The 98995-nt window shown below is 73.3% G+C and carries 82 protein-coding genes and 2 pseudogenes (1 of these 84 only partly in view); 41 read left to right on the top strand and 43 right to left on the bottom strand.

The genetic code is table 11. The features are described from left to right. Window positions 1–759: 759 nt before the first annotated feature. Together ACIPW5_RS26840 and ACIPW5_RS26835 are read right to left on the bottom strand one after the other, a co-directional pair. Window positions 760–1176, bottom strand: a complete 417-nt coding sequence (locus tag ACIPW5_RS26840; protein ID WP_401249830.1) for a hypothetical protein — start codon at window positions 1174–1176, stop codon at window positions 760–762. Between the two features lie 394 nt (window positions 1177–1570). Then, window positions 1571–2017 (bottom strand): hypothetical protein, encoded by a 447-nt coding sequence (locus tag ACIPW5_RS26835; protein ID WP_401249828.1) that lies wholly within the window; start codon window positions 2015–2017, stop codon window positions 1571–1573. A gap of 1507 nt (window positions 2018–3524) precedes the next feature. Between ACIPW5_RS26835 and ACIPW5_RS26830 the strand changes: the two genes are divergently transcribed. Then, complete coding sequence (locus ACIPW5_RS26830; protein WP_401249826.1) at window positions 3525–4118, top strand: CbrC family protein; 594 nt, start codon at window positions 3525–3527, stop codon at window positions 4116–4118. A gap of 598 nt (window positions 4119–4716) precedes the next feature. Here the strand turns inward: ACIPW5_RS26830 and ACIPW5_RS26825 are convergent. The 5 genes from ACIPW5_RS26825 to ACIPW5_RS26805 form a co-directional block, all read right to left on the bottom strand. Beyond that, entirely contained in the window at window positions 4717–5247 is a 531-nt protein-coding gene (locus ACIPW5_RS26825; protein ID WP_401249823.1) for a transposase, read from the bottom strand. 67 nt (window positions 5248–5314) lie between these two features. Next, window positions 5315–5605, bottom strand: coding sequence for a hypothetical protein (locus ACIPW5_RS26820; RefSeq protein WP_401249820.1), 291 nt, complete (start codon window positions 5603–5605; stop codon window positions 5315–5317). A gap of 101 nt (window positions 5606–5706) precedes the next feature. Continuing rightward, window positions 5707–5850, bottom strand: a complete 144-nt coding sequence (locus ACIPW5_RS26815) for a hypothetical protein (protein ID WP_401249817.1) — start codon at window positions 5848–5850, stop codon at window positions 5707–5709. Window positions 5851–6535: 685 nt separating this feature from the next. Beyond that, the gene (locus tag ACIPW5_RS26810) at window positions 6536–7741 is read right to left on the bottom strand and encodes a cytochrome P450 (protein ID WP_401249815.1); all 1206 of its coding nucleotides are present in this window, start codon (window positions 7739–7741) and stop codon (window positions 6536–6538) included. A 59-nt stretch (window positions 7742–7800) separates the two neighbouring features. After that, complete coding sequence (locus ACIPW5_RS26805; protein ID WP_401249812.1) at window positions 7801–8793, bottom strand: aldo/keto reductase; 993 nt, start codon at window positions 8791–8793, stop codon at window positions 7801–7803. Window positions 8794–8998: 205 nt separating this feature from the next. On the opposite strand from ACIPW5_RS26805, the gene ACIPW5_RS26800 reads away from it, so the two are divergent. After that, complete coding sequence (locus ACIPW5_RS26800; RefSeq protein ID WP_401249810.1) at window positions 8999–9790, top strand: SDR family NAD(P)-dependent oxidoreductase; 792 nt, start codon at window positions 8999–9001, stop codon at window positions 9788–9790. A 12-nt stretch (window positions 9791–9802) separates the two neighbouring features. Here ACIPW5_RS26800 and ACIPW5_RS26795 read toward each other — a convergent pair whose 3' ends face one another. From ACIPW5_RS26795 to ACIPW5_RS26755, 9 genes are all read right to left on the bottom strand, one after another. Beyond that, a complete protein-coding gene (locus ACIPW5_RS26795) occupies window positions 9803–11080 on the bottom strand; it encodes an ATP-grasp domain-containing protein (RefSeq protein WP_401249807.1) in 1278 nt (425 codons plus the stop codon). 85 nt (window positions 11081–11165) lie between these two features. After that, entirely contained in the window at window positions 11166–12446 is a 1281-nt protein-coding gene (locus ACIPW5_RS26790) for a DegT/DnrJ/EryC1/StrS family aminotransferase (protein ID WP_401249805.1), read from the bottom strand. 53 nt (window positions 12447–12499) lie between these two features. Then, the gene (locus ACIPW5_RS26785; RefSeq protein WP_401249802.1) at window positions 12500–13300 is read right to left on the bottom strand and encodes an SDR family NAD(P)-dependent oxidoreductase; all 801 of its coding nucleotides are present in this window, start codon (window positions 13298–13300) and stop codon (window positions 12500–12502) included. Continuing rightward, window positions 13297–14037, bottom strand: a complete 741-nt coding sequence (locus ACIPW5_RS26780; RefSeq protein ID WP_401249799.1) for a cupin domain-containing protein — start codon at window positions 14035–14037, stop codon at window positions 13297–13299. The genes ACIPW5_RS26785 and ACIPW5_RS26780 overlap by 4 nt, the downstream gene beginning before the upstream one ends. Beyond that, window positions 14037–15203, bottom strand: coding sequence for a 2-deoxy-scyllo-inosose synthase (locus tag ACIPW5_RS26775; protein ID WP_401249796.1), 1167 nt, complete (start codon window positions 15201–15203; stop codon window positions 14037–14039). The genes ACIPW5_RS26780 and ACIPW5_RS26775 overlap by 1 nt, the downstream gene beginning before the upstream one ends. A gap of 140 nt (window positions 15204–15343) precedes the next feature. After that, on the bottom strand, window positions 15344–16615 hold the full coding sequence (locus ACIPW5_RS26770; RefSeq protein WP_401249793.1) for a D-arabinono-1,4-lactone oxidase: 1272 nt from the start codon (window positions 16613–16615) through the stop codon (window positions 15344–15346). 221 nt (window positions 16616–16836) lie between these two features. Beyond that, window positions 16837–17949: a polysaccharide deacetylase family protein gene (locus ACIPW5_RS26765; protein WP_401249791.1), complete on the bottom strand. Its 1113-nt coding sequence runs from the start codon at window positions 17947–17949 to the stop codon at window positions 16837–16839. Further along, complete coding sequence (locus ACIPW5_RS26760) at window positions 17946–18755, bottom strand: phytanoyl-CoA dioxygenase family protein (RefSeq protein ID WP_401249789.1); 810 nt, start codon at window positions 18753–18755, stop codon at window positions 17946–17948. Before ACIPW5_RS26760 ends, ACIPW5_RS26765 begins: the two co-directional genes overlap by 4 nt. A gap of 77 nt (window positions 18756–18832) precedes the next feature. After that, a complete protein-coding gene (locus ACIPW5_RS26755; protein WP_401249786.1) occupies window positions 18833–19069 on the bottom strand; it encodes a hypothetical protein in 237 nt (78 codons plus the stop codon). 312 nt (window positions 19070–19381) lie between these two features. Here ACIPW5_RS26755 and ACIPW5_RS26750 point away from each other — a divergent pair, with 312 nt between their 5' ends. From ACIPW5_RS26750 to ACIPW5_RS26730, 5 genes are all read left to right on the top strand, one after another. After that, entirely contained in the window at window positions 19382–20614 is a 1233-nt protein-coding gene (locus tag ACIPW5_RS26750) for a helix-turn-helix domain-containing protein (protein WP_401249784.1), read from the top strand. A 363-nt stretch (window positions 20615–20977) separates the two neighbouring features. Beyond that, entirely contained in the window at window positions 20978–22168 is a 1191-nt protein-coding gene (locus tag ACIPW5_RS26745) for an acetyl-CoA carboxylase biotin carboxylase subunit family protein (RefSeq protein ID WP_401249781.1), read from the top strand. Further along, a complete protein-coding gene (locus ACIPW5_RS26740) occupies window positions 22165–24033 on the top strand; it encodes a phenylacetate--CoA ligase family protein (protein WP_401249778.1) in 1869 nt (622 codons plus the stop codon). The genes ACIPW5_RS26745 and ACIPW5_RS26740 overlap by 4 nt, the downstream gene beginning before the upstream one ends. Before the next feature lie 113 nt (window positions 24034–24146). Continuing rightward, on the top strand, window positions 24147–26036 hold the full coding sequence (locus tag ACIPW5_RS26735; protein WP_401249775.1) for an ABC transporter ATP-binding protein: 1890 nt from the start codon (window positions 24147–24149) through the stop codon (window positions 26034–26036). After that, window positions 26033–27880 (top strand): ABC transporter ATP-binding protein, encoded by a 1848-nt coding sequence (locus ACIPW5_RS26730; protein ID WP_401249772.1) that lies wholly within the window; start codon window positions 26033–26035, stop codon window positions 27878–27880. Before ACIPW5_RS26735 ends, ACIPW5_RS26730 begins: the two co-directional genes overlap by 4 nt. A gap of 118 nt (window positions 27881–27998) precedes the next feature. On the opposite strand, the gene ACIPW5_RS26725 is transcribed toward ACIPW5_RS26730, so the two are convergent. After that, window positions 27999–29177: a hypothetical protein gene (locus ACIPW5_RS26725; RefSeq protein ID WP_401249769.1), complete on the bottom strand. Its 1179-nt coding sequence runs from the start codon at window positions 29175–29177 to the stop codon at window positions 27999–28001. Between the two features lie 50 nt (window positions 29178–29227). After that, on the bottom strand, window positions 29228–30439 hold the full coding sequence (locus ACIPW5_RS26720; RefSeq protein ID WP_401249767.1) for a glycosyltransferase family 2 protein: 1212 nt from the start codon (window positions 30437–30439) through the stop codon (window positions 29228–29230). Window positions 30440–30582: 143 nt separating this feature from the next. On the opposite strand from ACIPW5_RS26720, the gene ACIPW5_RS26715 reads away from it, so the two are divergent. The 5 genes from ACIPW5_RS26715 to ACIPW5_RS26695 are packed head-to-tail and all read left to right on the top strand — an operon-like array spanning window position 30583 to window position 36012. After that, a complete protein-coding gene (locus ACIPW5_RS26715) occupies window positions 30583–31644 on the top strand; it encodes a phytanoyl-CoA dioxygenase family protein (RefSeq protein ID WP_401249765.1) in 1062 nt (353 codons plus the stop codon). Further along, window positions 31626–32996 (top strand): DUF6271 family protein, encoded by a 1371-nt coding sequence (locus ACIPW5_RS26710; RefSeq protein WP_401249762.1) that lies wholly within the window; start codon window positions 31626–31628, stop codon window positions 32994–32996. The genes ACIPW5_RS26715 and ACIPW5_RS26710 overlap by 19 nt, the downstream gene beginning before the upstream one ends. Continuing rightward, the gene (locus ACIPW5_RS26705; RefSeq protein ID WP_401249759.1) at window positions 32993–34225 is read left to right on the top strand and encodes a type III PLP-dependent enzyme; all 1233 of its coding nucleotides are present in this window, start codon (window positions 32993–32995) and stop codon (window positions 34223–34225) included. The genes ACIPW5_RS26710 and ACIPW5_RS26705 overlap by 4 nt, the downstream gene beginning before the upstream one ends. A 1-nt stretch (window position 34226) precedes the next feature. Beyond that, on the top strand, window positions 34227–34769 hold the full coding sequence (locus ACIPW5_RS26700; protein WP_401249756.1) for a GNAT family N-acetyltransferase: 543 nt from the start codon (window positions 34227–34229) through the stop codon (window positions 34767–34769). Between the two features lie 4 nt (window positions 34770–34773). Next, window positions 34774–36012 (top strand): MFS transporter, encoded by a 1239-nt coding sequence (locus ACIPW5_RS26695; protein WP_401249753.1) that lies wholly within the window; start codon window positions 34774–34776, stop codon window positions 36010–36012. 3 nt (window positions 36013–36015) lie between these two features. Here the strand turns inward: ACIPW5_RS26695 and ACIPW5_RS26690 are convergent, their stop codons facing one another. Beyond that, a complete protein-coding gene (locus ACIPW5_RS26690; RefSeq protein WP_401249750.1) occupies window positions 36016–36969 on the bottom strand; it encodes a DUF5937 family protein in 954 nt (317 codons plus the stop codon). Between the two features lie 119 nt (window positions 36970–37088). On the opposite strand from ACIPW5_RS26690, the gene ACIPW5_RS26685 reads away from it, so the two are divergent. Next, complete coding sequence (locus tag ACIPW5_RS26685) at window positions 37089–38348, top strand: MFS transporter (RefSeq protein ID WP_401249747.1); 1260 nt, start codon at window positions 37089–37091, stop codon at window positions 38346–38348. Between the two features lie 128 nt (window positions 38349–38476). Then, entirely contained in the window at window positions 38477–39118 is a 642-nt protein-coding gene (locus ACIPW5_RS26680) for a hypothetical protein (RefSeq protein ID WP_401249840.1), read from the top strand. Window positions 39119–39191: 73 nt separating this feature from the next. Here ACIPW5_RS26680 and ACIPW5_RS26675 read toward each other — a convergent pair whose 3' ends face one another. The 5 genes from ACIPW5_RS26675 to ACIPW5_RS26655 all read right to left on the bottom strand — a co-directional run bounded on the left by ACIPW5_RS26675 (window position 39192) and on the right by ACIPW5_RS26655 (window position 43203). Further along, window positions 39192–39641 carry a hypothetical protein gene (locus tag ACIPW5_RS26675; protein WP_401249744.1) on the bottom strand — a complete coding sequence of 150 codons (450 nt, stop codon included), beginning with the start codon at window positions 39639–39641 and terminating at the stop codon, window positions 39192–39194. 65 nt (window positions 39642–39706) lie between these two features. After that, window positions 39707–40279, bottom strand: coding sequence for a snapalysin family zinc-dependent metalloprotease (locus ACIPW5_RS26670; RefSeq protein WP_401249741.1), 573 nt, complete (start codon window positions 40277–40279; stop codon window positions 39707–39709). A gap of 250 nt (window positions 40280–40529) precedes the next feature. Further along, window positions 40530–40994 carry an iron chaperone gene (locus ACIPW5_RS26665; protein WP_401249738.1) on the bottom strand — a complete coding sequence of 155 codons (465 nt, stop codon included), beginning with the start codon at window positions 40992–40994 and terminating at the stop codon, window positions 40530–40532. Between the two features lie 46 nt (window positions 40995–41040). Continuing rightward, entirely contained in the window at window positions 41041–41682 is a 642-nt protein-coding gene (locus ACIPW5_RS26660) for a glyoxalase (RefSeq protein ID WP_401249735.1), read from the bottom strand. Window positions 41683–41955: 273 nt separating this feature from the next. Then, on the bottom strand, window positions 41956–43203 hold the full coding sequence (locus ACIPW5_RS26655) for a helix-turn-helix domain-containing protein (RefSeq protein WP_401249732.1): 1248 nt from the start codon (window positions 43201–43203) through the stop codon (window positions 41956–41958). A gap of 306 nt (window positions 43204–43509) precedes the next feature. Between ACIPW5_RS26655 and ACIPW5_RS26650 the strand changes: the two genes are divergently transcribed. Beyond that, entirely contained in the window at window positions 43510–44388 is an 879-nt protein-coding gene (locus ACIPW5_RS26650) for an aminoglycoside phosphotransferase family protein (RefSeq protein WP_401249838.1), read from the top strand. 93 nt (window positions 44389–44481) lie between these two features. Here the strand turns inward: ACIPW5_RS26650 and ACIPW5_RS26645 are convergent, their stop codons facing one another. The 4 genes and pseudogenes from ACIPW5_RS26645 to ACIPW5_RS26630 form a co-directional block, all read right to left on the bottom strand. After that, window positions 44482–45372, bottom strand: coding sequence for a virginiamycin B lyase (locus ACIPW5_RS26645; RefSeq protein WP_401249729.1), 891 nt, complete (start codon window positions 45370–45372; stop codon window positions 44482–44484). Between the two features lie 31 nt (window positions 45373–45403). After that, window positions 45404–46579, bottom strand: a pseudogene (locus tag ACIPW5_RS26640) (ATP-binding cassette domain-containing protein); the annotation flags it as partial. A gap of 48 nt (window positions 46580–46627) precedes the next feature. After that, window positions 46628–47500, bottom strand: a complete 873-nt coding sequence (locus tag ACIPW5_RS26635; protein WP_401249726.1) for a recombinase family protein — start codon at window positions 47498–47500, stop codon at window positions 46628–46630. A gap of 216 nt (window positions 47501–47716) precedes the next feature. Further along, window positions 47717–48250: a GNAT family N-acetyltransferase gene (locus ACIPW5_RS26630; RefSeq protein ID WP_401249723.1), complete on the bottom strand. Its 534-nt coding sequence runs from the start codon at window positions 48248–48250 to the stop codon at window positions 47717–47719. 507 nt (window positions 48251–48757) lie between these two features. Between ACIPW5_RS26630 and ACIPW5_RS26625 the strand changes: the two genes are divergently transcribed. Then, window positions 48758–49900 (top strand): radical SAM protein, encoded by a 1143-nt coding sequence (locus ACIPW5_RS26625; protein WP_401249720.1) that lies wholly within the window; start codon window positions 48758–48760, stop codon window positions 49898–49900. Beyond that, the gene (locus tag ACIPW5_RS26620) at window positions 49897–51123 is read left to right on the top strand and encodes an MFS transporter (RefSeq protein ID WP_401249717.1); all 1227 of its coding nucleotides are present in this window, start codon (window positions 49897–49899) and stop codon (window positions 51121–51123) included. The genes ACIPW5_RS26625 and ACIPW5_RS26620 overlap by 4 nt, the downstream gene beginning before the upstream one ends. A 206-nt stretch (window positions 51124–51329) precedes the next feature. Here ACIPW5_RS26620 and ACIPW5_RS26615 read toward each other — a convergent pair whose 3' ends face one another. Both ACIPW5_RS26615 and ACIPW5_RS26610 read right to left on the bottom strand, forming a co-directional pair. Then, window positions 51330–54350 (bottom strand): Tn3 family transposase, encoded by a 3021-nt coding sequence (locus ACIPW5_RS26615; protein ID WP_401249714.1) that lies wholly within the window; start codon window positions 54348–54350, stop codon window positions 51330–51332. Window positions 54351–54508: 158 nt separating this feature from the next. Beyond that, window positions 54509–54958 (bottom strand): annotated as a pseudogene (locus ACIPW5_RS26610) (ATP-binding cassette domain-containing protein); the annotation flags it as partial. Between the two features lie 113 nt (window positions 54959–55071). On the opposite strand from ACIPW5_RS26610, the gene ACIPW5_RS26605 reads away from it, so the two are divergent. After that, complete coding sequence (locus ACIPW5_RS26605; RefSeq protein ID WP_401249711.1) at window positions 55072–55731, top strand: TetR/AcrR family transcriptional regulator; 660 nt, start codon at window positions 55072–55074, stop codon at window positions 55729–55731. 189 nt (window positions 55732–55920) lie between these two features. On the opposite strand, the gene ACIPW5_RS26600 is transcribed toward ACIPW5_RS26605, so the two are convergent. The 5 genes from ACIPW5_RS26600 to ACIPW5_RS26580 form a co-directional block, all read right to left on the bottom strand. Further along, window positions 55921–57198 (bottom strand): YhgE/Pip domain-containing protein, encoded by a 1278-nt coding sequence (locus ACIPW5_RS26600; RefSeq protein ID WP_401249708.1) that lies wholly within the window; start codon window positions 57196–57198, stop codon window positions 55921–55923. Between the two features lie 42 nt (window positions 57199–57240). After that, entirely contained in the window at window positions 57241–57933 is a 693-nt protein-coding gene (locus ACIPW5_RS26595) for an LLM class flavin-dependent oxidoreductase (RefSeq protein WP_401249705.1), read from the bottom strand. Beyond that, window positions 57926–58867 carry an LLM class flavin-dependent oxidoreductase gene (locus ACIPW5_RS26590; protein ID WP_401249702.1) on the bottom strand — a complete coding sequence of 314 codons (942 nt, stop codon included), beginning with the start codon at window positions 58865–58867 and terminating at the stop codon, window positions 57926–57928. Before ACIPW5_RS26590 ends, ACIPW5_RS26595 begins: the two co-directional genes overlap by 8 nt. A 45-nt stretch (window positions 58868–58912) precedes the next feature. Then, complete coding sequence (locus tag ACIPW5_RS26585) at window positions 58913–60400, bottom strand: aldehyde dehydrogenase family protein (protein WP_401249699.1); 1488 nt, start codon at window positions 60398–60400, stop codon at window positions 58913–58915. Between the two features lie 73 nt (window positions 60401–60473). Beyond that, window positions 60474–61331: an alpha/beta fold hydrolase gene (locus tag ACIPW5_RS26580; RefSeq protein WP_401249696.1), complete on the bottom strand. Its 858-nt coding sequence runs from the start codon at window positions 61329–61331 to the stop codon at window positions 60474–60476. Window positions 61332–61492: 161 nt separating this feature from the next. On the opposite strand from ACIPW5_RS26580, the gene ACIPW5_RS26575 reads away from it, so the two are divergent. Continuing rightward, on the top strand, window positions 61493–62098 hold the full coding sequence (locus ACIPW5_RS26575) for a TetR/AcrR family transcriptional regulator (protein WP_401249693.1): 606 nt from the start codon (window positions 61493–61495) through the stop codon (window positions 62096–62098). On the opposite strand, the gene ACIPW5_RS26570 is transcribed toward ACIPW5_RS26575, so the two are convergent. Together ACIPW5_RS26570 and ACIPW5_RS26565 are read right to left on the bottom strand one after the other, a co-directional pair. Beyond that, the gene (locus tag ACIPW5_RS26570; protein WP_401249690.1) at window positions 62058–63080 is read right to left on the bottom strand and encodes a fatty acid desaturase family protein; all 1023 of its coding nucleotides are present in this window, start codon (window positions 63078–63080) and stop codon (window positions 62058–62060) included. The genes ACIPW5_RS26575 and ACIPW5_RS26570 overlap by 41 nt on opposite strands. Window positions 63081–63101: 21 nt before the next feature. Then, entirely contained in the window at window positions 63102–63578 is a 477-nt protein-coding gene (locus ACIPW5_RS26565; protein WP_401249687.1) for an SRPBCC family protein, read from the bottom strand. A 614-nt stretch (window positions 63579–64192) separates the two neighbouring features. Here ACIPW5_RS26565 and ACIPW5_RS26560 point away from each other — a divergent pair. The 14 genes from ACIPW5_RS26560 (at window position 64193) to ACIPW5_RS26495 (ending at window position 81601) form a co-directional block, all read left to right on the top strand. Beyond that, complete coding sequence (locus tag ACIPW5_RS26560; RefSeq protein ID WP_401249684.1) at window positions 64193–65377, top strand: aminotransferase class I/II-fold pyridoxal phosphate-dependent enzyme; 1185 nt, start codon at window positions 64193–64195, stop codon at window positions 65375–65377. A gap of 58 nt (window positions 65378–65435) precedes the next feature. Beyond that, window positions 65436–66215 (top strand): SDR family NAD(P)-dependent oxidoreductase, encoded by a 780-nt coding sequence (locus tag ACIPW5_RS26555; RefSeq protein ID WP_401249681.1) that lies wholly within the window; start codon window positions 65436–65438, stop codon window positions 66213–66215. A 35-nt stretch (window positions 66216–66250) separates the two neighbouring features. Continuing rightward, window positions 66251–69385, top strand: coding sequence for an amino acid adenylation domain-containing protein (locus ACIPW5_RS26550; RefSeq protein ID WP_401249678.1), 3135 nt, complete (start codon window positions 66251–66253; stop codon window positions 69383–69385). Next, window positions 69378–72104, top strand: coding sequence for a beta-ketoacyl synthase N-terminal-like domain-containing protein (locus ACIPW5_RS26545; RefSeq protein ID WP_401249675.1), 2727 nt, complete (start codon window positions 69378–69380; stop codon window positions 72102–72104). The genes ACIPW5_RS26550 and ACIPW5_RS26545 overlap by 8 nt, the downstream gene beginning before the upstream one ends. Further along, window positions 72098–73705 (top strand): aldehyde dehydrogenase family protein, encoded by a 1608-nt coding sequence (locus ACIPW5_RS26540; protein WP_401249672.1) that lies wholly within the window; start codon window positions 72098–72100, stop codon window positions 73703–73705. The genes ACIPW5_RS26545 and ACIPW5_RS26540 overlap by 7 nt, the downstream gene beginning before the upstream one ends. Next, window positions 73705–74847, top strand: a complete 1143-nt coding sequence (locus tag ACIPW5_RS26535; RefSeq protein WP_401249670.1) for an acyl-CoA dehydrogenase family protein — start codon at window positions 73705–73707, stop codon at window positions 74845–74847. The genes ACIPW5_RS26540 and ACIPW5_RS26535 overlap by 1 nt, the downstream gene beginning before the upstream one ends. Then, window positions 74847–76160, top strand: a complete 1314-nt coding sequence (locus ACIPW5_RS26530) for an aspartate aminotransferase family protein (RefSeq protein ID WP_401249667.1) — start codon at window positions 74847–74849, stop codon at window positions 76158–76160. The genes ACIPW5_RS26535 and ACIPW5_RS26530 overlap by 1 nt, the downstream gene beginning before the upstream one ends. A 1-nt stretch (window position 76161) precedes the next feature. Continuing rightward, window positions 76162–76638 carry a type II toxin-antitoxin system RatA family toxin gene (locus ACIPW5_RS26525; protein ID WP_401249664.1) on the top strand — a complete coding sequence of 159 codons (477 nt, stop codon included), beginning with the start codon at window positions 76162–76164 and terminating at the stop codon, window positions 76636–76638. After that, window positions 76638–77162, top strand: a complete 525-nt coding sequence (locus ACIPW5_RS26520; protein WP_401249661.1) for a hypothetical protein — start codon at window positions 76638–76640, stop codon at window positions 77160–77162. The genes ACIPW5_RS26525 and ACIPW5_RS26520 overlap by 1 nt, the downstream gene beginning before the upstream one ends. Further along, window positions 77159–78187 carry a phosphatidylglycerol lysyltransferase domain-containing protein gene (locus ACIPW5_RS26515; protein WP_401249658.1) on the top strand — a complete coding sequence of 343 codons (1029 nt, stop codon included), beginning with the start codon at window positions 77159–77161 and terminating at the stop codon, window positions 78185–78187. The genes ACIPW5_RS26520 and ACIPW5_RS26515 overlap by 4 nt, the downstream gene beginning before the upstream one ends. 150 nt (window positions 78188–78337) lie before the next feature. Continuing rightward, window positions 78338–79294 (top strand): VlmB-like protein, encoded by a 957-nt coding sequence (locus tag ACIPW5_RS26510; RefSeq protein WP_401249656.1) that lies wholly within the window; start codon window positions 78338–78340, stop codon window positions 79292–79294. Continuing rightward, the gene (locus ACIPW5_RS26505; protein WP_401249653.1) at window positions 79291–80172 is read left to right on the top strand and encodes an alpha/beta fold hydrolase; all 882 of its coding nucleotides are present in this window, start codon (window positions 79291–79293) and stop codon (window positions 80170–80172) included. The genes ACIPW5_RS26510 and ACIPW5_RS26505 overlap by 4 nt, the downstream gene beginning before the upstream one ends. Window positions 80173–80195: 23 nt before the next feature. Beyond that, the gene (locus tag ACIPW5_RS26500) at window positions 80196–80876 is read left to right on the top strand and encodes a 4'-phosphopantetheinyl transferase family protein (protein WP_401249650.1); all 681 of its coding nucleotides are present in this window, start codon (window positions 80196–80198) and stop codon (window positions 80874–80876) included. A 167-nt stretch (window positions 80877–81043) separates the two neighbouring features. Next, complete coding sequence (locus ACIPW5_RS26495) at window positions 81044–81601, top strand: TetR/AcrR family transcriptional regulator (protein ID WP_401249648.1); 558 nt, start codon at window positions 81044–81046, stop codon at window positions 81599–81601. Between the two features lie 84 nt (window positions 81602–81685). Here the strand turns inward: ACIPW5_RS26495 and ACIPW5_RS26490 are convergent, their stop codons facing one another. Continuing rightward, the gene (locus tag ACIPW5_RS26490; protein ID WP_401249645.1) at window positions 81686–82984 is read right to left on the bottom strand and encodes an LCP family protein; all 1299 of its coding nucleotides are present in this window, start codon (window positions 82982–82984) and stop codon (window positions 81686–81688) included. Between the two features lie 201 nt (window positions 82985–83185). Here ACIPW5_RS26490 and ACIPW5_RS26485 point away from each other — a divergent pair, with 201 nt between their 5' ends. The 3 genes from ACIPW5_RS26485 (at window position 83186) to ACIPW5_RS26475 (ending at window position 85123) form a co-directional block, all read left to right on the top strand. After that, window positions 83186–83692 (top strand): RidA family protein, encoded by a 507-nt coding sequence (locus tag ACIPW5_RS26485; protein WP_401249642.1) that lies wholly within the window; start codon window positions 83186–83188, stop codon window positions 83690–83692. Window positions 83693–83873: 181 nt separating this feature from the next. Then, window positions 83874–84302 (top strand): tyrosinase family oxidase copper chaperone, encoded by a 429-nt coding sequence (locus tag ACIPW5_RS26480; RefSeq protein ID WP_401249639.1) that lies wholly within the window; start codon window positions 83874–83876, stop codon window positions 84300–84302. Further along, complete coding sequence (locus tag ACIPW5_RS26475) at window positions 84299–85123, top strand: tyrosinase family protein (protein WP_401249636.1); 825 nt, start codon at window positions 84299–84301, stop codon at window positions 85121–85123. The genes ACIPW5_RS26480 and ACIPW5_RS26475 overlap by 4 nt, the downstream gene beginning before the upstream one ends. A 73-nt stretch (window positions 85124–85196) precedes the next feature. Here ACIPW5_RS26475 and ACIPW5_RS26470 read toward each other — a convergent pair whose 3' ends face one another. Beyond that, complete coding sequence (locus tag ACIPW5_RS26470) at window positions 85197–86696, bottom strand: MFS transporter (RefSeq protein ID WP_401249633.1); 1500 nt, start codon at window positions 86694–86696, stop codon at window positions 85197–85199. Window positions 86697–86837: 141 nt separating this feature from the next. Here ACIPW5_RS26470 and ACIPW5_RS26465 point away from each other — a divergent pair, with 141 nt between their 5' ends. Beyond that, window positions 86838–87620, top strand: a complete 783-nt coding sequence (locus ACIPW5_RS26465; RefSeq protein WP_401249630.1) for an aminotransferase class IV — start codon at window positions 86838–86840, stop codon at window positions 87618–87620. Between the two features lie 52 nt (window positions 87621–87672). Here ACIPW5_RS26465 and zapE read toward each other — a convergent pair whose 3' ends face one another. The 3 genes from zapE to ACIPW5_RS26450 form a co-directional block, all read right to left on the bottom strand. Then, the gene (gene zapE, locus ACIPW5_RS26460; protein ID WP_401249627.1) at window positions 87673–88449 is read right to left on the bottom strand and encodes a cell division protein ZapE; all 777 of its coding nucleotides are present in this window, start codon (window positions 88447–88449) and stop codon (window positions 87673–87675) included. 61 nt (window positions 88450–88510) lie between these two features. Continuing rightward, window positions 88511–89137: a TetR/AcrR family transcriptional regulator gene (locus ACIPW5_RS26455; protein WP_401249625.1), complete on the bottom strand. Its 627-nt coding sequence runs from the start codon at window positions 89135–89137 to the stop codon at window positions 88511–88513. Window positions 89138–89264: 127 nt separating this feature from the next. Beyond that, complete coding sequence (locus tag ACIPW5_RS26450; RefSeq protein WP_401249622.1) at window positions 89265–93212, bottom strand: type I polyketide synthase; 3948 nt, start codon at window positions 93210–93212, stop codon at window positions 89265–89267. Between the two features lie 333 nt (window positions 93213–93545). Between ACIPW5_RS26450 and ACIPW5_RS26445 the strand changes: the two genes are divergently transcribed. From ACIPW5_RS26445 to ACIPW5_RS26435, 3 genes are all read left to right on the top strand, one after another. Continuing rightward, the gene (locus tag ACIPW5_RS26445) at window positions 93546–94727 is read left to right on the top strand and encodes a hypothetical protein (RefSeq protein ID WP_401249619.1); all 1182 of its coding nucleotides are present in this window, start codon (window positions 93546–93548) and stop codon (window positions 94725–94727) included. Window positions 94728–94830: 103 nt separating this feature from the next. Continuing rightward, on the top strand, window positions 94831–95679 hold the full coding sequence (locus tag ACIPW5_RS26440; RefSeq protein WP_401249616.1) for a zinc-binding dehydrogenase: 849 nt from the start codon (window positions 94831–94833) through the stop codon (window positions 95677–95679). Window positions 95680–95835: 156 nt separating this feature from the next. Further along, window positions 95836–96831, top strand: coding sequence for a glutathione S-transferase family protein (locus ACIPW5_RS26435; RefSeq protein ID WP_401249613.1), 996 nt, complete (start codon window positions 95836–95838; stop codon window positions 96829–96831). 72 nt (window positions 96832–96903) lie between these two features. Here the strand turns inward: ACIPW5_RS26435 and ACIPW5_RS26430 are convergent, their stop codons facing one another. Continuing rightward, complete coding sequence (locus ACIPW5_RS26430; RefSeq protein WP_401249610.1) at window positions 96904–98490, bottom strand: FAD-dependent monooxygenase; 1587 nt, start codon at window positions 98488–98490, stop codon at window positions 96904–96906. Window positions 98491–98576: 86 nt separating this feature from the next. Between ACIPW5_RS26430 and ACIPW5_RS26425 the strand changes: the two genes are divergently transcribed. Next, window positions 98577–98995 carry the start of an aldo/keto reductase gene (locus tag ACIPW5_RS26425; RefSeq protein WP_401249607.1) on the top strand. The gene runs 649 nt beyond the window's last position, so only the first 419 of its 1068 coding nucleotides appear in the window; the start codon lies at window positions 98577–98579; its stop codon lies off the right edge, out of view.

The raw sequence follows: 98995 nt of genomic DNA, 5'->3' as shown, positions 1-98995 counted from the left end.
CCCGCGGAGCGGGTACCTGAGCGCTGCGCGCTCAGGAGAGACCGGCCTCGCTGCGCTCGGCCGGGGCGCCTTCGGCGCCTTGCCCCTCCGCTTCGCTCCGGGGCAGTGAAGCGCCTCGCTGCGCTCGGCGGGGCTCGGCTTCGCCGAGCCAGGGCCGGCCCTTCGGGCCGGGGTCCTTCGCTTCGCTGCGGACCTGTTGGGGTTTCGCTGCGCTCCAGCCGAACGGCCTGCTTCGCAGGCCCGAGTGACTCCGTTTCACGGAGTCCGGGCCTCCGGCCCGTTGGGCAGGTCCGCTCCGCTCCCCCACCCCGGTCCCTCCGGCTCCGCCTCCAGGACCAGCCCGCTCCGCGGGCAGCTCGCAACAGGGGCACGGCTGACGGGCACAAACTGTACAGACCGCGGTGGGGGCAGGCAGCACAGAGGTCGACGCCCCCCTGCAAGAGGGATAACGCCGGTTCGAATCCGGCCCGCCCCACCCCACACTCTCACGATAACCCCGTCTCACCGGGTCAAAGCCCTGCGCCCTGTTCGGCGGGAGAGTGCTCTGCCCGGCGCGTCAGCGGTCTGGTTCCGGCGGGTTCGCGAAGGCATCGCTCGTATGCCACGCGTGCGGCTGGCACCCATGCCGCTTCTTGACCCAACCGGCCATCAGGAGGCGCCGTACCCAAAGCCTCCCCCCACATCACACCCTACGTCCAGGACCTCCGCCCTCTGCTGGCTGTCGGCAGCAAGGGGGTGGCCACTGGCGACCGGCCTTCCTCAGAAGTACCAGCAGTACAAGGGGTGACGGAGGCCTGCCGCCGTGCGGGCCAGATCTCCCACTTCAGTCAGGGCCTCGACCGCCGCCTCCACCGGAACCCCCTCGTCCTTCATGGTGGCAAGTCCGACCCAGGCACCAGCGGCCGCAGCGAGCCGGCTCCTGCTCGCCTGCGCCAGGGTGGAACACAGTCTCTCGGGGAGCTCGAACACCGTGAAGCCGTCATTCTTCATCGGCACAACAACACGCGGCTCTGTGGCCGCACCCCCTACCAGCAGGACCTCCCAGTCCCCCACCGCATCGTCGGGGTAGAAGTCCGTGCACGCGAAAGCCGGAAGACCATGATGGCGATGCCGTGGTCCCATCTCGGAAGCCACCCCGTCATCCGGGGCCACGAAGAACTCAACAGCAATAGGCATGGCCCGATCATGCCAGCTCGCATCCCCAACTAATGCTTCAAAATGTGGCTCGGCTTGATACGGGAAGTGATGGCATGGTCCGCTCCGGGCCCTCCCTGACGACAGTCATGCTGTCGACTGCCAGTGAACCTTTTCGTGCGGGTATTCGCACTGGAAGTACCAGGTGCGACACCGCGCTTCACTGCCCAGCTCAACTCATCCCAGTGACACCACTTACACCTGCATCAGACTTGTCCACCGACACCCGCCCCTCGCCGGCCTGACCAGCCCAAAACCGAACGCTGCCCGGAAGGCCACCGGCTGCGACCCTACTGGACAACCACCCGCGGCGTCGCAGATCAGGCACCCCGGCGGTGCTGAATGACGAAGCTCTGGCGGAGCGTGTGCCACCTCGTCACAGGTCCCGGAACACGGGCGTCCTGAGCACGTCCTCCAACCCGGCCCACTCGAAAAGGCAGACAGCCAACACGGCATAATCAGTAGGGTCCGACAGCTCCCACTGATTGCCGAACAAGCGGAATCCGACCTCCTCTCCCTGCTGGACAAGACGGAGGCTGAACGCGCGCGGGACGATCCGGACATCAATCGTGGACCCCTCATACCTGACCGATCGGCAAGAGCGCCGCAGCGCGGACATGCCACTGAAGCGGAACGGCTCACCGTCCACCTCGCCCTCGAACCCCTTCCTGATCCGCCACCGCATCAACAGGGGGCCTGCCACGAGCCGGTGAACCTTGAGCTTGGCTTCCCCGTCCCGCAGTGACACCGTCCAGCTCTCCACCACATCGGCATGGTCCTCCGGACGGGTCCGTGCGCCGCGTTCCCGGATCAGGGTCACCACACCGCGAGGAGTAGTGCACCTCGCATACACCTCGGCAGCGACCGCCGGCCTATTCCACACCGCGAGCCGCATATCTCGACTCACACGAAAGCCACCCATCAACACCCCCCGGCCGCTCTCTTCTCGATGCCGACCACGTCAGTATCACGAGCGTCACCACAGAACGTCATACGTACGTACGGATACGCGAAGGAATCCGCTCGCCCGCGGTACCGAGCAGCCCACTGGGCAAACACGCACCACATACCAAGGACCAGTAAAACTGCGCAGTACTCAACCAACTTGCGCAACCAGGCCCCACGCCCGACAATCCGCAGGTCAAACGGCTTCCGCACCCGGGAACTGCGCAGAATCAGTGAGCCAACCCACCCACCAACCCACTCAGCCAAACTGCACAACCCCAGGTCACAAGAGTGACAACTGCTCAGATTCACTGACCGGCGACAGCTGTCGCGGCCCCGCGGGCTACGGGGCGTCGCCCCGCCACACGAACCGGCCCGCCTCCCCGCAGCCGGGACCGGCTCCGGGCGATACGGAAGCGCGGGCCGCCACCATGCGGTGACGGCCCGCGCAGAGGGCCGCTCAGCGTCCGCCCCGCACCCCGGCCCGCCCGGCCAGGGCGCCGGCGCCCCGGCCGAACGTCAGCCGACCGGGCGCAGCACCGGATTCGACCCAAGAACGCGGTCGGCTTCCTCGTCCTGCCCCGCCGCTGGGTCGTCGAGAGACCGCCGACCTGCGTCATCCACGCCCACAGACACGCCCGCGACTACGGACGCCTCATCCAGCACTCCGAATCACTGATCACCCGGGCCGCGATCACGCTGATGACCAGGCGGAACACCCGCCAGCAGTCCCGCCGGGCCGACCAGCCGACCCCTCACGAGCACACCCGGGACTGACCGGGACACCGCCACCAACCACACCCGAGCTCGCCCCCGCTTCTCCACCCTGACTACGGTACGTCCAAGCAGAGTCGCATCCCCTTTGGCTCAGGAGAAGGCACTCAGCACCACCGCACCGACTGGCACTGCGGCCTCGGAGGTCTTCCTCCGCTACAGGGAGGGAGACCCCAGCTAGGGCTTGTGCCTATCTCTAAGCATTGAGGCGAGGACGGCCTCATCCGATCTGCAGAAACTCCGGTCAGCTCTTGCCTGCGCCGTTCGAGCCTGCTCAATAAGCAGGCCATCCACATTCTCCGTACGCCGCCGCTTTCCGCGACCCAACACGGTCACCACCATCCACACCGCCGCCCCCAGTAACACACCCAGCCCGATCACACCGCCCCCTCACCCATCGCCAGAACGTACACGCCGACCCTACTCAGCCAGACACGTCACCAAAAAGGCATGAATGCGGCGCTTTGCGGCTCGCGCCCCACCCGGCCAGACCTGCACTCGACGCCCTCTCTGTCATGTCTGGATCAGGAACAGGCACTCGGCTTACCGTTTAACCTCTGATCTTCGCCTGAGCGGGTGCCGCACCGCGGCAAACGGATACCAGCTTCGCGGTGCCCGTTTCTGGTTGGGATGATGGTCCCGTGGCAGAGCCGACCTTTCGATACCACCCCGATCCACTGGCCTCCGGGTCCGCGTTGCGCACCGACCATGTCTGCAGTGTCTGTGGCATGAATCGACAGATCCGCTATCAAGGGCCTGTCTACGGTCGGCAACCTGATTCCCTCTGCCTTCACTGCATCCAGTCCGGGGCAGCGTCGCTGGCCCTGAGCATCTCAGGCGGAGGCGACGGGGAGTCCGACATGGCTGCGATGTTCAGCGATGCCGTTGACGTCCCCGACGACGTGCCTCTGTCGGTCGTCGAAGAAATCACCCGACGCACTCCCGGCTTTGCGGGTTGGCAGCAGGAGGCCTGGCTGTACCACTGTGGCGACGGCGCGGCCTTTCTCGGCCCTGCCGGGTATCGCGAGCTTGAGGCCTACCCGGAGGCCCTCGCCATGCTCCGTGCAGATCACCGGCGTTACGGCTGGTCGCCGGCAGATACCGAGGAGTTCTTGCGGGGGCTGGACCGCGCCGGCGAGCCGACCGCCTACCTGTTCCGCTGCTTGCACTGCAACACGAGCCTGGCATCTTGGGACATCGGCTGACACCCGCTTATTCCGTGCCGTGATCACGGCCGTCGATGGTCGTTCGCCGGGGCTTCGTTCCCTTCTTGTGGTGTGCGGGTCGGGCGTAGGACTCCCCGGTGGCGAGCACGCGCCCAACGGCGTAGCGGGTGGCGGGCCCGCTGGTTCTTCGAACCATGGGGCGGCCGGGGCGGGTGGGTTTCGGTGCACGGGCCGGCGTGCCCGTCTTCGCGTGCAGGTTCCTGAACCCCCGGCGGACCCGGGCCGGGGTGAGCCTGTTCGATGTCCTCAGGGGTGGCTCCGGTGCCCGACCACCACAGCCAGACGGGCTTGTTGACGCCGCCGCTGGGCAGCTTCGCCACGGTTAGTCTGATCACAGTGCCCTCGATGATCGGCAACGGTCCGTCGTGGTTCCCCCGCGCGGCCTTGCGGGTCAGACGGGGGTGGAGCCGGTCCCATGCCTGCGCGGTCGCGGTCCCGTACCGCTCCGTGGTCGTCGAGGTGACGGCCGCCGCCTCGCCCCAGGTGACTGGATCGCCGAATACGAACTCGCCGCCGTGCTTTGGGGGACGCCCGCCCTGCGGCGGGCAGATCCACGGGGCCGGGACCGGCGTGTGCATCACCCGATCCGACGGAGCCGGCCCAGGACCTCGATCGGCATGTCCGCCAAGAGGTGCGCGATGCGGGGTGCGTCGTAGCCGGCATCGAGGACGACGAGGACGTCCGGTTGACCCCGCTGCCACTGGCCCGCTGTGATGAGGCGTTCGACGACCTCGCGGACCTGGTCGGCTGTGACGGCCGCGAGGTCGGCGCCAGGTTCCAGCCGAATCGCATCCAGCAGCGTGGTCCAGGAGGTGCGACCGGTCTCCAGCGCAGCGACGATCGAGTACGGCCAGCCTGGCACCATTCTGGTGTTTGCCCAGGCCTCGGCCGAACGTGTGGCAGAACGATCGGCCGAGCATGTGTCGGCGTCCGGCCGAAGCCACGGGGACACATCCACAGCGAGCACGAGGCGCCCGTCGGCGGCCCGGGGCAACGGCACCCCGACCAAGGACCGCCGCATCCGGGCGACGTCGATCCGGCCCTGGTTCAACCCGGCGTACCGGACGCCGTGCCCACGCCGGTGCTCGGGCGCCAGAGCCAGTTCCACGATAGAGCCCGTGATGCCATCAGGGTGCGGATGCCATCGACTCGGGAGCGTGACGCAAGCCAGCAGGTCAGGAGCGAAGGACGCCGAGGACAGCTGCGAGCGAAGCGGCAAGGCCGACGTGGGAGACGGCGAGGAGCGCCCATTCCAGGGCGCTCATCCGCCACCGGCATTGGGATAGCAGCCGCCACTCGTAGCCCATGGCCCCAACAGCAATGGCGGACAACGGCGCCCAAAGGAGTGCCCACCATGACCAGACGCCGCCGAAGTTGAGTACGGCGGAGACGGCACCGACGAGCAGCACCGGCAGAATCCATCCTGGCTTCTGCTGCCCCTGCACCGAGATCGGCGAGTTGCTCACGTTTTTGACCTCTCAGGTTGTGCCGGGGAGATGCCGTGCGGGGGTGCATCGCAGCCACGACCGCGACGCACCCCCTTCTCAGTCAGAGCTCAGACAGCCCGTCAGTTGAAGAGCTGCCAGATCGTGTAGAGGTCGCTTCCCACACCTGCGGCAACCAGCGGAGCCTTCGAGTACCAGGACAGGCCGTCGTACCGGTTCTTGAAGTCGACGAACTTCCCGCCAACAGCCTTGACGAAGCCGGGCACCTTCTTGAGCAGCTTGAGGAGAGGGTCGAGCCGACCGGCGGTGGCGCTCTCGCCGTTCGCGATGTCCTGCAGCTGGGCGCGCTCGGCAGCGGTGTACTCGATCGGCGAGTTCAGCAGACCCCGGCGGCTTGGCCACTTTCAGCCCCGAACCGCTCCTGGCTCCCCCCGTGCGAATGGCCATGTCTACGCACCCAGTTGGCCTGGTCAGGGCCAGCAAGCTGCGTGTGCCACGAACGTAACCCGCCTGAATGGCCCTGCCCAAAGGGTTTCCGAAGTGAGTCGGATCACAGGAAGAGTTCCGGCCACAGCATGGAAACGTGAAGTCTCCTCAGGATCGCGCCTTGGATTCTGCCGCCAGACGTTCCAGGTCCTGGCCGGATCTTCCCGGCCCGTTGATTCCTCAACGTCGAGCCCGACGTCGACATCCTCTCCGACTACCCGCAGCTTCTGGCCTGGGAGAGATCGTTCAGCTCGCCGCCGACCAGGCCGTAGCCCCGGGCATCCCACTGGACTGTGCCTGGTTGCCGACTTCGCTCTCCAGCTCGCCCACCTTGCCCATGCCGCCAGCGACATCACCTCTACATGGGGTTCATCCCCGTGTGCGCGGGGTGGCTCCGAGGGGCTGGTCGAGGGGGGGCTTCTTCGTGACGCAGGTGTTTGTTCGGGCTTGGCGGCGGGGGGTCGGCTACAGGGTGGGGGGCTGGGGGGTCGGTGGGTGGGTGTTGTAGTGGACCGGGAGGGTGGTCAGGCCGCGGGCGCGGAGGGAAGGGCGCCAGGTGGGGGTGGGGGATGCGGGGGCGAGGGTGGGGTAGCGGTCCAGGAGGGCGGCCAGGGCGATCTCGGTTTCGGCTCGGGCCAGTGGAGCGCCCAGGCAGTAGTGGATGCCGTGGCCGAGTGCGACGTGGCCGGCGGTGTCGCGGTCGAAGTCGAGGACGTCGGGGCGGGAGAAGCGTGCCGGGTCCCGGTTGGCCGCGGCCGGGGACAGCAGGACCGTCTCTCCGGCCGGGATGGTGACGCCGGCGATCGTGACGTCCTCGGTCGGGAAGCGGCGGATGGCGAGGAGCACGGGGCCTTCGTAGCGCGTGAGTTCCTCGACCGCGGCAGGGATCAGGGAGGGGTCCTTGCGGAGCAGCTCCGACTGTTCGGGGTGCTGGAGCAGGGTGTGGACGGCGTTGCCGATGAGCTGGACGGTGTTCTCGTAGCCGGCGAACAGGATGAGGAAGGCGAGGGACATCAGCTCGTCCTCGCTGAGGTGGTCCCCTTCGCCGTCCCGGACGGCGATCAGGTCGGACAGCAGGTCGTCGGCGGGCCGGGCGCGCTTGTGTGCCATGAGTTCGGTGAAGAAGCCGAGCATCGCGACCACCGCCTCCTTGGCAGCCGCGGGCCGGTCGGGGTCCGGGACGACGAGTGCGTCGGTCCAGGAACGGAAGTCCGGGCGGCGGTCCTCGGGGATGCCGAGCAGGTCACAGATCACGATGATCGGCAGCGGGGCCGCGTAGGCGGCCACCAGGTCGGCGGTCCCGGCCGTGCCGAGGGCGTCGAGGAGGTGGTCCGCGGTGGCGCGGATCGGGGTGCGGAGCTGTTCGACGCGGCGCGGGGTGAAGGCACGACCGACCAGCTTGCGGATGCGGGTGTGGTCCGGGGGGTCCATGTTGAGCAGGTTCGCGTCCAGGGCGGGCGGCAGGGCGAGGCCGCGGTAGCCGCCCTCGGCGGCGTTCTTCTTGTCCAGGGACAGCCGGGGATCGGCGAGGGCGGCGCGGACGTCGTCGTAGCGGGTGATCAGCCATGCCGGCAGGCCGTCGGTACCGGCGATGCGGGACACGGGTGCGGTGCGCCTCAGTCGCTCGTAGACGGCGTGGGGGTGCTCGACCAGTTCGCCCTGAAGATCCATGGGGTCACCATAGGCCGTGGGCGCGGTCGCACGGCTACCGGCCTTCGTACGGGCGCCGGTCACCACCTGTGGTGGACCGTGGTGCGGATGCGGTCGTCGTACAGCCTCTCCATGGCCCGTAGCGCGTCCTCGGGGAGGGGCGGCAGGTGGGCGGCCGCTGCGTTCGTGCGGGCCTGTTCCGCGTTGCGGGCGCCCGGGATGACCGTGGTGACCCCGGGCTGCTGGAGGATCCAGCGCAGTGCGGTCTGGGCGGGGGTCGCGCCGGTGGGCGCCAGGGCCGTGAACTCGGCGGCCGCGGCGACCCCGGTGTCGTAGTCCACGCCGGAGAAGGTCTCGCCCACGTCGAAGGACTGTCCGTGGCGGTTGTAGGCGCGGTGGTCGTCCGGGGCGAAGACGGTGTCGGCGCGGTAGCGGCCGGAGAGGAGGCCGGAGGCGAGGGGAACGCGGGCGATGATGGCGACGCCTGCCTCCTCGGCGGCCGGCAGCACCCGTTCCAGGGGCTTGCGGCGCAGGACGTTCAGGATGATCTGGATGCTTGCCACGTGGGGGCGCGCGAGGGCGGCGAGTGCCTCGTCGCAGGTCTCGACGCTGACGCCGTAGGCGGTGATGCGCCGCTCCTCGACCAGGGTGTCCAGCGCGTCGTACACCGCGTCCGAGGAGAACACCGGGGTCGGCGGGCAGTGCAGCTGGACCAGGTCCAGGGTGTCGACGCCGAGGTTCGTGCGCGAGCGGTCCGTCCAGGTGCGGAAGTTGTCGAGCGTGAAGTGGGCCGGGTCCTGCGGCGCGCGCCGCCCCGTCTTGGTGGCCACGCACACCGTGCCGGCTGCTTCGGGGCCCAGGTCGCGCAGGAAGCGGCCGATGAGGCGCTCGCTCCTGCCGTCCCCGTACACGTCCGCGGTGTCGAAGAACGTGGTTCCGGCCGCGTACGCGGCGTGCAGCACGGCCAGGGCGGCTTCCTCGTCCACCGCGCCCCAGTCGGCGCCCAGTTGCCACGTGCCGAGGCCGATCGCGGACAGGCTCCGGCCGAGTCGCGGGGCCGCCCGGTGGTCCATCGCCGCTGCCTGTCCTCCCGGTGTTCCCAGGTTTTTGTTCGTCACAGGGTCCAGCTCCCTTCTGTGGTGTGTTGGGGTGTTGGGGCGTTGGTTGGCAAGAATGTTGCCTGGTGTGGACAAGTTGTTGCCTTGGTTCGTATCGTTCATGACGCTCGCCGGTGCGGTGAGCCGGCCGCGGCCGGACCGCGACACCAGGAGGTCAACGATGCGCATTTCCGGAGCCACCGTGCTGCTCACCGGTGCGACCGGGGGGATCGGGCGCACCCTCGCCCGGCGGCTGGCCGAGTCGGGGGCCGAGCTGGTCGTCACCGGCCGCCGGGCCGAGGCCCTTCGGGAGATCGCCCGCGAGACCGGTGCCCGGGTGGTGGCGGCGGACCTCGCGGACCCCGGCCAGGTGGCCCGTCTCGCGGAGGAGTGCCCGGACACCGACATCCTCGTGGCGAACGCCGCCCTCCCGGCCAGTGGGGACCTCCTCGACTACACCCCCGAGCAGATCGACCGCGCGATGGCGGTCAACCTCGGCGCCCCGGTGCTGCTGGCCCGTCTGCTCGCACCGCGGATGGTCCGCGTCCGGCGCGGCCACCTGGCCTTCGTGGGCTCGCTGTCCGGCAAGGCCGCCACCCCGTACTCGTCCCTGTACACCGCCGCCAAGTTCGGGCTGCGGGGCTTCGCCCACAGCATCCGCCTCGACCTCGCCCCGCACGGGGTCGGCGTCTCCCTCGTCCAGCCCGGCTTCGTCGGCGAAGCCGGGATGTTCGCGGACACCGGGGCCGAGGTCCCCGGCGGGGTGCGGACCGTGACGCTGGCCCAGGTGGCCGACGGCGTCATCCGCTCCATCACCGGCAACCGGGCGGAGACGGACATCGCGCCGGCGGGCCTGCGGCTGCGCTGCGCCGTCGCCAACCAGTTCCCCGGGTTCGCGGGGCGCCGCGGCACCTGGGCCGGCGTGCCGGACTCCGTCCGGCGCATCGTGGAGGCCCAGCGCGCCCTGCGGTGACGGCGGGGAGGGTCAGCTCACCTCGTACACGAGGTCCTTGAGCTCGTCGACGACCGCGCGGTCGCGCAGCAGTGCCTGCCGGTCGGCGGCGGCCAGCAGCACCCGCAGCGGGCTGGAGATCAGGTCCGTCGTGGGACGGATCCGCTTGCCGGGGCCGGAGCGCAGCGCCACCGCGTGTACGGACGGCAGCGCGGCGATCTTGTCGACGACGGCGGTGTCCACGGCGCGCACCGTGCCCTCCAGTGCGGTCGGCGCCTCGTACACGGCGGCCGCGCGCAGCGGGCGGTAGGTGCCGTCGCCGTGGCGGCGGACGAAGTCCGCGGGGTCGGTGTAGGCGTGCGCGACCAGGCGGGCGACGTCCGTGCCCAGCACCTCCCGGTAGAAGTCGGGGATCATGGCCCCGTTCATCCGGGCGCCGATCTCGACCAGCGTGGGCCCCTGCGGGGTCAGGATGATCTCCGCGTGGCTCGCGCCGTGCCGGATGCCCAGCGCGTCGAGGACCGTACGGACGTACGTGCGCAGGGCGGGAACGGGCTCGGAGTCCGGGTCCAGCAGGACGGCCATGTCGTAGATCTGCCGTCCGCCGCCTATGGAGGTGCGGCGCGACTCCCAGACGTCGGCGAGGTGGTGCCGTCCGTCGGCGGAGACGGAGTCGACCGAGAACTCGGGCCCCGCCAGGAAGGACTGGACGAGGGCCTCGGTGTTGCGGCGGCCGAAGACGTCGTCGCAGGCGAGGACGTGCCGGGCCGCGGCCTCGGCCTCCTCGGCCGAGTGGCAGATGTAGACGTTGTCGGCCGACGCCGACGACAGGGGTTTGACCACGACGGGCAGGCTGCCCAGGGCGCGGGTCCAGTCTGCGACGGCCTGGGGGGAGCCCGACTTGAACTGTTCGGCGCAGCGGATGCCGGCGGCCCTCAGCGTCTCGATCATCTCGAACTTGTCGCGGCGCGCGGCGGAGAGCGCGGTGCCGTTGGTGGCGAGGCCCAGTCGCTCGCTGAGGGTGTCGGCCAGCCGGACTCCGGGCTCCTGGCCGGGGATGACGGCGACCGGGTCGAGGGCGGCGAGGGCGGCGACGGTCGCGTCGACGGCGGAGTCGTCCGGGCACACCAGCCAGTGGACGTAGTCCTCGGGCCGGGGCGGCACCATCCCGGGGTGGGGTTCGGCGGAGCTGAGGACGTGTACCGCCCGGTACCCGCGCTCGGCGAACGCGGCGATCAGGGCGGGGGCGTTGGAGTAGCCGTCCACGATCACGACGGTCCCGGAGGGGGAGGGGGAGGCTTTGGTGGTCATGGTTCCTCGTGTGGGTCGCAGGGGCAGTACGGGCCCGCGGGTCCCGGCCGGTTACGGGGGGTGAGGGGCCGGGGCCCGCGGGCGGTCAGGCAGCCCGTGCGTGCGGGCGGGCGAGCACGCGCCGGAACGCCTCGGCGATGTCCTGCATGTCCGCGGCGTCGCCCAGCAGGGCAGAGTGGTGGAAGGTCAGCCAGGAGCCGGCGGCCCGGCGGGCGCCGGGCAGGTCGTAGCGGCCCGGGTCCAGCCGTTCGAGGTGACCCGGTCCCAGTGAGAACCGCCGGCGCGTGGCGGGGCCGTACAGCGGGCTCTCGTACAGCGGGGCGTACACGGGCCGTACGTGCAGTCCGAGCTCGGCGGTGACGGCGGCGCCCACCTCGGCGGCCGTCGGCCCGGACGGGTCCTCCTCGCGGGGCAGCCGGACGGCGTAGCCGAAGTACGTGCGGGCGGTGGTGCCCGGCGAGGTCTGCTGGGGGCGCAGCCCGAGTCCGGAGAGCAGGCCGTCGAGGAGCCGGGCGTTGCCGCGGCGTACGGCGTTGAGGGTGTCCAGCTCGGGGAGCTGGGCGCTGAGCAGCGCCGACTGGAACTCCGACAGGCACCGGTTGCTGCCCGTCAGCTCGCCCGTCTCCACCAGTTCGGGCATGCCGATGGCGGGCGGGCGGGCGGCCCGTGCCCGTCCGTCCGCGCGCAGGTGCTCGATCCGCCGGGCCAGTACCGGGTCGTCCGTGACGGCGGCGCCGCCCTCGCCGCTGGTGAGGACCTTGGTGTGGTGCATGCTGAACGTGCCGATGTCGCCGAGGGTTCCGGCCTTACGGCCCCGGTAGGCGGCGCCGTGGGCCTGGGCGCTGTCCTCGATGAGGGCCAGCCCGTGCCGGTCGGCGACGCCGCGCAGTGCGTCGAGGTCGGCCAGGGCCGAGTACAGGTGGACCACCACGATCGCCTTCGTGGCAGGGGTGACGGCCGCCTCCGCGGCGGCCGGGTCGAGGCACAGGGTGTGCGGGTCGACGTCGGCGAAGACCGGCACCGCGTTGACGCCGAGGACCGTGGAGGCGGAGGCCGCCCAGGACAGGGCGGGCACGATCACCTCGTCGCCCGCACCGACTCCGCACGCCTCCAGGGCGGTCATCAGGGCGGCGGTCCCGCTCGCGGTGGGTATGCAGTGGCGGGCGCCGAGGTAGTCGGCGAACTCGGCCGCGAACCGCTGCTCGCGGGTGGGCCGGCCGCCGTACGGGCTGGCGATCGACCAGCGGTCCGAGTGGAGCACGTCGAGCAGCGCGTCGGCGGCCCCGGCGGCGGGCAGCGGCCAGCGCGGCCACGGACGGCCGTTGCGGACCGGGGCTGCGGCGTGCACGGCCGGTTCCGTACGCATGGGGTGTACTCCTCGAAGAGCGGGTGGGAGAGGGGAGGGGGCCGGGTGGAGCGCTAGAGCAGGCCGCGGATGGTGCCGCCGTCCACGCCCCAGACGGAACCGGTGACGAAGGAGGCGGCGTCGGAGGCGAGGAAGACGATGACCCGGGCCACTTCTTCGGGGGTCCCCATGCGGCCGAGCGGCATCTGGCGCTTGCTCAGCTCGTGCTCGACGGCAGCCCGTGCGTCGCGGCCGTGCACGTCGCCGAGGGTGTCGGCGAAGCCGCCCGGCCGGGTCCACAGCGGGGTCCAGACGGGGCCGGGGGCCACGGCGTTGACGCGTACGGCCGGCCCTTCGGAGAGGGCCAGGCTCTTGGTGAGGCTGAGCAGCGCGACCTTGGAGACCTGGTAGTCGGCCGGTCCGGCCTCCGGCTGGCGGGCCAGGTCGGAGGCGTTGGTGACGATGCTGCCGCGGCCGCGGGCCCGCATGGAGGGGAGCACGAGCCGGACGGCCCGTACCGCGCTCAGGAAGTTGATCTCGAAGGTGTCGAGCCAGTCCTGGTCGGTCAGGTCGTCGAAGCCGCGGGCCCGGCACTGGCCGACGTTGTTGACGAGGACGTCGGTGTGGCCGCCGAGGGCGTCGAGTGCGGCCCCGACCGCGTCGGCGACGCCGTCCGCGGTGGACAGGTCGCCGGCGACGGCGGTGGCCTCGGTGTGCTCCGACAGTTCCTTGACGAGGACGGCCAGCTGGTCGGCGTCCCGGTCCAGGAGGGCGAGGCGCGCACCGGCGGCGGCCAGTTCGCGGGCGGTCTCGGCGCCGATGCCGCCGGCCGCGCCGGTGACGATCGCGGTGCGCCCCTGGAGTCCGAGCCTCATGCGACCGCCACCTCCGTGCTGATCACCCGCAGCGGCCGGTCGCCCGTGCCGGTCACGGTGTGCGCGTAGCCGGGCGGCACCGCGACCGACAGCCCGGGGCCTCCCGTGTACTCCTCGCCTCCCGTGGCGAGGGCGGCCTGCCCGTCGAGGACGTGCAGGACGATGCTGAGGTCGGCGGGGACGGTCTCCCGGAGCTGCCCGCCGGGCGGGATCTCCAGGAGGCGGAACTGCCGCCAGCCGCCGGTGAAGTACGGGGTGAGGTCGACCGCGGCCGTCCTGCCGGCGGCGGCTCCGGCGGGGTCCGGCAGCAGGTCGGGTACGTGGACCAGTGCGGGGCGGGCCGCGGGCCCCTCGCCGGGGAAGACCTCGGTGACGAAGAAGTGCATGTCCTCGTCGCCGCGGTTGGCGATGGAGTGCGCGGAGCCAATGGGTGTGGTGACCAGGTCGCCCTCGCGGACCTCGAACTCCTCGCCGTCCATGGTGACGACGGCCCGGCCGGAGACGATGTAGTAGATCTCCTCGGTCCGCAGGTGGACGTGCTCGCCGACGGACGCGCCGGGTTCGACGACCACGTATTCGACGCAGTTCCACTCGCCTTCCAGGTGCATGCCGTTCATCAGCATCTTCCAGCGGCAGACGCCCTCCCCGCCGACCTGGCCGTGGGTGACCGCGGGGCCGGTGGTGTCGTTCGAGATGGGGCCGAAGGGGCGGCGTTCGCCGCGTACGACGGTGGCCATCAGGCACCGACCAGGGCGTGGCGGCGGCCGAGCACGGAGTCGATGCCGAGGCGCACCGTGTCCTCGTCGACCTGGGTGATGAACGCGCCGCCCGGGCGGTGGGCGCGGCCCAGGGCTTCGAGGAGGATGAAGTCCAGGGCTCCCGTGCGTCCGGGCACGTAGCCGCGCTTGTTGTCGAGCCGGACGACGTCGATGACCGCGTCGGTGCCGAGCTCCTCCGGGAGGCTGGTCGGGGCCCCGTTGAGCTCCAGGAGCCGGCGGTGGGCGAGTTCGTCGGACAGGTCCAGCAGGCCGAGCTCGCGGGACATCCGGGCCGCGGCCAGCATGCCGATGCCGATGGCGTAGCCGTGCCGCAGGCGGCCGCCGGTCAGCAGTTCGGCGGCGTGGCCCGTGGTGTGGCCGTACTCCAGGACCAGCGCCTCGTGCTTCTCGGTGTGGTCCGCGTGCATCACGGCCGTCTTCGCGTCGACGCACAGGTCGATGAAGCGGGTGAGGACCTCGGGGGTGTAGCGGCCGTCGGTGCGCAGCAGCGAGGCCACTTCGTCGTAGCGCTCGGGCACGATGCCCAGCACGTTCTTGATCATTTCGCAGAGCGCGGAGCGGATCTCGTCGGCGGGCAGGGTCTCCAGGAAGTCCAGGTTGTTCCAGACCAGGACCGGTGCGTGGAAGGTGCCCAGGTGGTTCTTGCCGCAGCGTGAGTTGACGGCCTGCTTGAGCGAGAGCACCGAGTCGGACATGCCGAGCAGGGTCGTGGGCAGGTGCACCAGCCGGATGCCGCGGAAGAGGAGGGCGGCCAGGAGGCCGGCCATGTTGCCGACCACGCCGCCGCCGAGGGCGACCACGACCGACCTGCGGGTGATGCCGCTCTTCAGGGCCTGCTCGGCAAGGCGGTCCAGCGCGGCCAGGTGCTTGCGGGTCTCGTCGGCCTCCGCCCGCAGGACGAGCGTCGGGGCCACGGAGGAGAGGGTCAGTTCGGCTGCGGCCACCATCGCGTCGGGGAGGCCCGCGTCGGCGATGACGACGAACCGGTCGGCGTCGAGGGCGGCCAGCCGGACGCGGAGGTCGTCCCATGCGCTGCGTCCGTGCCGGACGTGGAAGTCGTAGCTGACCTCGCCGAAGCGGACGAGGCGGTCGAGCCCGGCTGTCTGTCCAGACAAGGCGGTCATGTCAACTCCATGAGTGCGTAAGGGAGATGGGGGCCCGGCAGGGGAAGCCGGGCTGACGGAATGAACACTGCCAGACTTGACCTTCGGTTGGCAATATTTGGCAACATCGAATTCTCCGGCGAGGCAATAAGGGGCAAGTTTCAGGCGCGTTCGCGGGCCGCCGCGAGGAGGCCGTCCGTCAGGTCGTTGCCGAACACGCCGTCCGGGTCGAGCTCGCCCACGAGGCGCGCGAAGCCCGCGGCGCGCTCGTACGGGGCCGCGAGCTGCGTCGGGGTGAGCAGCGTGACCTTGCCCCAGTGCGGGCGGGCGCCCAGCGGCAGCAGCAGCTGCTCGACGGCGGCGACCGCGGGGACGACTCGCGCGGGGTCCTTGACCCAGGTGAAGTGGAAGGCCGCGGAATCCCTGCGGTAGGCGGGGCTGAGCCACAGCTCGTCCGCGCGGACGGTGCGCACCTCGGCGACGTGCAGCAGTGGGGCGAGCAGGTCCCCGATCCCGCGCAGCGCGGCGAACGCCCGCGGCGCGGCCGCCCTCGGCAGGTAGTACTCGGACTGCAGCTCGGCCCCGGCCCCCGGGGTCAGGTCCGGCCGGAAGTGCGGGAGCCGCTCGGACCACGGCCCCGGGACGCCCAGCTGCGCGGTGGCGGTCCCCGGCGGCATGCCGGGCACCGGATGCTGCGGCCGGTCGGCGGGCCGGCCTCCCGACCAGCCGCTGTCGGGCCGGCCCGGGCGCTTCTTGAGCCACACCGAGGCGTGTCCGGCGCGCCAGTCGGTGAACGCGCTGACGCTGTACGCCGCCGAGAACACCTCGTCGAAGCGGGCGGCGACCTCGTCCAGGGGCACGCCGAGGCGCACCTCCTGGGCGACGTCGAAGGCGTCCTCCAGGTCGAGGGTGACCCGGGTGACCACGCCCAGCGCACCGAGCGCCACCACGGCACCGTCGAAGTCCCCGGGACGGGACGCGCGGTCGAGCAACACGGTCGAGCCGTCGGGCGCGAGGAGCTCCAGCCCGCTCACGGCGGCCGAGAGGCACCGGTTGCCGTCGCCGGAGCCGTGGGTGCCCGTCGCCACGCTGCCCGCCACCGAGATGTGGGGCAGCGACGCGAGGTTGGCCAGGGCGTAGCCCGCCCGGTGCAGCGGGCCGATCACGTCCGCGTAGCGCATGCCCGCACCGACGGTCGCGGTGCGGCGCGCGGAATCGATCTCGATGAGCGGGGGCAGGGCGTCCAGCCGGACCAGTTCGTGGCGGCTGTCGGCGACCCGGCTGAAGGAGTGGCCGCTGCCCAGGGCCCGGATGCGGTCCGAGCCGGCGACGAGCGTGCGCAGTTCGTCGAGCGAAGACGGCCGGTGCAGCCGGGAGGCCCGGTAGGTGAGGGTGCCCGCCCAGTTGGTGGCGGGCCCGGTCGGAGTGCGCATGAACACCTCGGTGGCATGAGGCGGCGCCGGTCACGACGCCGCGGGGATGCGAACAGTCGTGCAGGGGAGAGAGGTGGGGAGGGAGGGAGGGAGGGAGGGAGGGTGGGGAGGGAGGGAGGGTGGGGAGGGAGGGAGGGAGGGTGGGGAGGGAGGGTGGGGAGGGGTGCGGTCGGAGGTGGAGGGGCCGGCGCCGCGGCGGACGGCGGCGCCGGCCCCGGGCGCTACGCGGCCCGCCCCGCGGACCGGGAGCCGGCCGGGGCGGGCTCCGGGGTGAGCCCGCTGACCGTGACGAAGCGGTACCCGTCGGCGAGCAGGCTCTCGATGACGAGGGGCAGCGCGGCCACCGTCTGGGAGCGGTCGCCCCCGCCGTCGTGCAGCAGGACCACCGACCCGGGACGGACCGCGTCCAGGATGCGCCGGGCGATGGTGGTGGCCCCCGGCATCGTCCAGTCGTCGGGCGCCACGTCCCACAGCACCACCCGCGAGCCCGTCTCGGCGAGCCAGCCGAGCACTTCGGGGGTGCGCGCGCCGTACGGGGGCCGGAACAGGGTGGGGGCGGGCCCTCCGGACGCCTCGGCCACCGCCTCCTGCGTCCGCTGCAGTTGCTCGTGCAGCTGCGGGCGGGTGAGTTCGGGGAGGAAGGGGTGGGACCAGGTGTGGTTGGCCACCTCGTGTCCCTGTGCGCGCATCCGGGCCAGTTCCTCGGGGTGGGCCCGGGCGTTCATCCCGACGCAGAAGAACGTCGCCGGGAGCCCGTACCGCTCCAGCACGTCCAGGACCTGCCCGGTGTAGGGCGGCAGCGGGCCGTCGTCGAAGGTCAGCGCGACCTCGCGGCTCGACCTGCTGCCGTGGCCGAGGGCGCCGCCCGCGCGGGTGAGCCGCGCCAGCGCGTCCTCGCTGGAGGAGATCCAGGATGCGAGTTCGTCCTCCCTGCCGGTCTGTGTGCCCCGGGTGCGCACCAGCCGGGTGAGCGAGTCCCGCGCGCGCCGTCCGGCCTCGGCGAGCGCGGTGGCGCCGACGGAACCGAACAGCGGCCTGTCCGGCAGGAGCAGGGGGTCGGCCCGGTGAACGGTCAGCCCGGCGGCCATCAGCCGCCCGTCGAGGATCCCGTTGGTGCTCTCCACCACGGTCACCAGGCCGGGGCCCAGCCCGGACAGGTAGGCGATCATGTCGTCGGCCCGGCCCGGCGCGAACGCGGCCGGGGGGCGGACCGGGCGTCCGTCGCCGTCCTGGACCGCGACCTCGTACCCCGCGGAGTTCCAGGCGATTCCGACGTACGGAACGGGAGTCCCGGCCGGAGCAGGGGTCTCCGCGCTGCCCGCGGACGCCGTCACGGCGCCGTTCCGTACTCGCTGAAGTGGCGTTCGGCGAACAGCTCGGGCCACCGGGGGCCGCCGAGGCCGAGCTCGCGGGCACGGGCGAGCATGTGCCGCCAGTACGGCTTGACCGGCGGCCACACGGTGCGGGTCGAACAGTAGGAGGCGTCCACGAAGTAGCGCGGACGGCCGGTGCCGGAGGGCTGCGGCCGGCGGGCGTGGAAGAGCGCCGAGTGCAGCAGGACCGTGGAGCCCGCCGGGAGGGAGTCGAGGACGGCCTCGCCCGGCAGGCGGTCGGTGCCGCGGTGGGCGAGGCCGGCCTTGTCGGCGGCCGCCCGGTGGGATCCGGGCAGCACGGCGAGGGCCGACACGTCCGGTTCCAGGCCGTCCAGGTAGTGCAGGGCGTGGACCATGGGTGCGGACCGGTCGGTCCCGGGCCCGCGCTCGTAGTCGTGGTGCCAGGCCTTGCCCGGCACGTCGGGCGCCTGCCGGTCGCTGTGCAGGTGGTGGAAGGCGAAGTCTCCGTCCATCACCTGCGCGATCAGGTCGAGCAGGGGCGGATGGGCTATGAGCTCGCCGTGCGCGGGCAGTTCGAGCTCCATCACCTCCGGGAAGGGGTGCTGCTCGGGGTCGATGCAGGCGGCGATGGACCGGGCGCGCAGCCCCTGGTCGACCCAGCGGTCCACCTCCGGGCGCAGCCGGGCCACGAGATCGGCGGGGAGGAAGCCGGGCAGGACCAGGTAGCCGTCGCGGGCGAACGCGTCGAGCCGGTCGGCTGCGAGCTGAGGGCCCGCCGCGACCGCGTCGGTTGTCGGGGGCGTCATGGTGTCGGGACTCCGTTCTGCTGATGCGGGGTGGCAAGGTGCCGAGCGGAAGGGGAAAGCGGGGGGCCGCAGGAGGATCAGGTGCGGACAGTGACCGCGGGCCAGTCAATGCCGTTACCGCGGTTGCCAGTTGCCTCGCCCGTGGGCGTGCGGGCCCCCGGTGCCGGCCAGTCGATGGCACCGCCGTCGGCCACCGTGGCAAGGGCGTCCCTGCCCGGTGCGGGCCAGTCGATGGCGACCGTGGAAGGTGCGGCCGCCGCGACGGCGAGGGCGACGACAGGGGCTATGAACAGGGTGCGAGCCAGGGTGCTCATCATTTCTCCAAGGCAGAAGAGCGCAGGGGAAGAATGCCGCGAAAGGCTGGCGGTGCAGGGTGCCGACGGCTGAAACGAACCGTACCGAGGCCGAAGAGCCTTGGCAACAAATTGCCAACCTCGGGCAAGTCTAGACCATCGCTGGAAGACCGCAACGAAGATTTCCGAGAGTGAGGCGGGCAAGGGGGTTGCCTCGGGACCCTGTCGTCGCTACAGTGCGTCACGTGTCGCTCCCGATTCCGGGAGCACCGGAATTCACGTCCACCGGGGGAACACCGTTAACTGCAAACTGCCCTGAATATTGGAATTCGGATGATGGAACAGCCGCTATTCGGTCGGCGTCTGAAAGAGCTGAGGCTCGCGCGTGGACTTTCGCAGGCGGCTCTCGCCGCCGACGAGATCTCCACCGGTTACCTGTCGCGACTTGAGTCGGGCATGCGGCAGCCCACCGAGAGGGTCGTTGCCTACCTGGCAAAACGGCTTGACATCGACCGGAGCGCCTTCGAAGCGCGGTCGGGAAGCACCTCCCTCGCCCAGGCCCTCACCCTCGTCTCCTCCACGGACGGTGACGAGGCGGTGGAAACACTCATGGCCGCCCTCGACAACGCCGAGGGGAGCGATCCGCTGCTGCGCTGGCAGGCGCTGTGGCTGATCGCCCGTCGCTGGCGGCGGCTGGGCAACAAGGCCGAGGAACTCGCCTGCCTGGAAGAGCTCGACCGGATCGCCGAGGAGCTGGGACTGCCCGAGCTGCGCTGCCGGGTCTGGGCCTCCCTCGCGCGGTGCCTGCGCTCCTCCGGCGACGTGCACCGGGCCATCGAGACCGCCGACAAGGCCGTACGGCTGGCCAAGGAGGTCCACCTGGCGGTCTCGGACATCAGCGTCGCACTGATGGCGCTCGTCGCCGCCGAGGCCGAGGAAGGACGCCTGCCCGACGCCCGGGCCCACGTCGACGAACTCGTGAAGCTGGTCGAGGACCTCGGCGGGCCGCTGCGCGCCGAAGCCCTCTGGTCGGCCGCGACCGTCCGCTTCCGCCAGGGCGACCAGGAGGCCGCCCTCGCGCTCCTGGAGCGCGCCATCGACGGCCTCGACAGCCGGGCCGACCTCACCCTGTGGGTCCGGCTCCGGCTCGCCGCCGCCTCCCTCTGCCTGCAGAGCGCACCTCCGCTCACCGGCCCCGCCCGGCAGCGCCTCGCGGAGGCCGAACCCGCGCTCGGGTTCGTCGGCACACCGCTGCTCAACCAGGAACTGCTCACGCTCAAGGCCCACCTCGCCTTCGAGCAGCAGCGGTACGGGGACTCGCGGGCGCTGCTCGACGAGCTCCACCGGGACGAGCTGTGGCTGACCTACCGCGACAGGATCCGGCTCGGCGTGCTCGACGGCAGGCTGCTCATCCTCGAAGGCCGGCTCGACGACGGGCTCGCCCAGCTCAAGGAGCTCGGCGAGGAGGCGCGCCGCGCCTCCAACGTGGACCTCGCCGCCGAGATCTGGCGCATCCTCGCGGAGGCCCTCGAAACCGCCCGCGCCGCCGCTCCCGGCACCGCCTGACGGGACGTCCCCCGGGCGCCGCCGCCGGCCCGGACACCCGCCCGAACCCCTGCCCCCGGGGACCGCAGACACCGAAACGTCTGCGGCCCCCGGGGGCTCTTCTGCGTACGCCCCCATCTCGCCGCACACCCGGCGGCCCCCGAGCGGGCAAATATTGCCAACCTCGTGGCAATCTGTTGCCTGGCTTGCTCCGGTCCTGTTAGGTTTCCGTTGCCCGCCTGCTGCACGGCCCGGCCTCCGAGCCGGCGTCCCGCGGGCTGCTTCCGTGCGCCGTCCGCCCCCTCCCGCCGGTGCCCCCGGACCGGACCGCGCCGCGCCCGAAGCGTCCGCCGAGCCTCACCGCCGAGCGCGTCTGGAGCCGCCATGAAGATCCTCGTTCTGCACCAACTCCCCTACCAGAAGGCCGACTACGGGGTCGCCATCGACCACCTCCGGCACCACGTCACCTACATCGGGCACCCCGACCGGCTCGCCGACCTCCCCTCCGGACTGCGCTGCCGCACCGTCGAGGTCCCGCCGGAGGAGGACTTCACGGCAGGGGTCCTGGCCCGCACCCGCCGCGGGGACGGCTACCGGCAGGTCGTCTCCCTCTCCGAGTTCGGCACCCTCACCGCCCCCCGCGTCCGGGCGCACCTGGGCATCCCCGGCCCCGACACGGAGCAGGTGCTCCGCACGCACGACAAGGTGCACATGAAGGAGGCGCTCGTACGGGCGGGCATCCGCTGCCCCCGCCACGCCGCCGCCCCACCGCCCCCCGGCGCCCGGCTGCCCTGGCGGGGCGCCACCGTCCTCAAGCCCCGCCGCGGCACCTGCAGCCAGGGCGTGGTCCTGTGCGCGGGTCCGGACGAGGCCCTGGCCCGGCTCCGCACGCTGCCCGATCCCGCCGCGTACCAGCTGGAGGAGTACGTCGAAGGCCGGATCCTGCACGCCGACGCCCTCGTCGTCGCCGGCCGGCCGCGCCACTGCGTGGTCAGCCGCTACGTCAACACCCCCGCCCAGTACGCGGCGGGACTCCCCCTCGGCTCCGTCCAGTTGCCCGCCGACCCGGCCAGGGAGGCGTACACGGCACGCGTCGTCGCCGCACTCGGCATCCGGACCGGCACCGTCCACCTCGAGTTCTTCGAGACCCCGGACGGCGAACGGGTCTTCCTGGAGGTCGCCAACCGGATGGGCGGAGCCGGCGTGGTCACCGCCCACCTGCGGCACACGGGGGTCCACCTGCCCTCCCACGAGATCGCCGGCCTCCTCGGCACCGAACCGCCCGCGCCCCGCCCCCGCAGCGGCCGCCACCACGGGTGGCTGGTCGTCCCCGGCCACCCCCTCCCGGACGGCTCCCGGCCCTCCGCGGACCTCCCCGCGCGGCTCGTGCGGCACCGGTGCGTCGACCGCGTCCACCGGCCCGGACCCGGCACCCCGCCCCCCGCCTCCATCACCTACCACGAGGGGCTGGTGCCCCTGGCGCTGGAGGTGTCCGACCCCGACCCCGCAGTCCTGGAGGACTTCCTCCATACCTGCGCCGACGCCCTCACCCCCCGTCAGGAGGCCGCGGCATGACCACCCGGACCCACCCCACCGACCTGCTCATCGCCGTGGGCCGGGCGCAGGCCTCCCTCGCCGGCGAACCGGACGCGGGCCTGGCCGCGCTGCTGCGCGACGCCGGCCTGGAGTCCCTCTCCCCCCTGTTCGACGAGGACGAGCTCACCGAAGGCCTCGACGAACTCCTCGACGGGCTCGCCCAGTACCCCTGGCAGCCCGTGGTCGACAGCGACGACGTCCACCTGCACGAGCCGGCCGGCACCGTGGTCGTCGACGACGACCGGCCCGACGCCGCCCTGCGGGCCCTCCTGCTCGGCTGGGCCTTCGGCAACGAGGTCGTCATCCGTGCCGGGCACGAGCAGCGGCGCGGCTTCTGGCGGGCCCTCACCGCCCTCCTGCACGGCTACGGCACGTCCCTTCCCGCGGCCCGCGTCGTACCCGCCGGCACGTTCGCCGCGGGCGTCCCCGTGCACGTCCCCGAACCCGCTCCGGGCCCCGACGGCACCGTCGCCGGCCCCGCCCGCGGCGCCTCCGTGTGGCGGGAGGACTGCCGCTCCGACTGGGTCACCGCCCTGCGCACCCGCACCTACCTGCGCGGCACCACCCTCGCCCGGGCCCGCGCCGGCGACTCCGCCGCCGCCGGCCGCCTCGACGCCCGGCTGCGCTACCTCGTGCACCGGGCGCGCAGGGCCCCGTACTACCGCGCCCTGCCCGCCGTCACCGGCCTCGCCGACCTGCGCCACCTGCCCGTCCTGGAGAAGGACGCGCTGACCCGTCACTCGCCGCCCGTCGGCAGCGGCCTGAGCAGCGGTGCACGGCCCACCGGCGAGGTGCTGCGCAGCGGTGCCACCACCGGCACCCCGCGCTACATCGTCTACGGGCGCGCGGACTGGAACAACATGGTCCGCGAAGCCGTCCCGCTGTTCTGGGCGATGGGCCTGTGCCCCGGCGACCGGCTCGTCAACACCCTCTTCGGCGGCGACCTCTACGGCGGCCTGACCACCACGCTCACCGAGTTCACCCGGATGCCGGTGGAGTGCTACACCACCGCCCAGTCCGTGACCGCGGAAAGCCTGCTGCGCCTCGTGCGGGTCTTCGGGGCGAACGCCCTGATCGGCGTGCCCGCGCTGATCATGCCGCTGTTGCGCGAGGCGTACGCCCGCGACCCGGGCCTGCGCCTGGAGAAGGTCCTCTACCTGGGGACCTCCATGAGCCCGGGGGACCGTGCCTGGCTGCGCGCCCGCCTGGGCACCCGCACCGTCTCCAGCGTCCTCGCCGTCAACGACGGCGCCCAGCTGGGGTACCAGTGCCGGGAGCTCGGCGGCGCCCTGCACCACGTCAACGACGACTTCAACCACATCGAGGCCGTCGACGAGCACGGCGTCCCGGTACCCGACGGCGAACCGGGGGACCTGCTCGTCACCACCTTCCAGAAGCACGAGGCCCCGCTGATCCGCTACCGCGTCGGCGACCGCGGCCGACTGCTGTGGCACGACTGCGCCTGCGGGGTCTCGGGCCGGGTCCTGGAGTACCACGGCCGCGCCGACGGCGTGATCCGGGCGGGCGGCCGGGCCTTCCTGCACGCCGAGATCGAGGCGGAGCTGGCCGGGCTCGGCGTCTCCCGGGTCCAGGCGGAGATCGTCTCGCAGGCGGGCCGCGAAGTCCTCACGGTGCGGACCGAGTCGCCGTCCGCACCCGCTCCCGCAGCGGTGCGGGAGCGGCTGGCGCGCGCCTTCCCCGGACTGGGTCCGGGGCGGTTCCCCGACGGGGCGCCGGACTCCTTCGAGCTCCGCGTCGAGTGCCTGGCCGAGGGCGCGCTGCCGCGCCATCCCGTCAGCGGGAAGGTGCGCCCGGTCGTGGACCTGCGGCTGGCGTCCGTGTGAACCCGCCGACGCCGACGCCACCGATCGCCTCCGCCGCACCGCCCCGACCCGTTCCACCGACCGCATCCACACCACCGACCCGAGTCCGACCGGATCCGAGGGGGACCACCTCCGTGAGCACACTGATTGCCGGGGCCCGCCGCCGCGCGCGGCGCTGGCTCGACATCGCCGCCCTGCTGCGGCACGTCCCGCCGGCCCTGCGCCTGCCGGTGCTCCTGCTGAACGTACTGCTGGGCCTCTTGCCGCTCGGCTTCGTCGTCGCCATGAGCCTGACGCTCCAGCGGGTCCCGGACGTCGTCGGAGGGGGCCCCGCCGGCTCCTGGGCGGAGCTGGTCGCCGTACTCGCGGTCGCCGGCGCGGCGTTCGGCATGCAGCAGGCGCTCGCGCCCTTCCAGGCGGCGGCCGGCGAGCTCGTCGTCCGGCACGTCGACCAGCGGTGCCGGGGCGAGCTGATGCGCGCGGCCCTGGCCGACGCACCCGCCATGGCCCTGGACGACCCTCGGCTGCTGGACCGGCTCGACGCGGCCCGCGAGGCCTTCGACCGGGCCTCCGCCTCCCCGGGCGACGCCGCCGCGGGCGCGCTCGCGCTGGTGGCCCGCTACACGCAGCTCGGCGGCGCGGTCCTCCTGGTGGGCTGGGCCGTGGACCCGCTCACCGCCGTCGCGATCGGCGCGACCGCCCTCACCATCCGGTTCGGCCAGCGCGGCTCGCTCGGTGCGTTCGGGGACTTCTACGACTCGATCACCGCGGACAAGCGCAAGGCCGCCTACGTCAAGAACCTGGCCACCGGCCCGCAGGCGGCCAAGGAGATCCGCCTGCTCGGCCTCGGCGACTGGATGAGGGCACGGCACCGCGCCGAGACCACGGCCTACCTCACCCGGATGTGGCAGGGCCGCCGCCGCATCCTCGGACGGCCCTTCGTCCTGCTCGCCCTGGTGGGTCTGGCCGGCAGCGCCGTCGCCCTGACCCGGCTGGCGCTCGCCGGGACGGACGGCGCCCTGAGCCTGCTGGAACTGGGCGTCGCCCTCCAGGCCGTCCTGATCCTCATGCGGTTCGGCGTGTACTTCCCCGAGGCCGACGTGCAGACCCAGTACGGGCTGATCGCGCTGGAGTCGATGCGGGCCTTCCGTGACGGCGCCCGCGCGCTGCCCGCCCTCGCCCCCGGCCGCGGCGTCCCCGCGGACCACCTCCCGCGCCGGGCCGTCCGCTTCGAGGGCGTCGGCTTCCGCTACCGGCCCGGCGGGCCGGCGGTCCTCGACGGCCTCGACCTCGATCTGCCCGCGGGGACCTCCACCGCGATCGTCGGCCTCAACGGAGCGGGCAAGACCACGCTCGTGAAGATGCTCACCCGGATGTACGACCCCACGGAGGGCCGCATCACCGTCGACGGGCACCCCCTGACCGACATCGAGGCCCGCGACTGGCACCGGCGGCTCGCCGTGATCTTCCAGGACTACGTGCGCTACGAGCTCAGCGCCGCCGACAACATCGCCCTCGGCGCGCCCGGCGCCCCCGCCGACGACGAGGCGCTGCTGCGCGCCGCGCGGCGGGCCGGGGCCGGCGCGGTGGTGGAGGGCCTGCCCGAAGGGCTGCGCACGGTGCTGTCCCGCGGCTACCGCGGCGGACGCGACCTGTCCGGAGGGCAGTGGCAGCGCATGGGGCTGGCCCGCGCGCTGCACGCCGTGCACGCGGGCGCTTCGGTGCTGGTGCTCGACGAGCCCACCGCCCAGCTGGACGTGCGCGCCGAGGTCGAGTTCTTCGACCGCTTCCTCGAGCTCACCCGCGGGCTGACGACGGTGATCATCTCCCACCGGTTCTCCACCGTGCGCCGGGCCGACCAGATCGTCGTCCTCGACGGCGGCCGGGTGGCCGAGCGAGGTACCCACGACGAACTCGTCGCGGCCGGCGGGCGCTACGCCGAGCTGTTCCGCCTCCAGGCCGAGCGGTTCTCCGACGAGCCCGGAACTCCCGCCCCGACCCCTCTGACGGACGTGACCGCATGAAGAACCTGACGTACACCGCGCGCTGGCTGTTCCGGCTGGCGTGGAGCACCGACCGGGGCCGGTTCCTGAAGGCCGCCGTGCTGCTGGCCGTCGGCCACCTCGCCACCCCGGCCGTCGCGGTCGGCCTCAGCGTGTTCACCGACAGCCTCCTCGGGGGCGACGCGGCCACCGCCCTCGCGCTGGGCGGGGTGATCGCGGCGGCCCTCGTCATGGAACTGATGCTGGGTCATTTCGCCCACCTGTTCTACTTCGAGCTCGGTGAGCAGGCCGAGAGCCGCATCAACTCCGAACTGATCGGCGTCACCAACGGCACCGGCACCATCGAGCACCTGGACAGCTCGGAGTTCGCCGACACCCTGGCCCTGGTGCGCGAGGAGATCCAGAAGACGCGCGGGTACATCGAGGCGCTGCTGCAGATCGTGGCCCTCTCCGTGCAGCTCGGCCTGACCACCCTCCTCCTCGGCTCCCTCGACCCGTGGCTGCTGCTCCTCCCGCTCGGCGCGCTGCCGCCCGTCGTCCTGGGCCGCCGGGCCCAGGCCCGGGTCGAAGCCGGCCGGACCGCCGCGGCGGAGCACACCCGGCGGGCCCGGCACCTGCTGCACGTCGCCACCTCCTCCCAGTCCGCCAAGGAGGCCCGGCTCTTCGGTGCCGAGGAGGCCCTCGTCCGCCGGCACGACCACAGCTGGGGGTCCGGCACCCGGCACGTCCGGCGCGGCCAGCTGTCCGGGGCCGCCCTGCGCGCCCTCGGTCAGCTGCTGTTCACCCTCGCCTGCTTCTCCGCCGTGTACGTCGTGCTCCGCGCGGCCGCCGCGGGCGGTGCCAGCCTCGGCGACGTGGTCATGGTGATCACCCTCGCCGTCCAGATCAACGTGCAGGTGGCCGCGGCCCTCGGCACGCTGTCCACGCTCCAGACCGCCGGGCGCACCGCGCGCCGGATCGAACGGCTGCGCGCCTGGCCGGCCGGGGAGGGTTCCGAAGGCGCCTCCGGGCCGGACCGCGTGCCCGCCCGTGTGCCCGCCGTCGTCCCGGCCCGCCTTTCGGCCGGTGTTCCGGCCGGTGTTCCGGCCCGTCTCGCGCGCGGCATCCGGCTGGAGGGGGTCGGCTTCAGCTACCCCGGCACGGACCGTCCGGTGCTCCGCGACGTCACCCTGGACCTGCCCGCGGGCAGCACCGTCGCGCTGGTCGGGGAGAACGGCGCAGGCAAGAGCACCCTGGTCAAGCTGTTGTGCGGGCTGTACCGGCCGACCAGCGGCCGGATCCTGGTGGACGGCGTCGACCTGGCGGAGGTCCCGCAGCAGGAGTGGAAGGCCCGGGTGTCCACCCTCTTCCAGGACTTCGCGCGGTTCGAGCTCACGCTGCGCGAGAACGTCGGCCTGGGCGAACGCTCCCGGCTCGACGACGACGCCCTGTTGCTGGGGGCCGTGGAGAAGGCGGGGGCCGGCCGGGTCGTGCGGCGCGTGCCGGGCGGTCTCGACGGTGCCCTGGGACGCGGGTACACGGACGGCGCCGAACTCTCGGGCGGCCAGTGGCAGTCGCTCGGACTGGCCCGGGCCGCGCTGCGCGAGCACCCGCTGCTGATGGTCCTCGACGAGCCCGCCTCGGCGCTGGACGCGACCGCCGAGCACGCGGTGTTCGAGCGGTACGCCGGTTCTGCGGGGGAGGTCGCGAGCGAGGGCGGCGTCACGCTGTTCGTGTCGCACCGCTTCTCCACCGTCCTCATGGCCGACCGGATCGTGGTGCTGGAGGGCGGCACCGTGGCGGAGCACGGCGACCACGCCGAACTCCTCGCCTCGGGGGGCCTGTACGCCGACCTGTTCGGCCTCCAGGCGCGCAGCTACCGGTGACGGGGCGGGGCGGGCTTCCGCTGCCCGCCCCACCCGTCACCTGCGCCGAAAGGGGCCCGCCGACCAGTGAGACGGTCGGCGGGCCCCTTTCGGCGGTTCCGCGCACGGGCTTCGCGGGTCAGCTCCGCAGCGGGGCCCGCGCCGCCCCCGCCCGTACGGCCTCCAGGACCAGGGGGGTCAGCAGCGCGCCCACGGCCGGCAGGAGCCAGCGCGGCACGACCCGGCGGACCGCACCCGGGCCGAGCGTGGCGAGCGCCGCCGCCGGCAGCGGTCCGGTGAGGTCCAGGGAGGCTCCGCCCCGGCCTTCGAGCCCGGCCGCGGTGAAGCCCAGCAGGAAGGAGACGATCCACACCTCGGTGAGGACGATCTCGCTCACCCGCTCGGTGAGGAAGGCCCGTTCGGGGCAGCGCTCCAGCGCGGCCGCCAGCCCGGCCGACAGTTCGTCCTGGGTCACTCCGTGTCCGCGCAGGAAGACCCGGGCCGAGCTGCGCACCCGGCCGTCCACGGTGGAGTCGTCGGGGATGCAGGCGTCGGAGTACTGGCCCCAGAAGTCGTAGTACGGGACGGTGCCCAGGCCGGTCAGGACGGTCGGCTCGGCGGGCAGCGCGGCCAGGTCCGGCGGAACGAGGCAGGCGGCCGAGCGGGGCCCGTGCACGGAGTTGCCGACCAGGCTGGGGGCGCCGTTGTCGTGGTCGACGAGGTTGGCCACCGGCACGAGCGTGCGGACGCCGCGTGCGGCGAGGTAGTGCAGCAGCGCGAGGTCGTCCGGGTCCCCGTCGGCGGCTTCGGCGCGTGCGTGGTCCGCGAAGCCGCGGGCCACCCCGGCGGGCAGGACGAGCCCCACACAGGGCACGTAGTCGTCGACGACGGGCGCCAGGTGGTGGCCGGACATCGCGGCGATCCGCAGTGCGTACGAGGTGCGCGACCCCCACTCGGTGAACAGGCTGAGCGCGGCGTCGGGCTGCGCGGCGACGAGCGCGTGCAGCCGCCGGAGGAAGTCCTCGGCGGGCAGGGCGTCGTCCTGGAGCACGAGGTGGTGGGTGGCGCCGGGCACGACGGCCGACCACGCCCGCAGGGCGGTGCGCAGCGCGTCCGGCGGGCCGTCGGGCGCGGGGTCGAGGACCACGGTGGCGTGGAGGTCCGGGAAGCGGCCGGCCAGGGCGCGCGCGGCCGCCTCCCGGCTGGGGTGGCACATCACGGCGGCGGAGAGGCGTACGGGCGATGCGGCGGCTCCGGGGGAAGGCCCGGGCGGCTCCGGGGCGGGAGACGGGTGCGCGTACCGGGTGGCGGTGGCCAAGGCTGCTCCTCGAAGGGGGACGGCGGCGGGGACGGGGACGGGGACGGCGGTCATGCGGCGGCCGCGGCCTGCGCGGGCAGGGCCCGGAGGGCCACCCGGCCCGCCTCCCGCCGCACGGCGTCGCGGTAGGGGGCGGTCAGCCGGTCGACCCGGGGCAGCAGGCAGTACGCGTCGACGGAGCCGTCCTCGAACGGCAGCGCGAACCCCGCCAGCGGCAGGACGTGCTCGTACGCGCTCTGCCCGCCCGGCCCGAACAGCGCCTCCGCCTCGGGGTCGACGACGAGCGGGCGGCCGTCGGGCCCGGTCTGGCCGTCCGGGGAGAGCAGGACGCCGGCGAGGAGCAGCCGGGTTCCGTCGACCGCCCCGACGACGACGCCGAGGCGCTGCCCGGGTGCTGCCGCGGCGAGCTCCCGCCGGGCCTCGGGGTAGTGCCGGTCGGCTTCCAGCCAGCCGCCGAACGCCAGGGCGAGTTCGAGGTCGAGCCGTGGCCACTTGGCGAGGTAGTAGCGGTTGGTCAGGGTCGCCGAGCGGTCCTGGGCGGCGAAGTCGCGGCGGTGTGGCAGGTGGATGCCGCGGACTCCCTGGCCGAGGACGATGGGGGTGCCGGTCCGTGCGATGCGCAGCCCCCATTCCTGGTCCTCGGCCCCCCATCCGAGGAAGCCCTCGTCGAGCAGGAGCCCGTGGCGGCGGATCGTCGCGGCGGGCAGGGCCATGAGGCCGGTCCTGACGAACGCCCAGGGGAAGCGGGCGAAGGCGGACGCGTACGCGGCGGTCCAGCGGGGGTCGCGGCCGGCGCCGGACTCGTCGAGGCGGCCGAACGCGGCGCGGAAGACCTCGTAGGGCTGCGTCTCGACGCTGTCGACGTCGTCGTCGATGACGGCGTCGTAGCCGAACACCTCGCCCTGGACGCAGACGTTCTGGCCGTGCTGGTAGTGGCGCTCCCACAGGTTGCGCAGGGCGTCCGGGGCGAGCGCCACGTCCGCGTCGAGGACCACGACCACGGTGCCGGACGCCTGCCCGATGGCGAGGTTGCGGGCGCGGCTGGTGTTCCAGTCCTCGGCGGTGTGCACGGAGACGATGCGCAGGCGGCCGGTGAACTCGGCGCACAGGGCGGTGTACGCGGGGTCGTACTCCATGGCACCGACGACGACCTCGAAGCGGTCGGCCGGCAGGGTCTGTTCCGTGAGGGAGGTGAACACGGCCCGGATGTTGTCCAGGCGCTGCTTGTACGGGATGACGATGCTCAGTGCGGTGTCGGTCATGGCGTCACAGTAGGAGCCCTTGGCACATGTTGGCAACGAATGCTTGCCAATTCAGGCAAGCTCATGTCAATGTCTTGCCCGAAGGGTCGGGCCGCCGCCCGCCCCGCCCGCCGCGCGGCCCCGGATCCACCTGGAGTTCTCGTATGCCGACGCCCGACCGGTACCTGTATCGCGCCGCCTCGCGTACGCCGTACTTCAGCGCGGACGGCGAGTCCTACTTCACCCCGACCCCGCTGCGGAACCTGCGCAAGACCCGCCCGCTGCGGGTGCTGTCGCAGGACGACTTCGCCTTCTGGCAGACCTACGGCTACACCGTCGTCCGGCAGGCCGTCCCCGCCGCCGCGGCCCGGCGGCTGCTCGACTTCGCCTGGCGGTTCCAGGACATGGATCCCGCCCGGCCCGACACCTGGTACCGCGAGCGCCCCTACCGTTCGCCGCTCGACCGCGACCTGCACGTCTACGGCTTCGTCGAGGCCTACCACCACCAGCTCCTGTGGGACACCCGGCAGGCCCGGCGCGTCCACGACGCCTTCGCCGACGTGTGGGACTGCGAGGAGCTGTGGGTGTCCCTGGACCGCCTGTGCCTCAATCCGCCCAATGTCGGCAACCGCGACCGCGCCCTGGCCACCCCGGCGGACGAGGGCTTCGACATCGCACTGCACTGGGACGTCGACACCACCCTGCCCGTCCTGCCGCAGCGCGTGCAGGGGATCCTCGCCCTGACCGACACGGCCGAGGACACCGGCGGCTTCCAGTGCGCCCCCGAGCTCTTCCGGGTCCTCGACCACTGGCGCACCGGCCGCCCGCCCGGCCGCGACCCGTTCCGGCCCGGCACCGATCCCGCCGAGTTCCCCGTGGTGCGGCCCGAACTCCGGGCCGGCGACCTGCTCGTCTTCAACGGGCTGCTCCCGCACGGCGTCGCCCCCAACACGTCGCGGGGCGGTGTGCGCGCCGTCCAGTACCTGTCGATGATGCCGGCGCTGGAGGAGCACCGGCAGCTCCGGGAATCCCGCATCTGCTCCTGGCGAACCCTGGGCACACCCGACTGGAACCCCACGCTCCTCGGCGACGCCCTGCGGCACGAGTCGCTCCGCTACGGTCCCGCGCGCCTCACCGGCCTGGGCGAGCGGCTGCTCGGCCTCGCCCCGTGGGCCACCGCCGACCGATCCGAACGACGGGAGCGGACGTGCGCCGCATCTGCCTGACCCTGCCCACGAACCGGGAGTGCACCGCCGCCCTCCTGGCCGTCGGCGGGGAAGCCGCCCACGCCGCCGCCGCGTTCGGGGTCGAGGTCCACTACCTCGTCCTGGACTCCACGCCCCCGGACACCTTCGCCGCGCACGCCGCGGCCGCGGCCCGCTGCCGCGCCCCCGGTGTCGTCGTCCACCACCTCGGCGAGGACGACCAGCGGGCCTTCCTGCGCCGCGTCGTCGCCCGGTCGGACGCCGCCGCCGACCCGGACGCCCTCCTCGCCCTGATGCTGCCGTCGGCGCTCTCGTACGGGGCGTGCACCAACCGGGCCTTCCTGTTCGCCGCCGCCCTCGGCTGCACCTCCGTGCACCGCCGGGACTCCGACAGCACCTACCAGGTGCACGGGGGACGGCCCGTCCACCCCGTGCACCACGAACTGCTCACCCTCGGCAGGACGGCCGCCGACGCCGCCGCCCACGTCACCGGACAGGACCTCGGCCCGGCCCTCGCCGGGCGGCGCGTCGCCCTCGCCGGAGCCTCCTTCACCGGCGCGATGTCCGTCGACATGGGCGAGGTCCTGGACCTCGACCCGGACACGTACGCCGAGATGGTCGGGCTGTGGGCGCCCGCCGACTGGCCGCCCGAGCGGCGCCGCCGCCTCGTCGCCGAATCGTTCCGCGGCGCCGGCGACGCCCCGTTCACCGGCGACCGCTCCCTGCTCACCCGCGTCGACCCGATGCGCGTCGACATGTGCAACATCGCCTTCCACTCCGTGCACGAGCAGGTGCCGCTGCCGCCGGCCACCGACACCATCGGCAGCGACTACTTCCTGATCCACCTGGTGCACGACGCCGGCCTCCCCGGCGTCCTCCACAACCGGCACATCGTCAACCACCACACCCCGGAACGCCGCACCGACCCCGGCTTCGCCGCCTACCAGCTGCGGTTCACCAAGTTCCTGCTGTCCATGCTGTACTTCAACGCGCTCTACCGCTCCATGGCGGAGGCGGGAGACAGCCTGCTCGACGCCTCCGGCGCCGTCCGCACCCGGGCCGTCGCCGCACTGGCACGGCGGGCCGCCACCCTGGACACCGCCGAGAACGCCGCCCGCCTGGACGCCCTCGACCGCTGCTACCGCCGCCTGGGCGGCCGGTACGCGCGGGTCGCCGAATCCCTCGCGCCCCGCCGCGAACGGCTCCTCGCCGAGGCCCGCCGCGACATCGAGGACTTCGCCCTGCTGACCGAGGCCTGGCCGCACCTGGTCCGGGCGAGCCGCACCGTCCCGGTCCCCGGCGTTCCCACCGCCGCTCCCGGGGTGTCCGTCCCGTCCGCCCCGGAGCGCGCGGCAGCGGGGTCCGCACCGTGACGGCCGCCGGAAGCCCGCTGCTGCGCGCCGCCCTGGCCGCCGCCGCCGAAGACCGGATCGTCTACGACCTCACCGGCATCGAGCGGGCCCACGACGCCCTGCTCCGCGAACTCCCGGGCGTCCGCATCCGCTTCGCCCTCAAGGCCTGCCCCGTCGACGGAGTCCTCGCCGCACTCGCCCGCAGGGGCGCCGGCTTCGACGCCGCCAGCCCCCGCGAGGCCGCCCAGGCCCTGCGGACCGGCGTCCCCCCGTCGCTGGTGCACTACGGCAACACCGTCAAGTCCGACGCCCAGATCGCCGCCGCCCACCGGCTCGGGATCCGGGACTTCGCCACCGACAGCCTCCAGGACATCGCCGCGATCGCCCGCCACGCCCCCGGCTCCCGGGTCTTCTGCCGCCTGGCCGCCCCCGGTGACGGCGCCCTGTGGGGGCTCGCCCGCAAGTTCGGCTGCGCCCCCGCCGACGCCCCCGGCCTGCTCCTCGCCGCCCGCGAGGCGGGGCTGACCCCAGCGGGCCTGTCGGTACACGTCGGCTCCCAGCAGATGACCGCCGACGCCTGGCGCGACGCCGTCGACGTCCTCGCGGACGTCCTCGCCGAGGCCGACCGGCGCGGTATCACCCCCGACCACGTCAACCTGGGCGGGGGCCTGCCCGCCCGGGGCTACCGCGACCGCCGCGGGCGGCCGCTGGATCCGCCCCTGGAGAAGATCTTCGCCACCCTCCGGGAAGGCGTGCGCCGGCTCGCGGACACCTCTGCCGTCCCCCTCGGCTTCGTCCTCGAACCGGGCCGCCACCTCGTCGCCGACCACGCGGCCGTACGCGCCCACGTCGTCCGGCTCACCGAGCGCCGCCGCCCGCCCGGCGAGCCCGACCACTGGCTGTACCTGAGCTGCGGCAAGTTCAACGGGCTCTACGAGATGGACGCCGTGCAGTACCCGCTCGAGTTCCCCACCCACCCCGACCGGGCACCCCGGGTCGCGGCCGTCGTCGCCGGCCCCACCTGCGACGGCGACGACGCCTACGACCCGCGGGCCCCCGTACCGGTTCCCGCGGCGGCCGCCTCCGGCGACCCCGTCTGGATCCACGCCGCCGGCGCCTACGCCGCCAGCTACACCACCCGCGGCTTCAACGGCCTCGAACCGCTCCCCTGCACGGTCGTCGGCGGCAGCGGCACCTCCCCGGACCGCGACCAGGTCCCGGGCACACCTTCACCGGGAGACGAGGACTGACATGGCCGCAAGGACATGGCACATACGACAGCTCCGCCCCGACGACATCGACGCCGTCGCGGCACTGGAGCGGGAGGCCTACGCGGCCCACGGACTCACCGAGGGGCCGGCCGCCCTCCGGGCCCGCTCCGAGGCCTCGCCCTCCACCTGCTTCGCCGTCGAAGGGGGCGGAACCCTCGCGGGCTACCTGCTCGCCCTGCCCTACCCGCCGGACCGCAGCCCCGACCTCGGACACACCGGACAGCGCGTCGCCCACCACTCCGGCAACCTGCACCTGCACGACCTGGTCATCGCCCCCCGCCACCGCGGCCGCGGCCTGGCCCGCGCCCTGCTCCAGCGCCTCGGCGAAGCCGCCCGCGCCCGACAGCACGACCGCATCTCCCTCGTCGCCGTCGCCGGCAGCCGGGCCTTCTGGACCACCCGGAACTTCCGCCCCCACCCCGACGTGCCGCTGCCCCCCGCATACGGCACCGACGCCGTGTACATGTCGGCCGCCGTCCGCCTCCCGGGCGACGGCACGCCCCGCATCGAAAGGGCCTGCTGAACCGATGGCCCCCACCCGCCCTGTCCCGACGGCCGTCCCCGGCACGGCGTACCGCACCGCACACCGCTCGATCGCCGCCCTCTTCGTCCTCCTCGGCTTCCAGTACGCCACCTGGGCCTCCCGCCTGCCCGCCCTCAAGGAACGGCTCGGCCTCGACGAAGCCCAACTGGGCCTGCTGCTGACCGGCTGCGGAATCGGCGCCGCCGCCTCCTTCCCCCTCGTCCCCCTGCTGACGGCCCGCCTCGGCACGCGCCGCCTCGCCCTGCTCTCCGCCGCCGCGCTGGCCCTGGTGCTCCCCGCCCTGGCCGTCGCGCCCGGCTACCCGACGGCCCTCGCCGCCGTCTGCGCCGACGGCGTGGCCGTCGGCTGCCTCAACGTCGCCATGAACGCCCAGGGAGCCGCCCTCGAAGCCGCCCACGGGCGCACCGCCATGGCCGGGTTCCACGCCGCCTTCACCGCGGGCTCGCTGGCGGCCGCCCTGCTCGCCTCCGCCGCGCACCTCCTCACCCCGAGCCTCACCGTCCACTTCGCCACCGCCGGGCTCCTGCTGCTGCTCCTCCTCGCCGCCACCGCCCGGGGCCTTCCCGCGGATCCGGCACGTCCCGCCGACGCGCCCGACGACGCCGCCGTCCGTGCGCCCGGCGACGCTCCCGGCACACGGCGGGACCGTGCGGGCGGCCGCGCCGTGCCGGCCGCGCTCTCCCGCGTGACCCTCTGGACCGGCTGCGCCATGGTGTTCGGCACCGTCACCGAAGGCGCCATGAACGACTGGTCGGCCCTCTACCTGCGCGACGCCGCCGGTGCCGCCCCCCAGACCGCCCCGCTCGGCATCGCCGCCGTCTCCGTCGTGATGCTCGCCGCCCGGCTCCGCGCCGACACCTGGCGCGCCCGCTGGGGCGACGCGGCCGTCATGCGCGCCGGCAGCCTCCTGGCCGCCGCCGGCCTCGCCGCCGCCCTCCTCGCCGGCGGTGTCGTACCCGCACTGGCCGGATTCGCCTGCGTCGGCCTCGGCATGGCCGCCGTCACCCCCTGCTGCTACGTGGCCGCCGCCCGGCAAGGCCCCCGGGCCCTGTCCCTCGTCGCCGCCATGGGCACCACCGGGCTCCTCGCCGGGCCCGCCGCCATCGGATTCGTCGCCGATGCGCGCGGCATCACCTGGGGCATGGCCGCCGTCGCCCTCGCCGCCCTGCTGACCGCCCTGTGCGGGACCCGCATCCCCCTGCCCGCAGGCGCCCGTACCTGAACGTCAGTCCCCGCGTGCGGCGAGCCGGTCGCCGAGCTCGCTGCGCGCGTACAGCACGTTCCGGCCCGCGCGCGCCCGCGTCACCAGCCCGCACGCCGCCAGCACGCCCAGGTGCTGCGACACCGCACCCGGCGTCACCCCCAGCACCCGTGCCAGGGCCCCCGTCGACTCCGGCGTCTCCAGCGCCATCAGCAGCGCCGCCTTGGGCCGCCCGACCAGGGCCGCCAGGTCCTCCGGTGCCGGCGGCGCCACCGTCTCCCACAGCGTCGCCACCCCGCGTGCCGGGTAGTCCACCCGGGGCACCTCCCCGATCGGCGCCGTCGCCTTCCGCCCGAACAGCGTCGGGCACAGGGTCAGCCCCGTACCTGCCCGCACCCGGCTGTCCGTGCCCATCGGGTGCAGCCGCAACACCCCCGACTCCCACCGCACGTTCGGGTGCAGACCCGCGAACAGCGCCGCCGCACCGCCGTCGGCGAGCAGCTGTGCCCGGTGCAGGACGTCCGCCTCCAGCACGCCCCGCATCCGCGGCCAGTGCGGTTCCAGCGCGGCCCGCCAGTACGCCTCCAGGGCGTCGGCGATCCGCTCCCGCAGCGCCTCCGGGTCGCCGCGCAGCACCTGGGGCATCCGCTGCCCGAGCCAGGCGGCATCGAGGTCGCGGCGCACCGTCGCGGCGTCGGTGCCGCGCAGGGTCCGCAGCTCCTCCGCCATCTCCGGCATCCGCGCCTGCGGGCGCGGGGTGATGAAGTCCGGCAGCCACCGCCGCTCGCTGACGAGCGCCGAGAGGATCTCCCCGTCCAGCTCCGGCAGCAGCTCCCGGACCCGGCGCAGCCAGCGCAGGTGCAGCGGGAAGTCCCCCGGATCGCGCAGTGCCCACAGGCTGTGGCAGGTCTCCTGGAGGGGCGAGACGGCGAACCGGATGCTCGTCAGGTCGTCCACGCCGAGCACGATCTCGATCAACGGCCCATGCCCCCTGCCCTCTCCGTCCTCCCCGCCACCGCCACCGCCGTTCCGGACGATGCTTTAGCCCACGCCTAAAAACCTAACAGTGGGCCGCCCGCCCCGGTTCAGTGGTGGGCATGCTCCTGCCTTCGCGCGGCCCTCTGCGGGTCTATGCCACCCTGACCTTCTTCGACTCCCTGGTGCCCGGCATCATGCTCGCCGGGGGCGTCCTCTTCTTCACCAAGGTCGCCGGTCTGGGCGCCGTCCAGGTCGGCAGTGGGCTGTCGGCCGCCGCCCTGGCCGGGCTGGCCGCGGCCCTTCCCGCGGGCCGCCTCGGCGACCGGATCGGCCACCGCCGCCTCCTGATCGGCCTCAGCCTGCTCCGCGCCCTGGTCCTGGCCGGCTACCAGTGCGTCGGCTCGTACCCGGCCTTCCTGGTGGTCGCCTGTCTCTCCGGTCTCGCCGAGAGCGCCGTCGCCCCCGTCCGGCAGGCGTACCTCGGCACCATCACCACGGCCGAGAACCGGGTCGCGACCCTCGCCTTCAACCGGGTCGTGCGCAACATCGGGGCGACCTTGAGCACCCCCGCTCTCGGTGTGGCCCTCGCCGTCGACAGCCCGTTCGCCTTCCGCGTGCTGATCGGCGGCGGCGCCGTCAGCGTGCTGGCCGTCGCGCTGATCGCCACCCGCCTGCCGGAGACGCGTACGCCGGCCCCTGCCCCTGACGTTGCCCCTGCCCCTGCCCCGAAGACGGCCGGCCGGCCCCGGACCGGAGTGCTGCGCGACCGCCCGTACGTGGCGCTCTCCCTCCTCAACGGGCTGCTCATCATGCACATGGAACTCCTGGAGATCGGCATGCCGCTGTGGGTCGCCGGGCACACCGACGCCCCCGCCTGGGCGACGTCGGTCCTGCTGTTCACCAACGTCCTCGTCGCCATCGGCCTCCAGATCCGGGTCGGACGCAACGTCACCGACGTCGGCTCCGCGGCCCGCGCGATGCGCAAGGGCGGTTGGTGCCTGCTGGCCGCCGCCGGCCTGTTCGCGGCCTCCGGCACCCTGTCACCCGCCTGGTCGGTGACGGTCCTCCTCGTGGCGGTCGTCCTCCTCACCCTCACCGAACTCCTCCAGTCCGCGGGGTCCTGGGGCCTGTCGTACGACCTCGCCGAGCCGGCCCGGCTCGGCGAGTACCAGGGGGTGTGGAGCCTGGGCACCCAGCTCGTCCGCGCCGCCGGCCCCCTCGCGGTGACCGTGGCCCTGACCTCCCTGCAGCACCTCGGCTGGCTGCTGATCGGCGCCGTCTACCTGGCGGCGGCCGCCCTGGCCCTCCCCCTGGCCCGCCGGGCCACTGCCCACCCGGCCCCGGTCCCCGCCCAGTCCCCGGAGCCCGCCCACGCGTGACCCCGGGCCGGCCCGGCAGGTACGGCAGGCGGTGTTTCGACGGACAGGCGCGCACTCCAGGAAGCCCCTGCGGGGTAATCGGGAGGCGGCTGGGGCAGGGATGCGGCACACTCCGCCGGGTGATCGTGATGCATCCCGTCCTGGAGATCTACACCCCTGACGGTTTCGACCTGTGGCCCGTCGCCGAGATCGAACCGTTCGGCTTCCTGCCCCTCAGTGGTGAGCTCTCACCCACCGAGGTCGGGACGGCGGTGATGCGCATCGCGGAGTGCAATGACATCGACCCCGACTCCGACGGCAACGGCGACGGCCCGCCCCGTCCGGCCCACGCACTCGGCTCGTTCCTCCACGGACTGCTGACCTCCGACGGCCTCATCGCGGCAGGCGGTCTACGGGTCACCGACAGCTCCACGGGTGTCACGTTCCTGCCCGGTTGCTGCGATGGCCTGGAGGACTGGCGTGACTGGCATCGGTTCATCGACGACGGCAGCCGGCTGGGCTTCGGTCACGACCCGTCACCGGTTGCGGAGCGCTTCGGCGACACCGTCCGGCTCACCGTCAACGCCGAGCAGAGCGACGGGCCGGTGATCGAGCTGTCCGTCACCGCGCTCCGCCACCTGCTCGCCGGGGCCGAACGCGACCTGGCCGACTTCCTTGCACTGGCAGCCGACTGGGCCTCCGAGCACCTGCCCGAGCACTGCGTTCCCGTCACGGCCGCTCTCGGCCGCGTTCTCGGCCTTCCGCGGAGGCGTGTCCTTCCCTGGGGATGACATCGTCGCGACGCAATGGCCTCGGTCTGTGACAGACCGCCTCGGCCCCGACAGATTGCGTTGGCCGGCGTCGCTACGCGCTGATCCAGCAGTACAGCCGGTGGCCGCGCGCGCACGCCCTCTTCGCGAGCGCGGCGAGGTCTTCCAGGAAGCCGATGAGCCCGCTCAGGTCCGGTGGGGTGCCGAAGGCGTCTGATGCGGACCAGGCACGGGCCACATCGGCCAGCTGCCCGCGGTCGGAGCGGGCGAGGGAGTCGCGGAGGGAATCCGTGAGCGACAGGGTGACGATCTCTCCGTCGCCCGCCATCCCGGCCAAGTGGCCGTGTCGCGGGTCGGTCTTGACGGAGTCGGGGGTCCGACCGGTGATGAGTGCCTCGGCCGGCAGCAGCGCGACCACCGGATCGACGCCCTTCACGACGAACGAGTCGTACTCCGTTTCCGTCGGCTGCCCGTCCTCAAGGACCACGGCCCGAGCGGCGTCTGCGTCGTCGGCGGCGGCGTAGTAGCCGAAGAGGACTCCCATGCGACCGATCATGACATCCGGCCAGGGGCCGGTACGGCCGCACCGTGCCGTACCGGCGCCGGTGGTCAGGGGGCGTCGATCAGGATGCGGTTGTCGGTGGGGGCGGGTGCGGCGAGGCCGTTCGCGTACGCGTTCTGGACGCGGGAGCGCTCGGTCGCGTCGGGGATGGCGTTGGTGCAGGCCGTGCCGGCGCTGGAGCCGGACATCAGCTGGGAGCACGGGCCCGGCTTGGTGTCCGGGAGGCCCAGGCTGTGGCCCAGCTCGTGGGTGGCGATGCGCGTCTTGTCGTAGCCCTGGCTCACGGCCTGCGCGCCGAGTTCGACCCGCACCTGCCGCCCCGGGCGGACCGGGCCGAGGGTGGCCTGCGGCCAGCCGGTGGTGGCGACGATGACGATCTCGGCCCGGGTGCCGGGTGCGGCCGCGACCAGGCGTACGTTGCTGACGTTCGCGTTCCAGTTGGCGACGCCGGCCGCGATCGCCGCTTCCCAGCCGGCGGCCCGGCTGCCGTCGTAACGGAGTGTCACCACCGCTGCGGTGGCGTCCGGTACGGGCGCGGGTGCCGCGGTCGCGGCGGTTGCCGTCACGAGGACCAGTGCGGCGGCGGAGGTGGCGGCCTTCAGCCAGGTGCGCAGGGACATGGTCGTCTTCCTTCACGCGTGGGGGACCCGGCCCCTCGGCGGAGCCGGGGCGCAGGAGACGCCGCCATCGCCCGCCTGTGGCCCGCGCGTTCGGACGGCCGCCCCTCCGGAGCCCTAAGACGGTAGCCCTGGATTTCAGTTGCCCGTCATGCACCTGTCAGCCAATTCCGGCGGGTGCTCCGGCCGGTGCCCGGTCAGCGGGCAGCATCGTCATGGCTGGGGCGGGGACGGCGGAGGTCGTGCCCGGGGTTCAGGCGACCGCCTTCTTGAGCAGGGCGGTGATGAGTTCTTCGTCGGCCGGGGTCAGTTCCCTGATGGCGTAGGCGGTGGCCCAGACGGTGCCGTCGTCGAGGGCCGCCTGGTCGCTGAAGCCGAGCGTGGCGTACCTCGACTTGAACTTCTCCGCGCTCTGGAAGTGGCAGACGACCTTGCCGTCCCTGGCGTAGGCGGGCATCCCGTACCAGAGCTTGGGTGCGAGGTCCGGGGCGGCGGTCCTGACGATCTCGTGGATCCGCTCGGCGAGGGCGCGGTCGGCCCCGGGCATCTCGGCGATCTTCGCGAGCACGTCCTGCTCGTCCGCCGCGGCCTTCTCCGCCCGGGAGGCACCGCGGCGGGCCGCCGCCTTCTTCTGGTCGTGGGCGTGGTCCTTCATCGCGGCCCGCTCGTCTGCGGTGAATCCGTCGTACTTCTCGGGTGTGGCCTTCGGGGACGGCATGGCGGGTTCCTCTCGTGGGGGTGGGGTGGTGGTGTGGGTGGGTGGTTCAGGCGGCGGGCTGCCAGGTGAAGCCGTCCGGGTCGGTGAGGGGGGTGGGGGTGCCGGAGAGGACGATGCGGTGCGAGCCCGTGCCGTCGGCGGGGACGCCGAGGTCCTTGGCCAGGGCGCGGCGCTTGTACAGCGCCAGCTTGACGGTGCCGGCCCGGCCGGCGGCGAACTCGGCGTACTTGCCGCCGACGCTCTTGGCCACGGTCAGGCCCTGGCCGGTGTAGAACTCCCGGGTGGCCTTCACGTCCTCGACGCCGAGGAGCAGGACGATCTCGTCGATCCGGCGGGTGGCTGGGCCCGTGTCCTTCTTCGCCGAGGTCGCGATCTTCCAGATCGTGCCGTCGGGGGCCTGGACGACGCCGCTGTACCCCCACAGCGACTTCCTGGCGGGCTTCAGGACCGTGGCGCCGGCGTCCACGGCGGCGTTGAAGAAGGCGTCGACGGTGGCCGGGCCGGACACCGTGATGCCCAGGGTGAAGCCGCGGAATCCGGTGGAGTGCGGCTCGGACGCCCGCAGCTGTACGTGCGTGTCCACGCCGAAGGCGGTGTAGAAGCGGCCGGCCGCGTCGAGGTCGGCCACCTCCAGGGTGACGGAGGAGAGGGAGGTGCGGGCTGCGGTGGAAGCGGTGGTGTTTGCCATGACCCACACGCTACGGTCGGCAGGTCGGCGGGGGCTTCTCGATTCCTGACCGGTCGGGAGGGACGCCCCGGGCCCGTTGCGCGGGCCGGCTTCCGGACCGGCTCGCGCTGGTGCCGTCGCTGGAGGAGCTGGGCCTGCGCCGGAACGAGGCCGGTCGGTCCGGAGCGGAACGGGTGCGTGGTCCTGACCTGATCGCGGGGTGGGCTGAGCAGGTGTCAGCCCCCGGTCGGGCAGGACGTGCGGGTCCGCCTTCCTGCCCGGCAGGTGGGTCCGTCAGCGCCGGCCGGCGTGTTCGGCGTTCTCCAGTGTCTCGGCCAGGACCCGCCAGATCTCGGCGGCCAGGTCCATGTTCGAGGCGCGGCGGGCCTCGTCGCCCAGGCGCTTGAGGCGGGCGCGTCCCTCCTGCTGGTTGCCCTCCACGATCAGCAGCAGGCTGTCGAGGGTCTGGAGCCGGATGCGGTCGCGGTAGGTGAGGACCAGGTCGTCGAAGTCCAGCCGGTCGTGGGCCGCGCGGGCGTCGGCGTACCGGCCCTCCTCGAACGCGAGGTGGGCCTGGAGGACCAGGAGTTCCTGCTGCTGTACGGGCGTGCCGATGAGCGAGAGCGCCGTCTCCGCCTCGGTCAGGCAGGTCCGGGCCCTGTCGGTGAGGGCGGGCCGGGACTGGAGGTAGAGCGAGGCCGCGGCGAGCCGCAGCCGCGCCCACAGGACGGGGTCGACGCGGCTGTCGAGCGACCGCATCGCCCGGCCCAGGTACGCGTGGACGGCCTCGTCGTCCCCCTGCCGGGAGCAGACGGTGGCCGCCGACCAGAGGGCTTCGGCGCGCAGCACGTCCGGTCCTTCCTCGACGAGGGCGACGAGCTCCTGGGCGTGCGCCCTGGCGTCCGTCACCCGCCCGGCCTCCGCCTCGGCCGACACGAGGGCCAGCAGTGCGGTCCCTGTGTCGGAGACGGTGAGTCCGCTGTCCTTGGCCGTGCGGTGGGCGCTCTCGGCGAGTTCGAGTGCGCGGGCGATCTGGCCGGCCGAGCGCAGGCACCGGGCGAGCTGCGTCCTGGACCTGGACTGCAGCGCGGGGAGGCCGAGTTCGTCGGCCACCTCGGCGAGCTTCTCCAGGCAGGCCAGTTCCTCGGTGCGCTCGCCCCTGCGGTGCCGGAAGCCGGCGATCAGCCAGAGGGCCTGCCAGCGCAGCTGGGGGTCCTCCTCGTCGGCGGTCGCGAGGGCGTCGACGAGTTCTTCGACGGACTCGTCGTCGGTGCAGGAAGCGGCGATGCTCAGGGTCCGTGCCAGCGAACTGCCGCCGCCGGCGGCCGGAGTGGCGTTGAGCGGGGCGTCGAACGCCTGGCGGTCCACGCCCAGTTGACCGGCGAGGTACGCGACCACTCGTTCGGTGGGCTGCCGCGCGCCCGATTCGAGCCGTGACAGGTAGCCCGTGGAGATCTCCTCGCCGGCCAGTGCGGCCTGGGAGAGTCCCCGTTCCAGCCTCAGGGCTCTGAGGCGCGCACCGAATGATGACTCGTCTGTCATGTGGAGTCCCGCAATCGAATTACTCGGATACAACCATGATCGCGCTGCCCCCAGTACGCTCTGTGGCGATCTTATCGGCCCGCCGACGGCTTGGCAAATGATTTGCCGGATGAGTGCCTGAACCGTGGAAGATTGGCAGCATCTGGCAACTTAGCTTGCCAGCGGAGGTCCGGGGTTCTAGCTTGACCATCGGCCGATCCGCTGTGGAGCGGAAGCCGAGCCGACGTCTTCCACTGCTCGATCCCTCCTCGGGGGATCTCCCCTTCGGAGCCGCACATGCGTCCACGCGTCCCCGCCAAGGCCACCATGCACGCCGACGAGGCGTACACGGACGAGGCGCTCGTCCGACGGCTGCTGCGCGGCCAGTTCCCCCGGTGGGCGGACCTGCCGGTGCGGCGGCTGCCGTCGGGTGGGACCGTCAACGCGATCTACCGGGTCGGGACCGGGCTGACCGTCCGGCTGCCGCTCACCGGGGGCGGGGCCGGGGCGATCGACCGGGAGGCCCTCTGGCTGCCCCGGCTGGCGCCCCTGGTGCCGGTGCCCGTCCCGGAGGTGCTCGGGCGGGGCGAGCCCGCCGAGGGCTACCCGTGGGCGTGGGCCGTGCACCGGTGGATCGACGGCGACGTCCTGGTCGAGGGCGTGGCGGACGGTTCCGGGCGGCTGGCCCGGGACCTCGCGGGCTTCGTCACCGCCCTGCGCGGGGTGTCCCCCGGAGGGGGGCCCCGCGCGCACCGGGGCGGGCCACTGTCCGCCGAGGACGCGGAGACCCGGGAGGCGATCGAGGCGCTGCGCCGCACGGACGAGCCGTTCGACGCCGGGGCGGCCACGGCCGCCTGGGAAGAGGCCCTCGCCGCTCCCGGCTGGTCCGGGGAGCCCCGGTGGATCCACTCCGACCTCATGCCGGGCAACCTGCTGGGCGCGGGCGGCCGGCTGGCGGCGGTGATCGACTTCGGCACCGCCGGGCTCGGCGATCCGGCCGTCGACCTCATTCCGGCGTGGAACCTGCTGCGGCCCCGCGCGCGGGAGGTGTTCCGCGCGGCCGTGGACGCCGACGAGGCCTCCTGGGCCCGCAGCCGCGGATGGGCGCTGTCCATGGCCCTCATCCAGCTGCCGTACTACCGCGAGACGAACCCGGTCATCTCCGCCAACGCCCGCCACGTGATCCGCGGGGTGCTCGGCGGCTGAGGCCGCCGCGCGGGCCCGCTCTGTTGCCGATCGAGGCAAGTCGCATTGCCTCCATGAGGCAACCGGAGCGGTCGCCGGTGCGGTGAGGGCGGGTCAGGGGGCGACGGCCCAGCGGGTGATCTCGCCGGTCTCCTGGGCCACGTAGAGGGTGCCGTCGGGGGCGAAGGCGAGGCCGTGGGGTTCGCAGGCGGGGGTGGGCAGGGGGAATTCCGTGACGGTGCCGTCCGGGGTGACGCGGCCGATGCGGCCCGTGGCCCAGGCCGTGTACCAGCAGGAGCCGTCGGGGGCCACCGCCACGGCGTGCGGGCGGCACCCGGGGTCCGGCAGGGGGTGTTCGGTGATTCCGCCGGGGGTCAGGCGGCCGATGCGGCCCGTGCCGATCTCGGCGAACCACAGGGTGCCGTCCGGGGCTGCGGCCAGGCCGACGGGGGCGGCGCCGGGGGTGGGCAGGGGGTGGAGGGTGGTCTCGCCGGCGACGGTGATCCGGGCGAGGGCGTTGCCCTGGTTGAGGGTGCACCACAGGGCGCCGTCGGCGGCGGTGGTGACGAAGGACGGGAAGGAGCCGTTGGGGAGGGCGTGTTCGGTGAGTTCGCCGTCCGGGGTGAGGCGGGTGACGGTCGCGGTGTTCAGGGTGGTGAACCAGACGGCGCCGTCCGGGCCGGCAGTGATGCCGTACGGGCCCGGGGCGGATCCGGGGACGGCGTGGGAGCGGGCTTCCCCGTCGGGGGTGATGCGGCCGATGCGGTGGTCGCGGTTGCGGGTGAACCACAGGGCTCCGTCGGGGCCGGGGGTGATCAGGGTGGGGCCGCAGTCCGGGGAGTCGAGGGGGAACTCGTCGATCCGGCCGTCGGGGCCGAGGCGGGCGATGCGGCCCGCGTGGACCAGGGTGCACCAGAGGGCGCCGTCGGGGCCGGCGGTCAGGGCGTAGGGGCCGGCGGCCGGGGTGGGGAGGGCGTACGTGTGGATCAGCTGGGGCCGGGGCACGGGGGGGCCTTTCGGGGAGGGCGGCGGGAGTTCAGGCAGCGGGGGCGTGGAGGGCGAGGCGGTCGCCCTGCCAGCGGGTGCACAGGCGGCGGTCGTGGCTGACGACGACCACGGCGCCCGGGAAGCAGGCGAGGGCCTCGTCGAGTTCCTCGGCCAGCGCGGGTGAGAGGTGGTTGGTCGGCTCGTCCAGCAGCAGGACGTCGGCCGGTTCGGTGACCAGCCGGGCCAGGGCCAGGCGCCGGCGCCGGCCCGTGGAGAGGGCGCCGACCGGGGTGGCGAGCTCTCCGGGGGCGAACAGGCCGAGCGCCAGCAGCTGTTCGGTGTGCTCCTCGGGCGTGCCGGGGCGTCCCTCGGCGAAGGCCGCGAGGAGCGGGCGGCGGGCCGGTCCGGGGTCGGTGTGCTGGGCCAGGAGTCCGGTGCGGGCGCGGCGGACCACGGTGCCCCGGTCGGGGGTGACGGTGCCGGCGAGGACGCCGAGCAGGGTGCTCTTGCCGACGCCGTTCGGGCCGGTGACCAGGAGCCGGCCGCCGGGCGGGAGGGTGAGGTCCACCGGTGCCAGGCGGTCCGTCAGGGAGACGGCGTGCGCCGCGAGGGCCGGGCCGTCCGGGGCGGCGGTGCGGGCGGTGCGCGGGACGGCGGTGAAGCGGAGCGGGTCGGACGGGGCGGGGACGGGGCGGGCCAGCAGGCGGGCGAGGCGTTCCTCGGCGTTGCGGACCCGGCCGGCCAGGGACTGCTGGACCCGTCCGGCCGCGCGGTCGTAGGCCATCTTGTTGCCGTCCTTCATGGCCCGGCCGGGGGCGACCTTGCGGGCGGTGACGGCGGCGGACTCCCGCAGCCGTTCCGTCTCCTCGCACCAGGCGGTGTGGGCCTGGGCGCGGCGCTGCCGTTCGGCGGCGCGGGCGGCGAGGTAGCCGGCGTAGCCGTTGCCGTAGCGGACCGTGCGGTGCAGGTCGCCGTCGACCTCCAGGAGGGCGGTGGTGACGCGTTCGAGGAACAGCCGGTCGTGGGAGACGGCGACGGTGATGCCGCGGCGGGCGCGGAGGTGGTCCTCCAGCCAGGTCAGGGCCGTGTGGTCGAGGTGGTTCGTGGGCTCGTCGAGGAGCAGGACCTCGGGGGCGGAGGCCAGCAGGGCGGCCAGGCGCAGGCGGACCCGTTCGCCGCCGGAGAGGTCGCCGGCGGTGCGGTCGCGGGGCAGTCCGAGGAGGCCTCTCAGTAGTTCTCGCCGAAAAAACAACGCTAAGGACTGAGTCGCAGGTCAGCGTGCGGGTTCCGGCAAGGCCGTCTGCTCGTCGTGTTCGCGCAGCATCCGCATGACGGTTGCGGGTGAGGGGTGCTGGCCCTTCTTCTTGCCGGTGGTGATGACGAGGCGTTTGGCGATGTCGCGCAGGCTCATCTCCTGCTGGCGCAGGTGGAGGGCCATGGACAGCATGTCGTCGTCGGTGACGCCCGCGCCGCCGATGGTCTTGCCGCGCTTGCGGGCGGATTCGTGGCCTTCGAGGGTGCGGTCGCGGATGTATTCGCGTTCCATGCCGGAGAGGGCGGCCAGCACGGTGAACACTACGCCGGAGGGGTCGTGCGAGCCCTGGAGCTCACCGGTGAGGAACTCCAGGCCGACGTCGCTCGCTTTCAGTTCCTCGGCCAGGGTCGCCAGTTCGATGCCGCGGCCGAGCCGCTTGTGCTCGTGGACGACGAGGGTGACGCGCACGCCGGAGGCTCGCAGTTCGCCAGCGAGGGCGACGGCCTTGTCCAGTTCGGGGCGCTGGGTGGCGCGGGTGGAGATCTTCTCGGAGAAGATCCGGGTGACCCCGGCTTCGGTGAGCGAGTCGAGCTGGGAGTCGAGGGACTGCCGGGCGGTGGACGCCCGTGCGTACCCCAGGCGGGCGTGTCCGACCGGTTCGGTGCCGGCGTCTGCGGGCCGGGGCAGTTCGGTCCAGGCCGAGCCGGGCTTGCGGACGGCGGGGGTCGGCACGTTCAGTGCCCTGGCGAGTTGGGGTACGAGGCGGAAGCGAGCGGTGTGGTACTGGATGGCCACCTTGCCCTTGCCGGTGCGGCAGGGCGAGCCCGCGGGGGCGGCGCAGGTGGACATCGGGCAGGCGTGCGATTCCACGCGCTTGAAGTCGTTGCTCACGACTCCGGACTGTTTCATGAGGGTGTTTCAGGCGTCCAGCCATTTGCAACAACTCATGAAACGTGATCACCGCAGGTGAGCCTCCGGGCCGCCGGGTGTTTCACGAGCGAACACCTATGAAACACCCAAGCTGACAGACAGTCGCCCGCCGTGCGGGCCGCCGAGCCGCCGGCTGATGTAGGCGCCACGACGTTCGTGGGTGCCGACGAGAGCGATCTACTGATTCGGACACTCGTGGGCGGACAGGCGACGGCCCATCCAGATGTCATCGACGTACGCCCCGTCGAGGAAGAACTCCTCGGGCAGGATCCCGACGACCGTAAAACCGCATCGCAGGTAGAGCTGTTGGGCCGGCAGGTTCCGCCCGAGGACGCGGAGCGTGATGCGGCGGGCGCCTTGAGCCTGGGCTGCTGAACAGGCTGCTTCCACAAGGGCCTGCCCGATGCCTTGGCCTCGTACGGAGGCGTGCACTCCCAGACCCTGAATCTGGCGGACGTGACGGTTGGATTCGAGGGGAGTTGGCGGGCCCTGGGTGATGTATCCGACGATCTTGGTGCCGTGCTCTGCGATGAGGAAGCTCTCCGCGGGATGCCGCTCGTCGAAGACGACTCCATCAGCCTGGCGAATGGGGGCCGCCTCGCTCACCGGGGACCACACTGCGCGATGCAGGGCCAGCAGCTGGCGTTCGTCTTCCGCCCGGGCCGACCGAATCGATACGCCTGATGACATGTCGCCATCGTAGTCGCGCATTGCACCGGGATCAGGGCTCTGGGAGTGCTGTCAGCGGTCCGGAGTTTGCCTCCCGCGCGTTCACTTGGCCATTTCTTATCGATACTGACTCAATTTCGGCGCCACATACTGCCCAGCATCGGGACATCGGAGACGCGTTTAGCAATCGTTTATCGCACGGGGCCAATGTGGGTCCTGCGACGAACGCGTCACGGCGGTCAGGAGATTCAGTCAAGTAGCGAATCATCTGAGCCACTGAGGCACTGAGTCGCTTGGCGGATCTCGGCTCTCAAAGCAAGATCGCCTAAAGGGGCCGACCGACCGGTCGGCTCACCTTTCACCACCTGAGGAGGAACCATGTCGGTTCTGCGCGCCGCCCTGAAGGACACCACCGAGGTCATCACCGCCTGGGCGTTCTCGTCCAAGGTGAAGTGACCTGAAGGCCGGCCGGTCCGCGCTGGAGAACCTGGACTGTTCTCCAGCGCGGGCCGGTCGGCCCTTTTTCTGCACCCAATCCAGGAGGTTACGGTGGCGTCGCTCACGGGGATCGACACGTTCATCATCAAGACGGTCGAATGGTGCAATCTGGACTGCACCTACTGCTACTTCTACCACGGCCAGGACAGCTCGTTCGAGAAGCGCCCGCGGTACCTCCCGCGCCGCACCATCGAGGCGTTCGTACCCAAGGCCATTGAACACTGCCGGGCCCACGGAATCGACACCATCCACCTGACGCTGCACGGCGGGGAGCCCCTGCTGCAGCGCAAGGACGACTACCTCTGGATGATGGAGCAGTTCGACAAGATCGACGTGGCGGGGATCCGCACGATTCGCAAGTGCACCACCAACGGGGTCACCCTCAACGCCGAGTGGGCTGAAATCCTCGCCCGATACAACGTCCACCTGGGCGTCAGCATCGATGGCAGCCGCGAACTGCACGACTCGGCCCGCGTCGACCTGGCTGGCCGCGGCAGCTACGACCGCGCCGTGCGAGGCCTGAACACCGCCCTGGAGTGGGCGGACAGGGGGCTGAACGTCGGAACCATCACCGTGCTCAATCCGGACGAGCACGGAGGGGACACCTACCGGCACCTGCGCTCACTGGGCGTCGAGCTGATCAACATCCTGCTTCCGGAGAACAACTACGTCCAGCCGCCGACCCCGCGCTCGGACGGCCGCACCTATGGGGACGTCCTCGTCGAGTTCTTCGACGCCTGGGTGGCCGAAGACAACGAGCGTGTGGACATCGGCCTGTTCGCCGACGTCGCCCGGGCCGTGGCCGGCCTTCCGTCCTCCAGTGACCAGTTCGGCTTCGCCCCGGTCCGGGTCGCCGTCCTCGAAACCGACGGATCCCTCCAGCCCACGGACAACTTCCGCGCCTGCGCAGACGGCATGAGCGAACTCGGCGTCAGCATCTACCGCGACAGTATCGACAAGCTCTACAACCATGAATTCTTCCAGCTCTGCATCAACCAGCAGGAGCTCATCCCCGACGAGTGCGGGACCTGCGAATTCGTCGACATCTGCGGAGGTGGCCGTATCACCTCCCGGTACTCGACGGAAGACGGGTTCACGCGTAAATCCGTCCACTGCGACGCCCTCTACCGGATCTTCGGTCACGTCAAGAAGACGCTGACGGAAAACAGTCTGGTGGAGAGCGGACAGGCGTGAAACAGCAAGAAGCCGCCGGTACGGAATCCGCAGAACAGCCACCATCAAACTGGCGAGCGTTCTACGTGGCGTGGGCCGGACAGCTCACATCGAGCCTGGGCGGCCCATTCCAGACCATCGCATTGGGTATCTGGGCGCTCGAAAGCGGCCACGGCCCGACCGGCCTGTCGTGGATTCTCGCCGCAGGCACCCTCAGCCAACTCGCAGGCGCCCTGCTCGGCGGCCCCCTCGTGGACAGGTTCGGCGCCCTGCGCACCGTTGCCGTCAGCGACCTGGTCCGCTTCCTGCTCGCCGTCGTACTCGGGTGCCTGGTCTGGGGCAGCGCACCGCTTCACTGGATCATCCTGGTGACCGCCGTCACCGGCTGTATCAGCGGAGCCTTCCTGCCGGCCCTGCGGGCGCTGGCACCGGCCTTCCTCACCGAGTCGGACCTACCCCGCGGCAATAGCTTCTTCGAACTGGCCAAGAACGCCAGCATGCTCGGGGGCTCCCTCCTTGGAGGTATCACCCTCACCCTGACCGGACCGGTCGCCGCCATCGCCATCAACGCGGCTTCCTTCGCCATCGGCGGCATCGGGGCTGCGCTGGCAGCGCGCTCCGCACACAGCTCGCCGCAACCAGCGGCGGAGCCGATGCTGACCTCCCTGGCTGCCGGCATCAGGTACACCCTCACAGCACGATGGCTGCTGATCCTGATCGGCATCGACGCGGTCATGGACTTCGTCACCGCCGGCCAGCTGTCCGTCGGCCTGCCGGCCATCACCCAGGAACTGGGCGGCGGAGCGGCCCTCGGCGTGCTCTTCGCCAGCTTCGGCGGAGGCTCCGTCATCGGAGCGTGGCTCGCACCCCGAGTCCGGCCCGGACGACTCGGCCCGGCAAGAGCCGTGCTCGTCCTCCACCTGCTGCAGGCACCTCTCCTGGCTGCTCTTCCAGTCAGTCCGCTTCCGGTGGGAGCTGCCTGCCTCGTGGTGATGGGCGTCCTGAACGGCATTGCCGTCGTGATCTACATGTCCATCATCCAGCGAACCGCCCCCAGCGCCATGCTGGGCCGGGTCATGTCACTTCTCGTGTTTGCCGGGCTCAGCCTCCAACCCCTTGGCCAACTGTCCACCGGCTGGAGCATTGAGGCCGGCTGGCTCGCGGCCTCGTTCGTGATCGCGGCATCCATCATGGCGGTCACCTCGGCGGTCGCACTGACCAGCAAGACCCTGCGCGATCTTTAGCAGAAGTCACGGACGGCTGTACGAGCGCATCGAGAACATGCTGACCGTGCACGACGATGCCGCCCTCCGTCGTAGACGTGCACCGGTACGTGTACGACGGAGGGCAGCACTGCGGCACCCACAGCTGTCCGGCTTTCCGCTCCCCAGTCCCTGACGGGCCCGTACGCTCCGAGCTCCCGGCACCCTGCGGGGGCCGATTCGCCGCTCTACAGCCCGGCTCCGGGACCGTCGGTGTCCACTGTCCGCAGCGGCCGGTGTCCCCGGTCGTCGAGCTGGGCGAGTTCGCGTTCGTAGTCGACGGTGATCGAGCCGTAGTAGTTGACCACCGAACTGCGGGCCGGGGAGATGTGCGCCAGTACCTCGGCGTCCACCTCGCGGCCGGCGCCACGCAGCTGGTCGACGGCCAGGCCCATGTACACCGTGTGCCAGCAGACCACGCTGTTGGTCACGACGGTCAGGCACCACGCCTGCTCGTTCTGCTGCTCGGGCTGGCGGCGGGCGACCTTGCCCTCACGGGCGTAGTGGAGCTGGCGGCGCAGGGAGTGCAGGGACTCGCCCTTGTTCAGCTGGCGTGCGATCTTCCGCCGGTAGCCCTCGTCCGACAGGTACTTGGCGGCATAGACCGTTCTGCGGATCGCTCCGTACTCCTTCAAGGCGGCGGCCAGCGCGTTCTGCCGGGAGGACGCCGATAGCTTGCCCACGATCAGGGAGGCGGTGGCGTGCCCGTACTTCAGCGACCCCGCAAGACGCAGCAGGTCGTCCCAGTGGTCGGCGACCAGGTCAAGGTTGGCCTTCTTCGTCAGCAGCGGTCCCGCCTTCGGGAACCGCTCCTCGTAGTCGGCCTTCGCGCCCATCCTGTACAGGGTGATCTTTCCGAGGTCGCGGATGCGCGGCGAGAGCTGCTTGCCCACGAGGTCGAAGAGCCCGAAGTTGACCAGGGTGACGCCGTGCGTGTCGGTCGCGTGCTCGGTGATCGGCAGGTCGGTGGCGTTGCCGAGGATCTCGTCCAGCACGTAGTGGGCCTCACGGTGTGTGGCGACGATGACCTTGGTACCGAAGGTGGAGTGCTGGTCGGAGACGTGCGTGTAGGTGGAGATGCCCTCGGCGACGAAGTACTTGTTCAGGTGCCGGGCGGTGATCGACTTGCCCCGCGTCGGGAACCGCTGTCCGTCGGAGGAGGACAGGGTGCCGGAACCGAACATGGCCGTCATCGGCAGCTTGTGGTGGTGGTTGACCAGGCAGATGTTCGCCTCGCGGAGCGTCTCCTCGCGGATGTACCACTCCGCGGTCCACGCCAGCACGTCGTACGGGATACCGCATGAGGCGGCCATCCCGTGCAGTCCGAGATTTGTGGAGAGCCCGATCAGGCAGGCGATCAGATTGCGCTTGAGCTGCGGGGAGCGGGCCTGCTTGCCGCCGGCGTGGACGAAGCAGTCCAGGAAGCCGGTATGCCGGTCCATCTCCACCAGCAGCGAGGCGATCGGCACGTTCGGCAGCATCCGCTCCAGCTCGGCGTGCAGCTCCTCGGCCTCGGACGGGATGTCCTCCGCCGTGAGAGGGGAGATCACCAACTCACCTGCGTCGTCCAGCCGTACGGGCCCGTCGCCGCGCTTGAGGGTGTCCTCCAGATCACAGAGGGCGTCGTCCAGCTCGTCCATCACCAGCGGCAGCGCCTCGGAAAAGTCGGCGCTCTTGCCCACCAGTCGGCAGAAGCCGGCCCGGTGTTCCTCCCACTGGGCGGGCTTGAACAGGTAGGTCTCGGGGTTGTCGTAGCGGCGCGAGCCCGGCACGTACACGTCCCCCGAGCGCAGGCCGTCGCGCAGCGCGAGCAGCGTGCACAGCTCCCAGTAGTGCCGGTAGGCCGTCGCGTCTCCCTTCGCGGCCGCCTCGTCGAGGTAGCCCTGCCAGCGGGTCGGCACGAAGAGCGTCAGCGCGTTGTCGGGGACGTTGCGGGCGCCGGTGGCGTTCAGCTCCCGCAGGATCTCCAGCGCCTCGATCAGCGGCTTCGCCTCGGTGCCGCCCTTGAACCGCACCGTTTCCAACACCTTCGGCGCGAACTGCCGGATGTAGGTGTAGGAGCCCTCCAGCAGCGCCAGATGCCCGTGGTCACGCGGCAGCCGCACGGTGGCCCCGGCGTGCGCGGCCCGCAGCCGGCTCATACCGATCTTTCCACGCAGCAGCGTCCCGACCGCCTCGTCCGGGATACCCGCGTCCGCCAGCACCGGCAGGATCTCATCCAGCAGGGCGAGCCGGTCCTCCGAGAGCTTGGCCCGCTCGGCGAGCACCTCGCGCAGCTTGATCTTCGCCCGCGACTCCGAGCCCGACAGGGTCTGGTCGAAGAGCTGCACCACCGAGTCCAGGACATCGACCGCGGACTGCGCCAGCAGCGTCAGCAGGATCGGGTGACGCCGGTTGGGCTCGCGCCGCACCAGGGCCTGCGCCGTCAGACGACGGCCGATCTGGGCCAGGTAACGGCGACGCTCAGCGGGCAGCGCAGACAGATCCAGGGCATCCGCGCCCAGTCCCCGCAGGAACGTCAGCTTCTCGACCTCGCCCTTCACGCTCGCCGGCGACCCCTGCACCGGTCCCGTCACCATCCAGTGCAACCGCGTCGATCCCAACGCCGGCTCGACCACCAACAACCCGTCCAGCCCCCGCACCTGCTCGCCGGTGAGCAGATGGGCCACCCGCGCGTGGGTCTCCTGCTCCGCGGCCTGGCGCGCCGCGCCGACCTTCTCCAGCAGCGTGACCACACCCGGCCGGATCACCTTCGCCGAGCGCAGGTACTCGCACCCCAGCCGGAACAGCAGGCTCGGGGAGTCGTGCTCCATTGCGCGGGCCAGCAGGAACTCGTCCAGCTCCTTGAGCTCGATCGCCTTCGCCGGCCTCCACGACAGGTATTCGGCAATTTCCCTCAGGTGATCCGTGCGGGTCTGCTCACGTTCCCCGTAGCCCGCCAGATCAGCGATGGCGAGCCCGAGCTGGCGAGCCAGGCGTCCGACCGCCGCGGGCGGAGCGGCGGGCACATCGTCGGGGACGAAGCCCAGCCAGGGCAAAGCGGACAGCTGCACAGCAGCGCCGAGAACGTTCTGGGCCCGGCGGAACTTCCGCAGGAACGCCTCCTCGGCCGGGGTGAGGGTGAAGTACCGGATCAGCTCGTCCTTGCCGATCGTCGGAAACGACCGCAGGGCATCCAGCTCCTCATCACTGAAAACCCTCGTCGCCATCAGCCCACTCCTCCCGGCACGGTCACTCGTTCAGCCCAACGAGCCACCCCGCGCCGGGCAACGGGTCACCGCCCCGCCCTCCCCGGGATCACCCCAGATCAGAGGGGCCCTCGCGGGCTTAGCGTTGTTTTTACGGCGAGAACTACTGGGAGGCCGAGGAGTCCGAGGCCGTGCAGGGCGCGTTCGGTGCGGGCGTCGGCGTCGTAGCCGCCGCGCAGTTCGAAGGCGGTGAGGAGGTCGGCGTAGGCGGTGAGGGTCTCGTCGGCGGTGTCGCCCCCGGCCATGCGGGCCTCCAGGCGGCGCATGCGGTCCTCCATGGCGCGCAGTCCCGCGAGGGAGCGGTCGAGGACCTGCTGGACGGTGAGGTGGGCGGGGAGGTGTTCCTCCTGGGCGAGGTATCCGGTGCCGCCTTCGGCGCGGACGGTGACCGTGCCGCCGTCGGGGCGTTCGGCTCCGGCGAGCAGGCGCAGGAGGGTCGACTTGCCCGATCCGTTCTCGCCGACGATGCCAAGGCGGGTTCCGTCGGTGACGGAGAGGGAGACGGAGTCGAGGACGGTGCGTCCGGCGTAGGAGATGCAGAGGTCAGTCGCGGTGAGTTGTGCGGTCATGGAGCGGCTCCGGGGGCTGGGGGGCGGGCGGGAGTTCGGCGGGTCGGCGGGAGGGGCGGGTGAGGATCATCGAAGGCTCCTTATTGCGACTGATGTTGCTTTAAGATCGTTCCATGGATGCTGCTGAGCACGCAAGCGAAGGTTCCGGCCATGAAGACCAAGGGGATTCGGCCACGCCGCGGCGTCGGACGGGGGGCCGCAGCGCCCGGGTCCGGTCCCAGGTGCTGGCGGCGGCGGGCGAACTGCTGACGGCGGGCGGGTACGACGGGCTGACGGTCGACGCGGTCGCCGAGCGGGCGGGCGTGCACCGCACCACCGTCTACCGGCGCTGGCGGGACGTCGGCGGCCTGCTGGCCGACGTACTGGACGCCGCGGCCGACGACACGTGGAGCCCGCCCGACACCGGGTCGCTGGAGGGCGATCTGACGGCGCTCAACCAGGAGGTGTACGAGGCCCTGGCCGGGGGCGGGCCCAGCCTGACCACGGCGCTGATCGCCGCGGGCTTCCGCTCGGCGGAGGCGGCGGGCGCCCTGGCCCGCTTCTGGGAGGACCGGTACGCACGCTGCGCGGTGGTCGTCACCCGGGCCGCCGGGCGGGGTGAACTGCCGGGCCCGGCCGACGCCCGCGCGCTGCTGGTCGCGGCGACCGCCCCGCTCTACCACGAGCTGCTGCTCCTGCGGGCGGCCCCGGACCCGGCCCTGCCCGGCCGGGCCGCCGCGGGGGCCGCGGCGGCGGGGCGGGCGGGGGTCTACGGGGTCCCCGGGGGGTCGTGACGCGGGCCGACGGGCCGGTACGCCGGTAACGCCGGTACGCCGGCGGACCGGACGCGGCGGCCGAGGGGGTGCCGGTCGCGCGCGGCGGCCGGCCGTCGCGGCCCGGGACCGGGGCGGGGGAACCGCCCCGGTCCCGGGCCGTTCGGGCGCTCCCGGCGGGACGGGGGTGGCCCGCCGGGAGCGGGCTCGTCAGGCCGTGGCCGGCTGGGGGTGGCGGGCGAGTTCCAGGGGGGTCGCGCGGTCGAAGCCGCGCCGGTCGTAGAGGCGGGTGACGAGGAGGCCGATCAGGAAGGCGCCGGCCGCGTACGCGCCGAGCACCAGCCAGGCCCGGACCAGGCCGGAGCCGAGTCCGTCGAAGAAGAGCAGCGACCGGATGCCCTCCGCGGCGTGCCGGGCCGGGAGCAGCTCGCCGACCGCCCTGGCGAAGCCCGGCTGGGCCTGCACCGGGATGGTGCCGCCGGAGAGCGGGATGCCGAACATGGTCACGACCAGCAGGGCGATGACCTGGCCGGCCATGCCGAAGACGGCGAACAGGGCCAGGGTGAGCAGGGTGACGGACGCGCAGACCAGGCCGGCGAACAGCCAGAGCAGCAGGGGCTGGTCGGGTTCCACGCCCAGGCCCCACACGGCGACGGCGATCACGGCGCTGCCGGCCGCGAAGCCGGTCACCGCGCCGATGCCGGCCTTCGCCACGAAGGTGGACCGGCGGGTGATGCGCACCACGGGCCGCAGGCTGCGGCGGGGGCCCATCTCCAGCGGGGAGTAGCCGAGGGCGGCGTCCACCGTCATGGTGAGGAGGACCGCGGGCAGCAGGCCGGCCAGCAGCAGGGCGATCGTCAGGTAGAGGGTCATGGCCCCGCCCGCGGTGGCCCCGGAGGTGGTGGGGCCGGCCTGGGTGACCGTGTGGACGGGGTCCTGGAGCAGCAGCAGCCGGTCGGGGCCGGGGTGGGTGGCGGCGGCGCGCTCGGCGAGCTGCCCGCCGAGTGCGGTGGAGGCCGCCGCGGCGGTGGCGCGGGCGGCCTTCTCCGCCATCGAGGAGGCCACGCTGCCGGCGCCCTCGTTGGTGAGGACCGTCAGCACCGGCCGCTCGGGGGTGCCGGCGGGCGCGACCAGGGAGAGGGCCTTGCGGCTGAAGTCCTGCGGGACGACGAGCGCGCCGTCCGCCTCGCCGCGCTCCAGCAGGCGGTGGGCCTCGGCGGGCGAGTCGACGGTGTGCCAGGAGATCCGGCCGTCCCGGCGCGCCTCCTGCTCGATCCGCGCGGTGAGTTCCCGGCCGAGGCGTACGGTGGCGCCCCCGGCCGGGGCGCCTTCGTCGGCGTTGACGAGGACGAGCGGGAGGTCGCGCAGGTGTGCCTGTGGGTCGGCCGCGGGGCCGATGTAGGCGAGGGTGACCAGGGCGGCGAGCAGGCCGCCGACGATCACCGCCGCCCAGCCTCGGGGTTGCTTCCACAGGTGTGTTGGCCGCATGGGGGTCGCCTTTCGGATGCGTGTCGGTCGGGGGCCGGCCGGTCAGGCCGCTGTCGTGAGGGGCGGGCCGAGGCGTTCGCGCAGGCGGCGGGGGCCGCGCTCCGGGGCGGGGAGCAGGCCCCGGCCGCGCAGCAGCGGCAGCGTCTCGTGGGCGAAGCGGCGCAGGGCCGCGGGGCCGCCGGGGAAGCGGACGAGGAGGGCCCCGGTGCGGGGGTCTGCGAGGGCCGGGGCGAGCCGGCCGGCCAGCTCGGCGGCGGCTTCGCCCGGTTCGGCCCGGGTGAGGAGCACCGCGGTGGCGCCGGTGCCGGCCGGCGGGGTGGCCGCGTGGCCGACGCGGGTCCGGCCGGGGGTGCTGACGAGCCAGCCGGCCCGGCCGCCGCTGATGGCGTCGAGGGAGGCCAGTTCCGCTGCGGTGCGGGCCGGTTCGGGGTCGTGGGCGGGCAGTTCGGCGACGAGGCCGAGGCGGTGGGTGCGCGGGGCGAGGAGGGCCAGGGCGAGGAGCGGGTCCAGGGCTGGGCCGGCCGGGGCGTCGCCGCCGTACCCGTCGCGGTCACCGTCACCGGGCCCGCCGCCGTCGCCGCGTTCGACGACGAGTGCGTCGAGCCCGGCGAGTTCGGCGGCCAGGACCGCGTCCGCGAACGTCCGGGGCCAGGGGGCGGCCGGGGTGCGGTGGTCGCGTACGGCGGGCAGGGCCGCGAGGAGCAGGGGGCGGTGCGGGCGCTGCTGCTCAGGCATGGACGGCTCCCAGGGGTACGGGGCATGAGGGCAGGCCGAGGTTGGCGCGCAGGGTGGGGTGCGCGTAGTCGTTGGGGAAGAGGCCGCGCCGCCACAGTTCGGGGACGACCTGGTCCACGAAGTCGACGAGCGGGCCGGGCAGGGCGGGGAAGGTGAGGACGAAGCCGTCGCAGGCCGCCCGCGCGTGGTGGCGCTCGATGTGGTCGGCGATCTGCGCGGCCGTGCCGGTGAGGACCCCGCCGTCGGAGCGCGCTCCGCCGGGGAGCGGGCGGCCGACCACGAGGGGGGTGAGTCCGGCCCAGACCAGCAGGTCGTCGGGGAGCCGGCCGTGGCCGGCGGCTTCGGCCTTGATCAGGGTGTTCAGGGCGCGGGCGTCGTCGAGGGGGTGGCGGCCGGCCAGGACGACGTCGGCGTGCCGGGCGGCGAGGGAGCGCTCGCCGGACGTCCCGGCCGGGTGGAAGAGGACGGGCCGGCCCTGCGGGAGGGCGGGCGGGGCGCCGGGCAGCCCGGTGTTGGCGGCGTCCCACAGGCGGTGGGCGGCGTCGACGCACTCACCGGTCGCGGCGTCCGCGCCGGCGGGCTGCCAGCCGGCCCGGCCGGCGGAGACCGCGTCGAGGGAGGCGAGCCTGCGGGCGAGGCCGTCGGCGCGGCCGGGGCCGGTGGCGGCCGTGGCGACGAGGCCGATGCGGTCGGTGGCGCCGGCGAACGCGGCGAGCAGGGTGGTGGCCTCGAACGCCGGGCCCTGGCCGTGGAGGCGGTCCGGGAGGAGCAGGGCGTCCAGGCGGCCCCGTTCCAGTTCCATGACCAGGAACTCGTGGAACGGATAGTCGTACGGGTCCGGTGGTGCGGGCGGCAGCGGCAGGCCGGTGCGGCGTTCCTCCGCGCCGGTCAGCCGGACGCCGAGTGAGAGTCGCCTGGTGGCGGCTCCGAGCATGGTTCTCCCCCGTTCTGGCATGGTGTTCGTTCTGCTTCCCGGCCCTCAGCGCGACCCGAGGAACCGGGTGACGCGCTCCAGCCGGGGGATGTCCCTGGGGCCCCGGGCGTACGTCGACACCGCCAGCGGGGCCTTGAAGCGGCGGCGGGTGACGGCGTGCGGGACGGTGAACTCCCTGAGCCCGTCCGCTCCGTGGATCCGGCCGAAGCCGGAGGCCCCGACCCCGCCGAAGGGCAGCGAGGGGACTCCGGGGAAGGCCATCACGTCGTTGACGCTGACCATGCCGGAGCGGACGGCGCGGGCCAGGGCGGTGGCGCCCCGGCGGGCGAAGACGGAGGCGCCGAGTCCGTACGGCGAGTCGTTGGCGCGGCGTACGCCCTCGTGGGCGTCCCGGACCCGGTTGACGATCAGGACGGGGCCGAAGGTCTCCTCGCGCAGGGCGGCGGAGTCCTCGGGTACGTCGGCCAGGACGACCGGGCCGAGCACGTAGGGCGGTTCGATCGACTCGGGGCCGCCGACGAGGGCGCGGCCGCCGTGGGCGAGGGCGTCCTCGACGTGGCGGCGGATGATGTCGAGCTGGCCGGGCATGGTGATGGGGCCGAAGTCCTCGCGGGCGCGGATCCGTGCGGCCCGCTCGGTCAGCCGGGCCTCGAACCGCTCGTACACGGCGTCGGCGACGTAGACCCGTTCGATGCCGGTGCAGGACTGGCCGGCGTTGGAGCAGCCGCCCCACAGGGCCGCCTCGACGGCGGCTTCGACGTCGGCGTCCTCGGCGACGACGAGGGCGTCCTTGCCGCCGAGTTCGAGGAGCACCGGGGTGACGGAGGGGGCGCAGGCCTGGAGGACGCGGGTTCCGGTGGCCCGGGAGCCGGTGAAGGCGATCTTGTCGACGCCGGAGGCGCAGAGCGCGGCTCCGGTGGGGCCGGCGCCGGTGGTGAGCTGGAGGACCGGGTGTTCGGGGACGGCTTCGGTGAAGGTGTCGGTGAGCCACTTCCCGCAGGCGGGGGTGAACTCGCTGGGTTTGAAGACGACGGCGTTGCCCGCGGCGAGGGCGTAGGCGAGGGAGCCGACGGGGGTGAACACCGGGTAGTTCCAGGGGCCGATGACGCCGATGACCCCGTACGGCTTGTACTCCAGGGTGCTGGCCTGGTTGAACATGAGCGGTCCGGAGGGGACGGACCTGCGGCGCAGTACCCGGTGGGCGTTGCGGGCCGCCCAGTCGACGTGCGCGAGGGTGGCGGAGAGCTCGATGACGGCGTCCGCGCGGACCTTGCCGTTCTCGCGGCGCAGCAGTGCGATGATCTCGCCGCGGCGGCGGGTCATGACGCGCTTCCAGGTCAGCAGCCGGGCGCGGCGGCCGTCGTGGCCGAGGGCGTCCCACCAGCGGGCGGCCTCGCGGGCGCGGGCGACCTTGCGGCGTACGGCGGCCTCGTCGTCGGTGGGGAAGGTGGCGACGGGCTCGGCGGTGACCGGGTTGCGGGAGGTGAACCGGGCGGGCCCGGCCGGCGCGGGCCCGGTGTGCGGGACGCTCATGCTGCGCTCCTTCGCGCTGCGGCGGGGTGTGCGGGGGAGGCGGCCGGGGCCCCCTGCCGGATCCGGGCGGCGGTCACGGGGTTCCTCCCGCGGGCGCGGTGAAGGCTTCGGGGCGCGCTTCGGAGAGGAGTCCGTAGCCGCGCTCCAGGATCCGGGTGAAGGCGGCGGGGTCGCTGATGGACATGTCGTGCGGGCCGCGGACGTGGAAGAGCCGGGCGTATCCGCCGCCGGCGCGGACGGCCGCGAGGAACTCCTTCTCCTGGGCGCGGAAGAGGGGGTCGCCGAGGCCGTTGACGAACAGGACGGGGAGCCGGCAGCGGCCGGCGACGTTGAGGAAGTCGCGGCGGGTGAGGTCCTCGACGACTTCGGCGAAGGCGTGCAGGGTGAGGCCGCCGCCCATGACGGCCTCGTAGCTCTCGGCGGGCAGCCTGCGCCGGAGCGCCGCGTCGCCGAGGCGGGCGGCGCGGGCCGGGCCGAGGGCCCCGATGGCGCGGGCGGCGCCGCGATAGATCCGGCCGGTGAACCGGTCGGGCCGGGCGGTCGACCCCTGGACGAGGACGGCGGCGGCGGTGGCGGGATGTGCCGCTCCGTAGGCGAGGGCGACGTACCCGCCGAGGGAGGCGCCGGCCACCAGGGGGCGGCGGCCGGTGGCGAGGGCGGCTTCCTCCACGGCGAGGCCGACCCGCGCGACCGCCTCCTCCAGGCTGAAGGGGCGGTCGCGCTGGGTTCCGTGTCCGGGCAGGTCGGGGGCCGTGATCCGGAAACGGGGGGCCAGCCGGCGGGTGTGGGGGTCCCACATCCGGGCGGAGACCCGGATCCCGTGGACGAGGACCAGGGGAATGCCCTCGGCCGTTCCGGCGGTCCAGATGCCCGGACGGCCCGGGGCGGGACCGAGTCCCGTGACCGGGGCCGCCGGCCGTTCTGCGTTCATGCTCTCCCCCTGGCGGGTGCGGCGGCGGTGCCGTGGGCGGAAGCTGCCCGGCACCAAACGCAACGTTGCGTTGCATAGTAGAAGCGGGAGTCCGCAAAATGCAACACCACGTTGCGTTGCAGTAAGCTGACCGCCCACTCGTACGGAAGGGGCCAACGGTGATGCAGAGGCAAGACGGAGAGGGCGGCGGGCCACGGCGCAAGGCCGAGATCTTCACGGCCACGCTCGACATGCTGGGCAGCCTGGGCTTCGACTCCCTGACCATCGAGGGCGTGGCCCAGCGCTCCGGGGTCAACAAGACGACCATCTACCGCTGGTGGTCGTCCAAGTCGGAGCTGCTGCGCGACGCGCTGCTGCACTCGCACATCTTCCGGTTCGACCCGGCCGACACCGGCAGCCTGCGCGGGGACCTGACCGCGCTCGCCGAGCAGGTCCAGCACCTGCTGGACGACGAGCACCGGCGCACGATCGTCGAGGCCGCGCTGGTGGGGGCGGTGCGCCACCAGGCGATGCGGGACCTCGTGGTCTCCTTCCTCGACGACCGCTTCGGACGCCACCAGCCCGTCTTCGAGCGCGCGGTGGCCCGGGGCGACCTGCCGCCCGACGCCGATCCGGCGCCGCTGGTGGACGCCATGGCCGGCGCCCTGTGGATGCGGATCCTGGTGCGCCGGGGCGCGGTCGCCGACACCTACACCGGCGACCTCGTCGGCATCCTGATGGACGGGGTCACCGCGGCCGCCCGGCGCTCTCCCGCACCTGTTCGGTGACCCCGCGCAGGTGCGCCAGGACCTCGGCGTACGAGCGGGCCGCGGAGACCTCGTAGTACTCGATGCCCTGCTCGGCGCAGTGGGCCATGGTGAGCGGCCGGCACGCGCGCAGGTTGGGCCTGGGCACGGTCGGGAAGAGGTGGTGCTCGATCTGGTAGTTGAGGCCGCCGTAGAGGAAGTCGTGGAGCCGCGAGCTGCGGATGTTGCGGGAGGTGAGCACCTGCCGGCTCAGCCAGTCGGGCTCGGTGGCGCCGTCGCGCACGGGCATCCCCTTGTGGTTCGGGGCGAAGACGCAGCCGAGGTAGAAGCCGAAGAGACCCTGGTGGACGGCGATGAACACGACGGCGAGGAGCGGGTCGAGGAGCCAGAAGACCACGGCCGCGTAGCCGACGGCGTGCACCGCGAGCAGGATCGATTCGATCCGTGCGTGCCGGACGACGCCGCGCCGGATGGCGATCACGGATCCGACGCGCAGCCCGATGCCCTCCAGGGTGAGCAGCGGGAAGAACAGGGGCGCCTGGTGGCGGATGACGAAGGCGCGCAGCCGGGAGACGTCCCGGGCCTGGCGGGGTGAGAAGGCCACGACCCGGCGCAGGATGTCCGGATCGTGGTCCAGGTGGTTGGGGTGGTTGTGGTGGCGGGTGTGGTGGTTCATCCACCAGCCGTAGCTGAAGCCCAGCAGGAGGTTCCCGTGGACGAGGCCGAGCACGGTCATCGCGCGGCGGTTGCGGGTGACCTGGGCGTGGCCCACGTCGTGGCCGAGGAGGCCGGTCTGGCCGTAGGCGAAGGCGAGGAGCACGGCGGCGGCCGGCTGCCACCAGGAGTTCCCGAGGAGGACGAAGAGCCCCCACGCGGCCGCCATCAGGGCGGTGTTGGTGAGGAACTTGACGACGTAGTACCCGGTGCGCGGGCGGAGCAGGCCCGCCTCGCGCACCGTTGCTTGCAGGGGGGCGAAGGAAACCGGGGCCGGTGCCGTCGTCATGGCTGTCGCCTTTCTCGGAGGTCATCGCTCCACGGCGCGTCTGAGCCGTAGGAGGGTGGTGCGCATGCCGGCGCGGTTGGCGTCCGCGCGGCGGCCCGCGGGCGTTCCGGTGAAGAGGAGTCCGAGGAGCTCGGTGAGGCGGGCTCCGCGGCCGGTCCGCAGGTCCTCCCAGGTCTCGGTGACCCGGACGCCGTCGTCCTCGGGCGTGAACCGGTAGCCCCAGCGGGCAACGGGGAGGCCGAAAGTGCTCACGTCGAACGTGAACCGCTCGTGCGGTTCGGCGTGGACGACGCGGCACCAGGTGAACCAGACGAACGGGCCTTTGCGGTTGATTCCGACGAAACCGCGGCCGGCCGTCACCGGGCCGCGCGGCCCGAGGACCAGTCTGCATTCCGGACTGTACCTGCCCATGGAACGCACATCGGCGACGGCTTCGTACGCGTCCACCTGCGAACCTTTAAAGAAGAGACTCTCTTCCACTTTCATCCGGCGCTGCATGACCGCTCCTTCGGGTGTCGTTCGGAACACCCGGAAGTATGCGCGCCGGAGGTGAAGCTAGACGCCGGAGACGGCCCGGGCAACACGTTTTCGGCCAACGGACGGGTTTCTCTTCAAATCTCCCACGAGACTCGAGTGTTGACGGATGTTCACTTGACGACGCCCCGGCACATGCCTACCTTGGAACGAGTCGGATCGTTCCGAGCGGGGGCAGGGAACCCCCGCGAGCTGCGACGAGAGGTCGCGGCACACATCACACCCGGCCCTCCGTCCACCGGCGCGCACGCGGCGGCGGACGACGAGGCGGGCCGGGTATTCCATGGGGGAATAATGGCCAAGGCCGTATCCGCGATCGCCGGTGCGATCTGCGACGTAGCATCCACTCTCCGCCTCATCTGGCATTCCTGGGACCGCTGATGGCCCTCCTCCGGGAAAACTTCACGGAGCCGCAACACCCGAACGCAGAGCTTTCCCACGGCGTCCCCTGTATGCCGGACGAATGGGAACTGGCCGCCATGTCCGAAATCCTCGGAATGGTCATTCGGGAAGTCGAACTCCGTATTCCACGCCTCAGCACCCACATGTCACTTTCCAAGGCATCAGAAGGATGATTCGTGAGCGTCATAGAGAAGTGCGCCTCTTACACCCGAGCGCGTGAAGCGAAGGCCGCAGGCCTGTACCCGTACTTCCTCAACTTCGACGGCCGCGACGCCGGCACCGCCCGCATGGCCGACGGCCGCGAGGTGGTCATGTGCGGCTCCAACGACTACCTGGGCCTGTCCACCGACCCGCGGGTCATCGAGGCCGCGGCCCGCGCCTCGCAGCGCCACGGCGCCGGCTGCACCGGGTCCCGCTTCCTCAACGGGAACCTGGAACTGCACGACCAGCTGGAACGCGAACTCGCCCAGTTCTTCGGCAAGCCCGCCGCCCTCGTCCTGACCACCGGCTACCAGGCGAACCTGGGAGCGATCGCCGGGCTGTGCGGTCCCGGCGACATCGTCTTCCTGGACAAGGAAGCCCACGCCTCGCTCATCGACGCGGCACGGCTGAGCCGGGCCAAGATCCAGTGGTTCGCCCACAACGACACGGCGGACCTCTCCGCCAAGCTCGCCCGGGTCGCGGGCACCGCCTCCTGCATGGTCGTCGTCGACGGCGTCTACAGCATGGAGGGGGACCTGTGCCCCCTGCCCGAGCTGGTCCGCGTCTGCGACGAGTACGGGGCCACCCTGCTCGTGGACGACGCCCACGGCGGCGGGGTCCTCGACAAGGGCCGCGGCACCGCCTCCCACTTCGGACTCACCGAACACGTCCCGCTGATCACCCTCACCTTCTCCAAGGCGTTCGGCTCGATCGGCGGCGCCGTCCTCGGCGACGAGGAGGTCATCGACTTCCTGCGGCACAACGCCCGCAGCCTGATGTTCTCCGCGAGTTCCAGCCCCGCCAACACGGCCGCCGCCCTGGAATCCCTGCGCATCCTCCAGGCCGAGCCCTGGCGGTGCAGCACGGTCGCCGACAACGCCGACCTGATGCGCCGCGAACTGACGGCGCTGGGGTACGAGGTCGGCCACAGCCAGACCCCGATCGTCCCCGTCGCGACCGGCGACGACATCAGCACCCTGCTCGCCTGGAACCTCCTCATCGAACAGGGCGTGTACGTCAACGCCGTGCTCCCGCCCGCCGCCTCGCCCCGGCTGCGCACCAGCTACACCGCCGTGCAGACCGAGGAGCAGCTGTACCGGGCCGTCGACGGCTTCCGCGCCGTCCGCGAGCACGTCCTGCGCCTCCCCGCGGGCGTCTGACCGCCCGGCTTCCCGGCCGCCCCTCACCCTCCCGACCTCCCGACCGGAGCTGGAGCACATGCCCACCGCACTCGTCACCGGAGCCACCGCCGGCCTCGGCAAGGCCTTCACCCGAGCCCTGGCGGAGCAGGGTTACGACCTCGTCCTCGTCGCGCGCTCGGAGCCCGACCTCAAGGAGCACGCCGACCTCCTGCACGCCGGGCACGGCGTGCACACCGAGGTGCTGCCCGCCGACCTCACCACCGACGAGGGCTGCGCCCTGGTCACCGCCCGGCTGGCGGCCGACCCGGCCGTCGACCTCCTCGTCAACAACGCCGGGATCGGCTACGAACAGGCCTTCCTGGAGACCGGCATCCAGGCCGAGGAACGCCTCCTCGACCTCAACGTACGGGCCGTCCTGCGGCTCACCGACGCCGCGCTGCAGCGGATGACCGCGCGGCGCCGGGGCTCGGTCCTCAACGTCGCCAGCGTCGCCGGTCTCGGCCCCGCCTGGCTGAGCTCGACGTACCCGGCGAGCAAGGCCTGGATCATCGGGTTCACCGAATCGCTGGCCTCCTCGCAGCAGGTGCGCGGGGCCGGCGTGCGGATGACGGCCCTGCTGCCCGGCTACACCCGCACCGAGTTCCACCAGCGCGCCGGGATCCCCACCACGTTCCCGCCGCCCTGGCTGTGGCTGAACGCCGACGACGTGGTGCGCACGGCCCTGCGGGACCTCGACAGGGGCAAGGTCCTCAGCATCCCGAGCCTCCGCTACAAGACCGCAGCCTGGGGGCTGCGCCACCTGCCGCGGCCGCTGTCACGGCGGTTCGCCTGGGACATCAGCAAGCCAGGTCACTGAACACGAACGGCAAGACCTTCATGGGGGAACCACAGATGACGGGTCCGGCGATATCACCGGCCACAGCAGCACAGGTCAAGCTCTTCACCCACCAGCGGCTCTTCCCGGCCGACGCCTCCTTCAACCTGAGCGGCCTCTTCCGCGTCACCGGAGGGGTCGACGTCCCGCGGCTGCGCCTCGCGCTCGGCCGCCTCGCCCGCGGCATCCGCGCGCTCAACACCGTCTTCGAGTCCCGCGACGGCGTCGTGCACGCCGTGCACCGCGTGCCCGAGGACGACCTCGACGCCCTCGTCCCGCTGACCGTCCTCCCGGGGCGCGCCCGCGACCTGGTCGCCCGGCGCATCGCGGAGCAGAGCGACACCCCGATCCCGCCGGACGCCCGGCAGTACGACTTCCGGGTCTACCAGGACGACGAGGGGACCTACGTCACCCTCCTCTTCTCGCACCTGGTCAACGACGGCTACAGCTTCTTCAACTTCACCGCCGAGCTGGAGCGCGTCTACGCCGACCCCGGCGCGGAGCTCTCCCCCGCGGCCCAGGACGACCCGTCGGCCCTGGTGGGGCCCGCCGCGGCCGGCGCCGACGCCCTGGAGTACTTCGCGGAGCGGCTCGGCCGCCTCACCACCCTCGGCGACGACCGGCTCCAGGGCCGGCGCACCGCCTCCGGAGCCCTCCTCGGCGAGGAACGCGCCCTCGAACTCGGTGCGGAGCTCGGCGAGTCGATCCGCTCGCGGACCAAGGAGCTGGGCTGCACGCCCTTCGCCTTCTTCCTCGCCGCGTACCTCGTCACGTACGCCCGGGTCACCGGCGGCCGCGAGCTGGTCACGGGCGTTCCGCTGGCCAACCGCCGCGGGCTGCGCCAGCGCCAGGCCTACGGCTACTTCGTCAACACCCTCCCGCTCGTCGTGGACCTCACCGAGCACGGCACCTTCGAGGACCTGTGCCGCGCCGTGCAGTCGGCCAGCGTGGGCATGCTGCGCCACCAGGGCTTCGACCTGGGCGCGAACGCCCGCGAGGTCGCGCCCCGGCTGGGCGGCGGCCCGCTCGCCCCCGACAACACCTTCACGTACTACAAGGAGCCGCTGCGCTTCCGGCTGGCCGGGTGCACGGTGGAGTCCCTGCCGATGCCGCGCCGGCTGGTCAAGTACCCCCTGTCGATGAACGTCGAGGACTCCGGTACCGGCTTCGTCCTCAACGCCGAGTGCACCGACGAGCAGTGGCGCACCGACCCGATGGGCGTGATGGAGCAGGTCCTCACCCTGGTGGCCGAGGACCCGAAGCGGCGCATCGAGGAGATCCCGGCCCTCTCCGCCGAGGCGGAGCGGGAGCTGTTCGCCCTGGTCAACCCGGGTGCGGGCGCCGAGCCGTACGAGGTGCCGCGGTCCCTGGCCGACTGGTTCGAGCAGACCGCGCGGGCCCACCCGGAACGCGTCGCGGTCAACGACGGCGACACGGAGCTGACGTACGCCGAGCTCGACGCGCGGGCCGGCCGGGTCGCGGCCCGGCTCGCCGCCGCCACCGGCGGCAGCCACGTCGGCATCGCCATGCGGCGCGGGGTGGACCTGATCACCGTGCTCCTCGGCACGCTCAAGGCGGGCAAGGTGTACGTCCCGCTCGACCCGGGCTCGCCCGTGTCGCGCATCGCCTCGATCCTGGAGAGCTTCCCGGACGGGCTGGCGACCGTGGTGGACGCCGAGTACTGGCCCTCGCCCGTCGCCGACTTCCTGGACGCCGCGGAACTGCTCGCGCCGGCCCGGGGCGGGGACGGCCCGCCCGGACCGGGCGCGGCCCGGGCGGACGGGGCGGGTCCCGAGGACGGCGCGTACGTCATCTTCACCTCCGGCTCCACCGGCCGCCCCAAGGGCGTGCAGGTCACCCACCGCAACGTGATGCGCCTGATGCGCTCCTGCGAGGGCCACTTCGGCTTCGGGCCCGAGGACGTCTGGAGCCTGTTCCACTCGTACGCCTTCGACTTCTCCGTCTGGGAGATCTTCGGGGCGCTGCTGTACGGCGGCCGGCTGTCCGTGGTCCCCGAGGACTGTGCCAAGTCGCCGGACCAGTTCCGGGAGTTCCTCGTCCGCGAGCGGGTGACGGTGCTCAACCAGACCCCGTCGGCGTTCGGCCAGCTGGTGAAGGTGCTCGACCCGGGCGACGGGGAGCGGCTCGCCGTCCGCCACGTGGTCTTCGGCGGCGAATCTCTGCGGTACGCCTCGCTGGGCGGCTGGTACGCGGTGATGGGCGAGCGGGCCCGGCTGGTGAACATGTACGGCATCACCGAGACGACGGTGCACGTCACCTACCACCCGGTGACCCCCGCGGACGTCCGCACCGAGACGCAGTCCGCGATCGGCCGGCCCCTGCCGGACCTGACCGTCACGGTCGTCGACGCGGACGGGAACGTCTGCCCGCCGGGCGTGCCCGGGGAGATGCTCGTCGGGGGCGCGGGCGTGACCCGCGGCTACCTCGGCATGCCGGAGCTGACCGCCGAGCGGTTCCCGGACCTCGGCGGCGGGGCCTCCTACCGCAGCGGCGACCTCGGCGTGGTCCGGCCGGACGGGACGCTGGTCCACCTGGGCCGGATCGACAAGCAGGTGCAGCTGCGCGGCTTCCGGATCGAGCTCGGGGAGATCGAGACCGCGCTGCTGTCGGTGCCGGGCGTCCACGAGGGCACCGTCCAGCTGGACGAACGCGATCCGGCCCATCCGCAGCTGGTCGCCTTCGCGGCCGGGGCGGGCCTGCCTGAGGCCGCCGAGATCCGGCGGGTGCTGCGCGAGCGGCTGCCCGCGTACATGGTGCCGGCCCGGATCGTGCGCACCGCCGCGCTGCCGCTGACCCTGAACGGGAAGGTCGACCACGCGGCGCTGCCCTGGCCCGCTGCTGCGGGGACCGCCCCGGAGGGCGGCCCGGCGGGGGCGGCCGGCCCGGCGGGTTCCGCCACCGAGGACGCCGTCCGCGCCGTCTGGGGGCAGGTGCTCCCCGGGACCGAGATCGGCCCGGAGGACAACTTCTTCGACATCGGCGGCTCTTCGATGCACGTGGTCGAGGTGCACCGGCTGCTCCAGGAGCGGCTGGCCGTGCCCGGCCTGGAAATGATCGAGCTCTACACCCACACCACCGTGCGCCGGCTCGCGGCCCACGTCGACTCCGTACGGGGGGCATCGGATGAGTGAGACCGGCAGCACGGCGGTGGCCGTCGTCGGAATGGCCGGCCGGTTCCCCGGATCCGCGACGACGCAGGAGTTCTGGCAGGGGCTGGTGGACGGCGTCGAGTCCGTCCGCACGTTCTCCGACGCGGAGATGGCCGCCGCGGGCGTCCCCGCGGAGCGGATCGCCTCCCCCGGCCGGGTCGCGCGCGGTGCCGACCTCGCGGACGCCGACCTCTTCGACGCCGCCTTCTTCGGCGTCACCCAGCGCGACGCCCGGCTGATGGACCCGCAGCAGCGGGTCTTCCTGACCTGCGCCTGGCAGGCCATGGAGGACGCGGGGCTGGCCCCGCACCCGGACTCCGGCCCGGTGGGCGTGTTCGCCAGCACCAGCCTGAGCACGTACCTGCTGTCCAACGTGCTGCGCTCGGCCGAGTACGCGGACGCGGCGCTGTCGTACCCGGTGCTGCTGGGCAACGACAAGGACTTCCTGGCCTCCCGCGTCTCGTACAAGCTCGACCTGCGCGGCCCCGCCGTGACCGTGCAGAGCGCCTGCTCCAGCTCGCTCGCCGCGGTGCACCTGGCCTGCGCGGCCCTGGCGCGCGGGGAGGTCCGGGCGGCGCTCGCGGGCGGCGTCAGCATCACCTTCCCGCAGACCTCGGGGTACGAGTACCAGGAGGGCGGGATCCTCTCCCGCGACGGCCACTGCCGGGTCTTCGACGCCCGGGCGGCCGGCACGGTCAAGGGGAACGGCTGCGGGGTGGTCGTCCTCAAGCGGCTCTCCGACGCCCTCGACGACGGCGACCGCGTCTACGCCGTCGTCCGCGGCACCGCCGTCAACAACGACGGCTCCGACAAGATCGGCTTCACCGCCCCGGGCCCGCAGGGCCAGCAGGCGGTCATCCGGGCGGCCGTCGAGGCCTCCGGGGTGCCGGCCGCGCACATCGGGTACATCGAGACCCACGGCACCGGCACCGCCGTCGGCGACCCGCTCGAACTGCGGGCGCTGACCGCCGCGTACGAGGCGGCCGGCGGCCCGGCGCCCGACTGCCTGATCGGGAGCGTCAAGGCCAACATCGGGCACCTCGACGCGGCGGCCGGGGTCACGGGCCTGATCAAGGCCGCGCTGGCGCTGTACCACCAGAAGGTGCCCCGGCAGATCAACTACGAGACGCCCAACCCGCAGCTGCGGCTGGCGGACGGGCCGTTCTCCGTGCCGGCCGGGACGGTCGACCCTCCGCGCGCCACCCCTCTGCGCGCGGCCGCGGTCAGCTCCTTCGGCCTGGGCGGCACCAACGCGCACGCCGTGCTCGGCGCGCCGCCCGCACCGGTGGTGCCCGCGGCCCGGCCGGACGGGGTGCGCTACCCCGTCGTGCTCTCCGCGCGGGATCCCGAGGCTCTGGCCGGCCTGGCCCGGGGGCTGCGGGAGCTGCTCGACGCCGCGGAGCCGCCGGCCGTCCGGGACATCGCGTACACGCTGCTGACGGGCCGCGCGCGGCTTCCCGTACGCCACGCGTTCGAGGCCGCCACCCACGAGGAGCTGCGCGCCGGTCTCGACGCGCTGCTCGCCGGGGAGCGCGCGACGGCCGTGGCACCGGCGCGGGTCTGGGCGTACGGCCCCGCGCTCAAGGTCTCCCTGCCGGGCCACCCCTTCCGGCAGGAGCGCCACTGGATCGAGCCCGAGACCCGGGCCGTTCCGGTGGCCGGGGCCCCCGCCCCTTCCCCCGCGGCGGGGGCCCCGGTCGAGGACGACGTCGTGGAGCGGGTCCTGAAGGTGCTGGAGGATGGCCTGGGCATCGACCAGATCGCCCCGGACGACGACTTCTACGACCTGGGCGGGGACTCCATGCTCGCCGTGGAGGTGGTCACCGCCCTGCGCGCGCTGTTCGGGGTCGAGCTGGACCTGGACGAGTTCGCCCGGCTGCGCACCCCCGACGAGATGGCGGACCACATCCGTGCGGCCCGCTCCGGCGGAAGCGCGGGCGGCGGCGGGATACGCGTCGTCCGCGAGGGCGTGGGCACGCCCGTGTACCTGGTGCCGCCGGCCGGGGGGACCACCTTCGTGTACCACCGGCTGGCCGACCGGACGCCGCCGGGCGCGCCGCTGCGGACGGTGGCCTTCCCCTCCGATCCGGCACTGCGGCCCGGGACGCTGCGCGAGCTCGCGGCCCTGTACGTCGGGTGGATCCGCGCGGAGCAGCCGGCGGGCCCGTACCGCCTGGGCGGCTACTCGTTCGGCGGGAACGTGGCCTTCGAGATGGCGTTGCAGCTCCAGCGGGCCGGCGAGACGGTCGAGACGCTGGTCATGCTCGACGCCCACGTGCCCGAGACGTACGTGGGCGGGCACCTGGACGCGGAGGGCTTCGCGGCCGCGGTCCCGGTGCTCCTCGACGTGGCCGCGGTCCGCGGGATGGATCCGGAGGTGCTGCGGGAGCAGGGCTTCCTCGAGATCTGGCAGCACAACCACGGCCTGCTGAAGGGCTATTACCCGGACGGCAGGTTCACCGGCGACATCGCACTGCTCCAGGCCGAGGAGGCCGAGGGGGAGGCACTGCTCGACGCGCTGCGGATGCACCCCCGCGACAAGTCCCTGTGGGACGGGCACATCAGCGGGCGGCTGCTGGTGGAGAAGGTCCCGGGCGACCACTTCTCCATGTTCGACGAGGGCGAGCGGATCGCCCGTCTCGGGGAGGCCCTCGGCGCCGCCCTCGCTCCGTACGACCAGGAAGGATCCCCCCGATGCTGAGCTACGGCTCGTACGTGGACGGCCGGGAGCAGCCGGCCGCGCACTGGGTGTACACCGTCCGCGCCTCCGCCATGCTGGGCGACTTCATGGGGGCGCTGCGCACCAAGCGCGGTCTGGAACGGGGTCTGATCTCCTCCGACGACGCGCCGGCGGAGGTGATCGGCCGCTGCGCGGTGGCCGATCCGCACGAGGTGGAGGCGGCGCTGCAGTCGGCGGCGCGGGCGGCGGCCGAGTGGTCGGCGGCCCCGCTGGCCACCCGGATGCGGCTGGTCGAGGTCTTCCACGGCCTGGTGCGCGAGAAGCACGACGAGATCGTCGACATGATGATCGCCGAGGGCCATCCGCGGGCGCTGGCGCGCTGGGAGACCTCCGGGGTCCTCGCCAACACGGCGCCGGAGACCCGGGCGTTCCTCGCGGCGCAGATGGAGCAGCGGGTGGTCACGGCCGAGCGGGAGCTCACGGTGCGCCGGGTCGCCGACGGGGTGGTCTGCCTGAACCCGCCGGCCAACGCGACCGTGGCCAACGCGCTGCTGGGCGTGTGGGCGCTGGCCGCGGGCAACGCGCTGGTGGTCCGGGCGCCGCGGAGTGCGCCGCTGGGCGTGATGCACATCCTGCGCGAGCTGATCGCGCCGGCCCTGGAGGCCGTGGGCGCTCCCGCCGCCGCGCTGTCGGTGCTCTGCTCGGACGCGCCGTCCACGCTGCGGACCTGGCTGGAGAGCCCGCTGGTCGACGACGTCATGTACTTCGGCGGGAGCCGGCAGGGCATCGAGTTCGGGGCGCGCTGCGTGGCGGCCGGCAAGAAGCCGGTGCTGGAGCTGGCGGGCAACGACGTCTGCGTGGTCTGGCACGACGCCGACCTGGACCTGGCGGCGGAGGCGCTCACCGAGGCGTTCTACGGGTCCGGGCAGATCTGCATGGTGCCGAACTGCGCGGTGGTGCACCCGGCGGTCGCGGACGAGCTGCTGCGGAAGGTGGCCGAGCGGGCCGCCCGGATCCGGCCGGGGTATCCGGAGGAGCCGGACGCGCTGCTCTCCCCGGTGCTGCGGACGGACCTGTACCGGTCCGTCCTGGACCAGGCCCTGGAGGGTGGTGCGGAGCTGGTCTGCGGCGGGCGGCGGCTGGACGTCGACGGTGCACCGGACGAGGTGGGCGGTCTGTTCCTGGAGCCCACGGTGGTCCGGGTCGAAGGGCTGAAGGGGGCGCGTGACCTGGAAGCCGTGCGCCACGAGACCTTCTTCCCGCTGCTGCCGGTCGTGGTGCCGGCGCCGGAGGAGGTGCCGGGGCTGCTGGAGGCCGTGGTGGAGTTCGTCAACACCAACGAGTACGGGCTGCGGAACTCGCTGTGGACCGGCGACGAGGAGGTGGCCGGCCGGTTCCTGGCCGGGGTGCGGGGCGGCGGCCTGCTGAAGGTCAACGACTCCCACATCGGGTTCCTTCCGGTGCTGCCCACGCACGGCGGGACCGGCCTGACCGGCGGCCCGGGCGGCGAGGCCAACTACCCGCTGCTGCGCACCTCCCACCTCCAGGGCGTGAGCGTGGGGCGCGGCGTGCGCCCCTCCGACGCCGTGTTCGCCGATCTCACGAAGGGGGCTTCGGCCTGATGCGCGCGATGGACAGCGCCCGCGAGGCGTGTCACAAGTACCTGCCCGGCCTGGCCGGGGAACTCGACGGGGTGGCCCTGGCGGTGCTGGAGGCGCCCGGCGGGCCCGGTATCGCCGCCTTCCGGTCGGCCGGCGGCCCGGGGCTGCTGATCCCGGGTGAGTACGGGGGCGGCGGCGCGGGCGCCCTGGACGCCGTACGGGTGGGGCGGGCGCTCGGCGCGCTGTCGCCCTCCCTCGGGGTCGCCGCCGCTATGCACAACTTCTCGGTGGCCAGCCTGGTGGCCCTGGTGTCCTCGCCGGACGCGAGCGGACTGGAGTGGCTGCTGATCGAGGCGATCGCCCGGGACCGGCTGCTGGTCGCCTCCGGTTTCGCGGAGGGCCGTACGGGTGCCGGGATCCTCGACTCGTCGGTCACGGCGGTGCCGGTCGACGGCGGTTTCCTGGTCAACGGCGTGAAGAAGCCGTGCAGTCTGACGCACTCGATGGACCTGCTGACCGCCGGGGTGGCGCTGCCTGCGGCCGACGGGAGCGGCGGCAGCGAGCTGGGGGTGGCGCTGGTTCCGGCGGAGTCCCCGGGGATCACCCGCAAGCCCTTCTGGGGCGCCCCGTTCCTGGCCGGTGCGGAGAGCGACGAGGTGCGGTTGGAGGACGTGCACGTACCGGACGAGCTGATGCTGCGGCCCCAGGTCGAGCTGGGCTCCGGTCTGGACACCCTGCAGACGGTCGGGTTCGTGTGGTTCGAGCTGCTGGTGACCTCGGCCTACACGGGTGCGGTGGCCCGGCTCGCGGAGGCCGCGCTGGCGGGCGGGCGGGGCAGTACGACCGACCGGGCGGCCCTGGTCACGGGCGTCGAGGCGGCCGCGGGGCTGGCCGAGAACGTGGCGCGGCGCATCGATGCGGGGCCGGTGGGCAACGACGAGCTGGCCGCCTCCCTCACCGCCCGGTACGCCGTGCAGGACCTGCTCGTGGACGTCGCCGACCGGGCGGCGGAGGTGCTCGGCGGGCTCGCGTTCGCCGCTTCCCCGGACGTCGGGGGGCTGCTGGCGGTGAGCCGGGCGCTGGCCTTCCACCCGCCGTCGCGGACGGCCTCCGCGCAGGCGCTGCTCGACCACGCCGGCGGCGCTCCGCTGCGGGTGCGGTGATGGCCGTGGCCACGCACGCCCCGGCGCCCGCGCAGGCGCCGGCCGGGGAGCTGTCCGGCGCCGAGGTCGCGGCCCTGTACAAGGCGCACCTGAGCCGGGGGCGCGGCAAGCTCGGCGAGATGTTCGGCGGCCACGTGGAGGTGTCCTCGGCCGGCAGCCGGGTCCGCACCGCCGACGGCCGGGAGTTCCTGAACGCCGGCGGGTACGGGGTGTTCCTCACCGGTGCCTGCCATCCGCGGGTGGTCGCCGCCGTGGAGCGGCAGATCCGTACGCTCCCGCTGTCGACGCGGCTGCTGCTGGAGCCGTCGGCCGCGCGGGCGGCGGAAGCCCTGGCCGGGGTCTGCCCGGAGGGGCTGGAGCGCGTGCACTTCACGGGTTCGGGCGCGGAGGCGGTGGAGACGGCGCTGAAGCTGGCCCGCAGCCTCGGCCACCGCCGTGTCGTCGCGACCCGGGGCGGCTACCACGGCAAGACCCTCGGCGCGCTGTCGGTCACCGGGAAGCCGCTGTACCAGGACCCGTTCCTGCCGCTGCTGCCGCTGGTCTCGCACGTCGCGTACGGCGACCTCGGCGCGCTGGCGGCGGAGCTCGGGCCGGACGGGTCGGACGCGGTGGTGGTCCTGGAGCCGGTGCAGGGCGAGGCGGGGGTGGTGATCCCGCCGGACGGGTACCTCGGGGCGGTGTCGGAGCTGTGCCGGGCGACGGGCGCGCTGTTCGTGCTCGACGAGATCCAGACCGGGATGGGCCGGCTCGGCGCCTGGTGGGGGGCCGACCGCGAGGGGGTCTCCCCCGACATCCTGCTGTCCGGCAAGTCGCTGGGCGGCGGGGTGATGCCGGTGGCCGCGGCCGTCGCCACCCCCCGGGTGTTCGCGGCCTTCGACCGCGATCCCTTCATCCACACGTCGACGTTCTCGGCGGCACCGGTCGCCATGGCGGCCGTCGAGGCGGCGATCGCGGTGATCCGGGACGAGGACCTGACCGGCCGGGCGGCCGCGCTGGGCCGCGTACTGCTCGGCCGGCTGGCGGACGCGGTGGCCGGGCACTGCGCGCACCTGGTCCGCGAGGTGCGCGGGGTGGGGCTGCTGATCGGCGTGGAGTTCCACGACGCGGGCGCCGCCGGGGAGTTCCTGCTGGAGCTGCTGGAGCGCCGGGTCGTCGTCAACCACTCCCTCAACGCCCACGCGGTGGTCCGCTTCACCCCGCCGGCGGTCCTCACCGACGCGGAGGCGGACGAACTGTCCGAGGCGGTCGAGGGGGCCGCCCGCGCACTCGGCCGGCGCTTCCCGCCCGCCGACCACACGACAAGGAGCTGCTGAGATGCGATCGGTGGAAGTGGAACACGTCAGTGCCGGGATCGGTGCGCGGACCGCGTACGAGCGGGTGCGCGATTTCGCCCGCTATCCGGAGCTGGTGGCCATCGTCCGGCGCGTCGAGGTGCATCCGGCGGGGCCGGGCGGTGCGGTGCACAGCGACTGGGAGGTGGACTTCCGGGGCGGCGTGCTGGCCTGGTCGGAGGAGGACGTCTTCGACGACGCGGCGATGACCGTCTCCTTCCGGCAGACCTCGGGCGACTTCGAGTCCTTCGACGGCCGCTGGGAGGTGTCCGCGGCGGGCGGGGGCGGGGCCGGCTCCCGGGTGCGGTTCGCGGCGGAGTTCGACTTCGGGCTGCCGAGCCTGTCGCAGATCATCGACCCGGTGGCCGAGCGGGTGCTGCGCGAGACCATCGCGCAGATCCTGCGGGCCCTGCTGGACGGGGAAGGGGCCGCGGCCCCGGTCGGCCGGGTGGCCGCGTAGTGGACGCCGCCAACCGCTTCGAGTCCCGCACCACGTACCGGCTGCTGCGCGCCGAGTACCTGGCGGGGCTGGTGATCAGCGCCTGGCTGCTGGTCGCGCACTGGGACGAGGTGCGCTGGCCGGTGGCCGTGGGCCTGTTCGCGTACATCGACGTCATCGGGTACCTCCCGGGCGCCCTGGCGCACAAGCGGGCCCGGGGCGGCGGCGTCCCGCGCGCGTACTACGTCCTCTACAACACGATGCACAGCTGGCTGACGGCCGGAGCGGTGGTGGGCCTGTGGGCCTGGCTGTTCGGCTGGGAATGGGCGCTGCTGGCCGTACCGCTGCACCTGTGCGGTGACCGGGGGCTCCTGGGCAACTTCCTGAAGCCGTTCTCGGTGGCCTTCGAGCCCTCCCCGCACCCTGCGTTCACCGCGTTCGAGGCGGCGGTGGGCGCGGCGGGCCGGACCCCGCCGGCCCCCCTGCGGCCGGTGCGGGCCGCCGGGGACGAGCGTCCGCAGCAGCCCGCCGGGAGTCCGGCGTGAGCGCGGGGACCGGCACGGTTCCGGGCCACTCCACGGCCCGGGCCCTGGAGCTGCTGCGCGCCCACGCCGACCACCCGAGCGCGGTGCTGGCCCTGAACCGGGGCACCCTGCGGTACACGGGCCGCACCGCCGAGGGGCTCGTCGCCCACACCCGGCGGGGCCGCCGCCACGTGGTGCAGTTCGCGGCGCCCTTCGCCGCCGGGCCGGACGGACGGGGGCGCCTGCTGGACGAGTTCCTCGCGCACCTGGCGGCGGGCCGGGGGCCGGTGCCCCGGCTCACGGCGGCGCAGGTCGGGCGGGACGACGTACCGCTGTACGCGGAGCGCGGCTTCGCCGTGAACCAGGTGGGCAGCACGTACGGCATCGACCTGGCCCGGTTCACGGTGCGCGGGAAGCCGCTGGCGAAGGTCCGGCAGAACGTCAACCGGGCCCGGCGCGAGGGGGTGACCGTGGTCGAGACGGATCCCGGCGACCCGGGCGACCGGCGCGAGCTCGACGCGATCGACGCGGAGTGGCTCGCGGCGAAGGGCCGCCACGTCAAGGAGCTGGCGTTCCTCGTCGGGGAACGCGGCGGGCCGGCGGCCGCGCTGCGCCGGACGTTCCTGGCCCGGCACCGGGGCCGCACGGTCGGCTACGTCACCTACTCCCCGGTGTGGGGCGGCAGGCCCGGGTGGCTGTACGACCTGACGCGCCGCTCGCCGCGGGCGCCGGTCGGCACCGTGGAGCTGGTCAACCTGACCGCGCTGACCCGCTTCCGGGAGGAGGGGGCGCCCTGGCTCCACCTGGGGCTGACCCCGTTCGCCGGGCTCGACGACCGGTACGAGCCGGCGTGCGCGAGCCGCGGACTGGCGCGGGCGCTGCGGCTGGTGGCCGAGCACGGGCGGCTGGTGTATCCGGCCGGCTCGCAGGAGGCCTTCAAGCTCAAGTGGGCCCCGCACGTGGTGGAGCCGGAGTACGTCGCCTTCCAGCACGGGGTGGGCCTGCCGGCCGTCTGGCACCTGCTCAGGACGACGGGCGCCGTCTGACCCCGGCGCCGTCTTTCCCCCCACACACCCCCGCACCCCCGTGCGCCTGAAACCCCTGCACCTCATCCCCCCATCCCCCATCCCCCATCCCCCATCCCCCGCATCCGGACATCCGTGCATCCGTGCACCCGAGAAATCGAGGCCGAGGCCATGACCACCACCCCCGTAGAGGCCGACTGGGACCGCGCGCCGAGCGTGCTCGAAGGCGCCCGGACGATGGAACTCACCACGCGGGACTGCAACCTGCCCTACTGGCTCCGGCACGTGGCCGGCACCATGCTGCGGCGCCTGTCCGACGGCTCGGTGCCGGACGCCGGGCCGACCGACGCGGTCTGTACGCCCGGTCCGCTGCGCGACGCGATCGTCGACGAGTTCACCTTCCGCCACCTCGCCGAGGAGAAGGCGGCCCGCGCGCTGTCCTTCCTGGTCTTCCACGCGCCGGACACCGACGACCTGGAGTTCTTCTCGACCCAGCTGGTCGACGAGGCCCGCCACGCGCGGATCTTCCGGGAGCACCTGCTGCGCGTGGGGCTGTCCCCCGAGGAGATCGCCGCGGAAGTGGCCCGGACGGCCTCGACCACCGCGGCCGCCGTGCTCGACCCGCTGGAGGAGTTCGGCCTGCGGGTGCTGCGCGACGAGGGCGACTACTACGGCGGCGTGCTGGTGCTGACGGTCCTCGTCGAGGGCATCCTGGCGCCGGCCGCCGAACTGAGCGAGCGCAAGTGGCGGCCGCTCGACCCGGCGGCGGCCCTGGTGGAGCGCGGCGCCAACATGGACGAGATCCGCCACCTCGCGGTCGGCAGCTCGGTGGTGCGCCGCTACCTGACCGAGCACCCCGGGCAGCGCCCCCGCCTGCTGGAGATCGTCACGGAGGGCCGCCGGCTGTGGGAGAAGCTCCCCATGCAGGAGGTGCTGTTCCGGCGGGAGTCCCTGTTCCAGGAGGGCCTCGCCGAACACGCCGCCCTGATCGGCGACTACGAGGTGTGGCCCGGCCGCCGACTGGTCGACACCGGCATCGAGGAGCGCATGGAGGCGGCCGCCCGCTGGTCGCAGGAGACCCAGGACACCCGCCTGGAGTACATGCTCCTCTCGGACGGTGCCCGATGAGCCGCGCGGCGGCGACCGCGGCCGAGCGCTGGGAGGTGCCGCTGCCCCCGTACCGGGGGGACGGTGAGCGGCAGGTGGTCGCGCAGGTCACCGAACCGGCCGGGGCACCCCGTGCGGTGGTGCTGATCTGGCCCGCCATGGCGGTCAGCGCCTCGTACTACGCGCCGTTCTGCGCGGAGCTCGCCGAGCTGGGCATCGCGGCGGTGGCGGCGGACCTGCGCGGCCAGGGCGAGAGCCGGCCGCGGCCGGACCGGAGCTCCGGATACGGGTACGACGAACTCGCCTCGCGGGACTGGCCCGGTGTGGTGGCCGCGGTCCGGGAGCGGTTCGGTGCGCGGGTGCCCCTGTACCTGCTGGGGCACAGCATCGGCGGGCAGGTCTCCGTGCTGTACGCGGCCCGGGAGCCCGCGGGCGTCGACGGCCTGGTCTTCGTGGCCGCCGGGTCGGTGGACCACCGCGGCTTCCCGGGTGCCTCGGGGCTGCGGGTGCTGCTGAGCACCCAGCTCGCCTCGCTGGTCTCCCGGGTCTGGGGCTACTTCCCCGGGCACCGGCTGGGGTTCGCGGGCCGGCAGCCGGCCCGGCTGATCCGGGACTGGGCCAGGATCGCCCGTACCGGGGAGTTCCAGCCGTCGGGGGCCGACGTCGTCTACGCCGACCGGCTGGCGGACGTACGCCTTCCCGTGCTCGCCGTCTCGGTCGCCGGGGACACCCTCGCTCCCCCTTCGGCGGTGGACCGGCTGTGTGCCACACTGCCCTCGTCCGTGGTCGAGCGCTGGCACTTCGAACCGGACGAGGGGGTCAGGGTCGACCACGTGCGGTGGGCCCGCGCGGGGGCTCCGGTGGCGGCGCGCATCCGCGCCTGGGCCGACGGGCTCTGATTCCAAGGGCGGTGGGGCCGGCAGTGGAAGCTCCGGTGGGCGCGCTGGTGCTGCGGACGGATTCGGCGCGGGCGCTGCGGGCGCTGGCGTCCGTGCGGGACGCCCTCACGGATGCCGAGCACGCCCGTGCCGCGCGGCTGCGCTCCGACGGCGACCGGGACGACTACGTGGCGTCCCACCTGCTGGTGCGGGAGTGCGCGGCGCGGTGGAGCGGTGTCCCGGCACGGCGGCTGACGCTGCGTCACCGCTGCCCCGGCTGCGGCTCCCCGGAGCACGGGCGGCCGTACGTCGAGGAGCTGCCGGACGTGTGCGTCAGCCTGAGCCACGCCCGCGGGTACGTCGCCGCGGCGGCCGGGACCGGTCCGGTCGCGGTGGACGCCGAGAGCCCCCGGCCGCAGGGTCTTTCGGCGGCCGGACGGCAGCGGGTGATGGCGGCGGCGGAGCTCTCGGAGATCGCCGGGGACGCCCGCCCGGACCTCGCCTTCGCGCTGCGGTGGACCTACAAGGAATGCCTGGTCAAGCTCGGTTCGGCCGACTGGGCCGGGCTGCCGGGGGTCGCCGTGCCGCGGGCGCTGCGCCCGGACGGGGTGCCGGTCCGTGCCGAGGGGCGGTGGGCCGTCCAGTGGGAGGACGGACCGGGTTCCGGCTGCGGGACGGCGGTCACCACGGGCTTCCCCGCGCTCCTTGGATTCGAAGGCCAGTAGATGGTTGAATATCCATCATTCACTCGCAGAACGAGTCGTATCGTTCAATCCGCCCACCCCACCGGATTGCCATCCACAGACTCCATGCCGACGAACGAGAAGATGAAATGGGACAGAAGAGGAATCTCACTCAGGTGTCGGATCGCTTCGGCACACATACGCGGGACTTGGACGCTCGTGAGCGGATCCTCTCCACGACGCTGGCCGTACTGGCCAGGGACGGGTACTCCAAGCTCACGATCGGCGGGGTGGCCGCCGAGGCGCGCGTCGGCAAGGCGACGATCTACCGGTCCTGGCCCAACAAGCCGGCGCTCGTCCTCGACGCGGTGCGCGAGGAGCTGCCCGCGATCCCGAACGAGGACACGGGCGACAGCAACGCCGAGCTGATCTCGGTGGCCCACGCCCTGGCGGACCTGTACTGCTCGCAGAAGATCCGCGTGGCCCTGCCGGCCCTGATGGCGGACGTCGCGGACGACTCCGGGCTGCGCAGCTTCCTGACGGAGAACCTGATCGACGGCCGCAAGGCCACCTCGTACCAGGTGCTCGCGCGCGCGGTCGAGCGCGGTGTCCTCCCCGAGGACACGGACATCTCGCTGATCCTGGACTGCTGGGCGGGGGCCATCCTCTTCCGCAGCCTGTTCTTCGAGGAGAACCTCGACGAGGACACGGTCCGCCGGATGGTCGAGGCGACGGTGGCCTCCCCGCCGCGCCTCCCGGCGGCCTGACGCGGATCCGCCGCCCCGGCCCCCCGGGCAGCCCGTACGGCTGCCCGGGGGGCCTTTTCGGCATCCGCCGGGTACGGCGGTGGGTCAGGGGGCCGGGCAGCGGAGGGCGTTCGCGGTGACGGGGGCGCCGTCGGCCTTGTTGCGGTCCCAGGTCACCGGCACGACCCGGACGGGGGTGGTGCCGACGGTGACCTCGAAGGTGCCGTCGTGGCCCGGCACCGGGTTCAGCCGGGCGCCGGGGAGGGCTGCCGCGAGAGTGGCCGCGTCGGCCCCCGCCGCCGGGGCGTACGTGATGACCGGCGGGCCCTCGGGGCGTACGGGGGGCACGGGGCCGGCGCTCGCCCGGAAACCGCCCCGGGCGAGGGCCTCGGCGACGGCCGGGTCGTCCACGCGGAGCCGGATGGCGGCCGGGTTGGTCTCGACGGGGGTCTCGGGGACGGGCTGGATGCGGGGGTCGCCGGTGATGGGGCGGTCGTCCTCGAGGGCGTCCCAGAGGGCGGCGGCGCGGGACTCGTGCCAGACCAGGGTGGAGCCGACCCCGGGGACGCGGTGGTCGAAGAGCCGGATGGGGACGGTGGCGAACTCGGTGCGGTCGGCGCGGAGCCGGCCGAGGGCCCAGCCGATGCGGACGAGGTCGTGCAGGTCCGTGTCCGCGTCGGTGCGCACCGTCTTGAGGAGGGTGCGGACGGTGCGGGCCGTGCTGACGGGGCCGGACAGGGCCCCCTCGGCGGTGAGGCGGGCCAGCAGGTTGGTGACGGTGCGCTGCTGGCGGCGGACCCGGCCGAGGTCGCCGGGCCGGGTGTTGACGTGGCGGGCCCGGACGTAGCGCAGGGTCCGGTTGCCGTCGGTGTGGTGGACGCCGGCGGTGATGTCGAGGCCGGAGCCCTCGTCGTGGAGGGGTTCGTCGGTGCAGACGGTCGCGCCGCCGAGGTTGTCGACGGTCTGCTCGAAGCCGGTGAACCCGGTCTCCAGGTAGTGGTCGACGCGGAGGCCGGTGACCTGTTCGACGGTGCGCACGGTCAGCGGGCCGCCGCCGATCGCGTACGCGCCGTTGATCTTCCCGAAGCGGGGCGGGCCGGGCAGCGGGTACTGGACGTAGGAGTCGCGGGGGATGGAGACGACGCTGGCGCGGCGCCCGTTCGCGGAGAGGTGCAGGAGCATCATCACGTCGGTGCAGTTGCAGCCCTGGCCGCCGACGTGCAGGCGGCGCTTCTCGGCGGCGGAGAGGCCGGCGCGGCTGTCGACGCCGACGACGAGGACGTTCGTGCCGCGGCTGCCGCCGCCGTCGCCCGCGCGGCGCTCGGCGGACAGGGCGTACGGGCCGGTGTGGGCGCCCGCGGCGAGGGTGGCCAGCAGCGTGAGGGCAACGGTGAGTCGACGCAACGCGCATCCCCTGACGTGGTGAGGTGAGGTGGCGGAAGCCGCGGGAGGACCGTACTGCCGCGGCCCGTGGCGGGTGGGGGTTACGCGCCGTGGCGGACGCCCGGATTGCCCAGTGGTTCGACTCGCGTTCGAGGCGTTCTCCTTCGCGCCCTGGCAGCTTCGGTGACGCGAGGCTCCACTGGGAACGGAAGGACGACGGGAATGACCAAGTCAAGGCGCAAGTTCGGCATCGCCACCGTGGTGGCCGCGACCGCTGCAGCGATGATCACGTTCGTGGGACCGCAGGCGAGTGCGCAGGACACGGCGCGCCGCGGCTGGGACCACTTCAACCACGGGGTGGCGTGGGAGGAGACCTACGGCTACTCGCAGGCCATCAAGGCCGGGGACGAGATCTACATCTCGGGCCAGCTGTCGCACGACGCGGCCGGCAACCTGGTGGGCGTGGGCGACTTCGAGAAGCAGGTCCGCGTGTCATTCGAGAACCTGGACAAGGTCCTCAAGCACTACAAGGTGCCCCGCAGCCAGATCATCAGCATGAAGATCTACACCAAGGACCTGCGCCAGAACTTCGACACGGCCGCCCGCCTCCACAAGGAGTACGTCGGCAAGCACCGCACGACCGACACCATCGTCGGCGTCTCCGACCTGGCCTTCGCCGACCAGCTGGTGGAGATCGAGGCGATCGTGAAGGTCAAGCCGCGCTCCTGACCGAGTGCGCCGCGCGGTGAGCACCGCGCACCCCCCTCTGCAGCCCGCGCCCGGGTCCGGTTCCACCGGCCCCGGGCGCGGGCTGTCGGCGTGGGACCGCAGAACGGCGCAGGAGTCGGTGGCATGTTCATGCAGGGGCCACTGATCAGCGGGTTTCGGCCTTCTGGTACTTCTTCAGGCCATGAAGAAGATCACTCGCCGACAGGCTCTGGGGATCGGTGCCGGGGCGTCCGTCGCCCTGGGGCTGAGCGCCTGCTCGTCCTCGTCGGCCCCGACTCCGGCAGCCGGTGCCTCGGGTGCCTCCGGGGCGCCCGGCGCCTCCGGTGCGCCCCTGTCGATACCCACCGGCGGCATCGACGAGGTGTACGAGGGGCGCCGCATCCAGATCACGCTGGGCGCCCCGGGGCACCACGGCATGCCGGTCCCCAACATCAAGATCGACGGCAAAGAGCTGCACCTGATGGGGAACGCGGACGGCAGCTGGGTCACCGTCGTCAACCACTACGAGAGCTTCCCGGACCCGATCGCGGCCGCCCGCGCCGCCATCCGTGACCTCCAGGGCGCCGAACTCGCCCCGTTCACGCTCCCGAAGGAGGCTCCGCAGCTGTGACCGTGCGCAAGAGCGTGGCCGCGCTGACGCCCGACGAGAAGCGGGCCTTCGTCAACGCGGTGCTGGAGCTGAAGCGGACCGGCGTCTACGACCGGTACGTCAACGCCCACAACTACTACCTGATGAGCGACTCGGACTTCGGGCCCCGGATCGGGCACCGCACCCCGTCCTTCCTGCCCTGGCACCGGCGGTTCCTGCTGGACTTCGAGGCCTCGCTCCAGCGGGTGGACCGCAACGTCGCGCTGCCGTACTGGGACTGGACCGTCGACCGGGCGCCCAACTCCCCGCTGTGGGCCTCCGACTTCATGGGCGGCAGCCGGCGCGGCCGGGACGGCCAGGTGCTCGACGGTCCGTTCGCCTACACCGGCGGCCGGTGGCCGGTGACGGTGGGCGTGGACCGCCGCGACTACCTGCGGCGCGTCCTCGGGTCGGGGGTGCCGCAGCTGCCGACCCGGGCCGAGGTGGACGCGGTGCTCGCGATGCCCGTGTACGACACCGCGCCCTGGAACAGCTCGTCGAGCGGGTTCCGCAACCACCTGGAGGGCTGGCGCGGGACCAACCTGCACAACCGGGTCCACGTGTGGGTGGGCGGGCACATGGCCACCGCGGCCTCCCCCAACGACCCGGTGTTCTGGCTGCACCACGCCTTCATCGACAAGCTGTGGGCGGACTGGCAGGCCCGCAACCCCAAGGCCGGCTACCTGCCCGCGTCCCGGACGCAGAACGTGATCGACCTGCGGGGCGTGCTGCCGCCGTGGAACAACGTGACTCCGGCCGACATGCTGGACCACCGCCGGTTCTACACCTTCGACCGGCCGTGACCGGCCGGTCGTGAAAGGGCCCGCGCCCCCTCGGGAGGGGGCGCGGGCCGCTGCGCGGGTGCCGTGGCGCCGGTCAGACGGCGGCGGGCTCGGACGCGGCGGGCTCGGCGGGCCCGGTCCGCTTGCGGTCCCGCATCACCAGGGCGGCGAGGACCGCGGCGGCCAGGATGGCCGCGGCGCTGATGGTGAAGGTCGTCGACATCGAGGCGGTGAAGGCCTCGCGGGCCGTGCGCACCATGCCCTCGTCCCCGCCGGCGGCGGCCAGGGCCCCGGCGATGGAGTGCCTGGCCTGCTCGGGCGATCCGGCCGGCATCCCGTCGGCGAACCCGGAGGCGAGGAGCGAGCCGAGGATCGCGATGCCGAGGGCGCTGCCGGCCTGGCCGATGGTGTCGTTCAGGGCGGAGCCGACGCCCGCCTTCTCCTCGGGGATGGTGGCCATCAGGGCGCCGACGGCGGCCGGCATGGCCGCACCCGCGCCGAGGCCGAGCAGGCCGAGGGCGACCGCCGGGACGGTGAAGCCGCTGTCGGGGGAGGCGGTGGTCAGCAGGGCGAAGGAGCCGGCCATCACGATCATGCCGCCCACGATCAGGGGGCGGTTGCCCACCTTCGAGGCGAGGCCGGCGCCCGCGCCGTTGCCGATCAGGGCGGCCACGGCGAGCGGGACGAAGGCCAGGCCGGCCTTGAGGGGCGAGTAGCCGAGGACGAACTGCAGGTACTGGGTCAGGACCAGCAGCAGGCCGCCGTTGCCGATCTGGACGAGGGTCAGGGAGAGCGAACCGCCGCTGAAGTTGCGGTTCTTGAAGAGGACCAGCGGGACCATCGGGGAGGGGGTGACGTTCTCCCAGATCACGAAGCCGGCGAGGCAGGCCACCGCGACGGCGAGGGTGAGCGAGGAGCGGCCCTCGAAGGCACCGTGCCGGGGGATCTCGATGATCCACCACACCAGGGCGGTCATGCCGACGGCGGAGAGCACGGCGCCCAGCGGGTCGGGCTTCTGCCGGAGGCCCTTGGACTCGGGCATCAGGGTGAGGGCGGCGATCACGGCGAGGACGACGACCGGGACGTTGATGAAGAAGATCGACTGCCAGGAGAAGTGGTCGATCAGGACGCCGCCGAGGACCGGGCTGCCCACCAGGCCGAGCATGGAGACCGAGCCCCAGGCCGCCATCGCCTTGGGCCGCTCGTCCTCCTGGAAGACGGTGATCAGGATGGAGAGCGTGGACGGCATGATGAGCGCGCCGCCGACGCCCATCGCGACGCGTGCGGCGATCACCTCACCGGGGCTGGAGCAGTAGGTCGCGGCCAGCGAGGCCGCGCCGAAGAGGACCAGGCCGACCAGCATGACCAGGCGCCGGCCGTAGCGGTCGCCGAGGCTGCCGGAGGTGAGCAGGAGACCGGCGAAGACCAGGATGTAGGAGTCGAGGATCCACTGGGTGTCCTGCGCGCTCGCACCGAGGTCCGTGGTCAGGGACGGCACCGCGACCGTCAGGGCCATGGAGTCGACCACCAGGACCAGCGAGCTCAGGCACAGCACGATCAGGATCCACCAGCGGCGGGGGTTCCTGCTTTCCATGGGTCTTTCCCTTTCGTCTTCGTCGGTGCGTCCCGTTGACGAGGCCCACTCGGCGCGTACACCGTTCCGGTGATGCGCACACTGTACGCACAAGGAGTACGGCGTACGCAAGAGGGTGGGCGGCGTTCTATGCTCCGGGGCATGACGACGAGGTCGGCGGGTGCCGGTGAAGGCGGGGAGCGGGTCCTCCTGTACGGGCCGGAAGGGCTCGTCGAGGGCGAGGCGGCCGGGGAGCTCGCGGCGGCCGACTCCTGGCTGGTGGAGGACGGCCGGGTACGTGAACTGCCCGCGCACTGGCGTCGGTTCGCCGCCGCCGTGGCCGAGGCGGGCGGGCCCGCGCCGGAGGGCTTCCCGGAGGCCGCCACCCGGGCGCTGCCCCGGCGGGGCTGCTGGTTCCCCCGGGTGGAGCTGGTGGACGGACGGCTGCAGCTGCGGGTGCGGCCGGCGCCCCCGCGGACGGACGCGGTACGGCTGTGGGCCGGGGGCGGGGACCCGCGGCGCACGCCCCGGCGCAAGGGGCCGGACCTCGGGACGCTGGGGAGGCTGCGGGCGCGGGCCGTCGCGGCGGGCGCCGACGACGCGCTCCTCGTCGGCGACGACGGCCTCGTGCGGGAGACGGCCACGGCGAACCTGGTCTGGTGGGACGGGGACGCGCTGTGCGTCGTCGATCCCGGGCTGCCGGTCCTGGCGGGGGTGACCGTGGCGTGGGTGGTGCGGCGCGCCGCCGGGCTGGGTGTCGCGGTGCGGCGGTGCCGGGTGCCGGTCGCGGAGCTGGGCGGGCGCGAGGTGTGGGTCGCCAACGCGCTGCACGGGCTGCGGCCGGTCACCGGGTGGGTGGGGGCCGACGTGGCGGCCGGTCCCGCCCCGCGGGTTGAGGAGTGGCGGGCCGCCTGGGCCTCGGCCGCCGAACCCCTGCCGCGGTAGCGGCGCGGGTCCGGCGGGCCGCACCCAGGGGGGCGACGGACCGGCGGCCGGCTCAGTGCGCGCCGGAGTCGGCCGCGGCGGACAGCAGCGACAGGCGGCTCGCGGTCCGGTTGACGTCGAGCGGCAGGTTCTCGCCGCGCAGTACGTCGTCGAGCGGCGCCTCGCCGACGAGGACGAGGCGTACGTCCCGGTCGCAGAGCACGTCGACGAGGTTGGCGAAGCGCTGGGCGGCGTCCCGGTCCTCCCCGGCCAGGCGGGGCAGGCCGGAGAGCACCCAGACGGGGAAGCGGTCCGCGGCCGCCAGGTAGTCGCCGGTGGAGTTCGGCCGGTCGCACAGGTCGTGGAAGTCGAACCAGACCAGGTCGCCGCGGACCGCGAGCGCGGGCACGGTGCGTCCGCCGGTCACCTCCACCGGCTGCGCTTCGCCGGCCGCGGGCGGGGTCAGGCCCTGCCCGGCGAGCTGTTCCGCGGTGCCGGGCCAGAGGTAGGCACCGCGTTCGAACTCGGAGCGGGCCGCGCCGGACGCGTACGCGGCCCGGTAGTCGCGGCCGCCGCCGAGCTCGACGACGTCCATGGTCTCTTCGAGGATCCTGATGGCGGGCTCGAACATCTCGTGGAAGACCGGGTTGGGGAGCAGGCCGGCCGGGGGGTAGTTCGAGGTGGTGAGGAGGGTGATCCGCTGGTCGAGGACGGACCGGAGCACCCGGCCGATGAGCATGGCGTCACCGGCGTCGTGGACGTGGAACTCGTCGAAGACGAGGAAGCGGCAGTCGCCGAGGAGTTCGGCGACGGCCCGGTCGGTGACCCGGCGGTCGTGCGGCCGTCCCAAGGCCGGATCACCGCGGGTGTTCCCCCGCCCCGGTCCGGGACCGGGGCGGGGGAACGGCCCCTCAGGAGCCGTCGGGCGCCAGCGGCATGATGCCGTCGAGGACGGTCTCGCAGGCGGTGTGCAGGTCGGCCGCCAGGTCGCACTCCCCCTCGGGGCGCTGCACCCAGCGGAAAACGGTGCCGAAGTAGACGTCGCGCAGCAGCAGCCCGGCGAGGCGCGGGTCCACGGTGTCGGGGACCTGGCCGCGCCGGCGGGCCTCGACCACGAAGTCGCCCAGCATGTCGCTGAGGTAGGGCTCCTCCTGGAGGAGGTAGCCCGCCTTGACCCAGGCCGTGGTGAGGGCGCGGGTCAGGGCGGGGTCGCGCAGGCTGATGTCGGCGAGGAGGCCCATGCACTCCAGGAGTGCCCGGCGGGGGTCGGTCTCCGTGGCGGCGGCGAGGCCCTCGCGGAGCACGTCGCGGCGCTTGGCGCCCCACTCGGTGATGAGGTCCTCCTTCTTCTGGAAGTGGTTGAAGAAGGTGCCGCGCGCCACGTCGGCCCGCTCGGCGATCTCGTCGACGGTGGTCTGGTCGTACCCCTGGTCCGCGAAGAGCTCGATGGCGGCGTAGTAGATGCTGTCGCGGACCCGCTGCTTGTTGCGCTCGCGGCGGCCTTGTGGCGGACCTGCGGTGATGTTGCTGCTGGTCATGTGTGGGGGGTCTCCTGTCGCGCAACCGCCGGCGCGCAGGGCCGCAGGCCTCACTGACGTTGTCAGCGGCGGGAGACGGTCCGCCGCACCGGCGCCTATACCTTTTGTATCACGATCAATTTATGCATCACAGTACAGCTTCCATCATGGATGACACAGCCGGACCTGCGGCTATGGCTCGAATGCTCAGGTCTTCGAGGAGCAGCCGGACCGGAATCTCCCAGTCCAAGGTGGAGCGCAGGTCGCGGCTCAGCTGGGTGGCCGTCAGGGAGTCGATGCCGTAGTCGCGCAGCGAACGGCGCACGTCGATGCGCTCGGGGGTCATGCCCAGCACCCGCGCGGCCCGGGCGACGAACTGGGTGGTGCGGTCCGCCGGCCGTCTCTCACGCTCCTCCTCACGTCGCTCCTCCCGCGTGTACGACTCCTGCGGCGCGGGACCGGTTCCGTACGCCGCCCGGACGGGGGCGGTTCCGTACGCCGCCCGGACGGGGACCGGGCGCTGCCGCCGGGGTTCGATCCCGAGGGCGGAACGCAGCCGGGCCGACACGGTGGGGGCCGCGCCGATGCGGCGCACGAGGATGTCGTGGAACTCGGCGAGCACCCGGCCGTCCGGGCCGACGACGTGGACGGCGGCCCGGGCCGCGTCCCCGCGCAGCAGCGGGGTGACGGTGGCGTGGACCCAGAACTCCTCGGTGAGCCCGGCGTGGAAGCGGACCCGCCCGAAGGACTCGGCGGTGTAGGCGCGGTGGTCGCCGGGGGTCTGGGGCAGGGCGGCGAGCAGCGGGAGGAAGCAGGCTTCCCAGGCCCCCTGTTCGGAGACGCCGGGGCCGGGCCGGGACATCTGGGCGATGGCTTCGCCGCCGCGCAGCCACAGGTGGCGCAGGGTGCGCAGGGCGGGCAGGACCTCGTACCCGCGGCGGCCCGCGCCCGCGAGGAACTCCCGGGGCGTCAGGTGGCGGCGGCAGCGGGCGAGGGCGGCGTCGATGTCGGCCGGGCGGTAGCGGGAGGGCTCGGCGGGGGTGGTGTCGAGGTCGGCGCGCAGGCACGGGCGGGGCGAGGGGCCGGTGGTGTCGACGCGGGCGGTGAAGGAGCCGGGCCGGGCGGGGTCCAACCGGATCCGTACGGCGCGGGTGGCGCCCTCGGCGGGGGCTTCGACGAGTTCCTCGCCGACGAGGGCGCGGGTGATGGTGACGGTTTCGGCGCGGGCGGCGGTGCGGGCCAGCTCGTGGAGGTGGGCGAGGTGGGCGACCGGGGGGACGGGGGTCAGGCCGCGCAGCCGGATCCCGGCGATCCGGTGGTCGTACGCGATCTCGGCGGCGTGGCTGCGGCCGACGGGGGCGCCGGCGGGCGTGACGGCCTGGGGGCGGCGCAGGGGCTCGGTCTCCCAGGGGTAGGCGGGCAGCGGGGCGGGGCGTGCGCGGTCGCGGAACCAGCGCTCCCAGTGGACGGTGCCGCCGAGGGCGAAGTAGGCGCCCAGGGAGCGGGCGAGGGTCAGGGCCTCGTCCTCGGGGTCGCGGCGGCTGGTGGAGGTGACGACGGCGGCGGGGGCGCCCAGCTCCCGGAGGGTCTCCTCGACGGCCCCGCTCAGCAGGGGGTGGGGGCTGATCTCGACGAAGACGTTCTCGCCCTCCTTGGCCAGGTGGCGGACGGAGTCGGCGAACCGGACGGGGCGGCGGAGGTTGTCCGCCCAGTAGCCGGCGTCGAGTTCGCCGCCGTCGAGGTAGGCGGTGCGGACGGTGGAGTGCATGGGGGTGCGGGCCGGGCGGGGGGCGAGGTGGGCGAGCAGGCCGAGCAGGTCCTCGCGCAGCGGGTCCATGGCCGGGCAGTGCGAGGCGACGTTGGTCCGCACGAGGCGGTGGAAGACGCCCCGCTGCTCCAGCCGGCGGGCGATCCGGCGCAGGGCGGCGCGGTCGCCGGCCAGCACGGTGCTGGTCGGTGCGTTCTCGGCGGCCACGCAGACGTCCGGCTCGTCCGCGATGAGGTCCAGGGCCTGCTGGGGCAGGAGTTCCACGGCCAGCATGGCGTTCTGGCCGGTGGTGCGCTGGAGGAGGGCGCTGCGGCGGCAGATGACGGCGGCGGCGTCGGCGAGGGAGAGGGCTCCGGTGGTGGCCGCGGCCGCCGGTTCGCCCATGCTGTGGCCCACGCAGACCTCGGGGTCGACGCCCATGTCCCGCCAGTGCGCGGCGAGCGCCGTCTGGACGGACCACAGCAGCGGCTGGAGGGTGTCGACCCGGTCGGGGAAGTCGTAGGTGTCGGGGGCGGCGGCCACGAGTTCGCGTACGGACCGGCCGGTCTCGGCGCGGACGGCGGTGTCGCAGGCGTCGAGGGCGGCGCGGAAGGCCGGTGAGGAGGACAGCAGCGAGCGGCCCATGCCGGGCCACTGGGCGCCCTGGCCGGGGAAGACGAACACCGGGCGGCGGGGGCCCGCGAAGCCGGCTTCGCCGGTGCCGCCGGCCGGGGTGGGCCGGTCCTCGGCGAGGGCCCGCAGGGTGAGGGCGAGTTCGTCGTGGTCGGCTCCGGTCGCCCAGAGCCGGTGGGGGTGGGCGTCGCGGCGCAGGGCCGCGGTGGCGCAGAGGTCCCACAGGGGGTGGTCCCGGCCCGCTCCGCCGGGGGCGAGGTGGGCGGCGTGGGCGAGGGCGAGGCGGCGCAGGGCGGCGGGCGAGTGCGCGCTGAGGACCAGCAGGTGGGTGGGGCGGTCCGGGGGCAGTTCGGTGGGACCGTGCGGGAGTTCGGCGGGCCGGGGCGCGGGCGAGGCGACGACGACGTGGGCGTTGGTGCCGGAGAGGCCGAAGGAGCTGACGCCGGCCACGACGGGGGCGGGGTCCGCGGGGGCGGCCGGTTCCCCGGCGGCGGAGGCGTCGGCCGCGGGCTCGTTGGCGGTGACCAGCCGCAGCGGGGCGTCGGGCCCTTCGAGCAGCGGATGCGGGCTGGTCGCGTGCAGCGAGGCGGGGACGGTGCCGTGGCGGACGATCAGCACGGTCTTGACGAGGCCCGCGATGCCCGCCGCGGCTTCGGCGTGCCCGATGTTGGTCTTGACGGAGCCGATCCGCAGGGGGCGCCCGGCGGGGCGGTGGCCGCGCACGGCCTCGGCGAGCGCGAGCAGTTCGACCTCGTCGCCGGTGGGGGTGCCGGTGCCGTGGGCCTCGACGTAGTCCAGCCGGGCGGGGTCCGCCCCGGCGCTGCGCCAGGCGTTCCGGATCATCGCGGTCTGGCCCTGGACGGCGGGGCGGATCAGGGAGCCGCTGGCCCGGCCGTCGTTGGTGACGGCGCTGCCGGGGAGCAGGGCGAGGACGGGGTCGCCGGCGGCGAGGGCGTCGCGCAGCCGTTTGAGGACGACGACGGCGACGCCCTCGCTGCGCACGAAGCCGTCGGCGGCGGTGTCGCCGAACCGGCAGCGGCCGGCGGGTGAGAGCATCGCGGCCTGCGAGTAGGCGACGGCTTCGTGGGGGGACAGGATGACGTTGGCCCCGCCGGCGACGGCGAGGTCGCTCTCGCCGGTCAGCAGGCTCTGGCGGGCCATGTGCACGGCCACCAGGGACGAGGAGCAGGCGGCGTCGAGGGTGACGCTGGGGCCGCGCAGGTCGAGGTCGTAGGAGATGCGGCCGGCGGCCATGGCGCGTACGCCGCTGCCCGCGACCTCCCTGAGGGTGTGGGCGCCGAGGTCCTCGCCGCGGGTGTACTCGGCGGTGGCCTGGCCGATGAACACCCCGGCTTGGGTGCCCGCGAGCGACGAGGGGCGGATGCCCGCCCCGTCCAGCGCCTCGCGTAAGACGAGCAGCAGGAGCCGGTGTTGGGGGTCCATGGCGGCGGCGTCGGCGGGAGCGATCCCGAAGAACTCCGTGTCGAAGCCGAAGGGGTCGTCCAGGAAGCCGCCGTAGCGGGAGTCCGTCTTGCCGGGAACGCCCGGCTCCGGTGTGTAGTACGCGTCGATGTCGAAGCGGTCCGCCGGTACGGCGGTCACCGAGTCGGTGCCCGCGACCAGGTTGTCCCAGAACTGCCCGATGCTGTTGGCCTGGGGGAACCTGCATCCCATGCCGACGACCGCGACGGTCGTCTCTTCGTTCCACGCTGCCACGAGAGCCCCCTCGATGGGTGTGAGTGCGCGGGAGCCGCCTCCCCGCAGCTCCACCGCGCCTCGATCGTAGTTCAAGTCTGTACCCCGGAACAATGATGGATCGGGGGCCATATCCGGACTCTTCCCGTCCACAACCCTTCCGCTTCCCAAACTCGTTGGGCTGTAGTAGAAAGTTAGACCCGAGCCCAAGAATGAACCTCAGTCGGGCCCGTGAGCGAGAAGGGGTGAACTCCATTGGCTCCGCGCATGTCACAGCGAACGGCGTTACCGGGGACGGGCTCAGAGACAGGGGCAGGAGCACCGGACGGACCCGGCGGCCCCGGCGGACCCGGCGTGCCGGACGGCACGGACGGCCCGGACCTCGCCGGCGAACTGCCGGACCTGCTGCGCCGGGCGGTGCGGATCCCCGCGCTCCGGGCGAAGTACGCCCCTCTCCCGGCCACCGGTCCGCTGCGCCTGACGGACCTTCCGGTGCTGACCCGGCAGGAGCTGGCGCGGGCGACCGAGGAGGTGCTGGCCTCCGGTACCCAGGCGGCCGCCTCGCTGGTCTGGGCGGACGGCGGCACGGTCCGCGCGCCCGCGCTGAGCCTGCTGCCGGACGACATGTTCGCCGAGCGGGTGCGCGGCGCGTGGAGCCCGCTGGGCCCCACCGACGTGCTGGTGAACCTGCACTCCTGCGAACGGCTGCGCCCCGACCACCACTTCTTCAACCGCTTCGCCGCCGCCTCGGGCGCCGCCTGCCTGCCGCTCGGCCCGTTGCCGGACGGCGCGCAGGACGGCTGGCTGGACTTCTTCGCCCGGACCGGGGTGACCGCCCTGAGCGCGCCGCCCGAGACGGTCGCCCGGCTCGCGGGCGCCGCCGGCGCCGGCCGGCCGCTGCCCTGGCTGCGCACCCTGCTGCTGGGCGGGACCCTGCACGACACCACGTCCGACGCCCTGCTCGCCGACCGCTTCCCGTACACCCGGGTCTGGCGCCTGTACGGGTCCCCGGCCACCGGGGTCGTGGCGCAGCACGGTCCGCACTGCCTGGCCGGGCTCTACCACCCGCTGCCGCACCAGCTGGTCGAGGTCGTCGACGGGCAGGTGCTGGTCACCACCCTCGACGCCCGCCGCGATCCGCCGCTGATCCGGTACGCGACGGGTGAGCTCGGCGAGTACGCGCACTGCGTCTGCGGCACCGGGGGGCCCGCCCTGCGGCTGTTCGGCCCCGCCGACCCGTACTTCCGCCTGCACGGGCGGGGGGTGTCGGCCCGGGAACTGGTCGATTCCGCCCTGGCCACCGGCGAGGTGACGGCCGCCCAGGTGGCCGTGAGCGGGGGCCGGCGGGTGCAGCTGCGGGTGGTGCTGGCCGCCGGGGTCCCGGACGACCACTACACCCACGACTGGATCAGGTACCAGGTGCTGGAGAGCCGGCTGAGCCTGCCGTCCTTCGTCCTGGACCAGCCCGAGGTCTTCGACGTGGTCGCGGTGGACCGTCTGGACGGGGCCCCGCTCCTGGCAGCCGATGAGTTCTGACCCGCCGATGAGTTCTGAACCGACGACGCGTTCCGACCCGCCCCACCGCATTCCGGATCACGAGCCGTACGAGGAAACACCACCAGGTACGAGAGGAACTTCCATGTCCTACCAGTCCCCCACCCTTCCTTCCCTCCAGGGCGCCGCCGAGCAGGCCGAGGACGAGATCCTGATCGCCGTGCGCGCGGTGGCCCCCGAGATCGACGAGATGATCCGGGCCGAGCCGCTCCCCGAGGGCTGGCTGCCGGGCTGGGACGTCGCCGGGGTCGTCCTCAAGGCCGCCCCCGAGGGGTTCAGCCCGCAGCCCGGCGACCGGGTGGTGGGCGTGGCCACGGGTACCGAGTGGGGTTCGTACATGACCCTGCCCTCCGAGTACGCCGTGGTCCTGCCCGACCACGTGAGCTTCGAGCAGGCCGCCGCGCTGCGGGTGGCGGTGCTGACCGCGCTGCGCCTGGTGCGGGGCGCCGGTTCGGTGGCGGGCCGCCGGGTGCTGGTCACCGGCGCGGGCCGGGGCATCGGCCGGCTGCTGGTGGAGCTGGCGGCCGCGCTGGGCGCCGAGGTGACCGCCGTGGTGCGGGACGCCGGGGAGGCCGCGGAGGCGGTGCGGCTGGGCGCCCGCCGGGTGGTGACCGCGGACACCGTGTCCGAGGCCTTCGAGGGCTCCTTCGACCTCGTGTACGAGGCCGCCGCGGGCGATCTGATCGCCGCCGGGCGGGGGCTGACCGCCGACGGCGCGACGGTGTTCCTGTACGAGAGCTTCGCCCCGCAGGGCGCCGACATCGGCTTCTTCCGCTTCTTCGGCGGGCCCGAGCAGGCGGGGCTGCGGCACTTCGTCTTCCGTACCGCGACGCCCGAGGACCGCGAACTGGCGCAGCTGCTGGACCTGCTGACCACGGGTGAGCTCTCCCTCGGACGGGCCGCCGCCGTCGCGGACCACCGGATCAGCGCCTGACCGACGTCCCCCTCCCCCTCCCCCCCTCCCCCTCCCCCACCGGAGCCCTCCTGCCGCGCGGTCGCGGCGGGAGGGCTCGGCGGTGTGTCCAGGAGGGGCGGTGGAGCGCCGCTGGAGCGGGCGCTCGCCGCCGCCGTTCCTGGGTAGGCCCGGAGGATGAGCAACGTACGCCCCGACAAGGGGTACACGCGGGACAGCCGGTACATCACCACCCGGATCACCGCCGACGGACGCGACGGTTTCCCGGTGGAGGCGGGCCGCTACCGTCTCGTGGTGAGCCGCGCCTGCCCCTGGGCGCACCGCGCGACGATCGTCCGCCGGCTCCTCGGGCTGGAGAAGGCCCTGCCCCTGGCCGTGGCCGGGCCCACGCACGACCAGCGCAGCTGGACCTTCGACCTCGACCCGGACGGCCGCGACCCGGTGCTCGGGATAGAGCGGCTCCAGGAGGCGTACTTCGCCCGCTTCCCGGAGTACGACCGGGGCATCACCGTGCCCGCGATCGTGGACGTGCCGAGCGGCGAGGTGGTCACCAACGACTACGCGCAGATCACCCTGGACCTGTCGACGGAGTGGGCGGCGTACCACCGCGAGGGGGCGCCGGAGCTGTACCCGGCCGCACTGCGGGCGGAGATCGACGCGGTCAGCGAGGAGATCTACACGGACGTGAACAACGGCGTCTACCGCGCCGGGTTCGCCAAGTCCCAGGAGGCGTACGAGGAGGCGTACGGGGCGCTCTTCGACCGCCTCGACCGGTTCTCGGAGCGGCTGGAGCGGTCGCGCTACCTCGTCGGCGACACGATCACCGAGGCGGACATCCGGCTGTTCACCTCGCTGGTGCGCTTCGACGCCGTCTACCACGGCCACTTCAAGTGCAACCGGCAGCGGCTCTCGGACATGCCGGTGCTGTGGGCGTACGCGCGGGACCTGTTCCAGACGCCCGGCTTCGGGGACACGGTCGACTTCGACCACATCAAGCAGCACTTCTACGTCGTGCACAGCCACATCAACCCGTCCGGGATCGTGCCCGCCGGCCCCGACCCGTCGGGCTGGCTGGAGCCGCACGGCCGGGAGGCGCTGGGCGGGCGCCCGTTCGGGGACGGCACCCCGCCCGGGCCGCCGCTCGCGGAGGAGGCCGTCCCGCCGCTGGGCTGAGGCGTCGGGCCGGGCGGCGTACGCAGGAGGGGGCGGCCCCGGGGCCGCCCCCTCCGTGCCGTCCGCGGGGTGTCAGTCCCGTGCGGCCGGGCCCAGCCATGCGGCGAGTTCCTCCAGCAGCCGCCCGGTGTCGCGCTCGTGGCCGTGCGCGGCGATGTGCCCGTCGGGCCGGATCAGGTAGTAGCCGGCCCGGCCGCAGCCGGTCGGGCGGCGGGCGGAGCCGGCGGCCAGGTCCACGGCGCGCACCTGGGGCCAGGGGGCGGCGAGGGCGCGGAGCTGGGTGCGCCAGGCGGCGGCCGTGCCCCGGCAGACGACGGCGAGGGTCCAGCCCGGCGCCTGCGCGCCCGGCCCGGCGATGCCGTGGGCGAGGGCCAGCTCGCGCGGGAAGACGGCGCCCACCTCCAGCGCCCCGGGCAGTTTCGCGCGGGCGGCGCAGCCGCCGCGGCCGGACGGCAGCTGGGTGGGGCGCTGCGCGGGGTAGGAGAGGCGGCGGCCGGCCATGACGGGGGCGTAGAGCCTGAAGGCGCCGGTGCGTTCGGCGGCGCGGAAGGCGGCGTCGCGGGCGGCGACGGCGAGCCGGCCGCGGACCAGCCAGCCGCGGGTCTGGATGTCGGTGTCGCGGACCACCCGGCGGACCACCGCGGAGCGTTCGGCCCCGTAGTCGCGGAGCAGTGCGGCCGGGGCCTCGCCGCGGACGACGGCGGCGATCTTCCAGGCGAGGTTGTGGGCGTCCTGCATCCCGGTGTTCATGCCCTGGCCGCCGGCCGGGCTGTGCACGTGGGCGGCGTCGCCGGCGATGAAGACGCGGCCGAGCTGGTAGGTGCCGGCGTGCCGGGCGTGGATGCGGAAGACGGTCTCCCAGAGGGGTTCGAGGAGGCGGACCCCGCGCGGGCCGCGTTCGTCGACGATCTGCTGCATCCGCTCCTTGCCGGCGTTCTCGCCGGGGGCGAGGCTGGAGAAGAACCGGTAGACCCCGTCGGGGAGGGCGACGATGACGAGGGCCCCGGCGGGCGACTGGTAGTAGAGGGCCTGGTCGGGCGGGAGGGTGCCCTCGATCCGGGCGTCGACGAGGGCGAAGGCGCTCTCGTAGGTGCTGCCTTCGAATCCGCTGCCGAGCTGGGCGCGGACCGCGCTGGAGGCTCCGTCGGTGCCGATGACGAAGGGGGCGCGGGTGCGTTCTATGCGGCCGTCGGCGTGTTCCAGTACGGCGGTGACGGGAGCGGTCCCGTCGATGCGGCCGGCGAAGTCGAGGTCCTCCAGGGTGAGCAGGCGCACGCCGTGCTCGACCTTGCCGCCGAGGGCGTGCATGCGGCGGCGCAGGATCTCCTCGGTCTCGTTCTGCGGGAGGCAGAGCGGGGCGAGGTGCTGGGGGAAGTCGAAGGTCGCCAGCCGGGTGCGGTCGGAGAAGTAGCTGAACGCGTTGATCTGGAGGGCGGCGGCGCGCAGGTCGTCGAGGATGCCGAGGTCCTCGAAGAGGTCGAGGCTGCGCGGCCACACCAGCAGGGCCTTGGGGAGCGGTGAGGGCTCGGGGGCCCGGTCGACGACGCGTACGCGCACGCCGCGGCGCAGGAGTTCGCAGGCGGCCGTCATCCCGGTCGGTCCGGCGCCGACGACCAGCACGTCGTAGGGCTCGGGCTCCGGGGGCGGGGTGGTGGACATGAACGCTCCTCCATCTCATTGACGACTACTATCAGATGTCTTATGGTTCATCGCAATCTTATACACCGATCGCAGGAGAAGAGAAGATGCGCTACCGCTACCTCGGCGACACCGGCCTGTCCGTGTCCGAACTGTGCTTCGGCGCCATGACCTTCGGCGGCGCGGCGAGCTTCCTGGGGGCCGACGACCGCAACTGGTCCGAGTTCGGCACCGTCGACGACTCCAACGTGCTGGCGATGATGGACCAGGCCCTCGACGCCGGCATCAACTTCTTCGACACCGCGGACGTCTACAAGAACGGCATGGGCGAGGAGTTCTTCGGCCGCACCCTGAAGAAGGTCCGCGACCGCGTCGTCATCGGCACCAAGGGCCGCTGGCGCATCACCGACGACCCGAACGACGTCGGCGCCACCCGCCACCACCTGATCGCGGCCGTCGAGGCCAGCCTGCGGCGGCTGGACACCGACTACATCGACCTCTACCACATCCACGGCTTCGACCCGCG

Source organism: Streptomyces sp. NPDC090077 (assembly GCF_044747545.1).
Taxonomy (GTDB): Bacteria; Actinomycetota; Actinomycetes; order Streptomycetales; family Streptomycetaceae; genus Streptomyces.
Note: the sequence above shows the minus strand (reverse complement) of the source record. Positions and strands in the feature narration are given on the sequence as shown.

What these genes read in the sequence shown, in the direction of transcription:
- ACIPW5_RS26840 (WP_401249830.1), bottom strand. Translation starts at nt 1,176, where the DNA reads ATGCCTATTGCTGTTGAGTTCTTCGTGGCCCCGGATGACGGGGTGGCT.
- ACIPW5_RS26810 (WP_401249815.1), bottom strand. Translation starts at nt 7,741, where the DNA reads ATGGATCTTCAGGGCGAACTGGTCGAGCACCCCCACGCCGTCTACGAG.
- ACIPW5_RS26805 (WP_401249812.1), bottom strand. Translation starts at nt 8,793, where the DNA reads ATGGACCACCGGGCGGCCCCGCGACTCGGCCGGAGCCTGTCCGCGATC.
- ACIPW5_RS26800 (WP_401249810.1), top strand. Translation starts at nt 8,999, where the DNA reads ATGCGCATTTCCGGAGCCACCGTGCTGCTCACCGGTGCGACCGGGGGG.
- ACIPW5_RS26795 (WP_401249807.1), bottom strand. Translation starts at nt 11,080, where the DNA reads ATGACCACCAAAGCCTCCCCCTCCCCCTCCGGGACCGTCGTGATCGTG.
- ACIPW5_RS26790 (WP_401249805.1), bottom strand. Translation starts at nt 12,446, where the DNA reads ATGCGTACGGAACCGGCCGTGCACGCCGCAGCCCCGGTCCGCAACGGC.
- ACIPW5_RS26785 (WP_401249802.1), bottom strand. Translation starts at nt 13,300, where the DNA reads ATGAGGCTCGGACTCCAGGGGCGCACCGCGATCGTCACCGGCGCGGCC.
- ACIPW5_RS26780 (WP_401249799.1), bottom strand. Translation starts at nt 14,037, where the DNA reads ATGGCCACCGTCGTACGCGGCGAACGCCGCCCCTTCGGCCCCATCTCG.
- ACIPW5_RS26775 (WP_401249796.1), bottom strand. Translation starts at nt 15,203, where the DNA reads ATGACCGCCTTGTCTGGACAGACAGCCGGGCTCGACCGCCTCGTCCGC.
- ACIPW5_RS26770 (WP_401249793.1), bottom strand. Translation starts at nt 16,615, where the DNA reads ATGCGCACTCCGACCGGGCCCGCCACCAACTGGGCGGGCACCCTCACC.
- ACIPW5_RS26760 (WP_401249789.1), bottom strand. Translation starts at nt 18,755, where the DNA reads ATGACGCCCCCGACAACCGACGCGGTCGCGGCGGGCCCTCAGCTCGCA.
- ACIPW5_RS26755 (WP_401249786.1), bottom strand. Translation starts at nt 19,069, where the DNA reads ATGAGCACCCTGGCTCGCACCCTGTTCATAGCCCCTGTCGTCGCCCTC.
- ACIPW5_RS26750 (WP_401249784.1), top strand. Translation starts at nt 19,382, where the DNA reads ATGATGGAACAGCCGCTATTCGGTCGGCGTCTGAAAGAGCTGAGGCTC.
- ACIPW5_RS26745 (WP_401249781.1), top strand. Translation starts at nt 20,978, where the DNA reads ATGAAGATCCTCGTTCTGCACCAACTCCCCTACCAGAAGGCCGACTAC.
- ACIPW5_RS26740 (WP_401249778.1), top strand. Translation starts at nt 22,165, where the DNA reads ATGACCACCCGGACCCACCCCACCGACCTGCTCATCGCCGTGGGCCGG.
- ACIPW5_RS26730 (WP_401249772.1), top strand. Translation starts at nt 26,033, where the DNA reads ATGAAGAACCTGACGTACACCGCGCGCTGGCTGTTCCGGCTGGCGTGG.
- ACIPW5_RS26720 (WP_401249767.1), bottom strand. Translation starts at nt 30,439, where the DNA reads ATGACCGACACCGCACTGAGCATCGTCATCCCGTACAAGCAGCGCCTG.
- ACIPW5_RS26715 (WP_401249765.1), top strand. Translation starts at nt 30,583, where the DNA reads ATGCCGACGCCCGACCGGTACCTGTATCGCGCCGCCTCGCGTACGCCG.
- ACIPW5_RS26700 (WP_401249756.1), top strand. Translation starts at nt 34,227, where the DNA reads ATGGCCGCAAGGACATGGCACATACGACAGCTCCGCCCCGACGACATC.
- ACIPW5_RS26695 (WP_401249753.1), top strand. Translation starts at nt 34,774, where the DNA reads ATGGCCCCCACCCGCCCTGTCCCGACGGCCGTCCCCGGCACGGCGTAC.
- ACIPW5_RS26685 (WP_401249747.1), top strand. Translation starts at nt 37,089, where the DNA reads ATGCTCCTGCCTTCGCGCGGCCCTCTGCGGGTCTATGCCACCCTGACC.
- ACIPW5_RS26680 (WP_401249840.1), top strand. Translation starts at nt 38,477, where the DNA reads ATGCATCCCGTCCTGGAGATCTACACCCCTGACGGTTTCGACCTGTGG.
- ACIPW5_RS26675 (WP_401249744.1), bottom strand. Translation starts at nt 39,641, where the DNA reads ATGGGAGTCCTCTTCGGCTACTACGCCGCCGCCGACGACGCAGACGCC.
- ACIPW5_RS26670 (WP_401249741.1), bottom strand. Translation starts at nt 40,279, where the DNA reads ATGTCCCTGCGCACCTGGCTGAAGGCCGCCACCTCCGCCGCCGCACTG.
- ACIPW5_RS26665 (WP_401249738.1), bottom strand. Translation starts at nt 40,994, where the DNA reads ATGCCGTCCCCGAAGGCCACACCCGAGAAGTACGACGGATTCACCGCA.
- ACIPW5_RS26660 (WP_401249735.1), bottom strand. Translation starts at nt 41,682, where the DNA reads ATGGCAAACACCACCGCTTCCACCGCAGCCCGCACCTCCCTCTCCTCC.
- ACIPW5_RS26655 (WP_401249732.1), bottom strand. Translation starts at nt 43,203, where the DNA reads ATGACAGACGAGTCATCATTCGGTGCGCGCCTCAGAGCCCTGAGGCTG.
- ACIPW5_RS26650 (WP_401249838.1), top strand. Translation starts at nt 43,510, where the DNA reads ATGCACGCCGACGAGGCGTACACGGACGAGGCGCTCGTCCGACGGCTG.
- ACIPW5_RS26630 (WP_401249723.1), bottom strand. Translation starts at nt 48,250, where the DNA reads ATGCGCGACTACGATGGCGACATGTCATCAGGCGTATCGATTCGGTCG.
- ACIPW5_RS26615 (WP_401249714.1), bottom strand. Translation starts at nt 54,350, where the DNA reads ATGGCGACGAGGGTTTTCAGTGATGAGGAGCTGGATGCCCTGCGGTCG.
- ACIPW5_RS26605 (WP_401249711.1), top strand. Translation starts at nt 55,072, where the DNA reads ATGGATGCTGCTGAGCACGCAAGCGAAGGTTCCGGCCATGAAGACCAA.
- ACIPW5_RS26600 (WP_401249708.1), bottom strand. Translation starts at nt 57,198, where the DNA reads ATGCGGCCAACACACCTGTGGAAGCAACCCCGAGGCTGGGCGGCGGTG.
- ACIPW5_RS26595 (WP_401249705.1), bottom strand. Translation starts at nt 57,933, where the DNA reads ATGCCTGAGCAGCAGCGCCCGCACCGCCCCCTGCTCCTCGCGGCCCTG.
- ACIPW5_RS26590 (WP_401249702.1), bottom strand. Translation starts at nt 58,867, where the DNA reads ATGCTCGGAGCCGCCACCAGGCGACTCTCACTCGGCGTCCGGCTGACC.
- ACIPW5_RS26585 (WP_401249699.1), bottom strand. Translation starts at nt 60,400, where the DNA reads ATGAGCGTCCCGCACACCGGGCCCGCGCCGGCCGGGCCCGCCCGGTTC.
- ACIPW5_RS26580 (WP_401249696.1), bottom strand. Translation starts at nt 61,331, where the DNA reads ATGAACGCAGAACGGCCGGCGGCCCCGGTCACGGGACTCGGTCCCGCC.
- ACIPW5_RS26575 (WP_401249693.1), top strand. Translation starts at nt 61,493, where the DNA reads ATGCAGAGGCAAGACGGAGAGGGCGGCGGGCCACGGCGCAAGGCCGAG.
- ACIPW5_RS26570 (WP_401249690.1), bottom strand. Translation starts at nt 63,080, where the DNA reads ATGACGACGGCACCGGCCCCGGTTTCCTTCGCCCCCCTGCAAGCAACG.
- ACIPW5_RS26565 (WP_401249687.1), bottom strand. Translation starts at nt 63,578, where the DNA reads ATGCAGCGCCGGATGAAAGTGGAAGAGAGTCTCTTCTTTAAAGGTTCG.
- ACIPW5_RS26555 (WP_401249681.1), top strand. Translation starts at nt 65,436, where the DNA reads ATGCCCACCGCACTCGTCACCGGAGCCACCGCCGGCCTCGGCAAGGCC.
- ACIPW5_RS26550 (WP_401249678.1), top strand. Translation starts at nt 66,251, where the DNA reads ATGACGGGTCCGGCGATATCACCGGCCACAGCAGCACAGGTCAAGCTC.
- ACIPW5_RS26545 (WP_401249675.1), top strand. Translation starts at nt 69,378, where the DNA reads ATGAGTGAGACCGGCAGCACGGCGGTGGCCGTCGTCGGAATGGCCGGC.
- ACIPW5_RS26540 (WP_401249672.1), top strand. Translation starts at nt 72,098, where the DNA reads ATGCTGAGCTACGGCTCGTACGTGGACGGCCGGGAGCAGCCGGCCGCG.
- ACIPW5_RS26535 (WP_401249670.1), top strand. Translation starts at nt 73,705, where the DNA reads ATGCGCGCGATGGACAGCGCCCGCGAGGCGTGTCACAAGTACCTGCCC.
- ACIPW5_RS26530 (WP_401249667.1), top strand. Translation starts at nt 74,847, where the DNA reads ATGGCCGTGGCCACGCACGCCCCGGCGCCCGCGCAGGCGCCGGCCGGG.
- ACIPW5_RS26525 (WP_401249664.1), top strand. Translation starts at nt 76,162, where the DNA reads ATGCGATCGGTGGAAGTGGAACACGTCAGTGCCGGGATCGGTGCGCGG.
- ACIPW5_RS26510 (WP_401249656.1), top strand. Translation starts at nt 78,338, where the DNA reads ATGACCACCACCCCCGTAGAGGCCGACTGGGACCGCGCGCCGAGCGTG.
- ACIPW5_RS26505 (WP_401249653.1), top strand. Translation starts at nt 79,291, where the DNA reads ATGAGCCGCGCGGCGGCGACCGCGGCCGAGCGCTGGGAGGTGCCGCTG.
- ACIPW5_RS26485 (WP_401249642.1), top strand. Translation starts at nt 83,186, where the DNA reads ATGACCAAGTCAAGGCGCAAGTTCGGCATCGCCACCGTGGTGGCCGCG.
- ACIPW5_RS26480 (WP_401249639.1), top strand. Translation starts at nt 83,874, where the DNA reads ATGAAGAAGATCACTCGCCGACAGGCTCTGGGGATCGGTGCCGGGGCG.
- ACIPW5_RS26470 (WP_401249633.1), bottom strand. Translation starts at nt 86,696, where the DNA reads ATGGAAAGCAGGAACCCCCGCCGCTGGTGGATCCTGATCGTGCTGTGC.
- ACIPW5_RS26465 (WP_401249630.1), top strand. Translation starts at nt 86,838, where the DNA reads ATGACGACGAGGTCGGCGGGTGCCGGTGAAGGCGGGGAGCGGGTCCTC.
- ACIPW5_RS26455 (WP_401249625.1), bottom strand. Translation starts at nt 89,137, where the DNA reads ATGACCAGCAGCAACATCACCGCAGGTCCGCCACAAGGCCGCCGCGAG.
- ACIPW5_RS26440 (WP_401249616.1), top strand. Translation starts at nt 94,831, where the DNA reads ATGTCCTACCAGTCCCCCACCCTTCCTTCCCTCCAGGGCGCCGCCGAG.
- ACIPW5_RS26435 (WP_401249613.1), top strand. Translation starts at nt 95,836, where the DNA reads ATGAGCAACGTACGCCCCGACAAGGGGTACACGCGGGACAGCCGGTAC.
- ACIPW5_RS26430 (WP_401249610.1), bottom strand. Translation starts at nt 98,490, where the DNA reads ATGTCCACCACCCCGCCCCCGGAGCCCGAGCCCTACGACGTGCTGGTC.